The sequence below is a fragment of the Nocardioides bizhenqiangii genome (assembly GCF_034661235.1).
Taxonomy (GTDB): Bacteria; Actinomycetota; Actinomycetes; order Propionibacteriales; family Nocardioidaceae; genus Nocardioides; species Nocardioides bizhenqiangii.
Map to the genome: position 1 here is coordinate 4,174,362 of NZ_CP141059.1, position 115,343 is coordinate 4,289,704.

The window sequence follows — 115,343 nt, forward strand, 5'->3', positions numbered from 1 at the left end:
CCGGCCGGCTCGGCGGGCGCGGTCCAGGTGAGTCGGGTGCCCGAGACGTGGTCCGACAGGTCGACGTAGGACTCGGGGTCGAGCGTCGTGATGGAGGACGTCGCCGCAGTGACGCGGTGGGCCTGCACGGTGACCAGCTCGACCTTCGTGCTGTGTGCCTCGCCCGTGGGTGCGGGGAGCTCGGCGTCGAACGCCTGCCCGGCGGCGACGTCGGCGCGGCCGTACGCGAGCTCGCTGCAGGCGGCGTCGTCGTCGGGGGTGATGGTCGGCACCGCCGCCGGCCAGGAAGGACCGACGGTGATGTCGATGCGGACGTTCCGCTCGGCCGCCCTCGCGAGGGCGGCCTTCACGCCGGCGACCCAGGTCGGGCTGCCCCAGCCGTGCTTGGCGACGTCGATCTCGATGCCGCGTGCCCGCAGGCTGTGGGTGACCACGGCGACCTCGAGGACGCCGAAGCCGGCGTCGGCGACCTGGTCGACCTCCCGGGCGATCTCCGCGGGATCCACGAGGCCGTGCGGCCACCACCAGCGGAACCCGGCCGCGGTCGCCGTGCCCGGCTTGCGGAACGCCTTCTCGAGATCCTTGGGCAGTCCACCGGGTCCGCTCGCCAGTGCGCCCGCGGGCGCGAGGGCCGAGCCGCTCGCGCCGACCACGGCCGCGGCACCGATCGTGGCGGCGGCCGCGCCGAAGAGCGAGCGGCGGTTGAGGCGGGCGCCGGAGGTGGGTTCGGTCATCGTGGAGGCCTTCCGAGAGGAGATGGGGACCGGGCAGGGGTACGACGGCTAGCGGACGCGCGCCTCCGCGTCGGCCCAGTCGGCACCGCCGCGCGGCTCGTAGCGGCGGACGTCGTAGGACCGGCGGACCAGCGACCGCATCGCCGCGAGGTCGGGGAGGTCCGCGCCGAGCGCGCGACCCTGCACCAGCACGTTGCCGAGGGCGGCTGCCTCGACCGGTCCGGCGAGGACGGGCAGGCCGCAGGCATCAGCGGTGAGCTGGCACAGCACCTCGTTCTGCGAGCCACCGCCGACGACGTGCACCACGTCGAGGGTGACCCCGGCGAGGTCGGCCGCGGTGCGGACGTGGCGGCGGTAGGCGACGGCAAGGCTGTCGACGATGCACCGCGTGATCGCGACTGGTGAGTGCGGCACCAGCTCGCCCGCCTCCCGTGCCAGCGCAGCCACCCGCTCGGGCATCGGGTCGGCGACCGTGCTCGGTGCGAGCAACCGACGGTCGTTGATGTCGATGACCGTGCGCAGCGGCTCGAACTCGGCCGCCGTCGCGATGAGCGACCGCAGCTCGACGTCCTTGAGCCGACGGTCGCCCCAGGACCGCAGGCACTCCGACAGGACCCACAGGCCGGTGACGTTCTTGAGGAACCGGACCGTGCCGTCCACCCCGAGCTCGTTGGTGAAGTCGGCGAGTCGTGCCTGCTCGGTCAGCACCGGCCGGTCGAGCTCGAGCCCGACCAGCGACCAGGTGCCCGAGGAGATGTAGGCGAACCGGTCGGTCGCGGCGGGCACGCCGACCACGGCCGACGCGGTGTCGTGCGAGCCGACGGCGACCACCGGGACGTCCGCGGTGACGCCGAGGTCGCGCGCGACGTCGGGCAGCAGCGGCCCGGCCACCGACCCCGGGTCCCGCAGCGGCGGCAGGATCGACCACGGGAGCCCGAGCCGGCGACAGAGGTCGACGGCCCACTCGCCGGCGCGCGCGTCGTAAAGCTGGGTGGTGGAGGCGTTGGTGCGCTCCGCGCCGGCCACGCCGGTCAGCCAGAAGCCGAGCAGGTCGGGCAGGAGGAGCATCGTGTCCGCCGCCTCGAGCGCCGCGGAGCCGCGGGCCGCGACGAGCTGGTAGAGCGTGTTGAACGGCAGCTGTTGGATCCCGGTGGTGGCGTAGAGCTCGGCGGCGCCGATCTCCGCCACGACCTTCTCGGCCACGCCGTCGGTCCGGGCGTCGCGGTGGCTGAACGGCAGCCCGAGCAGCTGGCCGTCCCGGTCCAGGAGGCCGTAGTCGATCGCCCAGGAGTCGATGCCGATCCCGTGCAGCGGCCCGGTGGTCGCGACCTCACGGATGCCGTGCAGCACCTCGCGGTAGATCCCGAGGACGTCCCAGAACAGGCCGTCACGCACCGGTACCGCGCCGTTGGGGAAGCGGTGCAGCTCGTTGATCTCGACCCGGCTGTCCGTGATCCGTCCGGACATCACCCGGCCGCTGGTGGCGCCGAGGTCGACCGCCGCCACTCGCACAGGCTCAGTCATCGCTGGGAGTCATCGCTGGGAGTCACCGCAGGAAGGCGGCCGCGACACCGGCATCGACCGGGATGTGCAGTCCGGTGGTGTGGGTCAGCTCGGGCCCGCAGAGGACGAAGACGGCGTTGGCGATGTGGTCGGGCAGCACCTCGCGCCTGAGGATCGTCCGCTGGGCGTAGAACTTCCCGAGGTCCTCCTCCTCCACGCCGTACACCGCGGCGCGGTTGGCACCCCAGCCGCTGGCAAAGATGCCGGAGCCCTGGACGACGCCGTCGGGGTTGACGCCGTTGACCTTGATGCCGTGCTCGCCGAGCTCGGCCGCCAGCAGCCGCACCTGGTGCGCCTGGTCGGCCTTCGCGGCGCCGTAGGCGACGTTGTTGGGACCGGCGAAGATCGCGTTCTTGCTGGAGATGTAGACGATGTCGCCGCCCAGCTGCTGCTCGATCATCACCTTCGCGGTCGCCTTGGCGACCAGGAACGAGCCCTTGGCCATCACGTCGTGCTGGAGGTCCCAGTCCTGCTCGGTGGTCTCCATCAGCGAGCGGGAGAGGGACAGGCCGGCGTTGTTGACGACGAGGTCGACTCCCCCGAACGCCAGCACCGCGGCGTCGACAGCGGCCTGGACGGCAGCCTCGTCGCTGACGTCGACCTGCACACCGACGGCCACGTCCGCGCCGCCGATCTCGCGCGCGGCCTCCTGGGCCTTCTCCAGCGACAGGTCCGCGATGACGACACAGGCACCCTCGGCGGCCAGCTTCTGCGCGGTGGCCCGGCCGATGCCGGACGCGGCGCCGGTAACCAGCGCGACGCGGGTGGCGAGCGGCTTGGGCTTCGGCATCCGCTGGAGCTTGGCCTCCTCCAGCGCCCAGTACTCGATCCGGAACTTCTCCGTCTCGTCGATCGGCTGGTACGACGACAGTCCCTCGGCGCCGCGCATCACGTTGATCGCGTTGACGTAGAACTCGCCGGCGACGCGGGCGGTCTGCTTGTCCTTGCCGAAGCTGAACATGCCGACGCCGGGCACCAGGACGATCAGCGGGTCCTTGCCGCGGATGGCGGGCGAGTCCGGTGTCGCGTGCCGGTCGTAGTAGGCCTGGTAGTCCTCGCGATAGGCGACCGCGAGGTCGTGCAACCGGGCGAGGGACTCCTCGACCGGCGCGGTCGGCGGCAGGTCGAGGACCAGGGGCTTGACCTTGGTGCGAAGGAAGTGGTCGGGGCAGGACGTGCCCAGGGCGGCGAGCCGCGGGTGCTCCGCGTGGGCGAGGAAGTCGAGGACCTCGTCGGAGTCCGTGTAGTGGCCGACCATCGGCCGGTCCGCGCTCGCGATGCCGCGGATGGTCGGCGCGAGGGCGGCCGCCCGGGCGCGGCGCTCGGCCGGCGGCAGCGCGGCGTACCCCTCGAGCGCGGGTCCGAACGGCTCGGCCCTGGAGTTCTCGGCGATGTAGTCGGCAGCAGTGTCGATGATCATCAGCGAGTGGGCCTCTGCCTCCTCGCTGGTGTCGCCCCACGCGGTGATGCCGTGACCCCCGAGGATGCAGCCGATCGCCTGCGGGTTGCGGTGCTTGATCTCGGCGATGTCGAGGCCGAGCTGGAAGCCGGGGCGCCGCCACGGCACCCACACCACACGGTCGCCGAAGATCTCCTTGGTCAGCGCCTCGCCGTCGGCGGCGGTGGCGATCGCGATGCCGGAGTCCGGGTGGAGGTGGTCGACGTGTGCCGCATCGACGAGGCCGTGCATCGCGGTGTCGATCGAGGGAGCGGCGCCGCCCTTGCCGTGGAGGCAGTAGTCGAACGCGGCGACCATCTCGTCCTCGCGGTCGATGCCGGGGTAGACGTCGACCAGGCTGCGCATCCGGTCGAGGCGGAGCACGGCGAGTCCGGGCTCGGTCAGGGTGCCGAGGTCGCCGCCGGAGCCCTTGACCCAGAGCAGCTCTACCGGCTCGCCGGTGACCGGGTCGGTCTCGACTCCCTTCGCCGAGGTGTTGCCGCCCGCGTAGTTGGTGTTCTTCGGGTCGGCGCCGAGGCGGTTGGACCGGGCGATCAGCGCGGCCGCAGCGGGGTTGGTCATCATTTCCTTCTCTATCGGGGTCAGTTCCAGGACAGCTGCGTGCCACCGACGCGGCTGGCCTCGATCTCGGCCTGGTAGCCGGACTCGGCGTAGGCACGCATCGGGTCGGCCGGCAGTCCGTGCTCCTCACGCCAGCCGGCGAGGTCGGCCCGGACGTCGGTGTAGAACGCGTCCATGAAGACCTGGTGGGCACCGAGGACGTCACCGGCGTCCTGGGCGGCGTGGAGCGCATCGGTGTCCACCAGCAGCGCGCGAGCGGTCATCTCCTGCACGTTGAGGACCGACCGGATCTGGCCGGGAATCTTCTCCTCGACGTTGTGGCACTGGTCGAGCATGAACGCCACGTCGCTCTCCGGCCCGTAGCCGCCGCCCCGCATCACCTCGAAGAGGATCCGGAACAGCTGGAACGGGTCGGCCGCGCCGACGATCAGGTCGTCGTCCGCGTAGAAGCGGGAGTTGAAGTCGAAGGAGCCGAGCTTCCCGAGCCGCAGCAGCTGCATCACGATGAACTCGATGTTGGTGCCGGGCGCGTGATGGCCGGTGTCGAGGCAGACCACCGCGCGGTCGCCGAGAGCGGCCACCTGGGCGTACGCCGTACCCCAGTCGGGGACGTCGGTGTGGTAGAACGCCGGCTCGAAGAACTTGTACTCGAGCACCAGCCGCTGGTCGTCACCGAGCCGGTCGTAGATGGTGCTGAGCGACTCCCCCAGCCGGTCCTGGCGGCCGCGCAGGTCTGCCTGGCCCGGGTAGTTGCTGCCCTCGGCCAGCCAGATCTTCAGGTCCCGGCTGCCGGTCGCGCCCATGACGTCGATGCACTCGAAGTGGTGGTCGATCGCCTTCTGGCGGACCTTGGCGTCGACGTGGGTCAGGGCGCCGAACTTGTAGTCGTCGTCCTGGAACGTGTTGGAGTTGATCGTCCCGAGCCGCACGCCGTGGTCCTGGGCGTACGCCGACAGCGCGGCGTAGTCGTCGACCTTGTCCCACGGGATGTGCAGGGCGACGGTCGGTGCGAGGCCAGTGAACCGGTGGACGGTGGCGGCATCGGCGATCTTCTCCTCGACACTGCGCGGGGTGCCCGCGGTGGCGAAGACCTTGAAGCGGGTGCCGGAGTTGCCGAACGCCCAGGAGGGGAGCTCGATCGCCTGGCCCTCGAGCCGAGCGGCGATGGCGGCGAAGCCCTTCTGACTACTCATGATCGGGTGCTTTCTGCGAGCTGGTCGTCGAGGTTGAACACCTCGCGGAGGACGACGAAGCCCTCGTCGGGGGCCTGTCCGGCTGTGTCATCGGCGGCATCGGCGGCATCCGGCCAGGTGAAGTAGGCGGCCATCTCGGCTTGCCAGCGGGTGTTGACCTCGGTGCGGCCCATGGCCGCCCGGGCCGCGGCCAGGTCGTCGGACTCGACGTACCCGACCAGCAGCCCGTCCTCCCGCAGGAACAGGGAGTAGTTGCGCCACCCGGTCTCGGCAAGTGCGGCGAGCATCTCGGGCCAGACGGCCCGGTGCCGCTCGACGTACTCGTCGATCAGGTCCGGTCGGACCTGGAGGGTGAAGCAGTAGCGGGGCATGGTGGTGCCGCCTCCCTGTTCCTGCGGTGGTGAGGACGTGTCAATTCCGAGCCGAGGCTCAGAAGTCGAAGTCGCCGATGTTCTCTGCGTTGAAGACGAACGGGTCGCCGAGGAGGACCTCGCCGTCCGCGCCCACCGTGTACTCGCCGAGGTCGCCGGCGTCGAAGGTGTCGCCCTCCTCGCCCTCGATGTCGCCGTCGATCAGGGCCTGGGTGGCGTACATCGCCAGGTAGCCCAGGTCGCCCGGGTTCCAGAGTGCGAAGGCCTCGACGGTGCCGTTCTCGACGTACTCACGCATCTGGTTCGGGGTGCCGAGGCCGGTCAGCGCGACCTTGCCCTTGTACTCCGAGTCCGACAGGTAGCGGGCGGCCGCGGAGATGCCGACCGTGGTGGGCGAGATGATGCCCTTCAGGTCGGGGTGCGCCTGCAGGAGCGCGGCGGTCTGGTCGAAGGACTTCTGGTCGTCGTCGTCGCCGTAGACGGTGTCGACGAGCTCGATGTCGGGGTGGTTGGCCTCGAGCTCCGCCTCCATCATCTCGATCCAGGCGTTCTGGTTGGTCGCGTTGGCCGCGGCCGACAGGATCGCGATCTCGCCCGAGCCGCCGATCTGCTCGGCGATCAGGTCGACCTGGACCTTGGCGATGCCCTCGGCGCTGGCCTGGTTGATGAACAGGTCGCGGCACTCGGGGTTGGTGTCGGAGTCGAAGGTGACGACGGAGGCGCCGGCGTCCATCGCCTCGGTGAGCGCGTCGCAGATCGCCTCCGGGTCGTTGGCCGAGACGATGAGGCCGCCGACGCCCTGCTGGGCGGCGGTGTTGATGAACGGGACCTGGGCCTCGGGGCTCGCCGTGTCGGGTCCGACCTCCTCGATCTCGGCGTCGAGCTCGCCGGCAGCCTTCTCGGCGCCTGCGGTGCTGGTGTCGAAGTACGGGTTGCCGAGGTTCTTCGGCAGCATGGTGACGGAGCTGTCGCCCCCGCCGCTGCCTCCGTCCTCACCGTCGTCCCCACCGCACGCGGTGAGGCTGAGGCCCGCAACAAGGGTGACAGCGGCCAGGGTGGCCACCCGTCGGCTCTGGAACTTCATCGTCCTGGTTACCTTTCGTTGACTGATCAGGACTGCGGCTGCCGGGCAGCGCGGTCGGACCGCGAGCGAGTCGCCCACGGCCATCTCCTCCCTGAGCGCAGACCCGAGGCCCAGGAGAGGAAGCTGGTGGAGATCACGGAGAGCACGAGGAGCACTCCGATCACGATGTTGATCTTGTTGACGGTCTCGCCCTCCAGGCGCATGGCGCTGGCGATGACACCGAGGAGCAGCACGCCGGCGATGACGCCGTGGAGCGCACCCCGGCCGCCGAAGATCGAGACCCCGCCGAGCAGCACGGCGGCGATGACCTGGAGCTCCAGCCCGTAGGCCGAGTCGCCGCGGACGCTGCCGTAGCGCAGGGCGTAGTAGACGCCGGCGAAGGCCGCGACCGCACCGGAGAGCACGAACAGGAGGAACTTGGTGCGCTCGACGTTGACGCCCGTGAAGCGAGCGGCCTCGTGGTTGAGCCCGATCTCGTAGATGCCGCGGCCGAAGCCGGTGAAGTGGAGCAGGAGCACGAAGATGACGGCGAGGACCGCGATCGGCACCAGGATCATCGGGTACGAGCTCTCCTCGACGATCCGCTCCTTCGCGAGGTCGGTCCACTTGTCGGGGAAGTCGGTGATCGAGCTGTCGCCCAGCAGACCGACGGCGATGCCGCGGAAGAGGGCGAGCGTTCCGATGGTGACGGCGAGGGAAGGCAGTCCGACGTACGCGACGAGGAAGCCGTTGAGCGCACCGGCGAGGACGCCGACACCGACCGCGAGAGCGGCCGCGACCGGGATCGAGAGGCCGGCGTCGACGTGGAAGACACCGGTCAGCGCGGCGCTGACGCCGACGATGCTGGCCACCGAGAGGTCGATCTCACCGGTGACGATCACCAGTGTCATCGGCAGTGCGATCAGCAGGATCGGCACGTTGTCGAGGAAGAGGTAGTAGAGCGTGAGCGGGCCGTCGAAGTTGGCGACGTTGCCGTTGGCCCACACGAAGACCGCGACGAGGAGGGCGATGACCGCGGCCTCGTGGGTGAGGAGCAGGCGCGACCACAACGGGCGGGCGTAGGCGCGGTAGGTGCGCTCGGGTGCTGGTGTCTGGGCGTCGAGCATGCTGGTCACGAGGCGCTCCCCGATGGGACGGAAGTGGACGACGGTGGCGGTGGTGGCGGCCCCTGGTCGTGGTCGAGCTCGCGGGCGGCGACCAGCCGCCGTTCCTGGCGGAGGGTCAGGACCCGGTCGAGAGCCACCGCGGCGAGGATGAGCGCACCGACGACGGCGCGCTGCCAGAAGTCGTCGATGCCCAGCACCGGCAGCGCGCTGTTGATCGTCACCAGCAGGGACGCGCCGATCGCGGCGCCCCAGACGGTGCCGCTGCCACCGAAGATCGCGACGCCCCCGATGACCGCGGCGCCCACGGCTTGGAGCTCGATGCCGAAGCCGGCGTTGGAGCTGACCGTGCCGTAGCGGGCGACGTAGAAGACGCCGGCGAGACCGGCGAGGGCTCCGGAGGCGACGAAGGCCATCAGCACCCGGCGCGCGACGGGCAGGCCGTAGAGGTGGGCGGCGTCGGGGTCGGACCCGATCGCGTAGAGCTCGCGACCGCCGCGGCTGGTGTGCATCAGGTACCCGACGACGCCCATGACGGCGAGCGCGACGATGGTGAGGACAGGGATGCTCAGCAGCTGCTCGGTGCCGAGCGACGAGAAGCCGTCGGGGATGTCGCTGGCGTTGATCCGGTCGCTGCCGGCCCAGGAGAGGAAGACGCCGCGGTAGATGTAGAGGGTGCCGAGAGTGATCACGAGGGACGGCACCCGTCCGAACGTCACCAGGATGCCGTTGACCAGGCCGAGGCCGGCACCGGCCAGGACCGCCAGCAGGACCACGACGAGGGTCGGCAGGCCGGTGTCGACGAAGAGCCGGCCGGTGAGATAGGCGGTCAGACCGAGGGTCGAGCCGACCGAGAGGTCGACGTTGCGGGTGACGATCACCACCGTCTGGCCCACTGCGAGCAGGATGAGGATGCTGGGGTTGACCAGCAGCGACCGCCAGCCGTCGGAACCGAAGACGAAGCTCGAGCTCTGGGTCGCCGTCGCCACGACGAGAGCGAGGAGGACGAGCCCGACCGCGAGCTCGCGCGAGCGGAGCAGGCCGCCGAGGAAGCGTTGCGCGGGTGAGAGCGCGCTGGGCGCCAGCTCGATCGCGTCGTCGGGCAGCGACGGCTGCGGGGCATCGGTGGTCGTCGTCATGCCTTCACCTCCTGGCGGGCAGCAGCAGCGGGGCCCGCGCCGGTTCGTGCCGGCGTGGTGCTGCCGGTGGCGGCGCGCATCACGGCCTCGGGCGTGGCCTGGTCGCGATCGAGCTCGGCCGCGATCCGTCCCTCATGGACGACGAGGACGCGGTCGGCCATGCCGAGCACCTCCGGCAGCTCGGAGGAGATCATCACGATCGCGAGACCGCGCCCGGCGAGGTCGGAGAGGAGGCGGTGTACCTCGGCCTTGGTGCCGACGTCGATACCGCGGGTCGGCTCGTCGATGATGAGCAGCTTGGGCTCCGTCGCGAGCCACTTGGCGAGGACGACCTTCTGCTGGTTGCCGCCCGACATGGTCGCGGCCCGCATGTCCAGTGCGCTGGTCTTGACCTCGAGCCGCGCCGCCCACGGACCGGCCGCCCTGTTCTCGGCACGGCTGGTGATGATCCCGGCCCGGTCGAGCCGGGTGCGGATGACCGAGGCCACGTTGCGGGCGATGGTGCCCTCGATGACGAGGCCCTGCTGGCGGCGGTCCTCCGGGACGAACGCCATGCCCGCCGCGATCGCGGCGCGCGGCCGGCGCGCCGGAAGCCGTTTGCCCGCGACGGTCACGCGTCCGCTGTCGTAGGGGTCGACGCCGAACACCGCGCGGGCGATCTCGCTGCGGCCGGCGCCGACCAGGCCGGCGAGCGCGACGATCTCGCCGGCTCGCACCTGGAAGCTGACGTCGTGGAAGAGCCCGGCCCGGTTGAGGCCGTCGACCTCCAGCACGACGTCGCCGATCTCGGCAGGGACCTTGGGAAAGAGCTCGGCGACCTCGCGACCGACCATCCGCGCCACGATCTGGTCGACGGAGGTCTCGGCGACGGTGTCGGTGGAGACGTACTCGCCGTCCCGCATGACGGTGACCATGTCGCAGAGCGCGAAGACCTCGTCGAACCGGTGGGAGATGAACACGAGCGCACGGCCTTCGTCGCGCAGGCTGCGCGCAACGGCGAACAGACGCTCCACCTCGACGCCGCTCAGCGCGGCGGTGGGCTCGTCCATGACGAGGAGGGCGGCGTCGAGCGAGATCGCCTTGGCGATCTCGATGATCTGCTGGTCGGCGATCGACAGGCCGCGCGCGGGCCGGCGGGGGTCGATGTGCACGCCGAGCCGTGCGAACAGCGCCTCGGACTCGACGTACATGCGCGGGCGGTCGATCCGACGCGCGCCGCGCAGCGGGTGCCGGCCCATGAAGATGTTCTCCGCGACGGAGAGGTCGGGGAAGAGCGTCGGCTCCTGGTAGATGACCGCGACGCCTGCCGCCTTCGAGTCAGCGGTCGACCCGAAGTCGACGTCCGCCCCGAGCAGCCGGAAGGTGCCGGCGTCGCGACGGTGCACGCCGGCGACGATCTTCACCAGCGTCGACTTGCCGGCGCCGTTCTCGCCCACGAGCGCGTGGATCGATCCGGGCCGTACCTCGAGGGTGCCCGAACGGAGGGCGGCGACCGCTCCGAACGACTTCGCGACGTCACGAAGCTCGAGCGTCAGCGGGCTGGAGCCGGGTCCGGTTCTGGCAGGCATGCGTTCCTTGACTTTCACCGTTGAAAGGTTTCAACTACGGTTGCGCCGACGTTAGGTGACCGCCGTCACGCCCGTCAAGACTTCGGTGAAACTTTGTTGAAACGAATCAATGGCCGACGACGAGCAGCGGGTGGTCCTAGTCTGTGCGGACATCCGAGGAGGAAGAAGTGGCCACCGAACCGCGCCTCACCCGCGCCGCTGACCCGAACGGGCGGAGCGTGTCGGTCAAGGATGTCGCCGCGGCCGCCGGCGTCTCGCTCGGCACCGTCTCCAACGTGCTGAACCGCCCGGAGAAGGTGCTGCCCGCCACCCGCGACCACGTGCTCGCGGTCATCGACGACCTCGGGTTCGTCCGCAACGACGCCGCGCGCCAGCTCCGGGCGGGCACCAACCGCGCGGTCGGGATGATCGTGCTCGACGTGCGCAACCCGTTCTTCACCGACGTGGCCCAGGGCGTCGAGGAACGACTCGGCGAACACCGGCGGCCGCTCATCCTCGGCAACTCCGGGCAGGACGCGCGCCGAGAGTCGACCTACCTCGACCTCTTCGAGGAGCAGCGGGTCAGCGGCCTCCTGATCACACCGGTCGGCCAGGTACTGCCGCGCCTGCGGCGGCTCCGTGACCGCGGCACCGCGGTGGTGGTCGTCGACCGACGCGCCGGGACCCGGGAGTTCTCCTCGATCGCGGTCGACGACAAGCGGGGTGGGCGGATCGGGGCGCAGCACCTGATCGACACCGGGCGGCGCCGGATCGCGTTCGTGGGCGGACCCAAGGGGCTGAGCCAGGTCAAGCACCGCCTGCAGGGCGCCCAGGAGGTCGTCGACGCGACGGTCGGCGCGCAGCTGACGTTCGTCGAGACGCCCACGATGGACGCCGTCGCCGGTCGCCGGGCCGCCGACCAGCTGGTCGCGCTGGGCAAGCGCTCGCGTCCCGACGCCATCTTCGCCGCGAACGACCTGATCGCGCTCGGCGTGCTGCAGGCGCTCACCTTCGCGGGCGTCCGGGTGCCCGACGACGTCGCGATCATGGGGTACGACGACATCGACTTCGCCGCGTCCGCAGCGATCCCGCTCAGCTCGGTGCGTCAGCCGCGCGAGCAGCTCGGACGTGTCGCCGCCGACACCCTCCTCGACGTCATCGCCGATCCGGGGGCGAAGGTCCGCGACGTCGTCCTCGAGCCGGAGCTCGTCGTACGCCGGTCGACCGTCGGCTGAGGTGCCCCGGAGTCTGCCCGGCCGACGCATCCTCCGAGCACGACTGGGTGACGAACGGATAACTATCGGCCACGCCGGGCCAAATCCCGAGATTTTGCGGAGCTCGGGGGTTCCAATGGGATCAAGAGGCCGACAGTGCACGACGAGCGCACCGCACGACCGAAGACCGAGAAGCCGAGGGGGAGCCGACGTGGAACTGGGGACGAGCACACTGGCCGACGTCGCGGCCTGCACGATGGCCGCCGTGCACCGACGCGACCACGAGCACCGGGTCGGTGCGGACTCCTGCCACCCGCACGTGGTCGAGGTCGTGCACCTGGGCGCCCGGGCAGTCTGCGTCTGCCACGACTGCCGCCTCGACTCCGGGTTCCTGCCCCGCCGCGAGGCGGAGATGATGGCTGCCGGCCACCGGGACGTCACCCGCGACGTCAGCGTCAGGCTCTGCAGCGCCTGAACCGACCATGCCTCTCGGTGACTTCCCGCTGCGGCCGTCGATCGCCGTGTCCGACATCGGTCGGGCGGTCGAGTTCTACGAAGGCAGGCTCGGCCTGGAGGCCTTGCGCACCGAACCCAGCGCCGGCATCCCCGAGGGCAGCCGGGTCTACGGCTCCGGCGGCGGCCCCGCGCTGAACGTCTACCAGTCGGAGACCGCAGGGAAGTCCCCGGCGACCCTGGCGGCCTGGTACGTCGACGACATCGACCAGGTCGTCGACGAGCTCACCGCCAACGGCGTCGAGATCGTGCGGTACGACGAGTTCGAGCACGACGCCAAGGGCATCACGCCTCGAGCCGGTGGCGGTCGCATAGCGTGGTTCCAGGATCCCGACGGCAACACGTTCGCCGTCGAGGCCGACGTCTGACCCGGCCCGGACCCAGACGCTAGAAGCCGAGCTCGCGGCCGATGAGCTCCTTCATGATCTCATTGGATCCGGCCCAGATCTTGGTGACCCGGGCGTCGCGCCAGGCGCGGGCGACGCGGTACTCGTTCATGAAGCCGTAGCCGCCGTGGATCTGGACGCAGTGGTCGATGACCTCGTTCTGCATGTCCGACGACCACCACTTGGCCTTCGCCGCCTCCACCGCGGACAGTTGGCCCTCGGCGTGCGCCGCGACGCACTTGTCCATGTAGGCCTCGCACACCTCGACCGCGGTGACCAGCTCGGCCAGCAGGAACTTGATGTGCTGGAACCGCCCGATCGACTGGCCGAAGGCCTGCCGGTCCTTGGCGTACTGGATCGTCTCCGCGAGGATCTGCTTGGCGTGGTGGGTGTTGGCGATCGCGCAGGCGAGCCGCTCCTGCGGCAGCTTCTGCATCATGTGGACGAACCCCATGTTGAGCTCGCCGATGATGTCGTCGTCGGTGCACCGGACGTTCTCGAAGAACAGCTCCGACGTGTCGGACTCCTCCATACCGACCTTGTCGAGCTTGCGACCACGGCTGAAGCCCTCCTTGGTCGCCTCGATGCCGAACAGGGTGATGCCCTTCGGCCCCTTCTCCGGGTCGGTCCGCGCGGCGGTGACGATCAGGTCGCCGGAGTAGCCGTTGGTGATGAACGTCTTGGAGCCGTTGATGACCCATTCGTCTCCGTCACGCACAGCCGTGGTCCTGAGAGCGGCCAGGTCCGAACCGCCCGATGGCTCGGTCATCCCGATACCGAGCAGGATCTCGCCGGAGGCCACGCCCGGGAGCCAGCGCTGCTTCTGCTCCTCGGTGCCGAGCTCGACGATGTAGGGCGCGGTGATGTCGGCGTGGATCCCGACGCAGGTCGGCATCCAGGCGCCCACCTTGGCCATCTCTTCGGTGAGGACCGCGTTGAACCGGAAGTCGTCGGCACCGGCGCCGCCGTACTCCTCCGGGATCGCGAGCCCGAGCATGCCCTGGGCCCCCGCCTCCAGCCAGAACTCGCGAGGCAGCGACTTCTCCTGGATGTACTTCTCGGCGTTCGGGGTGACCGACCGCTCGATCCAGGTGCGGGCGGACTCGCGGAAAGCCTCGTGGTCCTCGTTGTAGATGTCGCGCTTCATGGCGGCGATCCTACTCGGCGGTAGCCACCTGCGATTCGCGCGTGGTTCCCACGCGAGACGGCATCAGGAGTGCCCCGATCACCAGCAGCAACGCACAGCCGGCCACCGCGAGGAAGACCGCCTGCAGCGCAGGATCGAGTACGTCGACCGGCAGCTGGTCGAGCTTCACCGAGCCCGCCGCGTCGGCTCCTCCCAGCCGGTCGGCGACGACGCCGTTGGCGATGGCGCCGAACATCGCGACGCCGACCGCACTGCCGACCGAGCGCGCGAACATGTTGGCGCCGGTGGCGACCCCGCGTTGCCGGAACTCCACCGCCGACTGGAGGGCCACGATGCTCGGGCTGACGACGTACCCCAGGCCGAGGCCGAGCACCAGGCAGGCAGCGGCGAGCAACCAGATCGAGCTGCCCGGGCCGACCAGCGCCAGGATCGTCGCACCGGCCGCACCGAAGAAGGCGCCGAGGAACAGGCACGCCCGGAACCCCCACCGGAGGTAGATCCGGCCCGAGGTGCTGGCCGCGAACGGCCAGCCGATCGCCAGTGCGGCGACCGCGAAGCCCGCCACCGTCGCACCGGCACCCAGCACCTGCTGGGCGTAGACAGGGACGTAGGAGGTGACGCCCAGCATCACGACGCCCGCCACGAAACCGCCCACGGTGGCGGCGTTGAGGACCCGGTGCTTGAACAGCCAACCCGGCAGGACGGGATCGTCGACCCTCGTCTCGACGCGCACGAAGAGGAGCGCCAGCGCAGCCGCGCCGCCGAACGCGACGGCGCTCTGCCAGGACCACCACGACCACCGGATGCCGCCCTCGAGCAGGCCGAGGAGCAGCAGCGCCGAGGTGCCGGCGACCAGCAGGGCACCCCACCAGTCGATCGGTCGCCGGCGATGCGGCGCGGGCTGCTCGTCGAACCGGACCCAGAGCACGGCTGCGGCCAGCAGGCCGAGCGGCAGGTTGATCCAGAAGATCCAGCGCCAGGACAGGTGGTCGGAGAAGAGGCCGCCGAGGGTCGGGCCGACGACGGCGGACATCGCCCACACGCTGGCGATGTACCCCTGCGCGACCGCGCGCTCGGCCACCGAGTAGATGTCGCCCATGATCGTCATGCCGGCCGGCTGGATCGCTCCGGCACCGAGGCCCTGCAGCGCGCGGAACGCGATCAGCGCGCCCATGCTCCACGACACGGCGCACAGGACGGAGCCGATCACGAAGGTCCCGATGCCGAACAGCATCAGCGGCTTGCGGCCGAAGGTGTCGGCGAGCTTGCCGTAGATCGGCGTGCTGATCGCCTGGGTCAGCAGGTACGCCGAGAACAGCCACGGGAACTGGGTGAAGCCGCCGAGGTCGCGCACGATCGCGGGGACCGCGGTGGCGAGGATGGTGGCGTCGATGGCGATCAGCGCGATCGAGAGCATCACCGACCCGAGGATCGGCCCTCGGTCGCTCCGCAGCCCGACCGAGGCACGGGTCGGGGCGGCGGTCGTCACGTCTGGCCGCAACCGGGTCGACCTCCGAAGCATTCCCGACCCTAGGGTTGGGGACCGATGTCCGAGTCCTTCAGGATGTCGCTTTCCGCCGGCAGCTCGATCGTGACTTCCTCGTCGAACTCGGAGTACTCGAACCAGGCCCGCTTGGTCTCGTTGAGCCGCAGCAGGTAGTGGGGCTCGGCGACCATCACGTAGTAGGTCTCCTTCTTGCTGCCTTCCTGGAGGCGCACCTTGACCGCGTCCTCACCCTGGACCGACACCACGCCCTCGTTGGTCGCGGTCGCACCGTCCCTCCCGTCACGCTCGAGGAACTCATCGAGATCGCAGACGCTCTCGAACTGTTGGGGGTCGTCGGTGAACTCGAGCCACCGGCCGTCGAGGAACTGCAGGAAGCTCTCGGGGTTGTCGATGCCGAAGTCGACGAGGAAGAGGGCGTCGGGCTTGATCATGATCCGCCCGTCCTTGCGCAGGACCTGGGCGGTGCCCCTGCCGAGATAGCTCATGGTCCCGGTGCAGTCGCCGTCGGAGGTGATGGTCATCCGGATCGACACGTTCTTCTTGCCGTCGGGGAACTGGCTGGTCACCAGCACCGAGTCGAGGACGTTCATCTCCTTCTCGGAGGTGCGCAGGATCTCCTCCGGGGGCAACGCGAGGAACGACGACTCCGCCGTCGGCTCCGACGGTGGGTCGTCGTTGCCGTCGTCCCCACCGTCACCGACCACGGCAGCCGCGGCGATCCCACCGGCGACGGCCACCATCGCGGCCACCGCCGCGGCGACGAGCAGCCTGGTCCGACCGCTCCGACGCGCGGTCGACGGACGACGGTCGTGACCGGGCGGCGCGGTGCGCGCGAGGGCAGGCGGGAGGCCGGTCGGAGGCGGCGTCGACGGGGGCGGCGTCGACGGAGGCGGCGTCGACGGGGGCGGCGTCGACGGGGGCGGCGTCGACGGCGGCGCGACCCGCTCGTGGGTGTGCCGGGACGGGGTGCCGGACGACGCCGGGCGGAGCGCCGTACCGCCTCTGGCCTCGGGCACGGCAGCACCGGGCGTGTGCGGGAGCCGCAGCGCGGCCTGGAGGTCGGCCCGCATCGCGGCCGCCGTCGGATAGCGCTGACTCGGTTCCTTGGCCATCGCGAGCCGGAGGATCCGGTTGGTGGCCTGCACCATCGGGCTGGTGCCGGCGAGCTGCGGGATCTCCTGGGTCACGTGCGCCGCGACGATCTGGTAGTCGGTCTGGCCGGTGAAGGGCGGGGTGCCGGTGAGCGCGACCCACATCAGGCACCCCAGCGAGTACACGTCGGTGACGAAGCTGGCGGCGGCGCCTCCGTGCAGCTCCGGGGCCATGTAGGTCGGCGTCCCGACCGCCGAGGATCCGAACCGGGTCGACGCGGCGTCCATCCGACGCGCGATGCCGAAGTCCGCGAGGTACGCCCGCACGGCATTGCCACGGATCCGGACCAGCACGTTGCCGGGCTTGATGTCGCGGTGCACGAGGCCGGCCTCGTGGGCGTCGGCGAGCCCACTTGCCACCTGCTCGATCACGCTCAGCGCGTCGACCAGCGGCGGGACGCCGGCCGTCCGGATCAGCCGACCGAGGTCGCCGTCGACGATGAGCTGGCTCGCGATGTAGAGGTATCCGTCCTCCTCCCCGTGGGCGTAGACCGCGACGACGTGAGCCGACTCCAAGGACGCCTGGGAGCGGGCCTCCCGGCTGAACCGCTCCCGGAACTCCGGGTCGTGCGCGTAGAGCGGCGCGACGATCTTGAGCGCGACCTCCCGGCTGAGGTTCTCCTCGACCGCGCGGTAGACGACGCCCATCCCGCCCTGACCGAGCTGCTCCACGATGCGGAACCGTCCGATCCGAGCACCGGGAACGGGATAACCGCCAGCCGAGCCTCCCGAGACAGTGACCACGAGGACGTTTCTACCCGACGTGGCAGAAGAACGGTCCGACCGGGCGGCGGGTGGGAGGACTCGCGGCCCGGTCGGACGGTCACGCCGATCCGGCTCGTCTGTACCCGACCCGGCGCGTTTGAACCAGCCGGGTCGACGTTCAGATGAGCCGGGTCGGGGTTCTACACGCCGGCCCCGACCGGTTTCTCGTCGGCGGCCGAGCCCGGTCGGTCGCCCTCCTCGCGGAAGCCGTGGCGCTCCCACCAGCGGGCGAGCGGGCCGGGGGCCCACCAGTTCCAGCGGCCGAGCAGCTTCATGGTGGCGGGCACGAGGAGGGCGCGGACGATGGTCGCGTCGACGAGCAGCGCGATCAGCATGCCGATGCCCATCATCTTCATGAAGACGACGCCGCTGAGGCTGAACGCGCCGATCACCACGGCGAGCAGAAGGGCGGCGCTGGTGATGATCCGCCCGGTCTTCTGCAGCCCGGTCGCCACCGCCCGGTCGTTGTCGTGGGTCGCGTCCCACTCCTCCCGTACCCGGCTGAGCAGGAACACCTCGTAGTCCATCGACAACCCGAACAGCACGGCCAGCATGACGATCGGGTTGGTCAGGTCGAGGAAGCCCGAGCTGGTGAAGCCGAGCAGGTTCTCGAGGTGACCGTCGCTGAAGATCCAGGTGACGACGCCGAACGCCGCTGTGATCGAGAAGAAGTTCATCACGATCGCCTTGACCGGCAGGACCAGCGAGCCGAACGCGAGGAACAGCAGCACCAGCATCACCGCGACGACGATCAGGCCCATCCACGGCAGGTGCGACTTGACCGATGCGGCGAGGTCGACGGTGTCGGCCGTCAGGCCGCCCACCAGTGCCGTCGAGCCGTCCGGAGCAGGCACGTCACGCAGGTCGCGGACGACCTGCTGGCTCGGCTCGCTCTGGCTGTTGCCCTCCCACGCGGCCCGCAGCAGCGTGGTGTCGCCTTCGGCCTGGACCGGCCGCACGTCGACGACGCCGGGCACGTCCGCGAGCGCATCGGTGTACGACGCCACCGCGGCCTCGTCGGCACCCTCCAGCAGCACGTTGGCGGTCGACCGCTCGGACCCGAACTCGTCGTTGAGCCGCTCGGCCGCCTGGTGGGCGGCGGCGTCCGGCGGGAGCACCCGGTAGTCCACGCTGCCCCATTTCACACCGAGGAACGGCGACGCGACGGCGAGCAGCACGACGATCACACCGGCGGCCACCCAGACCGGACGCCGCATCACGCCGCGGGCCAGACGCGACCACGCGCCGTGCTCGCTGTCGACGGCGCTGGCCCGCTGGAGGAACGGGATCCGGAGCGAGTCGACCCGCTTGCCGAGCAGTGCGAGCGTGGCCGGGAGGACGGTGAGGGCGGCCACCATCGCGACGAGGACCGCCGCGATGCCGCCGTACCCGATCGACTTGAGGAAGGCCTGCGGGAAGACCAGCAGCGAGCTCATCGCGGCCGCGACGGTCAGCGCGGAGAACATCACGGTGCGGCCGGCGGTCGCCATCGTGCGGACCAGCGCGTGCCGGGTGTCGTCCGGTGACAGCGCGATCTCCTCGCGGAAGCGGGACACCACGAACAGCGCGTAGTCGATGGAGAGGCCGAGACCGATCAGGGTGATGATGTTGGGCGCGAAGATCGACACCTCGGTGATCTCGTTGAGCCCGGCGATCATCGCGCGGGCACCCATCACCGTGACCACACCCACCAGCAGCGGCAGCAGCGCCGCGGTCACGCTGCGGAAGATGATGAGCGAGAGGAGCAGGACGATCGGCAACGAGACGATCTCCGCCATCAGGAGGTCGTCCTTGGTGTGCTCGTTGACGTCGGAGTAGACCGCGTAGGAGCCGGCGAAGTCCACGTCGAGCGCCGATTCCTCGATCACCGGGCGGATGGCGTGGTAGGAGTCCATGAAATCGTTCTGGCTCTCGCCCTGCAGCGAGATGTAGACGGCAGTGGCGTGCTCGTCACTGCTCACCATCGCCGGGTCCTCGGTGTCGTAGAAGGTGGCGACCGCGGTGACCCGGTCTTCCGGGACCCGGGCCAGCGTGTCCTCGACCTCCGACCGGAACTCAGGGTCGGTGACCACCTGGTCCTCGCTGGTGAAGATCGCGATCACGTCGATCGACTGGTTGCCGAAGGCGGCGCGCTCCCCTCGCAGCTCCTGTGTCGACTCCGACGAGGGGTCGTCGAACCCGCCGGCGGACAGCCTGTCCTCGAGCCCGACGCCGGCGAACATCGCCGCGGCGGTGATCCCGAGCCCCACCAGCAGCACGACGACCGCCCGCCGGACCACCAGGCCTCCCCATCGCTCGATCATCACAACGCCTTTCGTAACTACCCGTCATTGCGGTTAACGCCGTTCACGGTAAACGGTGTAAACTCCGCTCGTCAACCCCTCCCGGGGTCTTCGCAGATGTGACCCTGACCGCAACGGAACCGAGGACCCACGCGTGCCGGCACTCCACCAGCCCACCCGACGCGAGCGACAGCGCGAGGCGACGTACGACGAGATCGTGCGGGCCGCCACCGAGCTGCTCACCGAGGGGGCCGAGCTGTCCCTGCGTGCGGTGGCGTCGCGGATGGGGATGACGGCGCCGGCGCTCTACCGCTACGTCGCCAACTACCAGGAGCTGGTCGACCTGGTGGCGTTCGAGCTGGACAAGGCAGCGACCCAGGACTTCATCAAGGCCGCCGAGAAGTATCCCGAGAGCGATCCGGCCGCGCGGCTGTGCGCAGCCTGCGTGGCGTTCCGTCGTTGGGCGTTGACCCGGCCGCGCGAGTTCGCCCTCGTCTTCGCCAACCCGATCCTCAGCGAGGAGTCCGACCGCCGCGAGCTGCTCACCCTGTCGACCTCGGGCCACTACTTCACCGACCTGCTCTACCAGATCTGGGAGCTCTACCAGTTCCCCTACCCGGCGCTCGAGGAGCTCGACCCGATCGTCAGGGAGGCGGTGCTCAACCCGCTGATCCCCGCGAAGGCGGCGCACATCGAGCCGGAGGACCGCGGCATCCTCTGGATCTACATGCGGTCCTGGTCGGCGCTGTACGGCGTGGTCACCCTCGAGTCGACAGGCCACTGCGACCCGCGGGTGCTCGAGAGCGCCGCGCTCTTCCGCGCGACGTTGATCGACTGGCTCGAGCCGCTCGGGCTCGGTGGCGAGAAGGAACGGATGATCCGGCTGCTCGACGACGAGCTCGCGCTGGGCCGGACGCCCGCGGCGCCCTAATTGACGTACGCCGGGAGCAGCGCGCGCACCCGCTCGGGGTCGCCGACCGCGGCGAGCAGCGCGAGCAGCAGGATCCGGCCCTGCCCGGCGCGCAGCGTGCCGAGCGGCACGGCACCGGCCGCCACGAGATCGGCGCCGCCCCCGCCGCCGCCGTAGGTCCCGGCGACCGGCCCGGTGTCGACCCGGGTGGTGAGGCCGACCACGATCCCCTGCCGGGTCAGGTCGGCGACGGCCGCGACGACGGCCGGGTTGGCGTTGCCCGACCCGGTGGCGACGAGCACGACGCCCCGCGCGCCCGCAGCCGCGAACGCCTCCAGCGCGGTCCCGTCGACGCCGGGGTAGACCGCGGCGATGTCGACCCGGAGCGCCTCGATGTCGTGCGGGTCGACGACCAGGTGCTCGCGATGTGCGGGGATGCCGTCGAGGACCAGCTTCCCGTCGACGACCCGTCCCAGGACGCCGCCGTCGGGATGAGCGAACGCCGCCGCCTCCCGGGTGTGCACCTTGCGGGCGCCCCGCGCGGCGAGCACCACGCCGTCGAAAACGACCAGCACTCCGAGGCCGCGGGCCCTCGGGTCGGCAGCGACCGACAGCCCGTCACGCAGGTTGCGGGGACCGTCGGCGTCCGGGGCATCCGCCGGCCGCTGGGCGCCGGTGAGCACCACCGGGCGGTCGTCGGTGTGCACCAGGTCGAGGAGGTACGCCGTCTCCTCCGCCGTATCGGTCCCGTGGGTCACGACCACTCCATCGATCTCGGAGTCTCCGAGCGTCGCCAGCACCTCGCGGACGATGAGCGCCTGGTCGGCGGTCGTCAGGGCGGAGCTGTCCTTGACGAAGAGGTCCCGAGCCTCGACCTGGACCTCGCCGACGCCCCCCGGCTCCCCGAGACCCAGCGCGACCACGATGTCCCCCACGCGGTCGACCGGCTGCGCGGCACCGTGCTGGTCGAGCCGACTGGCGATGGTGCCGCCGGTGCCGAGCACCGCGATCCGTCGAGAGGTCACGTGCGGACCAGCTCGGCCACCCAGGCCGGCACCAGCTCGCCGGCCCGGCCGCGCCGCGCCTCGTGGAAGAAGAAGCTGCCCTCGCTCGGGACCAGGTTGAGCTCGAGCGTGCGTGCGCCGTACGCACGGGCCTGCTGCACGAACCCTGCGGCCGGGTAGACGGCGCCCGAGGTGCCGATCGAGACGAACAGGTCGCACTCGACGAGCGCGTCGACGATGTCGTCCATCTGGTAGGGGACCTCGCCGAACCACACCACGTCCGGCCGCACCTCGCCGCGTTCACAGGAGCGGCAGGTCGCGCCGAGCATCGGCCCGTCCCACTGGCTGCGCTCCTCGCAGCTGACGCACAGCGCCGACCGCAGCTCGCCGTGCATGTGCACGACCCGCTTGGAGCCGGCTCGCTCGTGCAGGTCGTCGATGTTCTGGGTGACCAGGGTCAGGTCGTCGCCGAGGTGTTGCTCGAGCTCGGCCAGGGCGACGTGCGCCGGATTGGGTACGACGCTCCCGAGCGCGGCGCGGCGGGCGTCGTAGAACCGGTGCACGGTCACGGGGTCGGCCAGGAACGCCCCGGGTGTCGCGACGTCCTCGACCTGGTGGCCCTCCCACAGCCCGTCGGCGTCGCGGAAGGTCGGCACCCCGCTCTCGGCGGAGATGCCGGCTCCGGTGAGGACCACGACCTTCACGGCGGCAGCCTAAGCCCGTCAGCGAGCGGCGTCGTACGCCTCCCGGGCATCGTCGACCGCACCGCGCGGTCGCGAAGGGCGGCGTGCGGGGGCGGTTCGTGCTGCGTCCCCGACCGCCGCGGCTCGCGCGAGTGCTGCGATTGACAGCAGGGCGTACCGTCGAAGGTACAAGTCGTCGACCGGCTTCTCGATCCTGTCCCCGGCACCAGCTACCGCGATCCGCGGTGCGAGCCAGAGTGCAGCAGTTCATTGAGGATCAAGCCATGTTGGACGAGACCGTCTTCTCAGGTGTCCATGAAGTGTCCGTCGACCTTCCCACCGCACCCGACCAGGATCACGGCCTGGTGCTGAAGTGGCGCCGACGCGGCGAGATCCTGGAAGGGTTGGTCAGTCGCGAGGCCGACGGCCGGGTCATGACCGAGTGGCTTCCGGCGCTGCTGCTGTCGCCGGCGGAATCGTCGACGGCGCCCGACAACGTCCTGGCCGAGAGCTGACCTAGGACAGGACGGCGTCGACGGTCTTCTTCAGCGCGCTGGGCTGCGAGGGTCGCCGCGGCGCCTTCGTCCGGGCCTCCTGCATCTCGGCGCCGATCTCCTGGAGCACCTTCCGGCCCAGACCGTCCCGGACCTTGGGGAACCAGTCCTGCTCCTCCTCCTCGATGTGGTGCGTGACGCTCTCGATGAGGACGGTGGTCTTGGCGTCGAACCGCTCGGCAGACGGGTTCATGCCGGCCAGCTCGACGACGAGGAGGTCGGCCACGTGGTGCTCCTCGTAGGACTCGAGCACGTCGTCCTCGAGGTCGGGCAGCAGCTCCCGGACCCGCGGGTACATGACCTCGTTCTCGATGTAGGTGTGCACGGTGAGGATCTCGATGATGTCGTCGACCAGCTTCGCCTTGCGGGCGGTCGCGTCCTCCCCCGCCTGCTGGAACTCCCGGAACAAGCGCCGGATCTCTTTGTGGTCCTGCTTGAGCAGGACGATGGCATCGGTGGACATAAGGGGGTCTCCTGAGGTGGGGCGAGTCGTGGTCGAACGGAGAGGTACCCACTGCGCTACCTCCCACCACAGCAACGCTGCGGCCGACCCCGAAGGGCCGGCCGCAGCGCGATGCTGTTCCTCTCGCGGATCAGACCAGGGCGGCCTCCCGCTCCGGCTCGTCGGCGACGGGCTCCAGGACGGGCAGCTCCTCGCCGTCGTACGCTCCACCCTCGATGTCGATCGACGGCAGCCGGCGCTCGAGCCAGGCCGGGAGCCACCAGGCGCGGTGACCCAACAGGCTCATCGCAGCCGGGACCAGCACCATGCGGATCAGCGTGACATCCAGGAGGACAGCGACCGCGAGGCCGAGACCGAACATCTTGGTCGTGACGTCGACGTCCAACATGAACGAGGAGAACACGCCGATCATGATGAGTGCGGCACAGGTGATGACCCGGGCTGTGGAGCCCACACCCTCGACCACGGCGCGCCGGGGATCGAAGTGCTTGCGGTACTGCTCGCGGACCCGGCTCATCAGGAACACCTCGTAGTCCATCGAGAGGCCGAACAGGATCGCGAACATCAGCATCGGAGCCAGCGGCATGATCGGCACGCTCTCGTGCACGCCGATCAGGTTCGCGAACCAACCCCACTGGAAGACCGCGACGATCACGCCGTACGCAGCTCCGACGCCGAGCACGTTGAGCGCAGCAGCCTTCAGCGGGACCAGCACCGACCGGAACACGACCATCAGCAGCAGGAACGACAGCCCGATGACCGCTCCGAGGAACAGAGGCATCCGGTCCTGCAGTCGCGACGAGACGTCCTCGGTGAGCGCCGTGTTGCCGGTGACCGACGCCTCGACGCCGGTACCGTCGAGCGCCGCGGGGATGGTGTCCTCACGGATCTGCTCGAGCAGCTCGCCGGTCTCCGCGTCCTGCGGTGACGTGGTCGGGACGACGCTGATGATTGCGATGTCCCCAGCCTCGTTCGTCGACGGCGGGTCGACCGAGGCTACGCCCGGCTCACTCGCCAGCGCGGTCGAGATCCGCTCGATCGCGCCACTCGGGATCGTGGCCCCGTCGGCGTCGAGCACCACCTGGAGCGGGCCGTTGATGCCGGCACCGTAGCCCTCGGCCATCAGGTCGTAGGACTTGCGGGTCGTCGTGTCCGGCGCATCGTTGCCCGCGTCCGCGAACCCCAGGTGCATCGAGAAGACGGGGATCGCGAGGATTCCGAGGACGACCGCTGCCGCGCCGCCGTAGCGCAGCGGCTTGGCGACCACCCGTGCGGCCCACTTGGCCGAAGCAGCATCCGGGTTGTCCACCGGCTTCTGCTTCACGAAGGGGACCCGGGCGCTGTTGACGCGGTGCTTGACGACGCCGAGGATCGCAGGGAGCAGGGTGATCGACGCGAGCATGACGACGGCGACCATGATCGCCGAGCCGTACCCCATCTTCTCCATCATCGGGATGCCCGAGAGCTTGAGCCCGAGGATCGCGACCATCACGGTCACGCCTGCGAACAGCACCGACAGGCCGGCGGTCGCGTTGGCGCGGCCGATGGCCACGGGCACGGACTGCCCCGCCGCAAGGTTCTGGCGGTGCCGGGTCAGGATGAACAGCGCATAGTCGATGCCGACGCCGAGCCCGAGCATCATCGCGACGATGCCGGTGATCTTCGGCACCGCGACGACGCCGGCCATGATGCCGATGCCGCTGCTGCCGACCACGATGGCGAGGAGCGCTGTGCCGATGGGCAGGCTCATCGCGACCAGCGACCCGAAGGCGACGGCGAGGATGACGACGGCGAGCAGGACGCCGATCAGCTCGCTGTTGCCGCCGGCGGGGAGGTCGGCGTAGCCGAGGCCGCCGTCGTACTCGACCTGGATGCCCGCGTCACGGACGTCCTGGACCGCCTCCTCAGCGGCGTCGAGCTCCTCGATGCCGACCTTCTCGATGTCGAAGGCGACGGTCGCGAAGGCGGTCTGCCCGTCCTCGCTGACCGTGGGGCCTCGAGGATCGTAGGGGCTGCTCACGGCAACGACGTGTTCACCCTCGGTCAACTGCTCCACGGCCTGCTCGATCGCGGCCTTGGTGGCCGGGTCGGTCAGTCCGTTGTCGGAGTGGAAGATCACGTTCGACGAGTACAGCGTCTCTTGCGGGAAGCGGTCCTCGATGGCGTCGGCGGCACGCTGGGACTCCGAGCCCGGAAGGCTGAAGCTCTCGTCGTACTCACCACCCTGCGAGGAGTTGAGCATGAAGACCGCGCCGGCGACGAAGATCCACGCGGCGATGACACGCCAGGGGTGGCGCCCGGCGAAGTTGCCGATTCGGTAGAGGAAGTGAGACATGGTGAAGCCTTTCGGGATGAGCTCGAGTGGGTTTGGCGGATGGCGAGGCGCCACGTCTCGAACCTAGGAATTCCCGTTGCCCCGGACGATCGGGGAGGCCGCTCACCTGCGGAGGCTGACCGCACGGCTGCCCGCCGGCCGGGGTGTGGGTAGCCGCACCCACCAAGCGGCCACCCACCCCCTGCGCCACCTGCGGTCGTGTCAGTCGAGCAGACCAGTGACGGTGCCGGCGGCCACGGTCCGTCCGCCCTCGCGGACGGCGAAGCCGAGACCGACCTCCATCGCGACCGGCTTTCCGAGATCGACGGTCACTTCGACCGTGTCACCGGGCATCACCAGCGCCACTTCCCCGAGGTCCATGCCTCCGGAGACGTCGGTCGTCCGGAAGTAGAACTGCGGGCGGTAGTCCGCGGCGAACGGCGTGTGCCGACCACCTTCGGCGGCGGTCAGTGCATGCAGGTTCGCGGTGAACCTGGCATGCGGCATCACCGAACCGGGCGCGCCGAGCACCTGGCCCCGGCGGACGTCCTCACGACGTACGCCACGAAGCAGCACCGCGGCGTTGTCGCCGGCCCGGACCTCCTCCAGGGTCTTGCCGAAGGTCTCCAACCCGGTCGCCACGCTCGCGACCGTCGGACCGAGCCCGACGACCTCGACGGCATCGCCGACGCGGAGCGATCCCCGCTCGACAGCACCGGTGACCACCGTGCCCCGGCCGCTGATCGTGAGCACGCTCTCGATCGGCATCAGGAACGGCTCGCCGAGCTCGCGGTCGGGCACCGGCACGTAGTCGTCGACGGCCTGCAGGAGGTCCATGATCGACTGCGTCCACCGCGGGTCGCCCTCGAGCGCCTTGAGCGCGGACACCCGGACGACGGGCACCTCCTCGCCGGGGAACCCGTACTCGCCGAGCAGCTCACGAACCTCCAGCTCGACCAGGTCGAGCAGGTCCTCGTCCTCGACTGCGTCGGACTTGTTGAGGGCCACTACGAGGTACGGCACGCCGACCCGCCGCGCGAGCAGCACGTGCTCCCGCGTCTGCGGCATCGCGCCGTCCTGCGCGGACACGACGAGGATCGCCGCATCCACCTGGGCAGCGCCGGTGATCATGTTCTTCACGTAGTCCGCGTGGCCCGGCATGTCGACGTGGGCGTAGTGACGGGTCGCCGTCTCGTACTCCACGTGCGCGATGTTGATGGTGATCCCACGCTGGATCTCCTCCGGCGCCCGGTCGATCCCGTCGAAGGACACGAAGGTGTTCTGACCCGGGTCGGCGTCCGCGAGCACCTTGGTGATCGCGGCGGTCAGCGTCGTCTTGCCGTGGTCGACGTGACCCATCGTCCCGATGTTGAGGTGCGGCTTGGTCCGCATGAACTGGCTCTTGGCCATGGCAGTGCTTTCTGTGAGTGATTCGCAGGCGTACGACGTGGCAGGGCGGCGTGCCAGACCGCCCGCGCCCGGGACCGGGCGGAACTGCCGACCCTCCTCCTTCGGTCCCGCTGGGGCGGGAGGAGGGTCAGCGTCGCGCGCCGGCGAGGTGCAGGTTCGCGCCGTCAGCGCAGGGCGCTGCAACCGACAGAGGGGCTGTCGGGAGCGCGGTGCTGATGACGAACATGCGGATCACGATAGGTACCAACGCCGACCGGACCGAACGGATTCCCGGTCAGGCCGATCGCAGCCGGCGCATCAACGAGTAGGCCTTGCAGCCCAAGCACAGCCCGGTGGAGGCGTTGAGGCCTGCTACGCCAACGGCGAGTGCCGTCACGCTGTAGCCGGCGACGTCGCCGCCGACTGCGAAGAAGGTCAGCCCCACAGCCGTGAGCACGAACCCGAGGAGCTGGGCGAACCTCGGCGGCCGAGCATCCTCCAGCTCGGCCGGTGCTCCTATCCGCGGCCAGATGAAGCGGGCATAGACCTGCGCCCACAGCGACCACTGGAAGCTGACGAATGCGGTGAACGCGAACACGGCGGCCTGGGTGGCGATCAGGCCGAGCCCCCATGGTCGGGCAACGTCGACGATGAGCAACCCGATGGCGAGAATGCTCGCAGTCGCCCCGGCGCTGAACCGCACCAGGCGCGGATCGACCTGGGCGCGGAGCGGACAGGCGCCGATGCTGGTACCGGGCATGGGGTCTCCGGGGTAGGGGCCAGGATCCAACGACATTCTGGGCGTTGCTGACTGACGTCGGCAACGACTGGACAACCCGGGCTGACGCTGGCCCCCGGATCAAGCTCACCCGAGGTACTTGCCCCACGGTCCATCAATGGCGATGGTCAGGCCAGGGTCCTGAATGTTCACGTAGAGCACCTTGCCGTCTGCGGAGAACGTGGGACCGGTGAACTCGGAGTACTCGGGTTCAGCGTCGTCGCCGACATTGATCATGTTCCGGGCGATCGCGCAGCTCGGTCCGCCGGGCACGCTGCTGAGCACGTGCGATGCGCCCACCCCGTCCTCCGCCAGGACGAGTGATCCCCACGGCGTCACGGTGACGTTGTCCGGGCTGTCGAAGTAGAGGTCGGGATACGCCGGCTCGAACGTCTCCTCGTGGACGTGCTGCTGATAAGGGAAGTAGTTCACCAGCTGGATCGTCTGGTCCGCGTAGCTGTAGAACCAGACCATTCCGCTGTGCGGCACAGCATCGACGGGGAGGTCTTCACCCTTCTCGAGTGCGTAGGAGTTCACCACGTACACGCCTTGCTCGGTGCCCCACACGCCCTCGAACTTACGACCGCCGGTGACCTCGCCGTCCGCGAACTGCTCACGCACGTCGACCTCCGTGGCGTCGCGATCGGGCACCTTCACCCAGGTGACCCTGAACGGCCGACCGAGCTGGGCGGAGGTCAAGTACGCGACATCGGGCAGCACGCTGCCGTCATCCAACAGAATTGCCATCGCGGCGAGCCGCCCGAACGACGCGGAGGACAGCTTGGCGACGGTGTCGGGGCCGATCCGGAAGCGAGGCGGTCCCTCCCAGCGGTAGAACAGACCGTTCGGCTCGTCGGCATCCTCGGACAGGAAGACGAACTGGCGATCCGCGCTGATCGCGCAAGCCTCGTGGTCGTAACGCCCGAGTGCCTTGAGCGGCTTCGGTCGGGCGCGCCCGTCGCCGAAGACCTCGAACACGTAGCCGTGGTCCTTCTCGTAGACGCCGGTCGCACCGCTGTCCTCGTTCTCCCAGTCCTCCCCTGCACGAGCGGTGGCTTCCTCGCACGTCCACCAGGTCCCCCACGGGGTCGGCCCGCCGGCGCAGTTGGCGATGGTGCCTGAGATTCCCACGTACTGCCCGCGGTTGTTGCCCTTGCCATCGGTCCTGACCACGGTGCAGCCACCTCCACCGGTCGCGCCTGGGTCGTACACCGTGCCCGGCAGGTGCGGGACACCCAGCGGATCGCCGGCGTCGCACTCGTGGTTGAGGATCAGGTATTGGCGCCGGCCATGTCCGAAAGCCCCCGCACCGTCGTGACTGCCGGGGCACGACCCGCCTGTCTCGAGAGCCGTCTCCCCGGCCCGCGTCAGGATCTTGTACGAGAAACCGGCTGGGAGAGCCAGAATCCCCTCGGGATCGTCGACGAGCGGGGGAAACGGACGGTGCGGGCCACTGGGCGTCGCAGCGAACCTCGGCCTGGCCTCGGCGAGCGAGGGAAAAGACCCGGTGACCGCGATCCCGGCTCCGGCGGCGCTGCTGGCCATCAGGCCGCGGCGAGAGATGACCATCGGTGCTCCTAGCGATTGAGCAATGCGTCGTCGCACAACTTCGCGGCGGAACCTGAAATCCGCAGCCACGCCGGTGGTTGGCCAGACGGCCAACCGATGAACGCGAGTGGACCCGCGCCGCCCGCTCGTCGACGCGAGCACCGCTGCGGCTACGACCCGGGGACCGACCCCGACCACGGCAGCGGCCTCGACACCTCCCGTTCACCTTCTTCCGGGACGGTCCGTGCGTGCCCCCGCCTGCGACGCCGTTGCTGCGTGGCCACCTCGCACCTCCGCCGCGGACTCTCGTCGACATCTTCCGCGAGACAGTTGCCCAGGCCCCCCATGACAGTGCTGTGGACGCCGGCACAGGCGTGCTCACCTACGCCGAGCTCGAGGAGGCGGCCGACGAGCTCGCCTCCGAGCTGAATGCTCATGGTGTCGGACCCGGCGACAAGGTAGGGGTGCGGGCCGCCTCGGGCACGACCGACCTCTACGTGGCGATCCTCGGAGTCCTCGTCGCCGGCGCGGCGTACGTGCCGGTCGATGTGGACGACCCGGATGAACGCGCCCGGCTGGTGTTCGACGAGGCCGACGTCACCGCAATCGTGGGCAACGACCGCGTGGTCGTCTGGCGGAGGGAAGGCCCTGCTCTCGAGCCACGCGACCCTGGCTTGGACGACGACGCGTGGGTGATCTTCACCAGCGGCTCCACCGGAACCCCGAAGGGGGTGGCGGTGACGCACCGGAACGCCGCAGCCTTCGTCGACGCGGAGGCCCGCATGTTCCTCCAGGAAGCGCCCCTCGGTGTTGGTGACCGGGTGATGGCCGGGCTGAGCGTGGCCTTCGACGCCTCGTGCGAGGAGATGTGGCTGGCGTGGCGTTACGGCGCCTGCCTCGTTCCGGCGCCGCGGGCACTGGTGCGTACGGGCATCGACGTCGGCCCCTGGCTGGTCGCCAACGAGATCACCGTTGTCTCGACAGTGCCCACCTTGGTGGCGCTGTGGCCGCTGGAGTCGCTCGAGCAGGTGCGCCTCCTCATCATGGGGGGTGAAGCCTGCCCGCCGGAGCTGGCCAGCCGCCTCCTCGCGCCCGGTCGCGAAGTCTGGAACACCTACGGCCCCACCGAGGCGACTGTGGTCGCTTGCGGCGCGCGGCTGAGCGACGACGGGCTGGTGCGGATCGGACTGCCGCTCGACGGGTGGGACCTCGCCGTCGTCGATGCCGACGGCCAGCCGGTCGGCGAGGGCGAGTCAGGCGAGCTCATCATCGGTGGCGTCGGGCTCGCCCGTTACCTCGATCCCGAGAAGGACGCCGAGAAGTACGCACCGATGCCGTCACTGGGGTGGGACCGCGCGTACCGGAGTGGCGACGTGGTGATCTATGACTCCGCCGGGCTGTTCTTCCAGGGTCGGGCCGACGACCAGGTCAAGCTGGGTGGTCGACGTGTCGAGCTCGGCGAGATCGACAGCGCGCTCCTCGCACTCCCTGGGGTGGTTGCCGCGGCCGCTGCCGTGCGGAGGACGGCTGCCGGCAACAGGCTCCTGGTCGGCTACATAGCCACGAATGCATCGTTCGACCAAGCCAGCGCCGTCGAGTCCTTGCGCCGTTCGATGCCGGCACCCTTGGTGCCACGACTGGCACTCGTCGAGGCCTTGCCGACCCGAACCTCGGGCAAGGTCGACCGCGACGCGCTCGCTTGGCCGCTGCCACCGGCCACGACGAGCACGGCGCTCCGGGGTACGGCGGCGTGGATCGCCGAGCTCTGGAACGAAGTGCTCGCAGCCCAGCCCACAACCGTCACCGACGACTTCTTCGACCTCGGCGGCGGGAGCCTGACGGCGGCTCAGATGGTGTCGCTGCTTCGCAGCCGCTTCCCTGATGCTGCGGTGGGTGACATCTACGAGCATCCGACCGTGGGCGCTCTCGCTACCTACCTGGACGGCCTGGCCACCCCTGGTCCGGCGTCAACGCGAGCCGTGCGGCCGATCCCTCTGAAGAGCCAGCTCGGACAGGTCGCCGCCACCCTGATGGTGCGCTCCCTCGGCGGCCTCCAGTGGCTGGCGTGGGTCGGCCTCGGGTGCCAGCTCGGCGCCAGCCTGCTCGGCATGGGCTGGCTTCCTCAGCCCTCGTGGTGGCTGGTCGTGCCCGCCTGGCTGGTCTTGGTCAGCGCCCCGGGTCGGATGCTCCTGGCGGCGGGCTTCGCGCGGCTCCTGCTCCGACCTGTCACTCCCGGCAACCACCCCCGCGGCGGTCGGATCCACCTCCGGTTGTGGCTCGCCCAGCACGTGGTCGACGAGCTGCGCGCCGTCAGCCTCGCCGGCGCCCCATGGATCACGTGGTACGCGAGGCTGCTCGGGGCGAAGATCGGTCGCGACGTCGACCTGCACAGCATCCCGCCCGTGACCGGCATGCTCCGGCTGGGGAAGGGCGCCTCGATCGAGCCCGAGGTGGACCTCACCGGCTTCTGGGTCGATGGCGACGTCGTGCACGTCGGCCCGATCTCGGTGGGGGCACGGGCCCGGGTCGGCGCCCGCAGCATGCTGTGCCCGGGCGCAGTGGTGGAGGCCGATGCCGAGGTCGCCCCTGGCGCGTCGGTCTTCGGCACCGTGCCCGCGGGCGAGTTCTGGTCGGGGTCGCCGGCCGTCAGGGTCTCCCGGACCGCGCGTGGCCCCTGGCGGGACCGGCCGGCCAGCAGCCCGCTGTGGGTGGCGGCGTACGGCGCGGTCGCGGCGTTCCTGTCTGTCATTCCCCTGCTCGGGATCGTCGGCGGCGCGGCGATACCGCTCCTGGTGGCCGAGCGCCCGACGGGCTTCGCCGACGCACTGGCGCTGCTCCCCTGGTTGCCGGTCTCGACGCTCGCCGGCCTGGTCACCGTGGCCGTCCTGGTGTGGGCCGTGGTCCGCCTGGCAGCCCGGGCGATCGTGCCCGGCGTACACCCGGTGCGCAGTCGGGCGGCGCTGGCGGTGTGGACGACGATCCGCGTGCTCGACGAGGCGCGGACCTGGATCTTCCCGCTCTACTCCTCGATGCTGACGCCTGCCTGGCTGCGACTGCTCGGCGCTCGGGTCGGAACCGACGTCGAGGCGTCGACGGTGCTGATGGTGCCGTCGCTGACCCAGGTCAACGACCAAGCCTTCCTCGCCGACGACACCCTCATCGGCGGCTATGAACTAGGCGGTGGGTGGCTGCGGGTCGAACGGGTCAAGATCGGCAGACGGGCCTTCGTCGGCAACTCCGGCATGGCCGCCCCGGGGCGCAAGGTGCCCAAGGCCTCGCTCGTCGCGGTCCTCTCTGCCGCGCCGCGACGCAAGAGTGCGCGCTCCGGCGAATCCTGGCTGGGAAGCCCTCCGGCCGCGCTGCGGCGGGTGACCTCGGAGAGCGACTCTGGCCGCACCTACGCGCCACCCACCCGCCTCAAGATCGCGCGAGCCGGCTTCGAGCTCTGCCGCCTCATTCCCTGCACGCTGGCGATCGGACTCGCGACTGCCTTGGCGATCGTCCTGGTCGTCGTTCTGGATCGAGCCAATCCGGTCGTCGCCGTCCTTGTTGCCGGACCGGTGCTGGCCTTCGGCGGACTTGTCGCAGCCTGCCTGACCGTGGTCGCCAAATGGCTGCTCGTCGGTCGCATGAGACCCGGTGCCCATCCGCTGTGGAGCTCGTTCGTCTGGCGCAACGAGCTGGCCGACACCTTCGTCGAGGTCGTGGCGGCGCCCTGGTTCGCTCGCCCGGTGTCCGGCACTCCGCTGCTCAACGCGTGGTTCCGCGCAATGGGTGCCAGGATCGGCCGCGGCGTCTGGTGCGAGACCTACTGGCTGCCCGAAGCAGACCTGGTCGACCTCGGCGACGGTGCCACGGTCAACCCGGGCAGCGTGCTCCAGACCCACCTGTTCCACGACCGCGTTCTCAGCATGGACACCGTGGCGCTGCGGCGAGGCGCGACGCTGGGTCCGAACAGCGTGATCCTGCCGGCCGCGATGCTGGGTCGTCACGCTACGGTCGGGCCTGTGTCGTTGGTGATGAGAGGCGAGTCCGTGCCGGACAAGACGAGCTGGATCGGCAACCCCATCGGTCCCTGGGCAGACCACTCGTGAGTCTGCGCAACAGCGCCGACCTTCCGACGTCCGACCCTTACCTCCCGGGCCACGGAGACCCGGCGTGGAGCGCCACCCACTACGCCCTCGACCTCCAGTACGACGTGTCCGGCAACCGTCTGCGCGGTCAGGTCGTCCTCGATGCGGTCGCTGAGCACGACCTGACCCGGGTGGTCCTCGATCTCGCGCACCTGCGGGCTACGAAGGTGACCGTCGATGGCGCGGAACCGGCCAAGTACGCCGCCCGCGACAACCGCCTCGTCGTCACCCTCCGCCGTCCGCTCTCCGCCGGCACGAACTTCCGACTCCTGGTGAAGTACGAAGGACAGCCGCGCCCGCTCGTCGACCGCCACCATGGCGATGCTGGGTGGGAGGAGCTCGAGGACGGCGTGATCGTCGCGGGCCAGCCGCACGGCGCGCCGACCTGGTTCCCCTGCAACGACCGACCCGACAACAAGGCCTCGTACACGATCTCGGTGACGACCCAACCCGAATACGTCGTCGTCGCCAACGGCGAGCTGGCCCTTCGACGCCGGCGCGGAGCCACCACGCGCTGGACCTACCAGCAGCTCGAGCCGATGGCCACGTACCTGGCGACGGTCCAGATCGGCCGCTACGAGCTTCGTGAGCTGGACGCCTCGGTTCCGATGCTCGCCGCCGTTCCGCCCGATGTCGGCGACGGGTTCGAGGCCGCGTTCGGCCGGCAACCCGAGATGCTGGTGGCCTTCACCGAACGGTTCGGTCCCTACCCCTTTCCCAGCTATACCGTCGTCGTCACTCCGGACGACCTCGAGATTCCGCTGGAATCCCAGACGCTTTCGACGTTCGGGCGCAACTTCTGCCGCGACGACTGGGACGCGATCCGGCTCGTGGCGCATGAGCTGTCCCATCAATGGTTCGGCAACACAGCGACCCTTCGGGAGTGGAAGGACATCTGGCTGCATGAAGGCTTTGCCTGCTACAGCGAGTGGATCTGGTCCGAAGAGTCCGGAGGCGACTCAGCCGACACCTGGGCTCGCCGTCATCACGACCGACTCGCCGATCTGGAGCAGGACCTGGTGCTTGCCGACCCCGGCCCCGAGCTGATGTTCGACGACCGCCTGTACAAGCGCGGGGCGCTCACGTTGCACGCCGTTCGTCTCACCGTCGGGGACGACGCGTTCTTCGACCTTCTGCGCAGCTGGGTCACACACCATCGCGGCGGCACCGTCTCGACCGCCGAGTTCGTGGCCTTCGCCGGCGATCGGACCGGCACCGATCTCGACGACCTCTTCAAGTGCTGGTTGCAGCAGCCGGAGCTCCCGGACCTGCCAGCCGCCAGCTGACGTCCTGACCGACCAGGGTGCCGACGTAGCCGTCGGGCATCGGCAGGACAGCGGTCGGTACGTCGGGCAGGTCGACGGGGTCTGCGAGCCGATCCGCGATCCCCTCGCCACCCGCCTTCAGGAGCGCCTCCAGGCGGGTCCACTCGAGTCGGTCACCCAGCTCGACGTCGATCCCCACGGGACCAGCCCAGCTCCACGCGACGGCGACGAGGTCCCTTGCGTAGGAGAGACTGACGTGTGCGCCGCCGTCGACCAACGGACGACCGTGCACCGAGCTGCCGCACCGTGGACAAAGCCGGGCGACGGCCTCAGCGCCGGTTTCGCGGCAGAGGATCGCCTCCGCTTCCCGGCGAAGCAGGTCGCGCGTCATGCCCCTCAGTATTACGGCCACCGATGAGAGGCTCGCCGCACGGTCAGACCGCTGATGCGCCCACCGTGACCCTTCCGTCATCGTGGCGCGGTGGCCGGCCTCCCTGATCCACGTCGCCGACGCGTCGCCTGCGCGCCGTACCACCAACCGGCTGCCATGGTCCCGTCGGCAGCCGTGTGGGCCACCCGGGCCAACAGAGCCAGAGCGGTGGCGCCGGGGACGCCGAGCAGCGGCGTGAGGAGCACGACGAAGAGCGCCTCGCGAGCACCGAAGCCAGCCGGGGCCGCCACGATGACGACGCCACTGGCGTACGCCAGCGCGAAGGCACCGCCGAAGGCGGCCATGTCGACCCACGGCCGACCAGGTGAGAGCAGCACGAGCGCGACGGAGTACGCCGACCAGGCGGCAGCCATCAGAGCAAGCAGCACGAGGGTGTCACCGAGATCGACGGCCACCTGGCGGCCGGCAACACGACTACCGGCACGGCGTACGACGACGGGAAGCAGGCCGAGCACCGAGGTGGCGAACAGGAGGACCGTCACCCCCGGGGGCCACGGCACGGCGAGGCCGCCGACGAGCACGACGACGGAGCTGGCGGCTACCCCAGTGGCGACGTGGTAGCCGAGGAAGAGCAAGCCCGCGGCGACGGTGGACCGGCGCGGTACCGAATTGCGCCCAGCCATCTGTGCTTGTGCCCCGATCGACCAGACCGATCCCGGGATGTACTTGCCCAGCTGTCCGACGAAGAACGTCGCGAGTCCGTCTCGCAGAGGTAGGTCTGCCCCTGCCACCCGCATCAGTCGCAGCCACACGAAGCCGGTGGCGAGCAGGCCGAGAAGGACCAGCACGAACGCCCCGGCGACGCCGAGAGCCGACGTGGCGCGGAGCGCCGCGCCCACCTCGTCCAGCCGACCATGCAGGCCGTACCACGCGAACACCGCCACGGCGACGAGGAAGGCCACCCGCAGCGCAGTCAGGTAGCGGGTGTCAGTCACGAAGCCTCACGAGGGCCGTGCGCGTCGGGTAGGGCAGCGCAGGAGTCAGGCCCCGTGTCCACTCGACGTCGACGGCCACCGGGGACGAGGCAATGGCGTCGCGGTAGCGCTTCCGGTCCACGTTGTCGAAGACGAGGACGCCTCCGGGTGCGAGCCGGGAGACGGCCCGATGGAAGCAGGCGCCGCGCGCCCGGCCGTCGATGACGATGAGATCGAAGTGACCATCCGTCACGTCGACAGCGGCCACGTACTCGGAGAAGTCGAGTCCCTCGAAGCCTGGCTTGCCTGAGCGCTCCTCCGCCGGATCACCGATCGCCGTCCGGGGCGAGGCGATCTTGACCACCGCGTTGTCGGGGAGCACCGGTTCGACGATCGCCCCCCATTCCGCGTCGTGCTCGATGGACGTCACGTCGCCGGCGCGCTTCGACATCCAGACCGTCGAGGCCCCCGACCCCCACTCGAACACGCGTGCCTGCGGCCGCGTGGACAGGAAGCCGGCGACGCGGTCGGAGGCCTCGAAGGTCCACCATGGGACGTCGTAGCTCAGCAGGTCCTGAAGGTCGTAGATCGAGAGCAGCGAGCGCACCCAGAGCCCGGTTCGCGATCGTCTGGCCCACCGGTCGAGAAGACCGAGCAGACCGACCGCGGCCAGGATCCGGCGGAGCGCTCGAAGGCTGGCGACGTACGCAGTCTTCATTCCTGTCCCTTCGTCGTGCTCTGCTTCAGGTTCGGCGCCAGCGACAACGCCGACAGCGTCATCCCCAAGGTCTCGCCAGATCGGCGGGAGAACGTCACCCACACCGGACGTGCCGCCCGTGCAGACCCCAGCGGGAGCGTCACCGTTCCTGGACCGTCGTGAGTCAACGGCACCTTTGTCCCGTCGACGCGCGCGACGAGATCGTCGGGTGCCGTCCCCTCGATGACCAACCGGCAGCCGTGTGCGCAGGCTCGGCGGCTCGGGCGGAGGGCGACCTCCGCGACCGGTACGGGCGCCGTCAGGTCTTGTCGGTCGGGCCACTGGACCCAGCCGTCGATGGCGTAGCGCCAGAGGTCGCTGGGAAATGTCGTGCTCGGCGCCGTGTCGGACACGCGGACGCCGGATGCCGGGAGCGCGGTCGGATGGACGGTGCATCTGCCGATGGTGCTGAGCACGATCTCGAACCCATGTCGCCAGCGGGTCACCTCGTCGAGCGGGGTGCAGTTGCTCGGAAGGGGTCCGATGAAGACCGCGTCGAACTCCTCAGCAGGCAGCTGCCGGACCACCGGGAGGCCCTCGGGGGCGAGCGGTCCGTTCGCCTCCTCGCGGCAGTCGGTGTTGCGGACGGTCGAGAACGCCAGACCCCCGTTGGCGAAGGGGTGGGCGAGGTCGGTCGCCTCGTCGACGGTCGCCTTGCAGAGGAGCTGACGGTCGAGCGCCGAGCGCGCAACCAGCTCGGGAATGCTCACCCGCCAGTAGTCTCCACCCGGTCTTTCGTCGGCGGCCCGTGAACCGGACAGGACGTCGGTGGCGAGGTTGACGTACGTCGTCTGGTACGGCTGCAGGGTGACCTGGTCGACGGTGGGCAGCACCAGCGCGGCTCCAGCCGCTACCACCAGGAGGCCAGGTCTGACCCGTGCCCGCTCCGACCACCACGCCATCCCGTACGCGGCCAGCACGGCAAGCGCGGGGATCGCGAACAGCAGCTGGCGCAAGCCGTGGTAGAGATCCGAGCCCAGCGCGACCGCGACGACGAGGAGGGTGAACGCCTGAGCGCCGACCAGCGCCAGCCGCGCGGCGGTGACCCGGTCCGGGCGACCGCGGCGCAGCAAGGCCGCGATCGCGACGACGGTGCCGGTCAGGGCGAACACGGTGAGCAGCGTCGGCAGATCCTCGACCAGGTGCCGGAGCACGTAGAACCGGTCGGACGTCCGGCCGTCGCGGAAGCTCGACGAGGCCTCACTCGTGCGAGGTAGCGCCCGCAGGGGGGAGCCGAACAGGCTCGGGTAGATCGCTACGAGAGCCCCCGCGGCCGCACCGCAGGCCAGGAGGAGCTCGGCGAGGGTGACCGCCGCAGTGCGCCGCGTTGCCGAAACGAGCAGGACGGCCAGGATCGAGACGGCCAGGACCACGCCGATACCGGCCCACATGCCCGGTCTCGTGCCCAGGGTCAGGATGAGACCCGCCACGAGACAGCCGGAGCGGGCGACCCGGACCGACGGGCGCGTCGGGTTCTCGCGCACGTGAAGCACCAGCGCCAGCGTGACAAGCGTGTGTCCGGTGGCGACCGGGACGTCCTTGACGTTGAACATCGCGTGCCCGGTCCAGAGCGGGGTCGCGGCCAGCACTGCGGCGGCGACGACACCCCATCGCCAGCTTCCCAGCACGACCCGTCCGACCGCCGCCACCGCCGCGAGTCCGGCCAGCGCGATGACGACGACGCCGAGATGACGGACGTCGTACGCATGGGACGTCGTGGCCACCTCGTGCCATCCCTCGACACCCCAGAGCACCGACCAGCCGTGGAGGAGGAGCATCGTCACCGGGGCGTAGACGTAGGTGTTGGTCCCCTCACCGCCCGGGCCTGCGCCCGAGTAGTCCCAGTCGAGTGCGTACCAGCCGGTGTCGAAGAAGTTGCGCAACCGCATCACGTGGATCGGCTCGTCCGTGCTGACGCCCGTCTCGAGTGCTCCGAGGATCGCGAGCACCGTCGTGACGGCCAGGACGAGGAGCGCGACCGCCACCAGCGGGCGCGGCGGCGGTCTCACGCCCGCTCGCGCTGCCGGGAGTAGACCTGCAGCTCGGCCAGCAGCCCGAACAGCACCAACTGCAGCCCGCCGAGCACCAGAACCACGCCTGCGATGAGCAGGGGCCGACCACCGATCTCCGCCCCGGCCACCTTCTCGGCGAACAGGTAGGCGAGGGCGAGCCCGCCGGCGGCCATGCTGGCCATGCCGAGCCCGCTGAACAGGTGTGAGGGCCGGCTCTCATAGGTCATCAGGAACCGCACGGTCATCAGATCGACGAAGCCGCGCCAGAACCGGGCGAGCCCGTACTTCGTCTTGCCGTGCAAGCGCTCGTGGTGCTGCACGCTGACCTCGGCCACCCGGTAGCCCAGCCAGTGCGCCACCACCGTGAGGTACCGGTGGAGCTCGCCGTACAGCATCGGGGAGGCATTGCGGGCAACCTCACCTCGCATCACCTTGAACCCGGAGTTGAAGTCCTTGCCCGGGGCACCCGACAGACGTGCTGTGGCCGCGTTGTAGAGCTTGGACGTGTTCCGCTTCACGAACCGGTCGTTGCGCACGGTTCGTGCGCCCGTGACGAGGTCGGCGCCGTCGGCGAGCCGGTCGAGGAGGAGTGGCAGCTCAGCCGGATCGTCCTGTCCGTCGGCGTCCATCATCACGACGACCTCGGCGCCCTCGAGCAGCGCTTCGTCGAACCCACGGCGCAACGCGGTGGCCTTGCCCATGTTGCGGCCCAGCGACAGCAGGCGAACCGCCGAGTGTCGGTCCGCGAGATCGGCGACCACTTCGCGGGTCTTGTCCGTCGAACCATCGTCGACCACGACCACGTGGCCCTCCATGTCGACGAGCTCGAGCGCGTCGAGGATCCGTGGCACCACGAGGGCCAGGTTCTCTGCTTCGTTGAGGGCCGGTACGACGACCCACAGGTTGGTGGACATACGGCGTCTCCTAGCCGACCCCGGTCGGGATCACTCGGATGGTGTGAACCCGGAGGCCGAGTGGCGCGCCGGTCGTGCTCGTGAAGGTCACCCAGGCGGCGGTGACACCCGCCGGCAGAGGAACGGTGACCTCGTCCGCCTTCACGTCGACGGGCACCGGCACGTCGTTGAGGGCGACACCCAGGTCCGGCCCAGCCTCGCCACGGAGCTCCAGAGCACACGCTCGTCGCCGGCAGGCCTCCGGCGCGCGGAAGGTGAGGCTCGCGGAAGGGCCCGCCGCGTCGATCGCGCTCGCGGTCTCGCGCATCACCCAACCCTCGGGTGCGTAAGCCCACAGCGCGGGTGCCATGTTCTCGCCTTCTGGGCGCACGAACGCCACGCCGTCGCCGATCGGGCTCGGAGCGAGTCGACAGCGCGCGAGGTAGGTCATCGATACCTGGCGCCAGTGGCGATGCCGGGTCACCGACGCCAGCTGCGTGCAGTTGCTGGGCAAGGCGTGGTCCCGGTCGATCACCACGTAGAACTCGTCGCGCGGCAGCGTGTCGCCGAGCGGCAGCCCAAGCGCGGTCCAGGGCGAGGAGAGCGGACCAAGCGGGTCGACCCGGCAGTCGACGCTGCTGTCGGAGGAGTAGCGGCCCGCGATCGTGGCCTCCTCGTCATCGGCAGGGGATTGTCCGATCTGGGTCGAGCGGGTCGGGCCACAGATGACCTGACCGTCGGTCGGGATTGCCGGGAGCAGCTCGGGAACGCTCGTGCGCCAGTAGTCGGAGTCGACGTGCGCCCCGGTCGCGTCGAGGGCAGGGTTGAAGTAGGTGTACTGGTAGGGGAAGAGCGTGGCCTGGTCGGCTACCGGCAGGACGAGCGAGAGGGCCGCGATCCCACCGACCAGACGGGTCCGATGAACGGCCCATCCGAGCAGGTGCGCCATCCCGAGGGTGACGAGCACCGCCCAGGCCGGTGAGGCGAACAGAAGCTGTCGGAGGCCGTTGTAGAGGTCGGAGTTCTTCGCGAAGGCGAGCAACGGCAATGCCAACACCTGTGCCAGCACCAGTGTGAGCTGGGTCGACAACACTGGGTCGCGATCCTGTCGCCGCAGCGCGGCCCGGATGGCGACCCACAACCCGATCGCCGCCAACCCCTGGAGCAGCAGTGGGAACTGTGCGGCGAGGTGGAAGGGGATGTAGAGGTAGCCCCAGGCATCGTTCTCCCGGAAGCTCGCGGACTGACTGGCCGATCGCAGGAGCATCGACGGGTGCGCGAAGACATTCGGATAGATCACGGCGAGGATCGCCCAGGCAGCTGCCAAGCCGGTGAGCGCCTCGCCCCACGCCGGTCGCACCTCGCCCTCGGCAGCTCGCGAGCGACGGATCACCATCCAGCCGCATCCCACGATGGCCACGCCCAGCACCAGCGCCGACCACATCGCCGGCCGCGTGCCCACCATCAGCACCGCTCCGAGGACGAGTCCGGTGACGCGCCAGGATCGACGTGCTTGCGTCGGCGTGACCATGGCGAGCAGCGCCAGCGTCATGAGGGTGTAGCCGCTCGCGACAGGAACGTCCTTGATGTTGAACATGACGTGGCCGGTCCACATGGGCAGTGCGAACAGCACCCCAGCCGTGACCGCGGCCCAGCTCCACGACCGGAGCAGGATCCGCGTGATGCCGCTGGCTGCGGCGGTACCGACCAGGCCGATGATCACAACGCCGAGGTGCCGCACGTCGTACGCCGTCGGGCTGGTCGCGACCGCGTTCCAGTCCTCGACCCCCACAAGAACGCAGAGGCCGTGGAGCAGGAGCATCATGACCGGTCCGTAGACGAGCGTGTTGTTGTCGCCCGCGATCGAACCACCGGCATCGGTGGACCAGTCGACGCTGAACCAGCCGTGCTCGAAGAGGTTGCGGAGTCGCATCACGTGGAACGGCTCGTCCCAGGAGATCCCCGTGCGCAGCGCGCCCACCACGCTCATGGTGACGCCTGCCGCGACGACACCCGCACTCACCCAGACCAGGAATCGCGGAGGTCGGGCTGTCACCAGCGGGCCGTGAGAAGCTGCGTTCCGACGAACAGACGAATCCCGGCCTCGGGTCGACAGCGACCCCCCTAGCGCCGGCACGACGTCAACGTCGCATTCGCAGGGGAACGCTCAGGAAAGGGCTGGCCGGCCCGCAAAGAACGGGGCCATGAACAGTGTGCGTCCTGCGGTAACAGCCGAGTCAGTAGTACCAGGGGTACGGCGACCAGTCGGGCTCGCGCTTCTCGAGGAACTGGTCGCGGCCCTCCTGGGCCTCGTCGGTCATGTAGGCGAGGCGGGTGGTCTCACCGGCGAAGAGCTGCTGGCCGACCAGGCCGTCGTCGGGGAGGTTGAAGGCGTACTTCAGCATCCGCACGGCGGTGGGGCTCTTGCCGTTGATGATCCGGCCCCACTCGAGTGCGGTGGCCTCGAGCTCCGCGTGCGGGACCGCGCGGTTGACGGTGCCCATCCGCATGCCGTCGGCGGCGTCGTACTCCTCGGCGAGGAAGAAGATCTCGCGGGCGTACTTCTGGCCGACCTGGCGGGCGAGGTACGCCGACCCGTAGCCACCGTCGAAGGACCCGACGTCGGCGTCGGTCTGCTTGAAGCGCGCGTGCTCGGCGCTGGCCAGGGTCAGGTCGCACACCACGTGCAGCGAGTGGCCGCCGCCGGCGGTCCAGCCGGGTACGACGCACACGACGACCTTCGGCATGAACCGGATCAGCCGCTGGCACTCGAGGATGTGCAGCCGGGCCAGCTTCGCCTTGTCGATCGGGCTCGGCTCCTCCGCGCCGGTCGACTCGCTGGTCGAGCCTGTCGAGACCCCCGCGTCGACTTCCTCGTACTGGTAGCCCGCCTTGCCCCGGATCCGCTGGTCACCGCCGGTGCAGAAGCTCCGCTTGCCGTTCTTCGCCGACGGGCCGTTGCCGGTGAGGATCACGCAGCCGACGTCGGCAGAGGTGCGCGCGTGCTCCAGCGCGCGGAGCAGCTCGTCGACGGTGTGCGGGCGGAACGCGTTGAGCACGTCCGGCCGGTCGAACGCGATCCGGACCGTGCCGTGCGCCCTGGCGCGGTGGTAGGTGAGGTCGGTCAGGCCCTCGAAGCCAGGCACCTCGTCCCACGCCGCCGGGTCGAACGTCTCCGACACACCCTCGATCGCGCTCATGCGGGGAGGCTACCGAGGAGACCCGGGATCAGCCCTCCCGGGCCGTTGCGTGACGGACGCGGTACCGCAGATGGGTGGCGTCCCGCCCTTCGAGGTGGCGGACCAGCTCCAGCTCGGTGCGGTCGTCCAGGTTGTCGAACAGCCGCCTGCCTCCGGCGAGCAGGACCGGTACAAGGTGCAGCTCGATCTCGTCGAGCTCACCGGCGCGCAGCAGCGCCTGCGCAGCGCCGGCACCGTGGACCATGACGGCGGCATCGCCGGCGGCGGCTCGAGCGTCCGCGGCACACGCTGCGACATCGGTGTAGAAGCGCGCGGAGCCCGGCGGCTCGTCGCCGTCGTCGACGGAACGGGTCAGCACGTTGATCGGCACCCCGTCGTGGTGGTCGCCGCCCCAGCGGCCGGCCAGCTCGAAGGTGCGGCGACCGGAGATCACGGCACCGGTCGCCAGGGCCTCGGCGTACACCTGGCCGTTGATCCCGGGTTCGTTCCGGTCGTCGAGCCAGTTGAAGAGCCGGCCTCCCCCGCGGCCGAGCTCCTGACCCGGGCGGTCGTCGGGGCCGGCGATGAAGCCGTCAAGCGACATCGACATGTACAGGCGGATCGGCGTCATCGCTTGTTCCCCCTGGTCACGAGGGCTGGTCTGTGAAGTCGGCGCGGGTCATCCCCACCGGGTGGCCGAGTGGCCACTGGACGAGCTCGATGCGGTAGCCGTCGGGATCGACCAGCCACGCCGTCCGCGGTCCATCGAGCCCGCCGGGAAGCTCGACGTCGGAAGGCCGAAGCCCGCGCGCCAGCAGCCGCTCCCGGGTGGCGTCGAGGTCGTCGGCCTGCACGGCCAGGTGATCGAAGCCACCCGGATCGACACGACCGTCCGCGGGGCGGTGCACCAGCTCGAGCGAGACGTCCGGCTCCTCGGGGAGCGCCAGCATCGCCAGCCGCGTCCCCCCACCCACGTCGATGTTGCCGACGACGTCGTAGCCGAGGGCGGTGTAGAACCCGAGTGCGACGTCCAGGTCGCTCACACGGAAGGCGGGGAACAGCGTTTTCATGGCGGTGCCGACTGGTCGGGACCGCCGTACTCATCGCTGGCGAGGCGATCAGTCGCTGATCGGCTCCAGCACGAACACCGGGATCTGGCGGTCGGTCTTCTCCTGGTAGGTGGCGTACGTCGACCACGTGGCCACCGCGAGGTCCCACCACTGCTGCCGCTCGTCGCCCTCCACCAGACGGGCGCGGTAGAGCGCGGGCTCCGGACCGTCCTGGAGCTGGACGACCGGGTCGGCCAGGAAGTTGGCGACCCAGGTGGGGTTGCGCGGGCCGCCTCCGTACGACGCGATGGCGACGTAGACGCCGTCCTTCTCCACCCGCATCACCGGGTTCTTGCGCAGCTTGCCGGACTTGGAGCCGCGCGAGGTGACGACCACGATCGGCCAGTCCGCACGGCCCCTGAGGATGTTGCCCTCCTTGCCGCCGGTCGCCTCGTACGTCGCGACCTGGTCGCGCACCCACTGGGCCGCGCTGGGCTCGTACTCACCTTCGAGGAGATCCGTCATACCTGTCCCAATGCCCGCACCCCGGGCCGGCATTCCCGTGAGGTCAGGTGCCGGCGATCGTGACGGCGAGGCCGGTCAGGTGCCCGAGCCGGGCGATCTCGGAGTCGACGAACTCCGGACCGCCGCGCCGCCCGATCACGACGATCTCGTTGCCGTCGAGCCGCGCGGCCGCATAGAGGGTGACGTCGTCGTCGGTCTCGGCCTCCAGCCGGCGGGGCCCCTCGAGGTCGACGAAGTCGAACTCGTCCGGCGCGGCACTGGTGCCGTGCACGACGCCCTTCGCACGATGCACCCGCGCCGCCCAGTCGGACCGGAAGGTCCGGGGCAGCAGGTCGACCAGCTTGTGGAGCGCGTCGGCCGGCGCGACGGTCAGCTCCTCGACCGCCTCGAGGTCGAGCACCAGGTTGCCGCCGGCCGGGTAGCGGCTGACCCAGACCACGTTCACGCCGTCGATGCCGTTGCACGCCGAGACGATCGAGTCGGGCATGGTGCCCTCGGCGGTCTCGAGCAGCACGTCGTCGAGCGCGACGCCGTCGCGTTTCTCGACGATCTCGATCGCGTCGATGTCGCCGCCCGCCATACCGATCGCGGTCGCGACCCTGCCCAAGGACCCCGGGACGTCGGGCAGCTCGACACGCAGGAGGAACGGCATGCCTGTGAGGCTACTTGCCGGAGGTTGCCGCGCGGTTTCCTGGCCAGGCAGCGGTACGAGGTCAGTCCTGTGCGAGCCGTTGGATCAAACCGGTCGCGCGCTGGGCACGCCGCTCGACCGCGGCGACGACCGCCTCCTGCGTGCCGACGACGTGGACCCGCTGCTTGGCGCGGGTGACTGCTGTGTAGAACAGCTCGCGGGTGAGCAGCGGCGAGTCCTCGGGCGGGAGCAGCAGCGTCACCTCGCCGACCTGGCTGCCCTGGCTCTTGTGGATGGTCATCGCATGCAGCGTCTCGACCGCGCCGAGGCGAGCGGTCGCGAGCCGCAGGTCGCTCCCGACGCCGGCGATCACGCCGCGGAGCCGGTCGCCCTCGCGCACGACCACGCCGGTGTCGCCGTTGAACAGCCCGAGGCCGTAGTCGTTGGCGGTGACCAGGATCGGCCGGCCGGCGTACCACTCCTGCCAGACGCCCTGGTCATGGTCGGAGAGCAGGCGCTCGGTGAGCCGGTTCCAATGGGCGACGCCGTACGGACCGTCGCGATGGGCACAGAGCAGGCGGTGTGCGTCCATGGCCGCCAACGCCCCGTCGGCGTCGCCCGCCACGGCGGCAGCGCGTACGGCGAGCGCGTGCTCGAGCAGCCGGGCGCGGAGTGTCTCGGCGTGCTCGACGGGGTCGTGGAGGCTGACCCGCTCCTCGCCCTCGGTCAGCAGCGCGAGCACCCGGTCGGAATCGCCCTGGCGCAGCGATTCGGCCAGCGCGCCGATGCTCTCGCCGAAGCGATGGGTGGTGCGGAGGCCGGTCACCGCACCTGGCGCTCGATGGGCCAGGCCCTGCACCAGGTCGGCGAGCACGGCTCCGGCTTCGACGCTGGCCAGCTGGTCGGCATCACCGACGAGGACGAGGCGCGCATCGGGACGCACCGCCTCGAGCAGTCGCGCCATCATCGTCAGCGAGACCATCGAGGTCTCGTCGACCACCACCACGTCGTGGGGCAGCTTGTTGCGACGGTGGTGACGGAACCGGTTGCGCGAACCCGGCATCCACCCCAGCAGTCGGTGGAGGGTGGACGCCGTGAGCCCGGTCAGCCGGTCGCGGTCGGCATCGGTGAAGCGGTCCTCCGCCTGCGCCTCCTCGACCGCCTGCTGCAGGCGCGCCGACGCCTTGCCCGTGGGCGCGGTGAGGGCGACGCGGAGCGGGCGGTCGGCCTGTCCGGTCAGCAGCGCGAGCAGGCCGGCCACGGTCGTGGTCTTGCCGGTGCCGGGACCGCCGGTGAGCACGGTGGTCCACTGGCGGGCGGCGGCGAGCGCAACGGTCCGCTGCTCGTCGTACCCCTCCGGGAACAGGCGACCGGCCGTCGTCGCGAGCACCGCCTCCTCGACCACCGGCGGCGGCGCAGCGATCCGGCGCAGCAGGTCGTCGCGGACCTGCCCCTCCTCGCGCCAGAACCTGTCGAGGTAGAGCAGTGCGCCCTCGCGGCGGAGCACCCCGGCACTCGACAGTGGGCTGGCGGTGACGGCGGTCTGCCAATCGTCCCGGTCGGGCCACGGCAGGTCCTCGGCACCCTCGCTCGCTGCCAGGTCGGCGAGGTCGACGCAGACGGACCCGTGCCGCGCGGCGCGCACGGTCACCGCGACCGCGAGCGCGACCTGCGGGTCGTCCTCGCCGGCAAGGGCACAGATCCGGGCCGCCGCGTGCACGTCGGCTGCCGTCAGCAGCCCGCCCTGGTTGAAGGTGGCGAGCAGGCCCGTGGCACCGGCGGCGATCCGGTGGTCGTCGCGCTCCTCGACCTCGAACAGCTCAGTCATCGCACACCGTCCAGGAGTTCGGAGAGGGCGAGCACCAGAGCGGCGGACGGCTGCCAGCTGAACACGCCGCACGGGTCGCCATCGACCTCCGGCGTCTCCGGACCGCACATGCCGCGGACGTAGAGGTAGAGCACACCGCCGAGATGGGTGTCAGGGTCGTAGCCGGGCAGTCGCCAGCGTAGGTACCGGTGGACGACCACCGAGTAGAGCAGCGCCTGCAGGGGGTAGTGCGAGTGGAGCATGGCCTCGGCCAGCCGGGCCGGAGCATAGTCGGCCGCGGTCACCGGACGGCCCACCTCACCGAGCCGGTTGGTCTTGTAGTCGACGACCACGAACCGCCCCGAGGGCAGCCGGAGCACGACGTCGATGCTGCCGGACAGGTAGCCACGGAGCGCCTGGTCCGCCAGCGGTGGCAGCTCCAGTTTGTCGGCATAGGCGACCATCGGGTCGCCTGCCGCAAGATGCGCACGCAGCACCGGCGCGAGATCGCGCAGCCGCGCCTCGTCACCGCCTCCCGGCAGACCGCGGGTGAGGTCGCCGCCGGCGAGCGGGATCTCGAAGTCGAGCTCGCGGAGCCGGTCGCGCAGCGGGATCTGGGCGAGCGTGAGCCCGTCAGCGAGCGGCCCGAGGGAGGTGGAGTTCATCGGCAGCAAGGCGGCGCCGAGCTCGTCGGGAGTCGCTTCCGACGGCCACCACCTCAGCTGCTCCGCGGCTCGCACCCGGAGCTCGACGCCCAGATCGGGCGCTTCCGGGTCGGCGTGCTCGAGGATCGCGTGGACCAGCGACCCGAAGCCGGCGCCGGCCGGCAGGTCTGCCATCGGCGACGGCATCTCGGCAAGGTCGTCCACGTCGACCCCGGTGTCGGTCGGCAGCTCCTCGGCGTCGTCCTCCCCCGGCTCGTCGTCCTTGCCAGGCACCTCCGGCTCGCTGGTCGCGATCGCCTGCTCCTCGACCCGGATCAGCCCGGAGTACGACGTACGCCGCCACTCGGTGTCGATCGCCCTCCCGAATGCCCGGGCCGCCAGTGGCTGGTCGTCGCTCCCGGGTGCGCCCAGCCGGGTGGTGGCAGCCTCGGCGACCTCGGCGGCCGGGCCGCCGTACTGGGTCTCGATCAGACCGAGGATGTGCGCGGCCCGCTCGTCGGGATGGACGAGGGCCGACGGCGGCACCTCGCGATCACCCGGGCGGCGGCCGAAGAGGATCCGGGTCAGCGCTCCGCGCTCCGTGCCGTCCGCCGGCGCCCACCACGTCACGACCTGCGACTGCGCGCGGGTGAGCGCGACGTAGAGCTTGCGCAGGTCCTCGCCGGCGTCCTCGGCCTGGTGGGCGGCGAGGCTCCCAGCCCACTGACGGCCACTGCCACCGACGTCGATCACCCGCCGCAGCACGCCCGCGACCGAGCGGTCGTGGAAGAGAGCGGTCGTCGCCGGTCGCTCGTAGTAGTTGAAGGCGTAGGGCAGGTAGACGACGGGGTACTCGAGGCCCTTGCTGCCGTGGATGGTGACGATCTGCACCGCCTTCGCGTCGGAGTCGAGCCGGCGCGGCCGTTCGCCGGCGGCCGTACGCAGCCGCTCGTCGCGAAGCCACTCGAGGAGGGCGGTCAGGCCGAGCCGTTCCCGGACAGCGCGGTCGTGGAGCAACTGCCCGAGGTGACGGATGTCGGTGAGCAGCCGCTCGCCGCCGCGCCGGCCGAGGATGCGATTGCTCATGCCGCGTTCCTCGAAGGTCTCGACCAGCGCAGCGACGCCGCGGGTGCGCAGCAGGATCGCGCCGTCACGGAGCTCGTCGGCGACCTCGCCGGTGAGGGTGTCGCCGTGCGCGACGATCCCGCGGACGTCGTGGCCGTAGAAGCAGGTGAGCGCGGCGGACCGCACGAGCGTCGGTCGGTGCGGAGCGTCGAGCGCCTTCAGCAACGTCAGCCACTCGTCGGCTGCCGGGGTCAGGAAGATGTCTCCGCCGCCGTTCAGGACGACCGGTACTTCACGCCGCTGGAGCGCCGCCTGGATCCGCTCACCCTGGCCGCGGTCTGCGACCAGCACGGCGACCTGGTGGGCCTCCAGCGGAGCGCCGCACCAGGTCGCGCCGCTACTGAGCAGCTCGGCGACGTCGCCAGCGAGGTCGTCGGCGATCCGGTCGCGAGCAGCCCACCACGACACCACGCCGTTGTTCTGCTTGAGGTCTCCGCGGGGCAGCCGCCGCACCCGGAACGGTGCTGGGTGCGGCGCACCCGCCAGCCGGGACTCCTGGTGGAAGGCGACGACCGGGTGGACGACGATGTCCGGGCTGCCGAGCCCCGCGTTGCCGAGGGCGGCGTCGAGCCTGGCCACCAGAGCGCCGTCGGAGCGACGGTTGGTCGCCAGGGTGTAGCGGCTGCTCGCCGCGGCCGCCGCAGCGAGGTAGGTGTCGACGTCGCCGCCGCGGAAGCCGTAGATCGCCTGCTTCGGGTCGCCGATCAGGATCAAGGTGGAGTGGCCGTGGAAGGCGCGCTCGAGGACCTGCCACTGCACCGGGTCGGTGTCCTGGAACTCGTCGACCAGCACGATCCGCCACCGGTTGCGCATCCGCGCCCGCGCCGGCGCGTCGTCGTGGGTGAGCGCCTCGGCCAGGCGAGCCAACAGGTCGTCGTACGACTGGATGCCGAGGCGCTGCTTACGCCGCTCCACCTCGCTCCGCGCCCGGCGCGCGAGGTCGGCCCGCGCCGCGGCCAGCGGGTGCGACTCGTCGGTGGGGGCGAGATCGACGTTCTGGTGGGTGACCACGTCGCGAGCGATGGCGGCTGCCGTCGCGCGGTCGATCGGCGGGACCCCGTCGCGCCGGCCGTTGTCGGCGAGATAGAGATCGTCGACCACCTCGAGCACCAGCTCATCGAGCGACTCCACCAGAGTGGCGGTCGTGTCGCTCTCGCTGGCGACGCCGAGGGAGCGCAGCACCACGTGACAGAACTGGTGCGTGGTCGCGATCGTCGCGCTGTCAAACGCGGCGAGCGCGTCGCGCAGGCGCTCGTGGCGAGCCGCGAGCTCACGGGGGTCCGTGTCGAGCAGGTGGGCCAGCAGCTCGTTTTCCGCGATGGCGTCGCCGGTCGCCAGCTGCCGGGCGAGGACCCGCTCGGCAGCGGTGAGCTGCTCCCGCACCCTCGCCCGCAGCTCCTGGGTCGCGGCGCGGCTGAAGGTGATGACGAGCATCTCGCCGAGGGTCGCGACACCCTCCGCGACGTAGCGCGCAACTAGGGCGCCGACGGTGAACGTCTTGCCGGTGCCGGCGCTCGCCTCGAGCAGGGTCGTGCCGGTCGGCAGCGGCCCGGTCAGGTCGAAGGAGTGCAGCTCTTCGCTCACCAGCTCCCCACCTCGCTCTCGAGGAGGGGGTCCCAGACCCGCATCGCGAGGGCACCGAGCCGCGACCTCTCCGCGCCCTCACCCGGACCGGACGCACCCGGCAACGGCGAGCGCTCGCCCCACACGAGGACGTGCTCGGCGTCGGCGACCTCGCCGGGGAACTTCCCGTCCTTGCGCCAGAGGAAGCCGACCTTGTCGAGCGCGACCTCCGGAGCCATCTGCGTGCGCCGGTGGCGGGCGTATTGCAGCGACGTCTTGAGCGGCAGCGGTAGCGGCGCAACGAGTCCTTCGTCGCGGACCGCGACCAGGTCTCGCAGCCACGCGTGCGCCCGGTGGTCGAGCGGGCCGAGCCGCGACGCGTCGAGGTCGGCACGTCCCCATCCCTCCGGCCGGCCCAGCGTGAGGCTCCGCCACGGACGGTCCTCGTCGCTCGACACGAGCGCGAGCAGCTTGACCCACGACTGCAGCCGGTGCTTGGGACCGAGCCGGGAGTAGCTGACCCGCACCAGCAGGTCGCCGTACAGCTCCGGGACGGTCCCGCGGAGCCGGCGTCCGTCCCCGAGGTCGACGTCGACATCGACCGCCCTCGGTGCGCTGCCGATATGGGTGAGTGCTGCGGCCGCGAGCGGCCGCGCGCGGCCGACGACCTTCTGCAGGGTGCGCTCGCCGAGCTCGCCCGGGGGTACGACGCCGCGGCGACGCTCCCGCTCGACGGCGGCGTCGGGATGGTGGCCACGCATCAGGTCGCCGAGGACCCGGTCGCCCACCGCCCACTCCTCCAGCGGCTCGAGCGTGATCGGGATCCGGTCGTCGACCGGCTCGTCCTCGCGAGGCAGCGCGATCCCGAGCCGCTGCTTCAGGAAGCCCTTGACCGGACCGCCGAAGAAGTCGACCAGGTCGTCGAGGGCGACATCCCCGGGATCGGGAGGCGCCAGCGCGCCCGCGAGGAACGGCGGCACCTCGTCGCGCTCCCGCTCGACCGCGCGAGCACCCGCCAGGGCGAACCGGTCGAATGCGAAGGGCACGTCGGGTACCAGGCACCCCGCCGTGAGGTTGCGCCGGTCGAACGGCTGCAACGGGTGGGCGATCGTGATCGCTTGGGAGACCTGCCGCCCATCGCCGGTGGTGGCGGTGAGATCGAGCGCGTCGAGCAGCTCTCCGACGGGCACGGCCGGCGACCGGCCCTGGCCGGTGTACTCGTTGGCGCCGGTGTAGGTGATGACGAGGGTGTCGGTCGCGGCGAGCACGGCGTCGAGCAACAGCTGCCGGTCCTCGCTTCGCGGGTCGCGCTCGCCCGTCAACGGCCGGCGGGCCAGCACGTCGTCGCCATCGGTCACGCCGACGCGCGGGAAGATCCCGTCGTCGAGGCCGAGCAGGCAGACCACCCGGTGGGGCACGGACCGCATCGGCACCAGCGTCGAGACCGTCAGCACTCCGGTGCGGAAGTTGGCGCGGGTGGGCCGGCCGGCGAGTCGGTCGGAGAACATCGCGCGCACGTCGGGGAGCCGGAGGTCCACGTCGACCCCGGCGGCGGAGCGCAGCCCGTCGAGCTCGCGCTGCACCTGCCCGAGTTGCCAGGAGTCGGTCGACCGGACTGCCGTCAACGCACCGACGCCGTCCTCGATGGCCTGCAGCCAGTGGTCGAGGGAGTGCGTGCCGACCAGCCGGTCGGTGACCGCCTCGAGCCGGGCGACGAGCTCCGTCAGCCGCCCGATCAGGTCGACGTCACCGCTGCCGACGTCGTCGAGGGGCAGCGTCCCGCCGAGCATGATGTCGCTGTCGTCGGACAGCGCCACCCCGGTGAGCAACCGGTCGAGGCCGGTCCGCCAGGTGTTGTCGTCGTAGTCGTCGAGGCCGAACTCCGCCCGGTGCGTCGCGTCGAAGCCCCACTTCACTCCGGCCTGCTGGACCCAGGTCGCGAGCAGGTCGAGGTCGTCGGCGCGGAGACCGAACCTCCGGCGCACGGGCTCTGCGTGCGCCAGGTCGAGCACGTCGCCGACACCGGCCCGGCCGCCGGCGAGATCGAGCAGCCGGGCGACCACGGCCAGCAGCGGGTTGGTCTGGTCGAGCGCCCGGTCGGCGAGGCTCACCCGCAGCCGGTGGGCCGGGTGGCCCTCCGGCCCCACCACGTCGGCGAGGCCGAACGCCGCCGACAGCAACGGGGCGTAGCTCTCGATGTCGGGGCACATCACCAACATGTCGCGGGGTTCGAGGTCCGGGTCGTCCGCGAGCAGGCCGAGCAGCACCTCGCGCAGCACCTCGACCTGCCGGGCCGGTCCGTGGCACGCGTGGAGCTGGACCGACCGGTCGTCCGGTCGCAGCTGGCGCGCCGCGGCCGGGCCCGGGGCGTTGGCCCGGAGGTCGGCCTGGAGCCAGCCGAGCAGGGTTTCGGGCGCACCAGGCTCGGCGGCCGGCAGTTCGTCGACGTAGGCCACGGTTGCCAGCGTCCGCTGCAGCTCCCTGGTGTCGCGGCCGAGCGTCGCGAGCAGCGGGTGACCGACCTGCAGGTGCGACCGGTCCTCGATGCGCGGCACGACCCCGGCGAGGTCGGAGAGCCGTGACCACAGCGCGGCCGACGGGTGCGGGAGCCACAGGTGGACGGCGCGGTCGGCGGCCAGCGCGTCGAGCAGAGCCAGGTCGCCCGTGGCCAGCCGGGTGTGGCCGAACAGGTTGACGCGCGACGGCAGGTCGACCGTCGTGGGATCGGCGCGCAGCCGTTCGATCGCGTCCGCCTGCCGACGAACCGGGTCCGGTCCTTCGACGGCTGCCGCGAGCCGACGCCAGAGCTCGGGCTGCCACCTCAGGTCGTCCGGGATCGGCTCGCCCGCGCCGTCCGTGTCGAGACCGGCAGCCCAGCCGGCGATCAACTCCGGCCTTTGTCCGGCGTACGACGCGAACAGGCCCGCCAGCCGGCGCGCGGTCGCGAACCGGCGCCCCCTCCGCACCTCGCCCGCATCACCCTCGAGGTGGTGGCCGAGGTGCCGCGCGAGGGTCGCCGCCCACGGCTCGCCGACGGCAGCATCGATGACGTGGAGAAGCGGCCAGACCAGCGCATCGGCCGACCAGGGATCGTCGTCGGGGCGCCCGGAGACGACCCCGAACAGCGAGCGCGGGCTCCGGAAGTCGACCCCTGCGCACACGCCGTCGCCGCGATCAGGCGCGGTGCCTAGCCGGTGCGAGAGCCGCTGGGACAGCCAGCGCTCGACCCCCTTCGCCGGCACCACGATCACCTCGGCCGCGAACGGGTCGGCCAGCGGCGACGCCAACAGCGCGCCGAGCTGGTCGGCGAGCTGGTCGGTGCGCGCAGCGCGGTGGAGGTGGAGGGTCATCGGAGGCTGAGGCTAGTCCTGGGGTACGACGGGTCGCTGCAGGTCCGTGCCCTGCTTCAGTCGTGCTGTCGGTGCTGCCGGTGCTCCTCGTCGGCCTCGTGGATCTCGCCCTCGAGCGCCGCGACGGCATGCGGCTTGCCGTGGAAGCGCCGGTAGGAGTAGACGATCAGCACCAGGGCCAGCAGACCGGACACGATCTGCGTCACCCCGGTCCAGATGCCGCCGGGCAGCCACCAGCCGTCGTCGAACCACCACCACGAGGGGGCACCGGGTCGGACGATCCACAGCACTCCGCAGCCGATCAGCGCGAAGGAGAAGACAGTCGACGAGATGATCCGCGGCCAGGTCTCGACACTCTGGGCCGCGCCCTTCAGCGCGCGGAGCCGGACCGGCTCGACCCAGCGCTCGGCCCACTCGTACTGCTGCGACAGCACCGCGAGACCGGCGAACATCAGGAGCAGCCCGGGACCCGGGAGGACCAGCGCCGCGATGCCGGCGACGAGCAGCACCCAGCCGAGCACCTCGAGCGCGACTCGCTTGGCAGCACCGGTCATGGCGCCATCCTGTCCTATCGATCAACCACCGAACCGGTTCAGGTACGCCAGGGCGTCGTCGTCCGCATTGCCGTGTGCGGCTGCGATCCGCGCCCAGTCCATCGCCATGGTGTGGAAGCGCAGCGGGTTGTAGACGTCCTCCTCGCGGGAGAACAGCCCGTCGCCGGCGTACGTCATGATCGTGATGTTGGGCTCCTCGAGCATGGTGCCGTCGCCCGGATCGGGCATCGGGTTGCGCACCTCGCAGACCAGCCGTGCGGCGTCGGCGTCGACGACCTGCCAGCTCAGCGGGAAGCCGGTCATGACCCGTCCCGGGTACGTCGTCATCGTGCGCACCGACCACGCCCGGATCTCCTCGCGGCCGCGGAACGTGCCCATCGCGTGCTCGACGTACTCCGCGTCGGGGGTGAACAGGTCGGCGTAGCCGTCCCAGCTGCCGGTGGCGACGAAGCCCGTGACCTGCTCGTGGAACGCGGCGTAGGCGTCGGTGATCTCGGTATCGGTGAATCTCACGCCACGATCCAAGCACTAGGCTCGCAGCCATGCCGCGCCCGACGCCCGTGAGCAAGCGGAGCCCGTTCGGCGCACGCATCCTCGGGCCGCGCGAGCAGGAGCCGCGGCGCCTCCGGATCCGGATCCAGCTGTTGCTCACGCTGGTCCTCGTCAGCACCAACGTGCTCGGCGCGGGCGTCGTCTTCGTCGTCAACAACTTCGCCGTGCCTGCGCCGGAACCCAACGACGCGATGCTGGTCGCGCTGGCGATCGGGGTGCCGGCCTACGTCGTCACCGCGGCGATCGTCGGCGTGATCTGGGGCACGGCGACCAGCCTGCGCGCGCTGCGCTGGGCGACGTTGGGCACCGACGTGGTGCCGACGGAGAAGGAACGACGGCAGGCACTGAACGTGCCGCTCCAGCTCACGATGATGCAGCTCGCGCTGTGGCTGGCCGGCAGCTGTGTGTTCACCGTCCTCGCGATCGTGCTCCAACCCGAGCGCGCGCTGGCCACCGGGCTCACCGTCGGCATCGGTGCGCTCGTGGTGGCCGGCATCTCCTACCTCCTGACCGAGTTCACCCTCCGTCCGGTGGCGGCACGGGCGCTCGCGGACACCGAGGTGAACCAGAAGGCGCGGTTCGTCGGCGTCGGGCCGCGGATGGTGATCTTCTGGGCGATCGGCACCGCGGTCCCGGTCGTCGGCCTGATGATCGCCGCCATCCTGGCCATCGTCGACGAGGGAGAGACGACCCTCCGCCAGCTCGCGGTCGTCACCCTTGTCGTGTGCACCGCGGTGCTGACGTTCGGGTTCGTGCTGACCGACCTCAACGCCCGTTCGGTCGTGGCCCCGATCATGTCCGTGCGCGAGGCGCTGCGCTCGGTGGAGGAGGGGGACCTCGACGTCGACGTGGTCGTCTACGACGGCACCGAGCTGGGCGCGTTGCAGAGCGGCTTCAACCAGATGGTCGGTGGGCTACGGGAGAAGGAGAAGCTGCGTGACCTGTTCGGTCGCCACGTCGGTCACGAGGTCGCGGCTGCCGCGGCCGCGGTCGAGACCGGGGAGGTCGAGCTCGGCGGAGAGTCCCGTGTTGCTTCGGTGCTCTTCGTCGACCTGGTCGGCTCGACGGCGTACGCCTCCGACCACGACGCGGCCGAGGTCGTCGCCGTGCTCAACCGCTTCTTCGGCGTCGTCGTGGACGAGGTGGACCGGCGCGGAGGTCTGGTCAACAAGTTCATCGGCGACGCGGTGCTGGCGATCTTCGGTGCTCCCGTGCCCGACGAGGATCACGCCGCGTCGGCACTGGCGGCCGCCCGCGAGATGGCGATCCGGCTGGAGGAGGAGCTCCCGGAGATCGGCGCCGGCATCGGGGTGGCGACAGGGACGGTCGTCGCCGGCAACGTGGGGTCGGAGTCGCGCTACGAGTACACCGTGATCGGTGACGCCGTGAACTCCGCGTCCCGCCTCACCGAGCTCGCCAAGGACGTCCCCGGTGGTGTGCTCGCGACCTGGGACACCGTCGTCGCCGCGGTCGAGCGGGGCGACGCCGACGCGGCCGCCCAGTGGCAGAAGTGCGGTGCGAAGGTGCTGCGCGGGCGCACGGAGAAGACCGCGCTCGCGACACCCGTGTGGGACTAGCCCAGCTGGTCGAGCACGTGGACGACCCGGCGCAGGATGGAGTCGAGGTCGACCTCGGGATAGACAGCCGACACGACCAGGTCGCGCTGCAGCACCGCGAGGCCGTGGACCGCCGCCCAGCCGAGGGTGGCGAGCTCGGCGGTCGGTACGTCGGCGCCCCAACCCCGCGCCTGCGCCGCCGCGATGGTCGCGAGCATCAGCTCACGCTGCGCCAGCCGGGCGGCGAGGAGCCGCTCGTCGTCGTTGCGAAGCAGGTCGGGCCGGTACATCAGGTCGAAGAGCGCGGCGTGCCGGCGGGAGAATTCGACGTACGCCGCCCCGGCCGCAGCGACCTGTTGACCACCCTCGACCGGTACCGCGGCGATCGCCTCCTGCGTCTCCTCCAGGAGCAGGTCGTGGCCCTCGGCGGCGAGCGCGGTGAACAGCCCGGCGCGGTCGACGAAGTGGTGCGCCGTGGCTTGGTGGGAGACACCGCAGCGGCGCGCGATCGCGCGCAGGCTGGCGCGTGCGGGACCGGTCGCAGCGATCTCGGCCTCGGCCGCGCGGAGCAGCCGGGCCCGGAGATCGACGGTCGACTGCCGGCTCACGCTGTCTCCGCCGTCCCGCCGGGCCACCACAGCCGCGGTCCCAGCAGAGTCGCGATCGCCGGCACCAGGAGCGACCGGACGACGAACGTGTCGAGCAGCAGCCCGGCGCCGATCGTGAAGCCCACCTGCGTCATCGTGGTCACGCTGCCGGCCATGAGCGCGAACATACTCGCGGCGAAGATGATGCCGGCAGAGGTGATGACGGAGCCCGTTGCAGCGGTCGCCCGGGCGATGCCCTCCGCCGAGCCATCGGGTGCTTCCTCGTGCATCCGCTTGGTCAGCAGCAGGTTGTAGTCGGCTCCGACCGCGACCAGGATCGTGAACGACACCGCGGCCACCGTCCAGTCGATGTCGTGCCCCAGCGACAGCTGCCAGACCAGCACCGAGAGCCCGATCGCCGACGCGTAGGAGAGGACGACGGTCGCCATCAGCACGGCGGCTGCCACGAGGCTCCGCAGCAGCACCAGCAGTACCAGGAAGACCGCGATCAGTGCGGCCAGCGCGACCACGCGCATGTCGGACTGGGAGTAGTGGGCGAGGTCGGCGTTGGTCGCCGCCATTCCGGTCACGCTGACCTCCGCGTCGTCGAGCCGGGTGTCGTGGAACGACTGTTCGATCGTCTCGCGGATCTCGACGGTCCTGGCCGACGCCTCGTGGTCGAACGCATCGGTGCCGCCGAGCACGGCGAACCGGGCCGTGCGACCGTCGTCGGACAGGAACAGCCCGATGGCCGCGGCGAACCGCTCGTCCTCGAGCGCGGTCGGCGGCAGGTAGAACCCGCCGATGCCCGGATCCTTGGCGACCGCGCCGGTGCGGCGGAGGTACGTCGCAGCGCGGCTCAGTCCCTGTCGCAGCTCGGGCAGGGACGCGGCGACCTCCTCGGTGCCGCCCTCGAGCTGGTCGGCGCCGTCGGCGAGCTGGTCGGCGCCGTCGGCGAGCTGATCCGCCCCGTCAGCGAGACCACCGAGCTGGTCGGCGAACAGCTGCTGGCCGTCGGCGAGCCGGTCCGCGCCCTCCCGCGCGAGTCGGAGTCCGTCCCGCAGCCGGCGGAGGCCGTCCTGGAGGCCGACCGTGCCGTCGGCCAGCTGGTCGGCGGCCCGGGCGGCGTCCCGCAGACCGGGCAACAGCCGGTCGCGCTCGGCGACCCAGATCTGTCGGATCCCCTCGCGAGCCTGGCGGCATGCGGGATCCAGGTTGCAGGTCAGGCTCTTGGTGCGAAGCGCGTCGTAGGCGAGTCCGAGGCCGTCGACCGCGAGCTGGACCTGGTCCGCCCCGGTGCTCAGACCGCGGGCGAGCTGGCGCATGCCGGTCGCCAGCTGCCCCGTGCCCGCGACCGCGTCGTCGGCACCGGCCAGCAGCCGCCGTACTCCCAACTCGAGCTCGGCGGTCCCGCTGACCAGGCGGTCGGCGCCGCCGACGGCACTCTGCGCACCCTCGGCGAGTCGTCCGGTGCCGTCGCTGAGCTGGTCGGCCCCGTCCACCAGCTGTCCGGCCCCGTCGGCGAGCTGCTGGGCGCCCTCCTCGCCTTCGCCGACCCGGTCGGACGCCCGGTCGAGGCGGACGCCGACGATGCCGGCCTGGCGGGCGACTGTTGCCTTGGTGATCGGCTCGCCGAGGGGCCGGGTGATGCTGCGGACGAGCACCACGCCCTCCTCCTGCGCCGCCGCGGACGCCGCACGTTCCAGGAGGGCCAGGTCGCGCGCGTTGCGAAGGTCGTGGTCGGCCTGGATCAGCACGTAGTCGGGCAGGATCTCGTTGACCGGGTAGTGCCGGTCGAGCAGCGCGTAGCCCCGGTTGCTCTCGGTGTCGTCGGGCTGGGAGTCGCGGGTGTCGTAGCTGACGTCGAGCAGCGGGGCAAGGGCCGCGAGCGCGACCAGCGGCACCAGGGCGACCAACAGCATCCGGCCCGGACGAGTCGCGACCGCACCGGCGAGCCGGGGCCAGAACGCCCCGGTCCGCTCCGCGCGCGGCTCGCACCAGCCGCGGCTGCCGGCGAGCGCCAGCAACGCGGGCGTGAGCGTGATCGCGACCGCGAGGTTGATCGCGACGCTGACCGCGATCGCCGGACCGGTCGTGGTGAAGAACCCGAGCTCAGCGAGGAGCATGCAGCCGCAGGCGAGCACCACGGTCAGCGCCGAGCCGACGATCACGCTGGTGACCCGGGTGCCGGCGGTCGCCGCCGCCTCGCGGGGTTCGACACCTGCCCGCCGCAGCTCCTGGTAACGGCTCACCAGGAAGATCGCGTAGTCGGTGCCGGCACCGAGCACTACCGCCGTGAGGAAGGAGCCGCTGAAGGTCGAGACCGTGAAGACGCCGGCCAGGCCGCACCACGCCGTCACCGCACGGGCCAGACCGAGCCCGAGGCCGACCACGGTCAGCACCAGCGCCGTCACCGCGAACGAGCGGTAGATCAGCCACAGCAGGAGGGCGATCAGGCCGATGCTGACGACCGTGATCCGCAGCACGCTGTGCTCGGTCTCGGTGGCCAGGTCGGTGATGGTGGCGGTCGGCCCGGTCACCTCCGTGGTGAGCCCCGCGGGCGCCAGGTCGTCGACCACGTCCCGTACGGCGGTCACCTGCCGGATCGACGACGGGGCGCCGGTCTGCCCGGTGATGCCGACGAGGAGGTAGCGGGCCTCGCCGTCCTCGCTGGTCAGGGGATCGAGCAGCTCCGGGTCCTTCCGGACGTCCTGGACGAAGGACACGTTCTCCTCGTCCTTCGTCAGCACCTCGGCGAGCCGACCGGCGTACTTCCTGTCGGCCGGCACCAGACCGCCGTCCCGCTCCATCGCGATGACGACGAAGCTCTGGCTGCCTCCGTTGCCGAACGCCTCGTCCATCTCGGCGACAGCGACGATCGAGGGGGCGTGCTCCGGCACCACCGGCGAGGAGTCGCGGGCCGCGACCTCCTCGAGCTGCGGCACCAGGATGTTGAGGACGGCCGCCAGCGCCACCCAGGCCAGCACCACCCAGCCGGCCCGCGCCGCGGAGAACCGCGCCAGCCCCGAGACGCCTCCGTCGTCGGTCATCCCGCTCCCCATGGCTTCCTCGGTGTTCACTCCTTGCCACTGGCAAGCAGCATTTCACCGCAACCTAGGGCCCGCTCCTTGCCAGTGGCAAGCGGGTGTGACCCGGCTCATCTCAACCGCGACCCGGCTCATCTCAACGCTGACCCGGCTCGTTCAAACGCGACGGGTCGGCGTGCAGACGCGACGGGTCGGCGTGCAGATGCGACGGGTCGCGGTCAGACGGAGGTGGCGTCGCTGGCGGGGTCGACCAGGATCTTGGCGTGCCGTTCGGGATCGCCGAGCGCCTCGAACGCTCCGGCGACGCCGCCGAGACCGACGGTCCCCGTCACGAGCGGCGCGACGTCGACCTTGTCGGATGCGATCCATTGAAGGGTCTGGTGGAACTCGCTCGGGTCGTAGGCGAACGCGAACCGCAGCTCCAGCTCCTTGTTGATCGCCATCGACGGCCGGAAGGAGTCGGCGCCCATGCACACGCCGACCACGACGACCCGGGACAGCAGCGGCGCGGACGACACGATGTGCTCGATCATCCCGGGCACGCCGACGCACTCGAACACGACCGGGCCGCGGGGCGTCGCACCGGCCTTCTCGGCGGCGCGCAGGACGTGCGCCCACGGCAGCAGGGGTACGGCGCGCAGCTTGTCCATCGCTTCGAGGCCGAGCTCGGCCAGGGCGATCGGGCTGGTCAGGTAGCGCCGCGACTCCTCGAACGAGCTCCACGGCGAATCCGCGGCAGGGTCGACGACGACGTCGGCACCGCACTTCTCGGCGAGTGCCCGGCGACCGGCTGAGAAGTCGCTGGCGATGACGTGCCGGACCCCAGTCGCCTTGAGCATCAGGATGACGGCGAGCCCGATCGGCCCGCACCCGACGACGACCGCGGTGTCCTTGGTGCCCACCTGCCCACGGCGTACGGCGTGCAGCGCGACGGCCATCGGCTCCGTCAGCGCGGCCCGCTCGGCGTCGAGCCCGTTGGGGACGCGCATCGCCATCGAGGCGGTGACCAGCACCTGCTCGGCGTAGCCACCTGACGCCCGCTCGCTCAACCCGGTCAGGTGCACCGAGTCGCCAGCACGTAGCACCGGGAGCGCGACGACCCTCGTGCCGACCTGCCACGACTTCCTGGTGCGCGGACCGTAGTCGGCGACCGTGCCGACGAACTCGTGTCCCATCACGACCCGCTGGTCGGAGCGCATGAAGTCGTCGTACCCCAGCGCCGCGACGTCGTCGGCGGTCTCGTCGCAGTGCAGCCGCGCGTGCAGGTCGGAGCCACAGATCCCGCACCGCTCGACATCGAGCAGCACCTGACCTCTCGTCGGGGTGAGGTCGGCAACCTCTTCGACCTCGAGCTGCCCTTGGTGACAGGTGACCGCGCGCATGCCGGGAGCGTACGACGTCGCCGCGTCAGGCCGCGTCAGGCCGCGTCGAGGATGCGGGCGACACCGGCCCGGGCCACGGGGTGGTAGCCGGCTGCGGCCGACGCGAAGATCTCGCGCGCCCGCTCCAGCCCGCGCGGGGTCGCCGCCAGCTTCGTGTAGACGCGGCGCAGGTAGAGCGAGCGCCCGTGCCGGGCGAGGAACCCGGCCACCGCAGCGTCGGCCTCGTCCGCACTCCAGACGTACTCACTGCCGATCGCCAGCTCCAGCCAGGCGGTGAGCACCTCGATGTTGCGCTGGCCGCTGAAGCCGAAGGTCCGGTCGAGGTCGGCCAGGATCGGGTGCGGCACGTCGGCCGGCAGCGCCCTCAGCAGGTGCACCCACTGCTGCGGCGCCCACCCTGCGGTGTCGAGGTCGGCTGCCGCCGTGCCCGCGACGAGGGCAGCGGCCTGCCGGTCCACCCGGTCGAACGCGTCGGACGGGAGGTCCGGCGCGTTGGTAGGAACGCCCGGGCCGTAGACCCACGCCTCGATCTGAACGTCAGACTCCCCCACCCCCGCCGGCTCCAGCACCTCCGCGCGCAGGAGTGCCAGGAAGGTCGCCGTGTCCATCGACTGGAACGCGAACCGGTCGAAGTAGTCGGCCAGGAACGCGTCGAGCCGCTCGCGGCCGACGGCGTGCTCGATCATGCGCAGGAAAAGCGAGCCCTTCTCGTAGGCCACCAGGTCCGGGCCGCCCTCGGGATCGCGGTCCGCCAGGGCGAGCGACAGCCACGTGTCCCTGGCCGGGAGGGTGGCGATCTCGGTCTCGAGCGCCTGCCGGCCCAGCCGGAGCAGCATCGCGGTGTAGTCCGCGCCGAACAGCTCCTCGTCGATCCGGGTCTCGAAGTAGACGGTGAAGCCCTCGTTGAGCCAGATGTCGTCCCACGTCGCGTTGGTGACCAGGTTGCCCGACCACGAGTGCGCGAGCTCGTGCGCGACGACGGTCACCAGGGAGCGGTCGCCGGCCAGCAGGGTCGGGGTCACGAAGGTGAGCCGGGGGTTCTCCATCCCGCCGTACGGGAAGCTCGGCGGCAGCACGAGCAGGTCGTAGCGCCCCCACCGATAGGGCCCGTAGAGGCGCTCGGCGGCCTCCATCATCCGCTCGGTGTCGGCGAACTCCCACGCCGCGGCATCGACGACCGCAGGCTCGGCGTAGACACCCGCGCGCTCGCCGAGCGGGCGGAACTCCAGGTCGCCGACGGCGAGCGCGACGAGGTACGACGGCACCGGCTGCGGCATCGCGAAGGAGTAGACGCCGTCGGCCGTCCGCTCGGTCGGGTTCTCCGCGCTCATGACCGCGAGCAGCTCGGGGGGCACGCGCACCGTCGCCCGGTAGGTGTGGCGGACGGCGGGTGTGTCCTGGCACGGGATCCACGACCGCGCCAGGATCGGCTGGGACTGGGTGAAGAGGAACCGCTCGCCCGTCGTCTGGGCCGGGTCGAGCCACTGGAGCGCGCGGGCACCCTCGCCCGTCGCGTAGTCGACGACCACCGTGTCCGCGCTCCCGGCCACGATCGTCAGCGGACGACCGAGGAGGGGGTGCGGTTCTCCCAGCTCGTGCTCCAGCGCAGTGCCGTCAGCGGCGGTGACCGAGCGGATGTCGAGGTCCCACGTGTCGAGCACGACCGCCGTCGCGCCGGGCGTGCTCCGGTCGAGGGTGTACGTCGCCCGGCCGGTCAGCCGCCGGGCGTCGAAGTCGACCGTGACGTCGAGGTCGAGGTGCTGGACCGCGATCTCGTTCGGCCGCGCGTGCGAGTGCGGGTCATGGGGATACGACATCCCCGGAGCGTACGGCGTCCCTACGCTTGGTCGAGGGCGTCGGCGACCCGGCGGTGGGCCGCCCAGATCTCCTCGGGCAGGCCTTCGAACTGGCTGAGGTGCTCCTCGCGGAACTTCATCTCCTGCTGCCAGCGCGCGGTGTCGATCGTGAGGATGGTGTCGAGGTCGGCCAGCGCCTGCTCGTCGAGGCCGTCGAGGTTGAGCTCCTCGCGGGTCGGGATGATGCCGACCGGGGTCTGCTGACCCTCGACCTCGCCGTACTTCAGCTGCATCAGCCACAGCAGCGGCCGGAGGTTCTCGCGGTAGCCGGGCCACAGGAAGCGGCCGTCCTCGCCACGCTGGAACCAGTTGACGTGCGCGAAGATCGGCTTCTCCTTGGCGGCGCCGATCACCTTGAGCCAGTGCGCGGCGTAGTCGGCCTCGGGGTAGGACATGAACGGACGCATCGACATCGGGTCGTAGCGGAGCACGCCCTCGAGTCCGTCGGCGGCCGCGGTCGCCTCGGCACCCAGGGTGAGGCCGTCGTAGACGCCCTCGGCGATGTCGTCGATCGCGCGGATCAACGGCTCGCGGTCGCGGGTGCGACCGCCGAAGATGATGCCGTGGATCTCGACACCGGCGGGGTCCTCGAAGTCGGCCGCGACGTTCGGGACGTTGGCCAGCGTGGTCGTGAAGCGGCTGTTGGGGTGCGCCCACGGGGCGTCGGCGTTCTCCGGGGCGCGGTCGGCGATCCGGTCGCCCTTCCAGTCGAGCCAGCCGTCGAGATCGGTCGGCTTCTCGCCGCGACCCTCCCACCAGACCTGCTGCGTCTTCTCGTTGTAGGCCACGTTGGTGAAGATGGCGCCGGTGCCGGGGACGATCGAGTCGATCGCGGTCGGGTTGGTCTTCTCGTTGGTGTCCTTCGCGACGCCGAAGACGCCGTTCTCCGGGTTCATCCCGTACAGCTTGCCGTCGTCGCCGATCCAGAGCCACGCGATGTCGTCGCCGTAGAACTCCACGTAGTAGCGGTCTCCGAGTGCATCGGGCGCCAGCGTCATCGCGAGGTTGGTCTTGCCCGAGGCGCTCGGGAAGCCACCGCAGATGTTGTACTTCTTGCCGGTCTCCTTGTCGGTGATGCCGAGCAGCATGAACTGCTCCACCAGGAAGCCGTTCTTCCAGCCGTCGTAGGAGCCTTGGCGAAGGCCGTGGGCGATCTTGCCGAGCAGCGCGTTGCCGCCGTACGACGAACCGAAGTGCAGGATGGTGCGCTCGTCGGCGACGGTCACGAAGTAGCGCTTGTCGTCGGGCGTGCCCTGGCCGAGGTTCTCCAGGTCGCCGGTGACGTGCACGGCCTTGACGAAGGAGTCGCCGAGGTCGTTGATGTACTCCACGCCGACCCGCGCCATGCGGATCATCTGGAGCACGACGTTGCGGTTGTCAGTGAGCTCGACACCCGCGGCGAAGTTCTCCAGCGGGGAGCCCTTCGGCGCCATCAGGTAGGGGATGACGTACATCGTCTTGCCGGCGGAGGCTCCGGTCATCAGGTCGACGAGCAGCGGCTTCATCTCCGAGGACGGCCGCCAGTTGTTGTAGGTGCCCTTGTCGGACTCGCTGCTCGTGGCGACGATGGTGCGCTCCTCGGCGCGCGCGGTGTCCTTGAAGTAGGACCGCGAGTAGTAGAGGCCCTCGCCCGCCGGCAGCAGCTCGCCCGCGTCGAGCGACTCCTGGACCAGACGTGCGTCGTCGGACGCGGAGACGACCTCGACCCTCTCGGCGCCGGTGATCCCGGCCCAGTGAGTGACGTACTCCCGAACATAGGTGTTGGTGAGTCCCGCCTCGTCGAGCACCCGCTCCACATCGACCATCTGTCTAGCCTTTCGCGTCCGATTGGGTGTGGGCACGCTACCTCAGTCCCAGCAGCCCGGATTCCCCATGTGGCATTCGCCTGAACCGTGGACACCGTCGTCCGCGACGGGCATCACCATGACACTCACGAACGCCCGAGTGCACATCGGGGTGAATTGGATCGTTCGAAGTCGTACAGACCGCGGGCGGGTCGCTGGCGCCGCCGCACCAGTGGGATGACGGAGGCCCTGCCGACCATCGTCGCTGCCGCGACGACGGCCGCGGCCGCCGTGAAGAAGGGGAGGAGGTCGCGTCCGCCCCCTGCCGCGAGCATCAGCCCCAGCACCACGAACACGAGAGCGAAGCTGACCAGGCCGGTGACCACGACGTGCACGACCTGCGAAGCGTGGTGGCGGCAGACGAGGTGGATGACCGGTACGCCGACGAGCGCGAGCGGTAGCGCGACCACGGCCGCGAACACGAAGTAGTAGCACCAGAGGAGCGGCGCTCCGACGACGTACTCCTCCGTGACTTCGCCCTTGATCACCCCGGCCAGGGCGACCGGGAGGTACAGGCCCTGCCACACCGCCTGCACGCTCACGACGCCCGCGAGCGGCTCCTCGACGCCACGCTGCGCACCGTTGCCGAGCAGGGCATCGCACGGGTCTCGGCCCGCACGGTGGCGGCGGAGGCGGGGGTCAACCAGGCGCTGGTCTTCTATCACTTCGGATCGGTCGACGACCTGCTCGCCGCTGCGTGCCAGCGGGGCGCCGAGGCGCGCGTCGAGAGGTACCGCGCGGCACTCGAGGACGTCGGCTCCCTGTCCGAGCTCGTCGTCCTCGCCCGTCGCCTTCACGCGCAGGAGCGCGAAGCCGGCAACGTCGCCCTCCTCGGCCAGCTGCTGGCGGGCGCGCAGTCCCACCCCGCCCTCGCCGATCCCACCGCGGCAGGCCTGGCGCTCTGGGTCACTGAGGTCGAACGGGTGCTGCACCGACTCCTGGAGAGGACCCCGCTGCACGGGGTCGTCGACGTCCCCGGCCTGGCGCGCGCGGTCAGCGCGTCGTTCGTGGGTCTCGAGCTCTACGAGGCCGTCGACGAGGAGGGCGCCAACGCGGCGATCGCGTCCCTCGAGCAGCTCGCGAACCTGCTGTCCGCGTTCGAGGAGCTGGGTCCCATCGCCGACCGTGCCGTCCGGCGACGGCTCCGGCGTACTACGTCGGGGTAAGAGTCACTCCCCGATGTAGGACATGACGTGCTTGATGCGCGTGTAGTCCTCGAGGCCGTACATGGAGAGGTCCTTGCCGTAGCCGGAGTGCTTGAAGCCGCCGTGCGGCATCTCGGAGACGAACGGGATGTGGGTGTTGATCCACACGACGCCGAAGTCGAGCTTGCGGCTCATCCGCATCGCGCGGCCGTGGTCGGCGGTCCAGACGGAGGAGGACAGCCCGTACTGCACGCCGTTGGCCCAGCGGAGCGCCTCGCCCTCGTCGGTGAACCGCTGGACGGTGATGACGGGGCCGAAGATCTCGGTCTGGATCTGCTCGTCGTCCTGCTGGAGACCGGAGAGCACCGTCGGCTCGTAGAAGTAGCCCGCGTCGCCCACCTTGCTGCCACCGGCCTGGACCGCGGCGTGGTCGGGCAGCCGGTCGACCATCCCGGCGACCCTGGCCAGCTGGTCGGCGTTGTTGAGCGGGCCGTAGAGCACGTCCGCGTCGTCGGGCATGCCGGTCTTGGTGTTGCGGGCCTGCTCGGTGATCGCGGAGACGAAGTCGTCGTGGATGCCGGGCCCCGCCAGCACCCGGGTGGCCGCGGTGCAGTCCTGGCCGGCGTTGTAGTAGCCGGCGCCCGCGATCGCCTCGGCCGCCTTCTCGGCGTCGGCGTCGTCGAAGACGATGACCGGGGCCTTGCCGCCGAGCTCGAGGTGGACCTTCTTCAGGTCGGTCGCCGCGCTGCCGGCGACCTCCATGCCTGCCCGCACCGATCCGGTGATCGCGACCATCTGCGGCGTCGGGTGGGCGACCAGCGCGCGGCCGGTGTCGCGGTTGCCGGTGACGACGTTGAGCACGCCGGGCGGCAGGAACTCCTGGCAGATCTCGGCGAGCAGCGTCGAGCTGGCGGGCGTCGTGTCGCTCGGCTTCAGCACGACGGTGTTGCCCGCCGCTAGCGCGGGAGCGATCTTCCAGATCATCATCATCAGCGGGTAGTTCCACGGCGTGACCTGTCCGACCACGCCGATCGGCTCGCGCCGGACCCAGCTGGTGTGGTCGGTGAGGTACTCCCCCGCCGACCGGCCCTCGAGCACCCGCGCGGCGCCCGCGAAGAACCGGAAGTGGTCGGAGCTCGGTGGCATCTCGTCGCCGAGCATCGCCTGGGTCGGCTTCCCCGTGTCCCGCACCTCGACCGCCGCGATCTCCTCGGCGCGCGCGTCGATCGCGTCGGCGATCTTGAGGAGCGCGGTCGCCCGCTCCTGCGGGGTCGTGGAGCCCCAGTCGTCGAACGCTGACGACGCCGCGGCGTAGGCGCGGTCGACGTCCTCTTCGCCGGACATCGGAGCCTGGGCGTAGACGGCGCCGGTCGTGGGATCGATGACGTCGTACGTCGCTCCGCTCGCGGCGTCGACGAGCTCCCCGCCGATGACGTTCTTGAAGGTGAGGTCGGCCATGGACCGACTCTAGCGGCGTCGGACGACGAAATCAGCGGGTCGGATCGCCCTGTTTTCTGCCGATTCCGTCGGTCTGCCGCTTCCGGTCGACTGATTCACTTGCGAGGCGGCATCCGATCGATCACCATGGGTGGATGGACGACTCCGCTCTGCAACGCGCCGCGAAGGACCACCTCTGGCTGCACTTCTCGCAGCACGGGCGGTACGTCGGAGACGGCCCGGAGCACGACGTACCCATGATGGTGCGCGGTGAGGGCGTCTACCTCTACGACAGCGCGGGGAAGCGCTACCTCGACGGCCTGGCCGGCCTGTTCGTGTCGCAGCTCGGGCACGGTCGGCGAGAGCTCGCGGAGGCCGCGGCGAAGCAGGCCGAGACGCTCGCCTTCATGCCGCTGTGGTCCTACGCGCACCCGCCGGCCATCGAGCTCGCCGCCAAGATCGCGGAGTATGCCCCGGGCGACCTCAACCGGGTGTTCTTCACCTCCGGCGGCGGCGAGGCGGTCGAGTCGGCGTGGAAGCTGGCGAAGAACTTCTACAAGGTCACCGGCAAGCCGATGAAGCACAAGGTGATCAGCCGCAACATCGCCTACCACGGCACGACCCACGGCGCGCTGTCGATCACCGGCCTGCCGGGGCTCAAGCAGCAGTTCGAGCCGCTCGTCCCGTCGACGTTCCGGGTGCCGAACACCAACCTCTACCGCGCTCCTGCCAATACCGCGGGGCCTGACGGCACCGACGCGGTCGCGTTCGGCCGGTGGGCCGCCGACGAGATCGAGGTCGCGATCCTCAACGAGGGGCCGGACAGCGTGGCCGCCGTCTTCCTCGAGCCGGTCCAGAACGCCGGCGGCTGCTTCCCGCCTCCCCCGGGTTACTTCGACCGGGTGCGCGAGATCTGCGACCAGTACGACGTGCTGCTCGTCTCCGACGAGGTCATCTGCGCGTACGGCCGGCTCGGCTCGATGTTCGGCGCCTCGGCCATCGGCTACCAGCCCGACATCATCACCAGCGCCAAGGGTCTGACCTCCGGCTACGCCCCCCTCGGCGCGATGATCGCGTCCGACCGGCTGTTCGAGCCGTTCTCGTCGGGCAAGGCGATGTTCGCCCACGGCTACACGTTCGGCGGACACCCGGTCTCGACCGCGGTCGGCCTGCGCAACATGCAGATCTTCGAGGAGGAGAAGATCCTCGAGGGCGTCCAGGCCAACGCGCCGGCGTTCCGGAGGACCCTCGAGCGCCTGCTCGACCTGCCGATCGTCGGCGACGTGCGCGGCGAGGGCTTCTTCTACGGGATCGAGCTGGTCAAGGACAAGACCACCAAGGAGTCCTTCACCGCCGAGGAGTGCGAACGGATCCTCTACGGCTTCGTCTCCAAGGGCCTGCTCGACGAGGGGCTCTACTGCCGCGCCGACGACCGCGGCGACCCCGTCATCCAGCTCTCCCCGCCGTTGGTGTGCACCCAGGAGCACTTCGACGAGATGGAGCAGATCCTGCGCTCGGTCCTCGACAAGGCCTTCACCCTGATCTGACCCTTCGTCGGTCAGATCAGCGCCCGGCCTCGACGCCGCGACCCGACCTCGCCGACCACGACGACCAGGAGCGCGATCACGAACATCAGCGTGCCGATGACGTTGATCTGCATCGGGATGCCCTTGGTGTTGGCGCCCCAGACGAACATGGGGAAGGTCACCTGCTGGCCGGCGTTGAGGTTGGTGATGATGAAGTCGTCGAACGACAGCGAGAAGCTGAGCAGCGCGGCGGCCAGGATGCCGGGGAAGACAAGAGGGAAGCTGACCCGCCAGAACGTCTGCCACTCGTTGGCGTAGAGGTCGGCAGCCGCTTGCTCGAGCCGCGGATCCATGCCGGCGAGGCGGGCCTTGACCGTCACCACCACGAACGACAGGCAGAACATCACGTGGGCGACGAAGATCGTCCAGAACCCCAGCTTGCCCGCGAACCCGGTGTTGACGAAGAGCGCCAGCAGCGATGAACCGAGCACGATCTCGGGCGTCGCCATCGGCAGGAAGATGAAGACGTTGGCCGCCGCCCGGCCACGGAACCGGTGCCGCACCATGGCGAAGGCCATCAGGGTGCCGAGCAGGGTCGCCAGCAAGGTGGCCAGGAAGCCGATCTCCAGCGACAGTCGCACCGAGGAGCAGAGCTGGTACGGCTCACAGAGGTTCGTCCAGTTGTCGAGGGTGAAGCCGTCGAGCGTGTAGGTGTTGCGCCCGGCCGGCTGGTTGAACGACATCAGGACGACGACGATCACCGGCACCAGCATGTAGAGCAGCACCAGCATCCCGATCATCAGGACCAGGTGCCGGCCGATCCAGTCGGCAGTCGTCTTCATCGGGTCCTCATACGAGCTCGTCCGTCCCCGCCCGCCACACGTAGATCGCGACCAGGACCACGATCGTCACCATCATGGCGACGGAGAGGGCCGAGGCGGTCGGGTAGTCACCGGCGTAGAAGAGGCCCTGGATCTCGTTGCCGACCATCCGCGTTTTCGGGCTGCCGAGGAGCTCGTCGTTGATGTAGTCGCCGGCTGCCGGGATGAAGGTCAGCAGGGTGCCGGCGACCAACCCCGGCATCGAGAGCGGCAGGGTCACCTTCAGGAACCCGCGGAACGGCGAGGCGTAGAGGTCTCCCGCGGCCTCGAGCAGGCGGTGGTCGATCTTCTCCAGCGACGCGTAGAGCGGCAGCACGAAGAACGGTAGGAAGTTGTAGGTCAGACCGGCCACCACCGCGAACGGCGTGTTGATCAGCTGCAGGTCCGCACCGGTGAAGGGCAGCCACCGCAGGAAGGTCACCACGAACTCGTTGTCGCCGAGCAGGTACTGCCATGCCAGCGTGCGCACCAGGAAGCTGGTGAAGAACGGCGCGATCACCGCCACCAGCAGGACCGTCTTGAACCGGCCGGCCTTGAAGGCGATCGCATAGGCGAGCGGATAGCCGAGCACGATGCAGGCGACGGTCGCGATCAGCGCGTACGTGAGCGAGCGCTGGATCTGTGGCCAGTACGCCGAGATCGCGTCCGGGTAGTTCTGCACGTACCCGGTCATCTTGTAGCCGAGCTCGAGCGACCCGGTCGGGTCGTAGAGGCTGGTCGCGACCAGGGAGACGGTCGGCACCACGAAGAACAGTGCCAGCCAGAGGGAGCCGGGTGTGAGCAGCGCGTAGCCGGCGAGCCCACGGCGCCGCCCCTGATCGGGAGGCGGTGCCCCTTCCGGAGCGTCCGTGGGTACGACGTGCGCCATCAGCTCACGCTCACTCGTCGTCGATCTGGGTGCCGGCGGTCGCGTCCTGGGCTGCGTCGAGCAGGAACGTGTGCTCGGGCGCCCAGGAGAGGTCGACCTCGTCCCCGGTGCGGAGCCGGCGGCTGCTCGTGTGGTTCTGCTCGAACACCGTCAGCTCCTGGCCCCACGGCATCCGGACCAGGTACTCGGTGCTGACGCCGACGAAGCTCACGTCGCTCACGACGCCCCCGCGGAGGTGGTTGGCCGCGGCGCCGGTCTCGTCCGGCGCCCGCAGCTGCACCTTCTCGGGCCGCACGCCGACCCACACCTTGCCCTCGCCGGACACCGCCCGCTCGGCCGGCGCGGTGACGGAGGCGCCGTCGACCTGCACCTCGACGTTGCCCCCCGAGGTCCTGGTCACCGACCCCGGCACCAGGTTGGAGCGGCCGAGGAAGTTGGCCACGAAGGTCGTGCGCGGCAGGTCGTAGAGCTCCTCCGGCGCACCCATCTGCTCGATCCGACCATGGTTCATGACCGCGACCGTGTCGGCCATGGTCATGGCCTCCTCCTGGTCGTGGGTCACGTGGATGAAGGTCAGCCCGACGTCGATCTGGATCCGCTTGAGCTCGACCTGCATCTGCCGCCGGAGCTTGAGGTCGAGGGCACCGAGCGGCTCGTCGAGAAGCAGCACCTGCGGACTGTTGATGAGCGCTCGCGCCAGCGCCACCCGTTGCTGCTGACCGCCGGACAGCTGGGCGGGCTTGCGGGCGGCGTACTCGGCGAGCTCGACCAGGTCGAGCATCCGGCCGACGTCGTCCGCGGCCTCGCGCTTGCTCGCACCCTTGCGGCGCGGACCGAACGCCACGTTGTCGCGGACGGTGAGGTGCGGGAAGAGCGCATAGCTCTGGAAGACGGTGTTGACCGGCCGGCGGTAGGGCTTGAGCCGGGTGATGTCGTCGCCGGCGAGGGTGACGCTGCCCGCGGTCGGGACCTCCAGGCCGGCGATCATCCGCAACGTCGTCGTCTTGCCGCAACCGGACGGACCGAGCAGCGCGAAGAACGATCCCGCCGGCACCGTCAGGTCGAGCGCGTCGACGGCGGTGAAGTCGCCGTACCTCTTTGTGAGCCCGGCCAGCTCGAGGTCCGTGGAGCCGGCAACCTCCGGCTCAGGCACCGCTGGCCTGACGGAAGTCGGTCTCGTACTGCTGGCGGGTCTTCTCGTCGAGCGCCATGAAGCTGCGGGTGGAGCCGAGGAAGTCCTCGCTCGGGAAGATCAGGTTGTTGTCGACCAGTGACGGGTCGATCTTCTCCATCGCCTCTCGAGCGCCGTCGACCGGGCAGATGTACCAGACCCACGCCGCGAGCGTCGCGGCCACGACCGGGTCGTAGTAATAGTTCATCAGCGCTTCGGCATTGGCTTTGTGCTCGGCCTTGTTCGGCACCATCATGTTGTCCGACCAGATGTTGAGGCCCTCCTCGGGCTGGACGAACGGGATCCGATCGTCCTCGGCGGCGGCGATGTCGCCGGACCAGGCCATGCAGGCGGCCAGGTTGCCGGACTTGAGGTCACGGATGTAGTCGTTCCCGGTGAATCGGCGCACCTGTCCGGACCCGACGACCTCCGTGAGGTGGTCGATCGCGGTCTCCCACTCGTCGTCGCTGAAGTCCTCGGGGTCCGCACCGTTGATCACGAGCATGAAGGCCATGGTGTCCTCCATCTCGGTCAGCAGGCCGACCTTCCCCTTCAGGTCGCTGCGGGTCAACATCTCCTCGAAGCTGGTGACCTCCTCGGCCACGTCGGCGTTGTAGGCGATCCCGGTGAGGCCGGCCTGCCACGGGACGCTGTACTCGCGCTCGGAGTCCCAGCTCGGCGACCGCAGGCTCTCGATGAGGTTGGCCTCGACGTTCGGCAGGTTGTCCTTGTCGAGCTGCTGCATCCAGCCCAGTGCGATCATCCGGCCGGCCGTCGAGTCGGTCATCGTGATGATGTCGCGGCCGATCGGCTCGCAGGAGCCGAGCTGGTCCTTGACCTTGCCGAAGAAGTCCGCGTTGTCGTTGATGTCGGTGTCGTAGGTGACGTCGATGCCGGTCTCGGTCTCGAACTGCTCCAGGGTCGGCATCCGCTTGCCCTGGACGTCGATGTACTCCGGCCAGTTGGAGAAGACCAGCTCCTTCTCCTCCTCCGACTTGTCCGTGCTCTTGCAGCTGTCCTCGGTCTGCACCTGCGACTCGGTGCCGCAGGCGGACAGCAACGTCGGTGACCCGAGCGCCAGCGCCGACAGCCCGGCGCCCTGGAGCATCCGACGCCGGGGAAGGTTGTTCATCGCCGGCAATGCTCGCCTGATCGTCATCTGATCCCCCTCGATCATCTGTGACTCGGAGGCCTTGGATCCTGCCACCGCCCCCGGTGCGTGACAAGCGATTCGGTTGTCCTGATACATGACTGCAACGGAATCCGCGTTTGGTGGCGGTCGTTGTGACGAGAAGCGTTACGTGCAACCATCCCGCCATGGGTGCACGCGGCTCGCGAAATCCGCTCGACGACGTCTCGTTGGCGATCATCGAGCAGCTCCAGGAGGACGGACGCCGGTCCTATGCGGCGATCGGCAAGGTGGTCGGCCTGTCCGAGGCGGCGGTCCGCCAGCGGGTCCAGCGGCTGGTCGAGTCCGGTGTGATGCAGATCGTCGCCGCCGTGTCCGACCCGTTGCAGCTGGGGTTCGCCCGGGCGGCGATGCTGGGGGTGCGGGTCTCCGGTCCGACCGGGCCGGTCGCCGATGCGCTCGCCGAGCTTGACGAGGTGATCTACGTCGTCGTGACCGCCGGCAGCATCGACATCGTCGCCGAGGTGGTCGCGCGGTCCGACGCCGACCTGCTGACCATCTCCGACAACATCCGCCGGATCCCCGGGGTGCTTTCGACCGAGACGTTCGTCTACCTCGAGACCCGCAAGGAGACCTACAACTGGGGAGTGCGCCCGCCGCCCGAGCCGTCGCCCGATCCGGCCACGTAACCGTCGAGCCAGGCGGGGAACTCCCCCAGGTCGTCGAGCACGACGTGCGTGCCCGCGTCGTAGAGCTCCTCACGGGTGCACCCGCCGGTGAGCACCGAGACGCTCACCGCACCCGCCGCGAGCGCACCCTCGACGTCGTGGAAGTGGTCGCCGACGTAGATGCTCGCGCCCTCGCGCAGGAGCACGTCGGCCTTGCCGACACCCCAGACCTGGCCCTCGAGATGGTCGACGTCGAAGCCGACGTGGTCGACGTGGAGCCGGGCGTTCGGCGTGAACTTCCCGGTCACGACCACCACCCGGCCGCCGTGCCGGCGCACGGCCGCGATGGCCTCGTGCGCACCGGCCATCGCGACGACGCTCTCGATCGCGTGGTCGGGGTAGAGCGTCCGGAACCGGTCGACGGCCGGCTGGATCGCCTCCTCGGCGAGGTGCGGCCCGAGGATCAGGTCCAGCGGCGGACCGAGGTTGGCGGTCATCTGCTCCACCGGGAACTCGACACCGAGCTCGCCGCCCAGGGCGTGCAGCACCTGACGGAAGCCGGGCACGGTGTCGATGAGGGTCATGTCGAGGTCGAACCCGACGACCAGGTCAGAACCGTCAGCTGTCATAGCCGAGCCCGAGCCGGTCGAGCGTGCGCAGCCACAGGCCGCGCCGCCCCGTGTCGTCCTGGCGGGCCAGAGCGCGGCGGGTGAGCTCGATCCCGGCCCACGCCACCGGCTCGGGCGGGAACGGGACGGCCGGTCGGCGCACCATCTCCAGCCGGGTGCGCTCGGTCTCGTCACCGGCGAGCAGGTCGAGCATCACGTCAGCAGCGAACCGGGTGGCGCCAACACCGAGGCCGGTGAAGCCGAGGGCGTACGACGACCGCCCGCCGTGCGCCGTGCCGAAGCTGGCGCTGAACCGGGTCGACGTGTCGATGACGCCCGCCCACCGGTGGGTGAACCGGATCCCGTCCAGCTGGGGGAACGTCTCGTGGAAGTGGTCGGCCAGCATCGCGTAGGTCGTCGGCCGCTCCTCGTGGCGCTCCTCGATCGAACGGCCGAAGTGGTAGATCGCGTCGTAGCCGCCCCACAGGATCCGGCGGTCCGGCGTGATCCGGTAGTAGTGGAACTGGTTGCCGGAGTCCCCGACGCCGAGCGCGGGATCCCAGCGAAGGGCGGCGAGCTGGTCGTCCGTGAGGGGTTCGGTGGCGAGCACGTAGTCGTAGACCGGGACGGTGGTGAACCGCAGCCTTCGCAGCAGCGGAGGGAACACGTTGGTCGCCAGCGCGACCCGGCGGGCCCGGACGACCCCGTGCGCCGTGACGACCTCGACGTGGTCGCCGTCGCGGCGGATCCGAGTGGCCCGGGTGCCCTCGACGATCCGCACGCCGTTGCGCTCGGCGGCGTCGGCCAGGCCCCAGGCCAGCCGGGCAGGGTCGACGACCGCGCAGGTTGCGGGCCCCGAGAGCCGGCCGGCCAGAAAGGTCGGCGAGTCCACGACCCGTCGTACGGCGTCCCGGTCGAGGAACCCGGGCTCGCTCGGCTGGAGCGCCTCGACCTGGTGCGCGCGGGTGGCGACCGCGAGGGTGCCCCCGCGGAAGAAGCCGCAGTCGATGCCGTAGCGGCCGACCGTCTCCTCGATCTCGTCGAGGTTCTCGATGCCGAGGCGTGTGAGCTCGTCGTACTCCTCGGGCCAGCGGGACCTGCCGTTGTGCTCGCCGTGGGTCAGCGACGCCTCGCAGAACCCGCCGTTGCGTCCGGTCGCGTGCTCGGCGATCCGGTCGCCCTCGAGCAGCAGCACGCTGCGACCCGGCTCGCGCTCGACCGCACGGAGCGCGGTCCAGAGCCCGCAGAACCCCCCGCCGACCACGGCCAGGTCGACGGTGGTGTCGCCGTCCAGCGCCGGGCGGGCGGCGGGCCGCAGCGGGGTGTCGAGCCAGAGCGGCGAATTCACCGAATCCGCAAGAGAATCCACGGCTCGGATACTAGATCAGTGGCGATCCGGCCGGAAAACGGTCCGGCTGCGCGGTCTGGTGCTGGCAGCGAACCCGGCTACGGCACCAGCACGACTTTCCCGACGTTGCGCCGCTCGGCGATCATGCGGTGCGCGTCGGCGGCGCGGTCGAAGGGGAACGACTCGGCGACCACCGGCTGCACGGTGCCGTCGGCGATGAGCGTCCGCAGCGGTGTGATCCACGGCTCGAGGGTGCCCGCGTCGTCCCACAGCGCCAGCATGTTGAGCCCGATCACGGCCTTCGAGGCCGACATCTGCTTGACCAGGTTGAAGCGCGGCATCCGGAGCATCGTCCTGGCCGCCTGCAGCAGGTTGCGGCCGGCGCCGTCCATCACCGACGCCGCGCCGAACGCGACCAGCCGGCCGCCCGGCCGGAGCAGGTCGTAGCTGGTGCGGAAGCTCGCTCCGCCGATCGCGTCCATGACCAGGTCGAAGGGCGGCAGGTCGCGGTGCCAGCCCGACTTCGTGTAGTCGTGCGCGACATCGACGCCGAATCCGCGGATGGCCTCGTGCTTGCCCGGCGACGCGGTCCCGTGCACCTCCGCCCCGATCGAGCGGGCGAGCTGGGTGGCCGCGATGCCGACGCCGCCCGCGGCGGCGTGCAGCAGCACCCGCTCGCCGGGCAACAGCGAGCCGTAGCGCACAAGTGCTGCCCAGGCGGTCGCGTAGTTGACCGGGATCGCGGCGCCCTGCTCGAAGGTCAGCCGCTCGTCGAGGGGTACGACGTCCCGCTCACCGACCACCACCCGTTCGGCGTAGCCGCCGAACCGGGTGCCGGCCAGCACCCGCTCGCCGACCGTCACCGCGTCCACGCCGTCGCCGACCGCCGACACGACGCCGGCCACCTCGTAGCCGACGACCATCGGCGGCTTCGGCGCTTCGGGGTAGAAGCCGACCCGGGCCATGGTGTCGGCGAAGTTGACGCCGGCCGCTCTGACGTCGACCGCGACCTCGCCCGGCCCGGGGCCGGCGGGGTCGGGACGATCCAGGACCTGGAGAACCTCGGGTCCGCCGTGCTTGGTGATGACGACTGCTCGCATGTCCGGACCCTAGGTGTCCGACCCGCGGCCGGCCGAGGCCCGCTCCTTGACCTCGGCCCACGGGAACCGTTGCCGCAGCGTGGCGCCGCTGGGCACGCCGTCCTGCGCCCGCGCCCACGCGGAGTAGTCGGCGAAGGTCCCGGTGCTCCCGGGCGAGCGGAGGTACGACGCGACGATCGCGACCACGTCGTCGTCGGACCAGCGCCGGCTGGTCGAACGGGTCTTGTTGGTCGCGACCCCTGCCTGCGTGCAGGCCTCGATCCACGACCCGAAGCGGCGGATCACCAACGCCGGCGAGGCGGCGTCGCTGCGACCGCGTTGCCAGGCGTCGTACGCGCCGGCGGTCAGCGGCTCGCCGAGCTCGGCGGCCGCAGCCGCGATCGAGGCCACGAGCTGGTCGTCGCTGTAGTCGGGCGTGCGCACCCGGCCAAACTAGACGAGCGGGCAGTCACCAGACCACGCCGCGGTCCACGACGAGGTTGGCGCCGGTGACCGACGCGGCCCCGGCGGACGCGAGGAAGAGGATCGCCTCGGCGACGTCGGCCGGCGGCATGAACCCCGGCATCACTCCCTGGCTCTTGGCGATCAGGCTCCAGTCGACGTCGGCCGGCATCGAGTGCGCGGCGCCGGCGGCCATCGGGGTGTCGATGCCGCCCGGTGAGACGCAGTTGACCCGGATGCCGCGCCCGGCCAGCTCTACGGCCAGCGCCCGCATCGCCAGCAGGACGGCGCCCTTGCTCGCGCAGTACATGGTGTTGTAGGGCTGGCCCATCACGGCCGAGATGGAGGCGACGGTCACGACGTTGCCCTTGGACTCCGCAAGGGCGGGCGCGAGCGCCTGGGTCAGCAGGATGGGGCCGGTCGCGTTGACCGCCAGGTGCCGGTTCAGCAGCTCGGGCGTGATGTCCTCGAGCTTGGACATGGCCAGCACGCCGGCGACGTTGCAGAGGACGTCGAGGCCCCCGAGCTCGGTCAGTGTCGCGTCGGCCATCTGCCGGATCGCCTCCGGGTCGGTGAGGTCGCCGACGGCGACGCCCTCGCTCGGCACGACGTCGACGCCCACGACCCGGGCGCCCTCGACTCGGAACAGGCGGGCGACCTCGGCACCCAGGCCGCCGGCGGCCCCGGTGACCAGGACCCGCTTGTCGGTGAAGCGCCGGGCCCGGTCGGCGTCGTTGGTGCTGGTCATGAAATTGCTCCTCAGTCGGTGGGGTGACGCAGGGTCTCGTAGAACGCGCGGATCTCGGGCCCGATCCGGGCCAGCTCGACGTACGACGCGCCAGCGGCGGCGGTGTCGACGTACGCGAACTCCATCCCGCCGCCGCCCATCGACCCCTCCTGCACGATCTCGTGCCCCGCTGCCCGAGCGGCGACCACGGCGTCGGCCAGGTCGTCGACCTCGACGCAGACGTGGTGGAGCCCGGCACCGTGCCGCTCGAGGTGCTCGGTGTAGATCGACACCCCGGAGACCGGGCGGATCAGCTCGAGCTGGAGGGCTCCGCTGTAGGCGAGCGAGATGTCGGCGACGAAGTCGGCGGGCCGACCGCGGTAGGTGCACGTGTCGGGCCCGAACCGGATATCGGGGAGCCGGGTCCAGCGCACGATTCCGAACATGTCCGTGAGGACCGCCTCGGTGGCCTCGAGGTCGTCGGTGACCCAGGCGACCTGGCTGATGGGGCCCGGCGCGGGTGACGACGTCATGTTGACACTCTTAAGCACTATCGCTTAATCGTCAAGCGTTGTGCTTTAATCGCAGGCGTGACCGATGCCCGCGAGCAGCTCGTGCTCGCCGCCGAGGAGCGCTTTGCCGAGCACGGACCGGGCGTGTCCCTGCGGGAGATCGCGATCGCCGCGGGTCAGCGCAACAACTCGGCCGTGAACTACCACTTCGGCTCCCGGGACGGGCTCATCGAGGCGGTCATCGAGTTGCGCACCGCGGCGATGGAGGAGGCGCGGGTGCGCATGCTCGCCGACGCCGTCGGCACCGATCTCGAGCTCGCCGACCTGGTGCGGATCCTGATCGAGCCGATGCTCACCACGCCGTACGCCCAGGGCTCGACCCACTACGCGCGGTTCATCGAGCAGGTCCGGACCCATCCGGCCGTCGCTGAAGCCTTGCGGGACGGAGACCGCTGGCCGGCCGTGCGCAAGGTGACGACGATGATCGCGGCCGAGCTGGAGCACCTGCCGAGGCCCACCCGTCGCCACCGGATCGCGGCGATGAGCACGGCGATGTTCGCCCTCGCCGCCGACCGGGAGCGGGAGCGCGCCGACGGACGCCGCTACCTCGGTGTCGACGAGCTGGTGCGGATGCTGACCGGAATGCTGACGGCTTGAGGACTCGACGACTTGGCCGCTAGACGGCTCAGGCGCGCCCGCCTCCGGTCAGGGGCTGGTGACGAACGCGAGGTCCGCCAGGCCGGCGAGCATCTCGACCTCGTCCGCCATCGCGGCGTTGATCCGCATGAGCAGGCCACCGATGTCCCGATCTGCCCAGCGGTGGCCGGCGATCGTGTCGACGGCCTCGAACAAGGGGTCGGACAGCGCGTCCCGGGTCGCCTGGTAGCCGGCCAGCATCTCCTGCCCGTCCCGGCCGTCCCTCAACGTCCCGACGATCGCGCGCGCCAGGAGCTCGGCGTCACGGAGGGCGTCGGTCAGGCCGTGCGCGCTGAGCGGATCCTTGAAGTAGCCGGCGTCTCCGACGAGTGCCCAGCCCGGCCCCCATGCCCGGCGGAGGTAGCTGCGCTGCCCGGTGAAGGTGCGCATCGGAGGCGCCGGCACGGCACCGAGGAGGTCGGCGAGGTCGGGGTCGGTCTCGGCGACGATCCGGAGGAGCGGCGCTGCCCCACCCCGGCCGATCCGCGGCGCGGTCGCGCTCGCGAACACGCAGGTCAGGCCGTCGTTGGTCGGGATCACCCCGGAGGCCGCGTCCGGCCGGAAGTTCCACTGGTAGCCGGCGATGTCGAGGTCGGGCCAGTATCCGTAGGTCGTGGCGCCGGTGCTCACACCCATCCGCTCGGCCCGCGCCCCGACGGCCTCGGCGATCGTCGATCGCAGCCCGTCCGCACCGACCACGATCCGCGCCCCGACACGGAAGCCACGGTCGCCGGAGCGGCCGATCACACCGGTGACGACGCCGTCTCGACTCCGTTCGACGTCGGTGACGACAACGCCGTACCGCACGTCCGCTCCCGCGACCCTGGCGGCGTCGGCGAGGATCGGGTCGAGGACGGTGCGGCGCGGAGCGTAGAGGGCGTCCACCCCGTGCGACGGCTTGATCGTCACCGGCACGACCTGCCCGTCGTAGCGGAACGTGACCTGCCTGATCGGCGGAGTTCCGACGGCGACCACCTCGTCGAGGAGTCCCCACCGGTGCAGCTGCAGGACGCCTCCCCGCATCAGCGCATGCGTGGAGAGGGTGTCCGCGCCGTACCGGGACCGGTCGACGAGCAGGACACTCAACCCGGCGGTCGCGAGCAGACGCGCGGTGGCGGCGCCCGCGGCGCGGGCGCCGACCACCACCACGTCGTACGACGTCATCCCGCGTCGACCTCGATCGCGACGGGCACGCCGTTGGTCAGGACGTCGTAGACGGCCGAGCGCCGGCGGGCCTGCTCGACCACCGCGCGCAGCTTCTCCGGCTCGTCGCCCCGCAGGGTGAAGGAGACCCGGATCTGCCCGAACCCGTTGCGGACCTCGTCGGACAGCCCGAGGATCCCGAGGAGGTCGATGTCGCCCTCGACCGTGGCAGCGACCTCGGAGAGGTTGACGCCTCGCGCCGCGGCGATGTTGGCGAGGCCGGAGACCAGGCAGGCGGCGAGCGAGTGCAGCAGGTACTCCGTCGGGGTCGGCCCGTTGTCTTCCCCGACGAGGACCGCGGGGTGGTCGGCGGCGAAGGTCGAGGCGACCCGGTGGTCCATGTCCTGCTTGGCACCGTAGAAACCGTGGATGGTGGACTCGTTGTGGGTGCCACTCACCCACCTGTTGGTGGCGCGGAACCGGAACTTCGCGAGCTCCGGATCGGCACGGACTGCATCGATCGTCGCGAACAGCGCGGCGGTGTCGACGCCGTTGCGGAGGGGGTTGTCGGCGGTCGTGGTCACTAGCTGCTCCTTCTCGGGCCTGTGTGGTCGCGCCGACGCTAGGCTCGGCCTCCATAAGTAGCAACGCCGGGATGTTACGGTGCATTAGTGGAACTAATCGGTCAGACTCGTCGGCTCGCGGTGCTGGCAGAAGTCGCGGACCGTGGCTCCTTCTCGGCCGCCGCAGCCGCCCTCGGCATGACCCAGTCGGCGGTCAGCCAGCACATCTCCGCGCTGGAGCGGGCGGTCGGCGCGAGCGTCGTCGATCGCGCGAGCCGCCCGGTGCAGCTGACCGAGGCCGGCGTCATCCTGGTGCGCCATGCCCGGGCCGTCGTCGCGCGGCTCGACGTCGCTGAGCAGGAGCTGGCCGTGGCGGCCGGCCGACGAGGGGGACGGTTGCGCCTCGGTGCGTTCCCCACCGCGCTGGCGACGTTCCTGCCGCCGGTCCTGGCCCGGTTCCAGCGCAAGCACCCCACGGTGCGGCTCACCGTCGTCGACGACCACGTCCCGCGTCTGCAGAAGCGCCTCGTCGACGGAGAGCTCGACCTGGCCGTCACCTACGACCACGACGCCATGCCCGACCTCGCCCCACCGGACCTGCAGCGCGTGCACCTGTTCGATGATCCGTTCCGGGCCGTGCTGCCGCGCGGGCACCGGCTGACGAAGGGCGCCGGCCTCCTCGGGCTGGTCGACCTTGCCGACGAGACCTGGGTCGGCGGCAGCGCGCAGAGCGCCTGGTTCCGCATCCTCCGCCATGCCTGCCGCGAGGCCGGGTTCGAGCCGAGGGTTGCCCTGACGTCGGACGACTACATCGGCGTGCAGGCCTTCGTGGCAGCGAACCTCGGGGTTGCCGTGGTCCCGGGCCTGGCGACCGCTCCGGCCGGGCTGCGCGTCACGGTCAGGGAGCTGCGCGCCCCGGTCCCGGTACGCCGGATCTGGGTCGCGCGGGAGAACGACGCCTACCCGTCGCCCGCCGTCCAGGCCATGGTCGACACCCTCACGAGCCTTCCACCAGGCGCGGGGCGACCTCGGCTCCGAAGCGGCGCAGCTGGGTGACCGGGTCGCCGAGCGGCCAGAGGAAGGTCGTCCCGACACCGGCGTCCGCATAGTCCTGCAGGATCGCCCGGCAGTGGTCGGCGTCGCCGACGAGCACCTGGGGCGCGAGCTCGGCGGGGTCCCGGTTGAGCATCGCCCCGAGCGCTTCGACCTTGGCCCTGGCCTCTTCCCTGCTGCTCGTCAGGTAGGTCCACATCGTCGCCAGGGCGATCGGAAACGCGGTGTCGTCGCGGCCTCGGGCCCGCAACGCCTCGCGGAGGATGTCCACGCCAGCGGCGAGTCGGCCGGGCGTCGTGTTGTAGGCGGAGGCGAGCCAACCGTCGCCGTGACGCGCGACGCGGCTCAGTCCGGCGGCGGAGCCCCAGCTGCCGATCCAGACGGGGACCGGCCGGGCCGGCACCGGCTCGAGCTCGGCCAGCGCGGACCGGAGGACACGCACGGCGTCGTCGAACCGAGGCCACCGTTCCTCGAACGGCACGCCCACGGCGTCGTAGTCCGCGACCGACGACCCCGGCGCCACACCGAGCACGAACCGACCACCGGAGAGGATCTGGAGCGCGGCAGCGGCCTTGGCCAACGGCACCGGCCCTCGGACGACCGGCAGCGCGACCGTGGTCGCCAGGGTGAGGCCGCCGGACCGCTCGAGGATGCTCGCGAGAGCGACGATCCCGTCGAGCCAGGGGCGCTGGAAGACCAGGTGGTCGTTCGCACTGATCGCGGTGAACCCGCTGTCGCGAGCGGCGTCGACGTACGCACGCAACGTGGACGGCTCGAGCGGAGACCCGTCGAAGTCGATGAGCGGTAGGTGGGCCCCCAGCTTCATCTCATGGACAGTAGTCCGCGTCGGCCCGGGCATCGCCCGGCTCGGGTCATTCCTTCGCGGCACCCTGGCCACGGATGGCGCTGGCCACCGCACCCGGCACGTCGGGATGGAAGACGCTCGGGATGATGAAGCTGGCATGCAGCTCCTCGTCGGTCACGACCGCGGCGATGGCGTGTGCCGCCCGCTGCAGCATGTCGATCGTGACCTCCGACGCACGGGCGTCGAGCAGGCCGCGGAAGACCCCGGGGAACGCCAGCACGTTGTTGATCTGGTTGGGGTAGTCCGAACGACCGGACGCGACGACGGCCGCGTGCTTCGCCGCCTCGGCCGGGTCGACCTCCGGGTCGGGGTTGGCGAGCGCGAAGACGATCGCACCCTCGGCCATCTCCTGGATCCATGCCGGGTCGAGCACACCCGGCCCGCTCACCCCGATGAACACGTCGGCGCCCCTCAACCCGTCCTGGAGCGTGCCACGGACGTTGCGCGGGTTAGTGATCGATGCCAGCTCCTGCTTGGCCGGCGAGAGTGAGCTGTCGTCGGTCGAAAGCAGGCCCTCCCGGTCCCAGACGATGACGTCCTCGGCGCCGTCGGCGATCAGGAGGGCGACGATCGCCGAGCCGGCCGCGCCGCCGCCGGCCACGACGATCCGCGTCGCCGACAACGACTTGCGGACGACGCGCAGCGCATTGTGGAGCGCGGCCAGGACGACGATCGCCGTACCGTGCTGGTCGTCGTGGAAGACCGGGATGTCGAGCGTCTCCCGGAGCCGCCGCTCGATCTCGAAGCAGCGTGGTGCGGCGATGTCCTCGAGGTTGATGCCGCCGAATCCCGGCGCGATCATCTCGACCGCGCGCACGATCTCGTCGACGTCCTGGCTCGCCAGGCAGATCGGCCAGGCGTCGATGTTGGCGAACCGCTTGAACAGCGCCGCCTTACCCTCCATCACGGGCATCGCCGCGCCGGGGCCGATGTTGCCGAGGCCGAGCACGGCGGACCCGTCGGTCACCACGGCGACCGAGTTGCCCTTGATCGTCAGCTTGGCGACGTCCTCGGGATGCTCGGCCAGCGCCAGGCTGACCCGGCCGACGCCCGGGGTGTAGGCCATCGCGAGGTCGTCGCGGTTCCTGAGCGGGACCTTGCTGGCGACCTCGATCTTCCCGCCGAGGTGCAGCAGGAAGGTGCGGTCGCTGACCTTGTGCACGGTGACCCCGTCGATGTCCTCCACCGCCTGGACCAGCCGGCCGCTGTGGTCGGAGTCGGTCGCGCTGCAGGTCACGTCGAGCACCAACCGGTCGTGCTTCGAGTCGGCGACGTCCATCGCCGTCGTGATGCCGCCCGCCTCGGCGATGGTGGTCGCGACCCTCCCCACCACCGCGAAGTCCGGCTCGGCGTGCAGGCGCATGGTGATCGAGTACGACGAGGGCGTGACGCTCATGTGGCCTACCTAAGTCCCCTCCGCGGGCTACTAACAAGTAGTCGCCGACCCGGTCCGGGTTGAGGTCGTTGTGTTCATCGACGCGGCGACGGCGAGGATCCAGCGCAACTTTACGGTCGAATTCCAAGCCGCGCGGGGCTCGGTGGCCCTAGCCTGACCGGCACCATTGCTCCCCCGGAAGGACTTCCCATGAAGCGCATCGGCCTACCCCTCGCGGCTCTCCTGACCGCTCTCAGCCTCACCTTGACCGCCTGCGGCGGAGTCAGCGAGGACGACCTCGCCGAGGAGCTCGCCGACAACGGCGGCGTCAGCGAGCGCAGGCGGACTGCATCGCGGAGAAGGTCTTCGACTCCGACCTCAACGACGATCAGATCGACGCCCTCGGTTCCGACGCCGAGAACCTCGAGGACACCGACCTGTCCGCCGAGGAGCAGGCCGAGCTCCTCGAGGTCTTCACCACGGCGACCACGGAGTGCATCACCGAGTGACCGTCTGACCGACCGAGGACGAAGCCCGCGCCGGCCGGCGCGGGCTTCGTCGCGTCTGCCGACGGGCGAGGAGAACCAACCAGGGACAGCTCGCGTCGCATCTCAAAGACGTGGCCGATCTACTGAATCCCGACCACGGCCTGCTCGAGCAACGGCTGCGGAAGGACCTCCACGACACCGGTGAGCTGATCCCCGGGGCGGTCGTCACCTCCGACCTGGTCGCGGACACCGTCGAGCTGGGCGAGGCGTTCCGAGTCCGTCGGCTCGTCGTGACCATCCTGATCGTGGCCGCGGTGGGGGTCGTCGTCGTGGCGATCCTGATCAGTCCGGCGCTCGGTCGGGCCACGCCCACCGGCAGCTACCGCCCGCCCTTGCCACCCGACACGATCGAGCTCGGCTGCTACCCGCTTCCCCGCGGCCTCACCCTCGACTTCCCCTACCAGGTCCGGTCCGACGGCGACGTCCACGGGCGTCGGGTCCTCACCCTCCACTGGGACGAGCTCGCAGCAGCCGAGGTACGGCGCCGGGTCGACGCTGCCCTGGACCACGCGGGCCTCCCGCGCCGTACCGCCGCCGTGACCCCGTTCCCGGACCAGCCGGCGGACGCGATCGTGCGGGGCACGGTCGTGTTGCGGCTCCCGGTCGCGCGCCTCGACAGTGCCGACCCAGCGTGCGCCGATCCCCGGACCACGAAGCGGTTCCCGGACGACTGGGTGCCGTCGACGGAGTACGGATGACGGCAACGCGGGCCCGCGGGCTGCGGGCGGACCCGTTGCTGTGGGCGTGCGTGGTCGCCGCCCTCGCCGCCAAGGTCGTGCTCTTCGCGCGCGTGGCCGACCTGCCGCTCCGTGGTGATGAGGTCGCGTACCGCGATGCGGGGTGCGCGCTCGCCAACCTGGTGCGGGACCTCGCCGGTCTCCGGAGCCCGGACGGTGCCGAGCTCTCCACGAACGTCGTCGGCAGCGGCTGGTTCATGCCGGGCATGGGCCTCGTGCTGGCGCCGCTCTACCTGGTCGCACCGCAGGCCGACGACACCACCGCGCGAGTCTTCCTCGGCGTCGTCTCCAGCGTGGTGTTCGTGCTCGCGGTGACGGCGGTACGGCGCTCGCTCGGTCGATGGTTCGCGATCGCCCTCTGTGTGTTCCCGGCGCTGGTGCCGGTGTGGGTGCTGCTCTCCCTCACGGCGTACGGCGACCTGCTGGCCGGCCTGGTGCTCGTCATCTTGCTCGCCCGCCTGGTCGACGTGCTCGGGGCCGCGCGCGACGGCGATCCGCCGACGGTCCGCGACGGGCTGCTGCTCGGCTTCCTCGGCATCGCCGTGGTCTACCTGCGGTCGAGCGCGGTGCTCGCGGTCGCGGGCATGGCGGTGACCGCCGTCGTCGTGCTGATGCTGTCGCTGCGCGGAAGGGTCGAGCGGCCCGTGTTGCCCGTCGTCGCCGCCGGGAGCGTGTTCGTCGGGCTGCTGCTGCCGTGGTCGGTCAGTGCGTCCGCGGTTCTCGACGCCCGCGTGATCACGACGACGTCGGTCCCGACCGCGATGGCCAACACGTTCGGCGACCGGGGCGAGGTCTGCTACGGACCGTGCGACCCGGGCAGCACCGTCTGGTTCGCGCCGGTGCGCTACGCCCGTGAGGTGGCCCGTGCCACCGGAGAGGGCGAGGTCGACGTGCTGAACGAGATGTCGTCCCACTCCCGCAGGGAGGTGACGCCGAGCAGCTACGCCCGGGACGTGATCGACAACATCGATCGCTACCGCGCCGTCGACGGGTTCGGTTCGCTGCTCAAGCCACCGGACGAGCCGCACGACCGCGGCTTCTGGCAGTGGGTGGCGCGCGACCTGAGCCTCCGGATCTTCGGGCCGGTCTCCTGGCTCGTCCTCGCCGCACTCCTGGTCGTCAGCCGGCGCCGGTATCGCGACCAGGTGGTCGCGGTGCTACTGAAGGTCGGCCTGCTCGCGCTCCTCACCCAGCCGTTCGTCCACCTGGCCGGCTCCCGGTACTGGACCCCCGCGGGCGCGCTCGGCGGGCTCGCGGTCGTCGTCCTCCTTCGCACGGCGTGGCACGCCGTACGACGCCGCCCACCGGACCCCGGTGACGAGCCGTCAGCGTTCCTCACCGCACTGCAGTGGCTGCTGTCGGTCGCCACCGTCTCCGTCGCCGCGACGGTCGCGGTGCTGGCCGGCTCGGCCTAGGCCTAGGCCTTCAGCATCGGGACGACGTATCGCCGGGCGAGCTCGCGCGGCTGCTCCTCGTCGTCGAGGTCGATGAGCGTGCTCGGGGTGAGCAGGACCGACATCGTCACCCGCACCATCAGCTCGGCGACCATGTCGACGCCGACGGTGGCGGCGACGTCACCGCTGACCTGCTCGCGCCGCAGCTGGCCGGCGAGGAACTGGCGCACCATCGCGAGGGTGCGGCCGCGCTCACCGAGGATCGACGTGGCCAGCAGCTGCGGCTCAGCGTGTGGGTCAAGGGGTGGCCCGACGTCTACACGCTGGTCGCGTGAGTCAGGACTCACCGCGGCCACTAGATTCACCCGATGCCCAGCCTTTCCCTGTCCTCGTTCTCGTTCGAGGACATCCCCACCGCCGAGGTCGACGCCGCCGAGAAGCTGTACGGCGCCCTCGCCCACGACGTACGCGCGCTCAACGACGTCAGCATCCGCACGAGGGTCGATCAGGCGCGCGTCGACCGTGCGCGTGCGCTCGTCCAGGAGGCCACCGACCTGCTCGCCGAGGACGCGCCCTCCGGCCCGGCCGGTATCCACTACAACGGGGAGGGCCGGTCGTGGAACTGGGGCAATGCGGTGGTCGGCGTGCGGAACGCGGTGGCGCCGCCGGTCGAGCTCGCGTGGCAGGACGACGACTGCGTCCACGCCGCCCTCAGCCTCGGCGCCGCCTACGAGGGCCCGCCAGGGAGCGTCCACGGGGGCGTGTCCGCGATGATCCTCGACCACCTGATGGGCGAGACCGCGAGCGCCCGCCACACGCGGGTCACCGTCACCGGGACCTTGACGCTCCGCTACGTGCAGCCGCTGCCGCTCGGGCCGGTGCGGATGGAGGCACGGATCGTCGAGGTGAACGGACGCAAGGTCACCGTCTCCGGCTGGATCGCGGCGGACCAGCCCGACAGCTCGCCGGCGGTCGAGGCGACCGGTCTCTTCATCGTCCCGCGCTGGGCCGAGGAGCCCGACGCACCGAGCGGGATCGGCTCGCTGGACTGATATCCGCCCGCCTGGGTACCAGCGCGCCATGACGGCGCTCGACGCGTCGACCGAACCTGCGCCGTTCGGCGACCTGCTGATCCACTGGGACCGCCGCGTGCTGCAGCCGAGGATGTGGACCACCGCCCAGAGCTACTGGGCGGCGGCGCTCGCCCCGCACTGCCCGGACGGCCCGATCCTCGAGCTCTTCTGCGGCGCCGGCCAGATCGGTCTGCTCGCTGCCAGCCTGACCGGGCGGGCCCTGGTCCAGGTCGACCAGGACCCGGTGGCGGGTTCTTTCGCGCAGCGGAACGCCGCCGCGGCCGGCTTGCCGAGCGACGTGCGGGTGGGGTCGGTCACCGAGGCGCTCGAGCCTGACGAGCGGTTCGGGCTGATCGTCATCGACCCGCCGTGGGTGCCGAGCGCGGACGTCGAGCAGTTTCCCGACGACCCGGTCCTGGCCATCGACGGCGGCCTCGACGGCAGCGACAAGGTGGTCCTCGGACTCGGGGTCGCGCTGCGGCACCTGCACCCGGAGGGGCACGCGATCGTGCAGGTCGGCCACGCCGCCCAGACCGAGCTGGTCCAGGCGCTGCTGAAGGGCCTCGGCGGCGACCAGCTGCCGTGGACGGTGCGCGAGGTCAGGGACTACAGCCCCGGCGGACTCCTCGTCCACGTCGGACCTGAGAGCACCTCGGCGAGCTGAGCGCGTTCAGCGGATCGCGCACCCCGGCGCGGATCCGCACCTATGCTGCGCCGCATGTGGGTGGGTGTGCTCGGCCCGACGGTCGTGACGGACACCGCGGGCGAGAACCGCAGCATCTCGCTGCCGGCGGCGAAGCACCGCGCCCTGATCGCGGCGCTCGCGCTGCACGCCGGTCGCCCGGTGTCCCCCGACGTCCTGGTCGACACGATCTGGCGGCCCGAGGCCCCGCCGAGCGCGTTGGGCACCCTGCAGACCTACGTCTCCGTCGTCCGGCGGGCGCTCGAGCCCGACCTGCCCGCCCGCACGGCGAGCAGCTACCTAGCCAGCAGCGACCAGGGCTACCTGCTCCGCGCCGACATCGACGCCGATCACTTCACCCGCGCGGTGCGCTCGGTGCACGACGCCATCGCCCCGCTGACCGGCAGCGCGGTTCCGGTGGCCACCGACCTGGACCGAGCGGAGGCGCAGCTGCGCACCGTCGACGCGGCGCTCGGGCAGTGGCGAGGCACGCCCTACGTCGACCTGCCCGACTCCGACACGGTCCTCCCCGAGCGGAGCCGGCTCACCGAGCTCCGGCTGCTGGCGCTGGAGGACCGCGCGACCCTGCTGGTCGCGGTCGGTCGCGATGCCGAGGCGACCGCCGAGCTCGAGGCGCTGGTCATCGAGCATCCTCTGCGCGAACGACTGAGCGCGTTGCTCGCCGTGGCACTGGCCCGCACCGGTCGCCAGGCCGACGCACTCGCCGCGCTCGACCGGTTGCGGGTGACCCTCGACGAGGAGCTCGGACTCGAGCCCGGACCCGCGACCCGGCACCTGCAGACGGCGATCCTCCGCCACGAGGTGGCGCCCGCACCGACAGTGCCGATCGTCGACGAGGGAGCGGTCGGCGGTCTGCCGGAGGCGTTGCCCCAGCCGGAGATCACCGTCCCGGACTGGCCGCTGGTGGGCCGCGACGCCCACCTCGAGGTCCTCGAGTCGCTCCTGACCAGGGCCGGCGACGGACAGCCCCAGTTCGTCACCATCGTCGGTGAGCCCGGGGCCGGCAAGAGCCGGCTCGGGGCCGAGTTCGCGCTCCGCGCCCGGGCCGGCGGGGCGACCGTGCTGGTCGGGCGCTGCTCCCAGGAGGAGGACGCTCCACCGCTGTGGCCGTGGGCGACGGCACTCGGCGCGCCCATGCCCGCTGCGACCGAGGAAGACCGCGACGACCACGACGCGGCGCGCTTCGCCATCTCCGAGAGCATCCGCCGGACGCTCGTCGACCTGAGCCGCGACCGGACCGTCGTGCTCGGGCTGGAGGACCTGCACTGGGCGGACCCGTTGTCGCTGCGGGTGCTGCGGCACCTGGCCGCCCACACCGACACCGCACGCCTGGTCGTCGTCTGCACCTGGCGCCGTGGGACCCAGGTCGGCCCACTGGCGGAGGCTGCAGAGGCGCTCGCGCGGCGGCACGCGACCACGCTCGAGGTGAACGGGCTGTCGGCGGACGAGACCGCTCACCTGCTGGCGACGATCACCGGTGACACCGACCCGGCGCTGGCCACCAGCGTCCACCAACGGACCGAGGGCAACCCCTTCTTCCTGATCGAGTACGGCCGGCTCGCCCGCGACGAGCACCGCGACCTGCACGAGGTCCTCGAGGCGATGCCGCCGACGGTGGCCGCAGTCGTCGAGCGACGCATCGCCCAGCTGCCCGAGGACTCGCGAAGGGCGCTCACGGCGGGCGCGGCGATCGGCCGCGAGTTCGAGCTGTCGCTGCTGGCCGCGGCCCTCGAGCAGCCCGAGCTGGACGTCCTCGACCTGCTCGAGCCGGCCCTGGTGGTCGACCTGGTCCAGGACCTCGGCGGAGACCGGTTCCGCTTCGGGCACGCCCTGGTCCGCGACACGGCGTACGGCGTCCTCACGCCCTCGCGGCGCGAGCGCCTCCACGCCCGGCTGGCGGGCCTGGTGCAGGACGCTCCCGACGGGACGCGCCGGGCGCCGGAGGTCGCCCGGCACTGGGCAGCCGCCGGCCGCCGCCATGTCCGCGCTGCACATCTCGCCGCCGCCCGGGCTGGTGCGCTCGCGATGACCGCGCACGCCGCCGACGAGGCGACCCAGCACCTGGCGCACGCTCTCGAGCTGCACGCCGACGACCCCGCGGGCACGGAGGACGAGCGCTACGAGCTGCTGGTGCGCTATGCCGAGGCTTGCCGGTGGAGCACCCGACGGCTCGAGATGCACGGCGCCCTCGACGAGGCCATCGTGATCGCCGGCCGCCTCGGCGACCCGGACCTCGTGGTCCGGGCGGCGGCGACGGCGACCGCCGACGCGCTCTGGCCGGCGCGCGCGTACGGCGAGGCCAACCACGCCGTGATCGACGTCATCCGGAGCGCGCTCACCCTGCTGCCCCGCGACAGCGCCGTGCGCTGCCGACTCCTGCTGGCGCTGGCGGCGGAGGCGTACTACGCGACGTCCCCGGAGGAAAGGGAGGACACCTGCGACGAGGCGGTCAGGATCGCCCGCGGCTCCGGTGACGAGCGGCTCCTGATGGAGGCTCTGATGGGCTCGGCGGTCGCGACCTTCCGGCGCGCCAACGCTGACCGTCGCCGGCTGTGGGTCGAGGAGGCCCTCGTCCTCGCCCACCGGGCGGGCGACGTGCGGGCACGCACCAACCTGCGGGCGCTGCTGGCGCCGATCAGGTGCGAGCTCGGCGAGGTCGACGGCATCGACGAGGAGCTGGCCGACATCATCCGGTTCGCCCACCAGGACAAGCAGTACTTCGTCGAGATGGTGACCCTCAACCTCGCCCATTGCTGGGCCACCATGCGGGGCGACGCGGGCGCTATCGAGGGCACCATGGTCCAGCTCCGGGAGGCTTTCGACCTGGTGTCGACGGCCCACAAGGTCGACACGGTCCGCGGCGCTCAGCTCTACGAGCCGCTCTGGAACCCCGAGGCGGCGTTGCCCGGCGACGATGAGGTCGCGGCGTTCATGACCGAGTCGTCGATCCCCGCCGGTCCGGCGGCGACGGTGCTCACGCTGCGGCACGGCCAGACCGATCTCGCCCGGTTCGTGTTCGACACCTACGGCATCGACCTCGACACCGACAACTGGTTCTCGCCGTTCGTCTGGTCGCTCGGTGCCGAGATCGGGCTGGAGCTCGCGGAGCCGGACGTCGCCGCCGGCGCGTACGCCAGGCTGGCGCCGTACCGCGGCACCTGCGTCATCTCCGGCACCTCGCCCGCCCACGGCCCCGTCGACGCCTACCTCGCACTCGCTTCCGCCGCGACGGGGGAGACCCGACTCGCGGCCCAGCACGCCGAGCAGGCCCTCGAGCTGATCGCGGCATGGCGGATCCCGCGGGTCGAGAAGTGGTTCCTCGACCTGCGGGACCGCCACGGCTTCTAGGTCAGGTACCGGAAGGCCTTCCGCTCCAGCCCGCGGAACCGGAGCCGCGCACCCAGCCAGTTCACGACCTTCATCGGCGTGCCTGCGTCGTCCAGCACCTCGGCCAGCACCTGCTCCGGCAGGTCCTCGGCGATCCACGGCACGACGTAGAGCAGGAAACCGAGGCTGTCCTTGGACTTGAAGTGCTCGGCCTCGATCCGTTCCCAGTCCTCGGCGGTCATGTGCCGCTGGAGGATCACCATCGCCTCGGACTCCTCGTGCCGGAGGTGCGCGCCGAGGACCTCCTTGGCCTCGGCGAGGCGCACCGCGAGCGCTGCCCGCAGCTCCTCACGGGACCGCCCGTCGGCTCCGCCGCCAGGTGTGGCGAGCTCGGCGAACGCCGCGCCCGAGCAATCGAGCAACGGGTCGATCTTCTCGTGCTCGGCCTCCATGTCGAGCAGCGTCTGCCGCTCGGCGGGGTGCGCGCGGTCCAGCAGGAACGGCCAGATGCCGGCGTCCTCACCGCTGTGGTGGTGGTGCAGGATCTCGCTGAACCTCCCCCACCGCTCCGCCAGCGCCACCCAGGTGGCCTGGTCGTCGATCGGGGTCCGGGGAACGGCGGTGCCGAACCGGTCGAGGTCGCGGCGGAAGGCGTGGTGCATCAGGTACATCACGTTCATGTCCACCGGGCCGCCGGGTGCAGCAGCCTGGCCGGGGAGCATCAGCTGCTCGGGATAGGTCGTGGTCATCTCACTTCTCTCTTTCAGGGGATAGGGGTGGGTGTGGCGTCGAGCTCTTCGAGGCGCGACTGACCGGGCATCCACCAGTTCCACTGCCCGAGCAGGGTCATGGTGGCGGGGACGAGGACCATCCGGACGACGGTGGCGTCCAGGGCGACGGCGGCGGCGAGGCCGACGCCGAGCATCTTCACGACGACCGCGGACTCGGTGGCGAAGCCGAGGAAGACGGCGACCATGATCGCCGCGGCCATCGAGATCACCCGTCCCGTGGATGCCAGGCCGCGGACGACCGATCCCCTGGCGTCACCGGTGTCGAGCCAGTCGTCGCGGACGGCCGAGAGCAGGAAGACCTCGTAGTCCATCGACAGGCCGAAGAGCACCGCGAACATCAGGATCGGCACCCAGCTGGAGACCGGGATCGCGTGGTCGACACCGAGCAGACCGGAGCCCCAGCCGTGCTGGAAGACGAGCGTCACGACGCCGTACGCCGCTGCGATCGAGAGCAGGTTCATCGCGGCCGCCTTGAGCGGCACCACGACGGACCGGAACAAGACCATGAGCAACAGCACCGAGACCAGGACCACGAACCCGACCACCAACCACAGCCGCTCCTGCAGCAGCTCGGAGATGTCGCCGAGGATCGGCGTGTAGCCGGTGGCCTCGACGCCGTCGGGGAGCACGTCGGCACGCAGGTCCCCGAGGAAGGCAGTGGTCTCCTCGTCGATCGGCGACGTGGTCGGCTCGATGTCCCAGACCGCGAGCCGGCCGTCGGGCGAGGTGACGACCGGCGTGGAGTGGGCCACCTCGTCGAGACCCGCGACCTTGGAGTGCAGCGTCTCCACCTCGCGGCGGTCGAGCTGGTCGAGGTCGGCGACCAACGTGATCGGGCCGTTCGCACCGGCGCCGTACTCGTCGGTGACGAGGTCGTACGCCGCCCGCGTGGTGCTGCCCTGCGGATCGGTCCCGCCGTCCTGCGGCCAGGTCCGCATCCCCAGCGCCGGGGCACCGAGCGCGAGCAGCACGGTCAGCGCCACCAATGCCCATGCGACCGGCTTTCTCGCAACGGTCCGGACCCAGCGCGCGGTCCACCCGTCGCTGGGGTCGAGACGCCTCGGCTTGATGGACGCCTCGTGCCGGGCTTTCCTCTCGTTCCGCGGCATGAGCCGCCGCCCAGCCAGCGCGCACAGGGCGGGGACGAGCGTCAGTGCGGCCGCCATCACGCAGATCACCGTGATCGCGGTGGCGAAGCCGAAGGCGTCGTACGTCGGCAGGCCCGCGAGTCGCAGTCCCATGAGGGAGACGAGCACGGTGAGCCCCGCGCCGAGGACCGCTCGTCCCGCGGTGGCCGTGGCCCGGGCGGCGGCGTCGACCGGGTGGTCCCCCGCCCGGAGCCGCTCGACGTGCCGGGTCACGATGAGCAGCGCGTAGTCGATGCCGACCCCGAGGCCGACCATCGTCGCGATCGTCGGCGCCGACGTGGAGACGTCCATCAGCCCGGCGAGCAGCATCACGCCGGACGAGCCGGCGACGAGTCCGCCGACGGCAACGGCGATCGGGAGCCCGGCGGCAACGACCGACCCGAACGCGATCACCAGCAGCGCCAGCGCGACCAGGATGCCGATCAGCTCGCCGCGGCCCTCGATCTCGGTAGCGGTCCCGGGGAGCTCACCTCCCAGCTCGACCTGGTAGCCGGCGTCCTCGGCGGCAGTGGAGGCGTCCCACAGCGGGTCGACGATCCCGTAGATGTCGGGGTCGGTGGTGGGCACGTCGTAACGGACGTGGAACAACGCGGTGTCGCCGTCCTCGGAGAGACGCGACGTGACGGTCGTGACGTGCTCGGTGCCCTCGAGATCGGCGACGACCTGCTCGACGACGCTCGACTCGAGCCGACTGCCGTCGTGGATGACGACCTGCGCGCTGGAGCCGCCGGCGTCAGGGAAGTGCTCCCTCAGCTGGTCGACGCCGTGCTGGGCGCGAGTGTCGGGGACGTTCCAGTTGTCACGCAGCTCGCCGCCGAACGAGGCAGCAAAACCGCCCATCGCGACGAGCACGAGAAGCCAGGCCGCGAACGTGCGCCAGGGGTGTCGCGCCGTCGCCAGACCTAGTCGGTGCAGCGGGTTCATCGGGTTCTCCTTGATCGGTGGATCGTGAGAACCACCATCGAGGAGCACCCTTGGGCGGGGCTTGTGCCCGACTTGAGCCGCCGGTCAAGTGGAGCTTGGGGTTGTCCTGTCGCTGGGAAAGCGCCCGCGCAGTCAGGAAAACCTGAGTCGTCAGTTGTCGGTCGCCGGGTTGTCGACGAACCCCGCCGGCGTGCCCGGACCCTTGTCGGCACCGGAACTGGCGGTCGAACCGGTCGACGTGCCGTTGCCCGAGCCGACCTTGTCCGTCACCCGGTGGGCCGCGTGCGAGGCGGTCTCCGCGATCCTGTGCTGGACCTCGGGCGCCTTCTGCGCTGCGAAGTCCTGAGCGTGGGTGACCGTCTCCTGGACCTTCGGGTTGTTCCAGACGCCCTGCGCACCTGACTTGATCTGCTCGAAGCGCTGGCGACCGGCACGGGCGCCCAGCACATAGCCGAGGCCGAATCCGGCCACGAATGTCATCTTGCTCATCGAAACCCCTCCTTGGTCACTCCTACCGGTGCCCGGAGCGGCGTGCCGCAAACAGGGTCCGCACCCATCAGTCGTCGCGCGGCGCGTCGTCCTGAGCATCGGCGCACGGCGGTGGAACCTGGGCGTGATGACTACGCGAGGAGCCCGGCGACCGGTGATCGGCGCGATGGTCGTCGCCGGCGTCGTGCTGTCCGGATGTGCAGCCCAGTCCGGCGACCCAGCCGCCGATCGCGCCCGCCACTTCTACGCCGCGCTCGCCGCCGACGACGCCGCTACCGCCTGTGCCGATCTCGCTTCCGAGGCGAGGAAGGCCCTGGCGCAACAGGAGGGCAAGCCGTGCGAGGAGGTCATCCTCGACCAGGACCTGCCGGAGACCGTCGAGACCGGGAAGGCCGAGGTCTACGGGTCCATGGCCCAGGTCGCCTACGCGGACGAGACCGCGTTCCTCTCCCGGTACGGCGACGAGTGGCTCCTGACGGCCGTCGGCTGTCCGCCCGCGTCCGGCGACACGCCCCACGACTGCGCGATCGAGGTGGGTTGAGGTGCGGGTGATGTTCATCGGGTACCTGGCCGTGATCGTCCTCGGTCTGGCGTACTTCCTCGCCGTCGGCCTCGGGCGGTGGTGACGGGCATGCGCAGGGCGATCCGCGACAACTCGCTCGGACTGTTCTTCGGGCTGATCTTCCTGGCCAGCCTCGTGGGGCACGCCGTCGCCGGCTGGCAGGCCTTCAACGCCGAGCAGGCGGCCGACGGGCTCGGCACGCTCTCGCTGGGCAGGTACCTCGTCTCGTCGGACTTCGCCGTCGACGTCACCGAGAACTGGCAGAGCGAGTACCTCCAGTTCCTCCTGTTCATCACGGCGACGATCTGGCTCCTCCAGCGCGGTTCACCCGAGTCCAAGGGAGCTGAAGAAGGCGGGTCTGGAGTCGGACAAGGACCAGAAGGTCGGGGCGTACGCCGACGACCGTTCCCCGAGCTGGGCCGCGGTCGGCGGCCTGCGGACCACGCTGTTCTCGTGGTCGCTGACGCTGGTGATGGCGGCGGTCTTCCTGTTCTCGTGGCTCGCACAGTCGATCGCCGGGCGGGTCGCGTTCAACGAGACCAGGCTGGGTCGGCTCCAGGACCCGTTGACGTGGACGCAGTACGTCACGAGCGCCGACTTCTGGTCGCGCTCCCTGCAGAACTGGCAGTCGGAGTTCCTCGCGGTCGGGTCGATGGCCGTCCTGGCGATCTACCTGCGTCAGCGAGGCTCACCGGAGAGCAAGCCGGTCGGCGAGGCCAACGACGCCACCGGCATCGAGGGCTGAGTCAGCCGGCGACCTCGTCGAGCAGGGCAGGAACCTCGGGGGCCAGCTCCCGGGCGAGGAAGCCCAGCGAGCCCCGGCGCGCGGCAGCTCGTTCGCCCGCGGTCGCGTGCAACCACGCGCCCCAGACGGCGGCCTGGTCGGGATCGGCTCCGCGAGCGAGCAGCCCCGCGACGAGGCCGGCCTGGACGTCGCCGGACCCCGCCGTCGCCAGGCCGGGTCCGCCTCCGGTCACCTCGTAGGTCGGTCCGCCGGCGACACCGACGAGCTTGGTCTCGCCTCCCAGCAGGACCACGGCTCCGGATGCGGAGACCTGCTCCGCGACCGCGCGTCCGGGTTCGCCTGCGACCTCGGCAGCGTCGCGGTGCAACACGTGCGCCAGCTCGTTGGGGTTCATGGTCAGGATGCTCGGACCTTGCACGTCGCCGAGCTCGGGATGGCCGGCGACGTACGCGCTCGCCAGGGCGTCCAGCACCACCGGACCGCGCAGGTCGGGGAAGGCAGCGCCGAGCAGGGCATCGGAAGCAGCGGGATCGACGAATCCGCAGCCGATCAAGGTCGCGTCGACGTCCTCGGCGAGGGCGGCGATCCTCGGCCCGTTCTCGGCGGCGAGGTCGCCGTCCGCCGTCTCCTCCAAGGCGTAGACCCGTGCCTCGGGGACCAGCGCGGCGAGCCGGGAGGCCGCCGAGGACGCCGTCGCGATCCGGACCTTGCCGCACCCGACGCGCAGCGCCGCCTCCGCCGCCAACCGCACCGCACCCGGCGTACCGGCGCTGCCGCCGACGACGAGCACGACACCGCGCCCGTGCTTGTCCGAGGCCGGTGCCGGCAGCGGCCACCCGTGGAGCGTCGCGGGCGTGACGTGGACCTGCGCGGTCACCCCGCCTCCTCACCGTGGTCCCCCACCGACGGCTCGCGGGTGGCGTCGGCCATGCTCCGGCGCACCACCGAGTCGTCGGCGAAGCCGGCCAGCGCGAGGCCGCCGTCGCGACGTTCGAACGTCGTGACGGACGCGTTGCCGATGGTCGCCTCCCGGTCCAGCTCGAGCAGCCGCTGCTCACTGATCCCCTCGAGCACGTAGCGGAAGCTCATGATCACCGCCTGGTGGGAGAACATCCAGATCCGAGCGTCGCCGAAGCCCGATCGCAGGTCGCCGAGGAGCGACCGCACCCGGAGCACCACCTCGGCCCACCCCTCGCCCTGGGGCGGGCGGTAGTAGAACTTGCCCAGCCGGTCGCGGCGCTCGGCCTCCTCGGAGAACCGCTCGCGCACCCCGCGGCTGGTCAACCCGTCGAAGAGCCCGAGGTCGCGTTCGCGGAGCCGCTCGTCGACGACGATGTCGATCCCGGTGTCACCGACCGTGCACTCCGCGGTGCGGAGGGCTCTCCGGTAGGGCGAGCTGAGCACGATCGTCGGGCGCTCGTCGGCGGCCAGCGACTCGAACCACTGGGCCAGCGCCTCGGCCTGCTGGAGCCCGTTGTCGGACAGGTCCACGTCGGCGTCGCGTACGTCGAGCTCGATGTCGTCGCGGTCGGCATCCTGGGCACGCGCGGCCGCCAGGTTGCCCTCGCTCTCGCCGTGCCGGACCAGCGTCAGCGACGCCGGCACCTCGGCGAACAGGGGCAGCCGCTTCGTCGTCATGTCAGAACTGCCATTACCCGCGCCCGGGCCCGTCCATCCCGACGATCCCGGGGCAACAGGTATGGCCGCTCGCCGGCCGGGCAATACCAGGCCAACCCAGGAGGTCTGCCATGAAGTTCGTCCTGCTCGTCATCCTGCTTCTCGTCGCGCTGTTCCTGCTCTTCAAGTTCGTGCTGCCCGCGATGCGCAACCGCTGACGCGCCCCGGACCACGCCCGGACCGTTCCGTCCCGGCGTGGTCAGATCCGCTCGGCCAGCCGGTGGTAGGCAGCGCTCCAGCGGAGCTCGCGCTGGAAGGATCGGGGCGAGGTGTCCGCATCGATGATCGCGATCTCGGTCGCGGTCATCTCGGCGAAGTCGGCGAGCACGTCGACGCCGATCGCCTTGGAGAGCACGGTGTGGTGCGGGGCGCCCGCCATCAACCAGGCCTCGGCCGAGGTGGCCAGTGACGGACGCGGTTCCCAGACCGCGCACGCGACGGGCAGGCGGGGGAGGTCCTCGTCGGGCTCGACGACGTCGATCTCGTTGACCGTGAGTCGGAACCTGTCGCCGAGGTCGGACAGGCCGGCGACCACCGCCGGGCCGGGGTCTGCGGTGAACCGCAACCGGACCGGGTCCTCGCGTCCGCCGATCGACAGCGGATGGATCTCGAGGGACGCCCGTTGCGTGGTGATGGTCGGGCACACCTCGAGCATGTGGGCGCCGAGGATCTTCTCCTCGCCGGGGACCAGGTGGTAGGTGTAGTCCTCCATGAACGACGTGCCGCCGGGGAGTCCTCGCGCCATGACCTTCATGCCGCGCAGCAGCACCGAGGTCTTCCAGTCGCCCTCGCCGCCGAACCCGTAACCGTCGGCCATCAGCCGCTGCACGGCCAGGCCGGGCAGCTGGCGGAGGCCGCCGAGGTCCTCGAAGTTGGTCGTGAACGCGCCGAAGCCGCCGTCCTCGAGGAAGGTGCGCAGGCCCGCCTCGATCCTCGCTCCGTAGCGGAGCGCGTCGTGCCGCTCCCCGCCGGGATGGAGCTCGGGCGCGATCCGGTAGAGGTCGGCGTACTCCTCGACCAGCTTGTCGATCTCCTCGTCACCGACGGCGTCGACGACGGTGACGAGGTCGTTGACGCCGTAGGTGTTGACCGACACCCCGAAGCGGAGCTGGGCTTCGACCTTGTCGCCCTCGGTGACGGCGACGTCGCGCATGTTGTCGCCGAAGCGTGCCAGTCGCAGGTCGCGCAGCTCGGCGCGGCCGAGCGCGGCGCGCGTCCAGTCGGCGACCCGGCGCTGGACCGCGGGGTTGTCGACGTGTCCCGCGACCGTCTTCCGCGGGACACCGAGCCGGGACTGGATGTAGCCGAACTCCCGGTCGCCGTGGGCGGCCTGGTTGAGGTTCATGAAGTCCATGTCGATGGTCGACCACGGCAGCTCCATGCCGGCCTGGGTGTGCAGGTGGAGCAGCGGCTTCTGCAGCGCGTCGAGACCGGCGATCCACATCTTTGCCGGCGAGAAGGTGTGCATCCACGCGATCACCCCGACGCAGTCCGGCGCGCTGTTGGCCTCGAGGATCTGCCGGTGGATCGCGCCGGCGTCGAGCAGCACCGGCTTCCAGACGACCTCGACGGGTACGTCGGCAGCGGTGCCGAGCCGGCGGGCGATGTCCTGCGACTGCTGCGCGACCTGGGCCAACGTCTCCGGACCGTAGAGGGACTGGCTCCCGGTCAGGAACCAGACCTCGGGGTTGTTGACAGACATGTGTTCCTCTCAGCGTTGGCCGTAGACGTTCTGGTAGCGGTCGTAGAGGGCGTCGACGTGCTGCTGCTCGATGAGGACCGGCTCCCCGAGCTGGCGGGTCAGGTGCACCTGGCGAGCGACCTCCTCGCACATCACGGCCGCCTTGACCGCGGCCTTGGCGTTCGGGCCGACGGCGAAGACCCCGTGGTTCTGCATGAGCACCGCCGGCGACCGGCTGTCGCGCAGGGTGTCGACGATGCCGCGGCCGATCGAGTCGTCGCCGATGATCGCGAACGGGCCGACGGGGATGTCGCCGCCGAACTCGTCCGCACACATCGTGGTGACGCACGGGATCGGCTCGCCGCGGGCCGCCCACGCGACGGCGTACGACGAGTGCGTGTGCACCACGCCGCCGACGTCGGGCAGGTGCCGGTAGACGTACGCCTGCGCCTCGGTGTCCGACGACGGCGCGTGCTCGCCCTCGACCACCCGGCCATGGAGGTCGCAGACCACCATGTTCTCGGGGGTGAGCGCGTCGTAGTCGACGCCGCTGGGCTTGATCACCAACAGGTCGTGGCCGGGGACCCGCGCGGAGACGTTGCCGGCCGTCCACACGACGAGCTGGTAGCGGGTGAGCTGCTCGTGGAGGGCGCAGACCTCACGCCGCAGCGCGGCGATGGTCTCGCGCACGTCACTGACGACCGTCATCTCCACTCCCCTTCCGTCGCGGTGAGGCGGCGCGCGACCGCGCGACGCCGGACGGCCTTCAGCCGTCGCATGGTGCCGGTGGCCCGCCCGAAGTGGTCGTGCAGTGCGAGGTACTCCGCGAAGAGCTCGTCGTACGCCGCCGCCCGGGCCTCGTCCGGCTGGTAGACCCCGCGCCGCACCTTGCCCATCGACTTGGCGGCGGTCGGCACGTCGGCGTAGGCACCGGCGGCCACGGCGGCGTGGATCGCCGATCCCAGCGCCGGTCCCTGATCGGAGTCGATCAAGGACAGCGGCAGCCGGGTCACGTCGGCGTAGATCTGCATGAGCAGCTCGTTCTTCGCCAGCCCGCCGGCCACCACGAACTCCTCTACGGGGACGCCGCTGTCGCGGAACGTCTCGACGATCACGCGGGTGCCGAACGCCGTGGCCTCCAGCAGCGCCCGGTAGACGTCCTCCGGACGGCTCGCCAGCGTCAGGCCGGCGACGAGACCGGACAGCTCGTGGTCGACCAGCACCGACCGGTTGCCGCTGTGCCAGTCGAGGGCGACGAGCCCGTGCTCCCCCACCTCCTGCGCGGCGGCGAGCCGGGTCAGGTGCTGGTGCAGGTCCTCGCCGGCCGCCTCGGCCGCGGCAGCGTACGACGCCGGCACCGACGACTCGGTGAACCATCCGAAGATGTCGCCCACACCGCTCTGACCGGCTTCGTAGCCCCAGCTGCCGGCGACGATCCCACCCTCGACGACGCCGCACATGCCGGGTACCTCGCGCAGCACCTCGGCGCTCATGACGTGGCACGTCGACGTGCCCATGATCGCGACCATCTGACCGGGACCGACCGCCTGGGCCGCCGGTGCCGTGACGTGGGCGTCGACGTTGCCGACCGCGACCGCGATGCCCTCCGGCAGCCCGGTCCAGGCGGCAGCCTCGGCAGTGAGACCGCCGGCGCGGTCGCCGAGCCGACCGATCGGCTGGTCGAGCTTGTCGGCGACGAAGCCACCGAAGCCCGGCGCCAGCGCCTCGAGGAAGTCGGCGGACGGGTAGGACCCGTCCTGGAGGATGCCCTTGTAGCCGGCGGTGCACGCGTTGCGGACGTAGCTGCCGCAGAGCTGCCACACGATCCAGTCGGCCGCCTCGACCCAGCGCTCCATGCGGTCGTAGACCTCGCGGTCCTCCTCGAACAGCTGGAGGCCCTTGGCGAACTCCCACTCCGAGGAGATGAGGCCGCCGTACCGCGGGAGCCAGGACTCGCCCCGCTGCGCGGCGAGGGCGTTGATCCGGTCGGCCTGCGGCTGAGCGGCGTGGTGCTTCCACAGCTTGACGAACGCGTGCGGCCGCTCGCGCAGCCCGTCGAGCTCGCACAGCGGAGTGCCGTCGGCGAGGGTCGGGACCATCGTGCAGGCGGTGAAGTCGGTGGCGATGCCGATCACGGAGGCCGGGTCGATGCCGGCGTCGCGGACTGCAGCGGGTACGGCGACGCGCAGCACCTCGCGGTAGTCCTCCGGCACCTGCAGGGCCCAGTCCGGAGCCAGCTCGACGCCGGATCCCGGCAGCCGGTCCTCGACGACCGCGTGCCGGTAGGGATGCACAGCGGTGCCCACCTCGGCGCCGTCGGCGACCCGCACCACCAGGGCGCGACCCGACAGGGTCCCGTAGTCGACGCCCACGACGTACTGCTCCTGGATCACGCTTCTTCTCCTCGTGGGGCGACGCTGCTCGACCGCACCACCAGCTCGGGGCTGATCAGCCGGTCGGGGACGGATTCGGCGCCGATGGCCGCGCGCAGGATCTGGATCGCGCGCTGCCCGACGGCGGCGAAGTCTTGACGGACAGTGGTCAGCGGCGGGATGAGGTACGCCGCCTCCGGGATGTCGTCGAAGCCGACGACGCTGATGTCGCTGGGCACCGAGCGCCCCGCCTCCGACAACGACAGCAGCAGCCCGAGCGCCATCTGGTCGTTGGCGCAGAACACGGCGGTGACGTCGTCACGGGCCGCGATCTCGCGTCCCGCCTCGTAGCCGCTGCGCGCGGACCAGTCGCCCTCGAGGTGACGCAGCGGACGCAGCCCGGCGGCGTACATCGCGTCGCGGTAGCCCCGCAACCGTGCCCGGGCCTCGGTCCACGAGGGCGGGCCCGCCAGGTGGAGGACGTCGCGGTGCCCGAGCTCGATGAGGTGCCGGGTGCCGAGCTCGGCGCCGGCGACCTGGTCGACGCCGACCGTCCACGCCGCCGTCTCCTGGTCGCCCTCGACGACCACGACCGGCACCCCCTGGTCGACCTGGGTGCGAGCGGCCTCGACGGCGTCATCGGTCGCCGCGATCAGCACGATCCCCTCGACGTGCTGGTCACGCAGGTGGTTCATGGCGTCGGTGAACTCGGTGCGGGTGAGGCTCTGCAGGTTGGCCGAGCTGACGAAGTAGCCGGCCTCACGACCCGCGGCCTGGATCGCGCGGTGGACCGTGCTCGGACCCCAGAACCCGCTCTTCGAGCCGATCACGCCGATCGTCCCGGAGCGCCGGGTGACCAGGCTCCGGGCCGCGGTGTTGGGCCGGTAGCCGAGCTGCCGGATCGCCTCCAGGACCCGCTCCCGCGTCGCGGGGCGGAGGTTGGTCTGGCCGTTGACGACGCGGGAGACGGTCTGGTGGGAGACACCTGCGAGCCGCGCGACGTCGGCCATCACCGGCGTCCGGCCGTTCAGGTCGGTCACGTCTGCCGCCTGGTCATCAGCCGCTGGATCACGACGAAGACGAGCAGCAGGACGCCGATGGCGATCCGGATCCACGCCGGGTCCAGCGAGCCCTCGAAGTTGATGAGGGTCTGGATGGTGCCGAGGACGAGCACGCCGATGAACGAACCGATCACGAAGCCGCGGCCGCCCGTCAGCAGGGTGCCGCCGATCACGACCGCCGCGATCGCGTCGAGCTCCCAGCCGATCCCGGCCCGGCTGTTGCCGGAGAGGAGGAAGAGCCCGTACAGGATGCCCGCGAGGGCGGCGCAGAACCCGCTGATCGCGTAGACGCCGACCTTGACCGCGCCGACCCGGAGGCCCATCAGCATTGCCGACCCCTCGTTGCCGCCGACCGCGTAGACAGTGCGGCCGAACCGGGTCCTGGCCAGGACGTAGGCCGCCACGACCACCGTCAGCAGCGCTACCACGACCGACCAGTACGTGAAGTAGCCCCCGGCGAGGGTGACCTGCTTGAACGCGAGCTCGAAGAACTTCTCGTTGGTGATCGGGATCTGGTCGGTGCTGATGAGGTAGGTGATGCCCCGTGCCAGGAAGAGGCCGGCCAGGGTCGCGATGAACGGCTGGATGTCCAGGTAGTGGATGAGCAGGCCCATCAGCGCGCCGAACAGGGTCCCTGCGAGCAGCACGGCACCCATCGCGGCGTACGTCGACCAGCCCATCTCCAGCGTCTTGGCGAGGACCATCGTCGACAGCGCGGCCACCGAGCCGACCGACAGGTCGATGCCGCCGGTCAGGATCACGAAGGTCATCCCGACCGCCAGGACGATGAGGAATGAGTTGTCGCGCAGCAGGTTGAGGAGGTTCTGGGTGTCGGCGAACTCGTCGTACTGGATGCCGCCGATCCCGAACATCCCGACGAACAGCGCGAACGTGCCGATCACCGGCAGGTAGCGGCTCGGCGGCGCGTAGGTGCGGACCCGGTCCCACCGGGCGGTGGCGCCGGACGGTGCGGTGGTGGCGCTCATGCGATTGCCGCCTTCGGCTCGGAGGTACGACGGGACCGCACGCGCAGGGCAGCGCGGGCGCGCGGCGACTGGAGCAGGCACACCACGACCACCACGACGGCCTTGAACACGTAGTTGGCCTCCGACGGGATGCCGATGTTCGGGATGGTTCGGGCGAGGGTGGCGATCAGCAGCGCACCCACGACGGTGCCGGCCAGCGAGAACCGCCCACCGGTCAGCGCCGTGCCGCCGATGACGACGGCGAGGATCGCGTCCAGCTCGATCCAGAGGCCCAGGGTCTCTGCGTTCACGGAGTTGGTGTTGGCGGCGATGATCAGCCCCGCGATGCCGGCGCAGACGGCCGCGAACACGTAGACGGTCCAGGTGATGGTGCGCGCGCGCACCCCGGCGAGCCGGCTCGCGTCCGGGTTGATGCCGACCGCCTCGATCAGCATGCCGAGCGCCGTACGTCGGGTCAGCAGCGCGGTCAGCACGACCATCCCGATCGCGATCAGGAACGCGATCGGGAGCCCGAGCACATGGCCGGAGGCGAGACCGCTGAACGTCTCGTTGGTGGGGGTGGAGATCTGGCCGTCGGTGACCAGCAGGGCGATGCCGCGGCCGGCGACCATCAGGACCAGGGTGGCGATGATCGGCTGGATGCCCAGCACCGCGACCAGGAAGCCGTTCCAGACACCGAGGAGCACGCAGACAGCCAGTGCGGTCGTGCACGCCAGGATCGCGGCGGACGCCGCGCCCTCGTCCGACGCCTCGACGATCCGGGTGCACGCCACCGCGGCGGCGATCGCGGCGACCGCGCCGACCGAGAGGTCGATGCCGCGGGTCGCAATGACCAGTGTCATGCCGAGCGCGACCAGCAGCACCGGCGCGCTGTTGCGGACGATGTCGATCGGGTTGCCGTAGAGGTGCCCGTCCACGATCCGGATGTCGAGGAAGTTCGGGTTCGCGAGGACGTCGATCACGACCATCAGGCCCATCGCGAGGACCGGCCACAGCAGCTGATGGCCGAGGACCCGGGCAGCGAGGGAGCGCCGGGCCGGCGATGCGTCGTCGGAGGTCGGGGCGGGGGTCAGGACGTCGGTCACGAAGGGTCCTCCTGTTCGGCGCGGGCCTCGCCCGCGATGATCTCGAGCACGTCCCCGACGCTCAGGTCGTCGTTGGGCTGCTCGTGGATCTTGCGCCGGTCGCGCATGACCACGACCCGGTGGCTGAGCCGCAGCACCTCTTCGAGCTCCGCGGAGATGAACAGCACCGACATGCCCTTGGCGGCGAGGTCGGCGACCATCGTCTGGATCTGCGTCTTGGCGCCGATGTCGATGCCGCGGGTCGGCTCGTCGAGGATGAGCACGTCCGGCTCGGTGATCAGCCACCGGGCGAGCAGCACCTTCTGCTGGTTGCCGCCGGAGAGGTTGCGCATCAGCGCGTTCGGATCGGTCGGCCGGATGTCCAGAGCCTGGATGTACTCGCGCACGAGCCTGGCTCTCGTCGCCGGCGAGATCGGGCGCAGCCACCCGCGTGACGCCTGCAGCGCGAGCAGCATGTTGTCGGCGACGGTGAGATCACCGATCACGCCCTCGGCCTTCCGGTCCTCGCTGGAGAACGCGATCTTCCGGTCGAGGGCGTGCCGGGGACTGCGCAGGCGCCGGCGGGTGCTCCGCACCTCGAGGGCGCCGTGGTCGGCGGTGTCGGCGCCGAAGAGCAGCCGGGCGAGCTCGGTGCGCCCCGAGCCGAGGAGCCCGGCGATGCCGACGACCTCGCCCTCGAAGAGGGTCAGGTCGGTTGCTTCCAGTGACCCCTTCCGGCCCAGCCCGATGGCCGTGAGCACCGGGGTCGCGCTGGTCGGCGCTGCTCGACCGTGGTCGCGGTCGAGCCGTTCCAGGACCTCCAGCTCGCGACCGATCATCAGCCGGACCAGCTCGAGCTGGCTGGTCTCCGCGACCATCCGCTCCTCGACGAGGCGGCCGTTGCGGAGGATGGTCATCCGGTCGGCGATCTCGTAGACCTGGTCCAGGAAGTGGGAGACGAAGACGATCGCGACGCCCTGCTCGCGCAGCCGGCGCACCACGTCGAACAGCTTCTCGACCTCGTCGGCGTCGAGGCTGGAGGTCGGCTCGTCGAGGATCACGACCCGGGCGTCCACATCGACGGCGCGGGCGATGGCGACCAGCTGCTGGATGGCGATCGGGTGGCTCCCGAGCAGCGACCCCGGGTTGACGTCGAGGCCGAGGCGCTCGAGCGTCTGCCGGGCGCGCCGGTTCATCGCGCGGACGTTGATGGCGCCGAGGCGACGCGGCTCGCGGCCGAGCAGCATGTTCTCGGCGACGGTGAGGTTGGGTACCAGGTTGACCTCTTGGTAGACGGTGCTGATCCCGGCCGCCTGAGCAGCGGCCGGGGTGTGGAACTCCTGCTGCTCACCCGCAATGAGGACGGTCCCCGAGTCGATCGCGTAGACGCCGGTCAGCGCCTTGATCAAGGTGGACTTGCCGGCGCCGTTCTCGCCCATCAGCGCATGGACCTCGCCGGGATAGAGCCGCAGCGAGACGCGGTCCAGGGCGGGCACGTTGCCGAAGGTGATGGAGATGTCACGCATCTCGATCACTGGCTGTCGGCTCGAATCCGGTCGCACGGTCACCACCTGGTCCTGGGTGTGCGTCATCGATCCTCCTCGTTGGACCGCGCGCCCGGCGTGATAACGCCGGGCGCGCGGTGGCTGGAACGCAGTCGGGCGCGTTCCCGGTCGCGGTCAGTACTGCCGGTCGGGAAGGACCTCCGCGGCCTGCTCCTGGGTGAAGGTGGTCTCCTCGGTGACCACGCGCTCGGGGACCTCCTCACCGTCGATGACCTGCTCGGCCAGGTCCATCAGCTGCGGCCCGAGCAGCGGGTTGCACTCGACGATGAAGTTGATCTTGCCGTCGGCGAGCGCCTCCATCCCGTCGTGCACGGCGTCGATGGTGATGATCTTGACGTCCACGCCGGGCTCGAGACCCGCCGCCTCGATCGCCTCGATCGCGCCGAGGCCCATGTCGTCGTTGTGCGCGAACACCACGTCGATCCCGTCCTCGGAGTTGAGGAAGGACTCCATCACCTGCTTGCCGAGGTCACGGGTGAAGTCGCCGGTCTGGGACGCGGTGACCTCGATCGAGGGATCCGCGGCGATGGCCGTGGCGAAGCCCTCGGCGCGGTCGATCGCGGGAGCGGATCCGGTCGTGCCCTCGAGCTGCACGACGTTGACGTCGCCGTCACCGTCGACGTCGGCGTCGGCGGCGTTCTCGACCAGCCACTCGCCGGCCTTCTCACCCTCGAGCACGAAGTCCGACCCGAGGAAGGTCTCGTAGAGCGAGGTGTCCTCGGTGTCGACGGCACGGTCGGTGAGGATCACCGGGATGCCCGCCGCCTTGGCCTCCTGCAGGACGGCGTCCCAGCCGGTCTCGACGACCGGGCTGAACGCGATCACGTCGACCTTCTGCTGGATGAAGGACCGGATCGCCTTGATCTGGTTCTCCTGCTTGCCCTGCGCGTCCGAGAACTTCAGCTCGTAGCCGGCCTCGTCGGCGGACGCCTTGATGGACTCGGTGTTCGCCGTGCGCCAGCCGCTCTCGGCACCGACCTGGGCGAACCCCATCACGATCTTGTCGTCGTCTCCGCTCGCGTCGGAGTCGCTGCAGCCGGCCAGGGCAGCGACGCTCACGAGGAGCGCGCTGGCGGCGGTCACGGTCTTTTTCACCACTGTTTTCCTCCACATCCTCGGGCTACCTCGCCCTGTGACGGGTGTCACGATGAGTAAGTGTGAGCGTTAACATTCCAAACCGTCAAGGCCTTGGCGGAAACTATCTCAGAGAAATGTGAACGTTCACCCTGGACCGCCTCGCCCGAGACGGGATCCGACTACCAGCGCGCGTGGACCGCGGCGCGGAACGAGGTGTCGTAGATCCGGCGTACGCCGTCGAGGAGCTCCGGCGCGAGCTCGGGGAGCGTGCCGGCAGCCGCGTTCGCTCGCGCCTGACCCGGGTTGCGGGCGCCCGGGATGACGGTGCTGACACCGGCCTGCTGCGCCACCCAGGCGAGCGCCACCTGCGCCGGCGTAGCACCCGGAGGACCGTGCTCAGCGACCAGCCGCGCGAAGGCGCGGGCCGCGGTCACACCGGCCGCGTAGTCGACTCCGGAGAACGTCTCCCCGACGTCGAACGCGCCGCCGTCACGGTTGTAGGAGCGGTGGTCGTCGGGCGCGAACACGGTGCTCTCGTCGTACCGTCCGCTCAGGAGACCGGACGCGAGCGGCACCCTGGCGATGATGCCGACGCCGGCCTCGGCGGCCGCGGGGAGCACGGCGTCCAGGGGCTTGTGCCGGAAGGCGTTGAGGATGATCTGGACGCTGGCGACACCGGGTCGGGCGATCGCGCTCAGGGCCTGGTCCGCCGTCTCGACGCTGACGCCGTACGCCGCGACGGCACCGTCCTCGACCAGCGTGTCGAGCGCGTCGTAGGTCGCGTCGTCGTCGATCGTGGCCGTCGGCGGGCAGTGCAGCTGGACCAGGTCCAGGACGTCGACGCCGAGGTTGCGGCGCGAGCGGTCCGTCCACTCGCGGAACCGTGCCAGGCTGTAGCTCTCCGGGACCTGCGCGGCCCGACGGCCCATCTTGGTGGCGACAGTGATCCCGCCGTGGTCGCGGAGGAACCTGCCGATCACCTGCTCGCTCCGGCCGTCGCCGTAGACGTCCGCGGTGTCGAAGAAGGTCACGCCGGCCTCGACGCTGGCCTCGAGCACGGCCAGTGCCTCCGCCTCGGTCACCTCGCCCCAGTCGGCGCCGAGCTGCCACGTGCCGAGACCCACGACCGACACGTCGTTGCCTGATCGCCCGAGAACTCGGTGTTCCATGCCTGTTCCTCTTCCTCTTCCTCTTCCAGTGGCGGGTCAGCGGCCGGCCGGGGGCGTCGCGGTGAACACCCACGCCATCCGCGAGCGGTAGAGCTCACCCGGCCGCAACACCGCCGACGGCCACTCCGGGTGGTTGGGAGTGTCCGGCGCCAGCTGCGGCTCCAGGGCGATGCCGTCGCCCTGCCGGAGGAGCCGCCCGTCGCGCGACACCTGGGTGCCGTCGAGGAAGTTGCCCGTGTAGACCTGCAGGCATCCCTGGTCCGACCACAGCTCCATCCGGGTTGCGGTGCGCGGCGCGGAGAGCACGGCGACGGGCCGCCACCCGGCTCCGTCGACGACGAGGTTGTGGTCGATCCCGGCCGCCTGCACGACCTGCTCGTGGGCGCTGCGGACGAGTTCACCGACGCGCGCCGGCTCCCGCAGGTCGAACGGAGTCCCGTCCACCGGGGCGTGCCCGCCGTACGGGATGCCGGTCTCGTCGACCGGGGTGTACGACGACGCCGGGACCTGCAGGAGGTGGTCGTCGACGGACCCGCCTCCCTCGAGGTTGAGGTAGACGTGGCTGGTCAGGTTCACCACCGTCGGTCGGGTCGTCTCGGCGGTGAGCTCGAGCGTGACCGTGTCGCCCGCGACCGAGAACGCCGCCTCGGCCGTGACCTCGCCGGGGAACCCCTGGTCACCGTCCGGGCTCACCAGCCGCAGCCGGGCTGTGTCGGCATCGTGGCTCACGAGGTCCCACGTCCTGCGGTCGAAGCCGTCCGGACCGCCGTGCAGGTGGTTGCCGCGGTCGTGGGTCGCCACCTCGAGCTTCTCGCCGTCGAGCTCGAACCGGCCGCCGGCGATCCGGTTGGCGTAGCGGCCGATCGTGCCGCCGAGGTAGTCGGAGGACGCGAGCAGCTCGGCGGCGCCGGGCAGGGCGACGCTCACGTCGCGTCGCACGCCGTCGCCGCCGGTGACGACGAGCCGGTGGAGGGTCGCGCCGTGCCGCAGCAGGTGCAGCTCGGGGCCGGGAGCCGTGCCGACGACGACGGACTCCGCAGCGCTCGAGCTCACGGTGTGAACGTTAACATCAGCCGGGAGGGGGCCCGCTCGACGCCCTGACGACAAGCTCGGGACGCAGCAGGGTCGCTGCCGGCGCGTCCTCGCCTTCCAACGCCTGCATCGTCAGGTCGACCGCCAGCCGCCCGAGCTCGGAGAACTGCTGGTCCACCGTCGTGAGCGCCGGCCAGTAGAACGCCGCCTCGGAGACGTTGTCGAAGCCGACGACGCTGACGTCGTCAGGCACCCGCCGCCCGCACTCGTGCAGCGCCTTGAGGACGCCGAGCGCCATCGTGTCGTTGGCGACGAAGACCGCGGTGACGTCGTCGCTGTGGCCGATCCGCAGCCCGGCGTCGTACCCGCTCGCCGCGGACCAGTCCCCCTCGACCTCCGGGCCCGGCAGCAGGTCCCGGTGGTCGTGGGCGTGCCGCCAGCCGAGCCGGCGCTGGGTGGCCTCGATCCAGTCCAACGGACCGCTCACGTGGGCGACGCCGCGGTGGCCGAGGTCGAGCAGGTGCTCGGTCGCGAGCAGGGCACCGGCGTGCTGGTCGATGCCGGCCGCCATCGGCTCGCCGTCCGTCACGCCCTGCGCCACCACGACGGGGATCGGGAGGGACAGGCCCCGCACCAGATGGACCGCGTCGCGGTGGGCGACGGCGACGACGATCGCCTCGACCGCCTGGTCGAGAAGGCGGTCGACCGCGTCCCGGAGGGATTCCTCGGATATCTCGAGCAGCCCGATCACGGACACCTGGTAGCCCGCCTCGTGGCCCGCCCCCTGGACCGCGGTGGCGATCATGCTGGGGCCGTGCAGGGCGAGGTGCGCCGAGACCATCCCGATCCGTCCGGACCGGTTGGTCGCCAGCATCCGGGCCGCGTTGTTGCGGCGGTAGCCGAGCTCCCGGATCGCTGCCAGCACCCGCTCGCGGGTGTCGGGCTTGACCAGCGGCGAGTCGTTCAGCACCCGCGAGACGGTCTGGTGCGAGACGCCGGCGCGCTGTGCCACGTCCGCCATGCTGGGGTTGCGCGCCGGACCGGCGCGCAGCGGTTGCTGCGCCATGGCGTCATGGTAGGGGTCGGACTCCCCCGTGGGGCGCGCTCACATTGGCGCGCCCACCGGTTTCCGATCCCTGCCGCCGCGGCGGGTGGCGCCGCCCAGAACCCGCAGGCGAGAACCGAGGAGCGACTGTTAGCGCTCACACGCATGCTGTCTCGGGGAGTGGCCCGTTTCGGAGGAGGGATTGACGACAGGTGTGTCGCCCGTCACAGTGCTCATGTTAGCGCTCACACCCGATGGGAAGCCTGATGCACACAGCCACGTCTCTGGTCCTGCGCGTGATCCTCGGATCGGTCCTCGCGATTCTCGGTACGGCGCTGGTGCCGACGCCGACCTCCGCCGGTGCGGAGGTGACCGATGGCCTGCTCCTCCACTACGAGCTGGACCAGGCCTCCGGGTCGGTGGTGACCGACGCCTCCGGCAACGGGCGCAACGGCACGCTCGTGGGCGGCGGCACCTGGACCGGAAAGACGGGATTGGCGCTCGACGGCGTCGACGACCACGTGCGGCTGCCCAACAACGTCCTGGCGGGCCTCTCGGCGGTGACCGTCTCGGTCGACGTCTTCATCGAGAACAGCCAGGCCAACCCCTACTTCATCTGGGGCCTGGGCAACACCGCCTCCTCCGGGGCGGGGACCGGTTACCTGATGGCGAGCGGCAACTCCTTCCGCGCGGCAGCGACGACCACGAACTGGTCGGGCGAGAAGGTCACGTCCCGCGCGACCGGAGGCAACCTGGCCCGGGGCGTCTGGAAGTCGGTCACCTACACGCAGGACGGGACCACCGGACGGTTGTTCGAGGACGGCGTGCAGGTCGGCCAGAGCACGACGGTGAGCGTGCTGCCTCGCGACATCGGCGGCGGCACGACGACCAACAACCTGCTCGGCGAGAGCAACTACGCCGCCGACAACACCCTCAAGGGCAAGGTCAAGAACTTCCGCATCTACGGTCGGGCACTCACGGCGAGCGAGGTCGCGGACATCTCGCTCACCGACGCCAACCGGCTCGCCGGCGACCGGGCTGCGCTCGACCTGGGCGACCTCTCGACCGTGACTGCCAACCTCACCCTCCCGACCAGCGGCACCTACGGCTCGAGCATCGCCTGGACGTCCAGCGACCCCTCCGTGATCAGCAACACCGGCGTGGTCGACCGGCCGGGTGCTCTCGACGGCCCGGCAGCCGTGACCCTCACGGCGACGCTCACCAAGGGCGCCGGTAGCGAGACGAAGACCTTCGCAGCGACCGTGCTGCCCGACGAGGACGACCAGGCGAAGGCCGACGCCGCGGCAGCGGCGCTCGAGCTGGTCCACGCCGACGATGTCCGGGGAAATCTGACGATGCCGACCTCGGGCCTGCACGGCGCGACGGTGAGCTGGGAGTCGTCCGCCACCGGTGTGGTCACGGGCTCAGGCATCGTCCACCGGCCGGCGCCGGGCTCCGGTGACACCACCGTCACGATGACCGCGACGGTGACCGTCGGGGCGGCATCGGCCACCCGCGCGATCGAGCTCACCGTGCGCGAGGCGCCCGCGCCCGCGCCGTACGAGGGCTATGCGTTCAGCTACTTCACCGGCAACTCCATCGCCGGCGAGAAGATCTACTTCGCCGCGAGCCGCGGCAACGACGCGCTCGAGTGGGACGAGCTCAACGAGGGTCGGCCGCTGCTCGAGTCGACCCTCGGCGAGATGGGCCTGCGTGACCCGTTCCTGATCCGCTCGCCCGAGGGCGACCGGTTCTTCCTGATCGCCACCGACCTGTCCATCGGCCGCAACGGCAACTGGGACCGCGCCCAGCGCACGGGCAGCCGCTACCTCGAGGTCTGGGAGTCGACCGACCTCGTCACGTGGTCCGACCAGCGGCACGTCCTGGTCTCGCCGCCGACCGCCGGCAACACCTGGGCACCGGAGGCCTACTGGGACGAGAACCTGCAGCAGTACGTCGTGTTCTGGGCGTCCAAGCTCTATGCCGAGAACGACCCCGGCCACACCGGCAACACCTACAACCGGATGCTCTACGCCACGACCCGCGACTTCGTGACGTTCAGCGACGCCAAGATCTGGCAGGACCGCGGCGAGTCGCGGATCGACTCCACCGTGATCAAGGAGGACGGCACCTACTACCGCTTCACCAAGGACGAGGGCGGCGGCGGCACGGGCTGCTCCGACATCATCCAGGAGAAGGCGGGCTCGCTCACCGCCGTCGACCTTCCGGGCAATCCGTCGTGGGCCCAGATGGACGCGTGCATCGGTCGGGACGCCGGGACCTCGGCGGTCGAGGGCCCGACCGTGTTCAAGGCCAACCCGGGCGACACCTCGGGCTCGCCCTACTACCTGTTCGTCGACGAGTACGGCGGCCGCGGCTACATCCCGCTCGGCACCGACGACCTCGAGGCCCCGGACTGGCAGGTCGCCGACGACTACAACCTGCCCGCGAGCCCGCGCCACGGCACCGTCATCCCCGTCACCGGCGCAGAGCTCGCGAAGCTGCGCGAGGGCATCGTGGTTCCCGAGCCGCCGACCCCCGTCGTGGGTGACGAGGACGGCCTGGTCGCGCACTACCCGCTCGACGAGACGAGCGGTTCGGTGGCCGCCGACGTCACCGGCCACGGGTACGACGGCACCGTCAGCGGTGACGCGACCTGGTCCGGCGGCGGACTCGACCTCGGCGGCACCAACGGCCACGTGCGGCTGCCCGACGACATGATGGCCGGCCTCGACGCGATCACCGTGTCGACCGAGATCTGGATCGACCCGAGCCAGCCCACGCCGTACTTCGTCTGGGGCATGGGCAACACCGACGGCGGCGGGACCGGCAACGGCTACCTCTTCACCACCGGCAACGGCTACCGCAGCTCGATCGCCACGGGCAACTGGACGACCGAGCAGACCGTCGCTTCGGGCTCGGCGCTACCCCGGGGTGCGTGGAAAGCACTCACCTACACCCTCACACCCGACGGGAGGGCCACGCTCTACCTCGACGGCATCAAGGTGGGCGAGAAGACCGATGTCACGATCGCGCCCGGCGACATCGGCGATGGACGCACGGCCGCCAACTACATCGGCCGCTCCGTCTACAGCGGCGACCGCTACCTCAAGGGCAAGGTGCGCGACTTCCGGATCTACAACCGGGCGCTCTCCGCGGCCGAGGTCAGCGACCTGGCCGCGGACCCGACCGCGGTCCTCGGCGTGCAGCTCGCCAGCCTCAAGGTGCCGGCCATGATCGACTCTGCCACCTCGACGGTGACCCTGCCGGTCGAGCCCGGCACCGACCTGGCCGCCCTGGACCCGACGTACGCCGTGGTCTCCGGGTCCAGCGTCGACGGCAACGGCTCCGCCGACTACACCTCCCCGCGGACGGTCACGGTCACGACATCGGCCGGCGCCACCCGGGCCTGGACAGTAAAGGCGGTGGAGATGCGGTCACCGTTGCTGCCAGGCAAGTACGCCGACCCCAACATCGTCCGGTTCGGCGACACCTACTACATCTACGCCACGACCGACGGCACTCCCGGCTGGGGAGGCAAGGACTTCTACGTCTGGAAGTCGACCGACCTTGTCGACTGGGAGCGGTCTGCCGAGCCGATGCTGACCCTCGACGGAAGCAACGGCGACGTCCCCTGGGCTACCGGCAACGCGTGGGCACCGACGATCATCGAGCGGGACGGGAAGTACTACTTCTACTTCTCCGGTCACAACCCGACCTACAACCGCAAGACCATCGGCGTGGCCGTCGCCGACAGCCCGGAGGGCCCATTCGTGGCCCAGCCGGCCGCCATGATCCTCAACAACGAGGCGGTCACGTCGGGGCAGGCCATCGACCCGGCGGCGGTGCAGGACCCGCGGACGGGCAAGTACTACCTGT

General features: G+C 70.8%; 95 protein-coding genes and 1 pseudogene (2 of these 96 cut by a window edge). 22 read left to right on the forward strand and 74 right to left on the reverse strand.

All coding sequences use genetic code 11. The annotated features are described in order from the left end of the window. The 9 genes in view from SHK19_RS20250 to SHK19_RS20290 are tightly spaced (at most 58 nt apart) and all read right to left on the reverse strand, a layout consistent with a single transcriptional unit that may run on beyond the window. A protein-coding gene (locus SHK19_RS20250) for a glycosyl hydrolase (RefSeq protein WP_322937288.1) crosses the window boundary here: on the reverse strand, positions 1–734 show its start. It extends 2,356 nt beyond the left edge of the window; 734 of the gene's 3,090 nt are visible here — the first part of the coding sequence; the start codon lies at positions 732–734; its stop codon lies beyond the left edge, outside the window. 48 nt (positions 735–782) lie between these two features. After that, positions 783–2,258, reverse strand: coding sequence for a rhamnulokinase (locus SHK19_RS20255; RefSeq protein ID WP_322937289.1), 1,476 nt, complete (start codon positions 2,256–2,258; stop codon positions 783–785). Positions 2,259–2,280: 22 nt separating this feature from the next. Next, positions 2,281–4,317 carry a bifunctional aldolase/short-chain dehydrogenase gene (locus tag SHK19_RS20260; protein WP_322937290.1) on the reverse strand — a complete coding sequence of 679 codons (2,037 nt, stop codon included), beginning with the start codon at positions 4,315–4,317 and terminating at the stop codon, positions 2,281–2,283. Positions 4,318–4,337: 20 nt separating this feature from the next. Further along, on the reverse strand, positions 4,338–5,510 hold the full coding sequence (rhaI, locus tag SHK19_RS20265) for an L-rhamnose isomerase (RefSeq protein WP_322454597.1): 1,173 nt from the start codon (positions 5,508–5,510) through the stop codon (positions 4,338–4,340). Continuing rightward, positions 5,507–5,881: an L-rhamnose mutarotase gene (locus tag SHK19_RS20270; RefSeq protein WP_322454596.1), complete on the reverse strand. Its 375-nt coding sequence runs from the start codon at positions 5,879–5,881 to the stop codon at positions 5,507–5,509. The genes rhaI and SHK19_RS20270 overlap by 4 nt, the downstream gene beginning before the upstream one ends. 58 nt (positions 5,882–5,939) lie before the next feature. Beyond that, complete coding sequence (rhaS, locus tag SHK19_RS20275; protein WP_322454595.1) at positions 5,940–6,965, reverse strand: rhamnose ABC transporter substrate-binding protein; 1,026 nt, start codon at positions 6,963–6,965, stop codon at positions 5,940–5,942. A 26-nt stretch (positions 6,966–6,991) separates the two neighbouring features. Further along, positions 6,992–8,071, reverse strand: a complete 1,080-nt coding sequence (locus tag SHK19_RS20280; RefSeq protein WP_322454956.1) for an ABC transporter permease — start codon at positions 8,069–8,071, stop codon at positions 6,992–6,994. A 5-nt stretch (positions 8,072–8,076) separates the two neighbouring features. Continuing rightward, on the reverse strand, positions 8,077–9,207 hold the full coding sequence (locus SHK19_RS20285; RefSeq protein WP_322454594.1) for an ABC transporter permease: 1,131 nt from the start codon (positions 9,205–9,207) through the stop codon (positions 8,077–8,079). Next, positions 9,204–10,775, reverse strand: a complete 1,572-nt coding sequence (locus SHK19_RS20290) for a sugar ABC transporter ATP-binding protein (RefSeq protein ID WP_322937291.1) — start codon at positions 10,773–10,775, stop codon at positions 9,204–9,206. The genes SHK19_RS20285 and SHK19_RS20290 overlap by 4 nt, the downstream gene beginning before the upstream one ends. A gap of 167 nt (positions 10,776–10,942) precedes the next feature. On the opposite strand from SHK19_RS20290, the gene SHK19_RS20295 reads away from it, so the two are divergent. The 3 genes from SHK19_RS20295 to SHK19_RS20305 all read left to right on the forward strand — a co-directional run bounded on the left by SHK19_RS20295 (position 10,943) and on the right by SHK19_RS20305 (position 12,849). Next, positions 10,943–11,989 (forward strand): LacI family DNA-binding transcriptional regulator, encoded by a 1,047-nt coding sequence (locus SHK19_RS20295; RefSeq protein WP_322937292.1) that lies wholly within the window; start codon positions 10,943–10,945, stop codon positions 11,987–11,989. 190 nt (positions 11,990–12,179) lie between these two features. Beyond that, on the forward strand, positions 12,180–12,443 hold the full coding sequence (locus SHK19_RS20300) for a hypothetical protein (RefSeq protein WP_322454591.1): 264 nt from the start codon (positions 12,180–12,182) through the stop codon (positions 12,441–12,443). A 7-nt stretch (positions 12,444–12,450) separates the two neighbouring features. Continuing rightward, positions 12,451–12,849, forward strand: coding sequence for a VOC family protein (locus SHK19_RS20305; RefSeq protein WP_322937293.1), 399 nt, complete (start codon positions 12,451–12,453; stop codon positions 12,847–12,849). A gap of 19 nt (positions 12,850–12,868) precedes the next feature. Here SHK19_RS20305 and SHK19_RS20310 read toward each other — a convergent pair whose 3' ends face one another. From SHK19_RS20310 to SHK19_RS20325, 4 genes are all read right to left on the reverse strand, one after another. Then, positions 12,869–14,014, reverse strand: coding sequence for an acyl-CoA dehydrogenase family protein (locus tag SHK19_RS20310; RefSeq protein WP_322454589.1), 1,146 nt, complete (start codon positions 14,012–14,014; stop codon positions 12,869–12,871). A 10-nt stretch (positions 14,015–14,024) separates the two neighbouring features. Continuing rightward, a complete protein-coding gene (locus SHK19_RS20315) occupies positions 14,025–15,503 on the reverse strand; it encodes an MDR family MFS transporter (RefSeq protein WP_322454588.1) in 1,479 nt (492 codons plus the stop codon). A 41-nt stretch (positions 15,504–15,544) separates the two neighbouring features. Further along, on the reverse strand, positions 15,545–17,344 hold the full coding sequence (locus tag SHK19_RS20320) for a serine/threonine-protein kinase (protein WP_322937294.1): 1,800 nt from the start codon (positions 17,342–17,344) through the stop codon (positions 15,545–15,547). A gap of 233 nt (positions 17,345–17,577) precedes the next feature. Then, positions 17,578–19,740: an MMPL family transporter gene (locus SHK19_RS20325; RefSeq protein WP_322454586.1), complete on the reverse strand. Its 2,163-nt coding sequence runs from the start codon at positions 19,738–19,740 to the stop codon at positions 17,578–17,580. A 133-nt stretch (positions 19,741–19,873) separates the two neighbouring features. Here SHK19_RS20325 and SHK19_RS20330 point away from each other — a divergent pair, with 133 nt between their 5' ends. Continuing rightward, entirely contained in the window at positions 19,874–20,650 is a 777-nt protein-coding gene (locus SHK19_RS20330; RefSeq protein ID WP_322454585.1) for a TetR/AcrR family transcriptional regulator, read from the forward strand. Here SHK19_RS20330 and SHK19_RS20335 read toward each other — a convergent pair. Continuing rightward, a complete protein-coding gene (locus tag SHK19_RS20335; RefSeq protein WP_322937295.1) occupies positions 20,647–21,654 on the reverse strand; it encodes an asparaginase in 1,008 nt (335 codons plus the stop codon). The genes SHK19_RS20330 and SHK19_RS20335 overlap by 4 nt on opposite strands. Beyond that, on the reverse strand, positions 21,651–22,337 hold the full coding sequence (locus SHK19_RS20340) for an NAD-dependent deacylase (protein ID WP_322937296.1): 687 nt from the start codon (positions 22,335–22,337) through the stop codon (positions 21,651–21,653). Before SHK19_RS20340 ends, SHK19_RS20335 begins: the two co-directional genes overlap by 4 nt. Positions 22,338–22,600: 263 nt before the next feature. Here SHK19_RS20340 and SHK19_RS20345 point away from each other — a divergent pair, with 263 nt between their 5' ends. Next, a complete protein-coding gene (locus SHK19_RS20345; protein ID WP_322937297.1) occupies positions 22,601–22,831 on the forward strand; it encodes a hypothetical protein in 231 nt (76 codons plus the stop codon). Position 22,832: 1 nt separating this feature from the next. Here SHK19_RS20345 and SHK19_RS20350 read toward each other — a convergent pair whose 3' ends face one another. The 5 genes from SHK19_RS20350 to SHK19_RS20370 form a co-directional block, all read right to left on the reverse strand. Further along, the gene (locus SHK19_RS20350) at positions 22,833–23,333 is read right to left on the reverse strand and encodes a hemerythrin domain-containing protein (protein WP_322937298.1); all 501 of its coding nucleotides are present in this window, start codon (positions 23,331–23,333) and stop codon (positions 22,833–22,835) included. 130 nt (positions 23,334–23,463) lie between these two features. Further along, positions 23,464–25,668: an MMPL family transporter gene (locus SHK19_RS20355; RefSeq protein WP_322454580.1), complete on the reverse strand. Its 2,205-nt coding sequence runs from the start codon at positions 25,666–25,668 to the stop codon at positions 23,464–23,466. 201 nt (positions 25,669–25,869) lie between these two features. Continuing rightward, positions 25,870–27,057, reverse strand: coding sequence for an elongation factor Tu (gene tuf / locus SHK19_RS20360; RefSeq protein WP_322937299.1), 1,188 nt, complete (start codon positions 27,055–27,057; stop codon positions 25,870–25,872). 274 nt (positions 27,058–27,331) lie between these two features. Further along, complete coding sequence (locus SHK19_RS20365; RefSeq protein WP_322937300.1) at positions 27,332–27,796, reverse strand: DUF4395 domain-containing protein; 465 nt, start codon at positions 27,794–27,796, stop codon at positions 27,332–27,334. Between the two features lie 105 nt (positions 27,797–27,901). Beyond that, complete coding sequence (locus SHK19_RS20370) at positions 27,902–29,383, reverse strand: alkaline phosphatase PhoX (protein WP_322937301.1); 1,482 nt, start codon at positions 29,381–29,383, stop codon at positions 27,902–27,904. A 335-nt stretch (positions 29,384–29,718) separates the two neighbouring features. On the opposite strand from SHK19_RS20370, the gene SHK19_RS20375 reads away from it, so the two are divergent. Both SHK19_RS20375 and SHK19_RS20380 read left to right on the forward strand, forming a co-directional pair. Next, positions 29,719–33,456, forward strand: a complete 3,738-nt coding sequence (locus SHK19_RS20375; protein ID WP_405030440.1) for a Pls/PosA family non-ribosomal peptide synthetase — start codon at positions 29,719–29,721, stop codon at positions 33,454–33,456. Continuing rightward, positions 33,453–34,781, forward strand: a complete 1,329-nt coding sequence (locus SHK19_RS20380; protein WP_322454575.1) for a M1 family metallopeptidase — start codon at positions 33,453–33,455, stop codon at positions 34,779–34,781. The genes SHK19_RS20375 and SHK19_RS20380 overlap by 4 nt, the downstream gene beginning before the upstream one ends. Here SHK19_RS20380 and SHK19_RS20385 read toward each other — a convergent pair. The 16 genes from SHK19_RS20385 to SHK19_RS20460 form a co-directional block, all read right to left on the reverse strand. Beyond that, positions 34,729–35,151, reverse strand: coding sequence for a 4'-phosphopantetheinyl transferase family protein (locus tag SHK19_RS20385; protein WP_322454574.1), 423 nt, complete (start codon positions 35,149–35,151; stop codon positions 34,729–34,731). The two genes, SHK19_RS20380 and SHK19_RS20385, sit on opposite strands and share 53 nt — an antisense overlap. 77 nt (positions 35,152–35,228) lie before the next feature. Beyond that, on the reverse strand, positions 35,229–36,146 hold the full coding sequence (locus SHK19_RS20390; RefSeq protein ID WP_322937303.1) for a hypothetical protein: 918 nt from the start codon (positions 36,144–36,146) through the stop codon (positions 35,229–35,231). Further along, positions 36,139–36,843: a class I SAM-dependent methyltransferase gene (locus tag SHK19_RS20395; protein WP_322937304.1), complete on the reverse strand. Its 705-nt coding sequence runs from the start codon at positions 36,841–36,843 to the stop codon at positions 36,139–36,141. The genes SHK19_RS20390 and SHK19_RS20395 overlap by 8 nt, the downstream gene beginning before the upstream one ends. After that, positions 36,840–38,891, reverse strand: coding sequence for a hypothetical protein (locus SHK19_RS20400; RefSeq protein ID WP_322937305.1), 2,052 nt, complete (start codon positions 38,889–38,891; stop codon positions 36,840–36,842). Before SHK19_RS20400 ends, SHK19_RS20395 begins: the two co-directional genes overlap by 4 nt. Next, a complete protein-coding gene (locus tag SHK19_RS20405) occupies positions 38,888–39,808 on the reverse strand; it encodes a glycosyltransferase family 2 protein (protein ID WP_322937306.1) in 921 nt (306 codons plus the stop codon). Before SHK19_RS20405 ends, SHK19_RS20400 begins: the two co-directional genes overlap by 4 nt. A 10-nt stretch (positions 39,809–39,818) precedes the next feature. After that, on the reverse strand, positions 39,819–41,843 hold the full coding sequence (locus tag SHK19_RS20410; protein WP_322937307.1) for a hypothetical protein: 2,025 nt from the start codon (positions 41,841–41,843) through the stop codon (positions 39,819–39,821). 181 nt (positions 41,844–42,024) lie between these two features. Beyond that, complete coding sequence (locus SHK19_RS20415) at positions 42,025–42,987, reverse strand: 1,4-dihydroxy-2-naphthoyl-CoA synthase (RefSeq protein ID WP_322937308.1); 963 nt, start codon at positions 42,985–42,987, stop codon at positions 42,025–42,027. Between the two features lie 28 nt (positions 42,988–43,015). Beyond that, positions 43,016–43,597, reverse strand: a complete 582-nt coding sequence (locus tag SHK19_RS20420; RefSeq protein ID WP_322454567.1) for a dihydrofolate reductase family protein — start codon at positions 43,595–43,597, stop codon at positions 43,016–43,018. Between the two features lie 16 nt (positions 43,598–43,613). After that, complete coding sequence (locus SHK19_RS20425; protein WP_322937309.1) at positions 43,614–44,036, reverse strand: VOC family protein; 423 nt, start codon at positions 44,034–44,036, stop codon at positions 43,614–43,616. A 48-nt stretch (positions 44,037–44,084) separates the two neighbouring features. Then, positions 44,085–44,540, reverse strand: coding sequence for a nitroreductase family deazaflavin-dependent oxidoreductase (locus SHK19_RS20430; RefSeq protein ID WP_322937310.1), 456 nt, complete (start codon positions 44,538–44,540; stop codon positions 44,085–44,087). Positions 44,541–44,583: 43 nt separating this feature from the next. Further along, positions 44,584–45,192, reverse strand: a complete 609-nt coding sequence (locus SHK19_RS20435) for an ACT domain-containing protein (protein ID WP_322454564.1) — start codon at positions 45,190–45,192, stop codon at positions 44,584–44,586. 61 nt (positions 45,193–45,253) lie between these two features. Next, a complete protein-coding gene (gene recD / locus SHK19_RS20440) occupies positions 45,254–46,999 on the reverse strand; it encodes an exodeoxyribonuclease V subunit alpha (protein ID WP_322937311.1) in 1,746 nt (581 codons plus the stop codon). Next, complete coding sequence (locus tag SHK19_RS20445) at positions 46,996–50,331, reverse strand: UvrD-helicase domain-containing protein (RefSeq protein ID WP_322937312.1); 3,336 nt, start codon at positions 50,329–50,331, stop codon at positions 46,996–46,998. Before SHK19_RS20445 ends, recD begins: the two co-directional genes overlap by 4 nt. Then, positions 50,328–53,660: an exodeoxyribonuclease V subunit gamma gene (gene recC, locus SHK19_RS20450; RefSeq protein WP_322937313.1), complete on the reverse strand. Its 3,333-nt coding sequence runs from the start codon at positions 53,658–53,660 to the stop codon at positions 50,328–50,330. The genes SHK19_RS20445 and recC overlap by 4 nt, the downstream gene beginning before the upstream one ends. A 56-nt stretch (positions 53,661–53,716) precedes the next feature. After that, the gene (locus tag SHK19_RS20455; protein WP_322937314.1) at positions 53,717–54,214 is read right to left on the reverse strand and encodes a PGPGW domain-containing protein; all 498 of its coding nucleotides are present in this window, start codon (positions 54,212–54,214) and stop codon (positions 53,717–53,719) included. A 21-nt stretch (positions 54,215–54,235) separates the two neighbouring features. Beyond that, the gene (locus SHK19_RS20460) at positions 54,236–54,727 is read right to left on the reverse strand and encodes a nuclear transport factor 2 family protein (protein ID WP_322937315.1); all 492 of its coding nucleotides are present in this window, start codon (positions 54,725–54,727) and stop codon (positions 54,236–54,238) included. Between the two features lie 29 nt (positions 54,728–54,756). On the opposite strand from SHK19_RS20460, the gene SHK19_RS20465 reads away from it, so the two are divergent. Continuing rightward, entirely contained in the window at positions 54,757–56,343 is a 1,587-nt protein-coding gene (locus SHK19_RS20465; protein ID WP_322937316.1) for an adenylate/guanylate cyclase domain-containing protein, read from the forward strand. Here SHK19_RS20465 and SHK19_RS20470 read toward each other — a convergent pair. The 6 genes from SHK19_RS20470 to SHK19_RS20495 form a co-directional block, all read right to left on the reverse strand. Continuing rightward, complete coding sequence (locus tag SHK19_RS20470) at positions 56,340–56,930, reverse strand: TetR/AcrR family transcriptional regulator (RefSeq protein WP_322454557.1); 591 nt, start codon at positions 56,928–56,930, stop codon at positions 56,340–56,342. The genes SHK19_RS20465 and SHK19_RS20470 overlap by 4 nt on opposite strands. Beyond that, positions 56,927–59,959, reverse strand: a complete 3,033-nt coding sequence (locus SHK19_RS20475; RefSeq protein WP_322937317.1) for an MMPL family transporter — start codon at positions 59,957–59,959, stop codon at positions 56,927–56,929. The genes SHK19_RS20470 and SHK19_RS20475 overlap by 4 nt, the downstream gene beginning before the upstream one ends. A gap of 215 nt (positions 59,960–60,174) precedes the next feature. Further along, the gene (locus SHK19_RS20480; RefSeq protein ID WP_322454555.1) at positions 60,175–61,338 is read right to left on the reverse strand and encodes a zinc-binding dehydrogenase; all 1,164 of its coding nucleotides are present in this window, start codon (positions 61,336–61,338) and stop codon (positions 60,175–60,177) included. A 35-nt stretch (positions 61,339–61,373) separates the two neighbouring features. Continuing rightward, positions 61,374–63,155 carry a M1 family metallopeptidase gene (locus SHK19_RS20485; protein WP_322937318.1) on the reverse strand — a complete coding sequence of 594 codons (1,782 nt, stop codon included), beginning with the start codon at positions 63,153–63,155 and terminating at the stop codon, positions 61,374–61,376. A gap of 20 nt (positions 63,156–63,175) precedes the next feature. Continuing rightward, positions 63,176–64,999: a phosphoenolpyruvate carboxykinase (GTP) gene (locus tag SHK19_RS20490; protein WP_322937319.1), complete on the reverse strand. Its 1,824-nt coding sequence runs from the start codon at positions 64,997–64,999 to the stop codon at positions 63,176–63,178. A 125-nt stretch (positions 65,000–65,124) separates the two neighbouring features. Beyond that, positions 65,125–65,580 carry a hypothetical protein gene (locus tag SHK19_RS20495; protein ID WP_322937320.1) on the reverse strand — a complete coding sequence of 152 codons (456 nt, stop codon included), beginning with the start codon at positions 65,578–65,580 and terminating at the stop codon, positions 65,125–65,127. A gap of 54 nt (positions 65,581–65,634) precedes the next feature. Between SHK19_RS20495 and SHK19_RS20500 the strand changes: the two genes are divergently transcribed. Next, the gene (locus SHK19_RS20500; RefSeq protein ID WP_405030516.1) at positions 65,635–66,204 is read left to right on the forward strand and encodes a TetR/AcrR family transcriptional regulator; all 570 of its coding nucleotides are present in this window, start codon (positions 65,635–65,637) and stop codon (positions 66,202–66,204) included. 3 nt (positions 66,205–66,207) lie between these two features. Here SHK19_RS20500 and SHK19_RS20505 read toward each other — a convergent pair whose 3' ends face one another. After that, positions 66,208–67,641 carry a gamma-aminobutyraldehyde dehydrogenase gene (locus SHK19_RS20505; RefSeq protein ID WP_322937321.1) on the reverse strand — a complete coding sequence of 478 codons (1,434 nt, stop codon included), beginning with the start codon at positions 67,639–67,641 and terminating at the stop codon, positions 66,208–66,210. 134 nt (positions 67,642–67,775) lie between these two features. Between SHK19_RS20505 and SHK19_RS20510 the strand changes: the two genes are divergently transcribed. Then, a complete protein-coding gene (locus tag SHK19_RS20510; RefSeq protein ID WP_322454550.1) occupies positions 67,776–69,167 on the forward strand; it encodes an aspartate aminotransferase family protein in 1,392 nt (463 codons plus the stop codon). 11 nt (positions 69,168–69,178) lie between these two features. Here the strand turns inward: SHK19_RS20510 and SHK19_RS20515 are convergent, their stop codons facing one another. From SHK19_RS20515 to SHK19_RS20530, 4 genes are read right to left on the reverse strand one after another with little or no spacing between them, the layout of a single operon-like run. Then, on the reverse strand, positions 69,179–69,988 hold the full coding sequence (locus SHK19_RS20515) for an ABC transporter permease (protein ID WP_322454549.1): 810 nt from the start codon (positions 69,986–69,988) through the stop codon (positions 69,179–69,181). Positions 69,989–69,995: 7 nt separating this feature from the next. After that, entirely contained in the window at positions 69,996–70,895 is a 900-nt protein-coding gene (locus SHK19_RS20520) for an ABC transporter permease (RefSeq protein ID WP_322454548.1), read from the reverse strand. Between the two features lie 10 nt (positions 70,896–70,905). Then, positions 70,906–72,048, reverse strand: coding sequence for an ABC transporter ATP-binding protein (locus SHK19_RS20525; RefSeq protein WP_322454547.1), 1,143 nt, complete (start codon positions 72,046–72,048; stop codon positions 70,906–70,908). Further along, positions 72,041–73,198 carry a polyamine ABC transporter substrate-binding protein gene (locus SHK19_RS20530; RefSeq protein WP_322937322.1) on the reverse strand — a complete coding sequence of 386 codons (1,158 nt, stop codon included), beginning with the start codon at positions 73,196–73,198 and terminating at the stop codon, positions 72,041–72,043. Before SHK19_RS20530 ends, SHK19_RS20525 begins: the two co-directional genes overlap by 8 nt. 185 nt (positions 73,199–73,383) lie before the next feature. Between SHK19_RS20530 and SHK19_RS20535 the strand changes: the two genes are divergently transcribed. Then, the gene (locus tag SHK19_RS20535; protein WP_322454545.1) at positions 73,384–73,884 is read left to right on the forward strand and encodes an Lrp/AsnC family transcriptional regulator; all 501 of its coding nucleotides are present in this window, start codon (positions 73,384–73,386) and stop codon (positions 73,882–73,884) included. Here SHK19_RS20535 and SHK19_RS20540 read toward each other — a convergent pair. The 6 genes from SHK19_RS20540 to SHK19_RS20565 all read right to left on the reverse strand — a co-directional run bounded on the left by SHK19_RS20540 (position 73,830) and on the right by SHK19_RS20565 (position 78,620). Beyond that, on the reverse strand, positions 73,830–74,492 hold the full coding sequence (locus SHK19_RS20540) for an HAD family hydrolase (RefSeq protein WP_322454544.1): 663 nt from the start codon (positions 74,490–74,492) through the stop codon (positions 73,830–73,832). The two genes, SHK19_RS20535 and SHK19_RS20540, sit on opposite strands and share 55 nt — an antisense overlap. Further along, positions 74,482–75,840 (reverse strand): NAD(P)/FAD-dependent oxidoreductase, encoded by a 1,359-nt coding sequence (locus tag SHK19_RS20545; RefSeq protein ID WP_322937323.1) that lies wholly within the window; start codon positions 75,838–75,840, stop codon positions 74,482–74,484. The genes SHK19_RS20540 and SHK19_RS20545 overlap by 11 nt, the downstream gene beginning before the upstream one ends. A gap of 77 nt (positions 75,841–75,917) precedes the next feature. After that, positions 75,918–76,919, reverse strand: coding sequence for a zinc-binding dehydrogenase (locus SHK19_RS20550; protein ID WP_322454542.1), 1,002 nt, complete (start codon positions 76,917–76,919; stop codon positions 75,918–75,920). Between the two features lie 9 nt (positions 76,920–76,928). Next, positions 76,929–77,342 (reverse strand): homing endonuclease associated repeat-containing protein, encoded by a 414-nt coding sequence (locus SHK19_RS20555; RefSeq protein ID WP_322454541.1) that lies wholly within the window; start codon positions 77,340–77,342, stop codon positions 76,929–76,931. A gap of 25 nt (positions 77,343–77,367) precedes the next feature. Beyond that, positions 77,368–78,108: an SDR family NAD(P)-dependent oxidoreductase gene (locus SHK19_RS20560; protein WP_322937324.1), complete on the reverse strand. Its 741-nt coding sequence runs from the start codon at positions 78,106–78,108 to the stop codon at positions 77,368–77,370. A gap of 11 nt (positions 78,109–78,119) precedes the next feature. Beyond that, positions 78,120–78,620, reverse strand: coding sequence for a VOC family protein (locus tag SHK19_RS20565; RefSeq protein WP_322937325.1), 501 nt, complete (start codon positions 78,618–78,620; stop codon positions 78,120–78,122). 57 nt (positions 78,621–78,677) lie between these two features. On the opposite strand from SHK19_RS20565, the gene SHK19_RS20570 reads away from it, so the two are divergent. Then, the gene (locus tag SHK19_RS20570; RefSeq protein WP_322454538.1) at positions 78,678–79,256 is read left to right on the forward strand and encodes a TetR family transcriptional regulator; all 579 of its coding nucleotides are present in this window, start codon (positions 78,678–78,680) and stop codon (positions 79,254–79,256) included. 48 nt (positions 79,257–79,304) lie between these two features. Here the strand turns inward: SHK19_RS20570 and SHK19_RS20575 are convergent, their stop codons facing one another. Further along, the gene (locus tag SHK19_RS20575; RefSeq protein WP_322454537.1) at positions 79,305–80,459 is read right to left on the reverse strand and encodes an NAD(P)/FAD-dependent oxidoreductase; all 1,155 of its coding nucleotides are present in this window, start codon (positions 80,457–80,459) and stop codon (positions 79,305–79,307) included. Then, positions 80,456–81,022, reverse strand: a complete 567-nt coding sequence (locus tag SHK19_RS20580) for an OsmC family protein (RefSeq protein ID WP_322454536.1) — start codon at positions 81,020–81,022, stop codon at positions 80,456–80,458. Before SHK19_RS20580 ends, SHK19_RS20575 begins: the two co-directional genes overlap by 4 nt. A gap of 120 nt (positions 81,023–81,142) precedes the next feature. Here SHK19_RS20580 and SHK19_RS20585 point away from each other — a divergent pair, with 120 nt between their 5' ends. Further along, on the forward strand, positions 81,143–82,057 hold the full coding sequence (locus tag SHK19_RS20585) for a LysR family transcriptional regulator (protein ID WP_322937326.1): 915 nt from the start codon (positions 81,143–81,145) through the stop codon (positions 82,055–82,057). Here the strand turns inward: SHK19_RS20585 and SHK19_RS20590 are convergent. Together SHK19_RS20590 and SHK19_RS20595 are read right to left on the reverse strand one after the other, a co-directional pair. Then, entirely contained in the window at positions 81,999–82,880 is an 882-nt protein-coding gene (locus SHK19_RS20590; RefSeq protein ID WP_322937327.1) for an LLM class flavin-dependent oxidoreductase, read from the reverse strand. The genes SHK19_RS20585 and SHK19_RS20590 overlap by 59 nt on opposite strands. A gap of 46 nt (positions 82,881–82,926) precedes the next feature. Continuing rightward, positions 82,927–84,315 (reverse strand): NAD-dependent malic enzyme, encoded by a 1,389-nt coding sequence (locus SHK19_RS20595; protein WP_322937328.1) that lies wholly within the window; start codon positions 84,313–84,315, stop codon positions 82,927–82,929. Between the two features lie 598 nt (positions 84,316–84,913). Here SHK19_RS20595 and SHK19_RS20600 point away from each other — a divergent pair. Both SHK19_RS20600 and SHK19_RS20605 read left to right on the forward strand, forming a co-directional pair. Continuing rightward, positions 84,914–85,540, forward strand: coding sequence for a hypothetical protein (locus SHK19_RS20600; RefSeq protein WP_322937329.1), 627 nt, complete (start codon positions 84,914–84,916; stop codon positions 85,538–85,540). After that, positions 85,537–86,994, forward strand: coding sequence for a hypothetical protein (locus tag SHK19_RS20605; protein ID WP_322937330.1), 1,458 nt, complete (start codon positions 85,537–85,539; stop codon positions 86,992–86,994). The genes SHK19_RS20600 and SHK19_RS20605 overlap by 4 nt, the downstream gene beginning before the upstream one ends. Before the next feature lie 2 nt (positions 86,995–86,996). Here the strand turns inward: SHK19_RS20605 and SHK19_RS20610 are convergent, their stop codons facing one another. After that, positions 86,997–87,320, reverse strand: coding sequence for a hypothetical protein (locus SHK19_RS20610; protein WP_322937331.1), 324 nt, complete (start codon positions 87,318–87,320; stop codon positions 86,997–86,999). Between the two features lie 21 nt (positions 87,321–87,341). On the opposite strand from SHK19_RS20610, the gene SHK19_RS20615 reads away from it, so the two are divergent. The 3 genes from SHK19_RS20615 to SHK19_RS20625 are packed head-to-tail and all read left to right on the forward strand — an operon-like array spanning position 87,342 to position 92,097. Next, positions 87,342–88,025 (forward strand): PaaI family thioesterase, encoded by a 684-nt coding sequence (locus SHK19_RS20615; RefSeq protein WP_322454528.1) that lies wholly within the window; start codon positions 87,342–87,344, stop codon positions 88,023–88,025. 28 nt (positions 88,026–88,053) lie between these two features. Continuing rightward, positions 88,054–88,710: a methyltransferase gene (locus tag SHK19_RS20620; RefSeq protein ID WP_322454527.1), complete on the forward strand. Its 657-nt coding sequence runs from the start codon at positions 88,054–88,056 to the stop codon at positions 88,708–88,710. Positions 88,711–88,764: 54 nt separating this feature from the next. Next, positions 88,765–92,097 (forward strand): ATP-binding protein, encoded by a 3,333-nt coding sequence (locus tag SHK19_RS20625; protein ID WP_322937332.1) that lies wholly within the window; start codon positions 88,765–88,767, stop codon positions 92,095–92,097. Here the strand turns inward: SHK19_RS20625 and SHK19_RS20630 are convergent. The 3 genes from SHK19_RS20630 to SHK19_RS20640 all read right to left on the reverse strand — a co-directional run bounded on the left by SHK19_RS20630 (position 92,094) and on the right by SHK19_RS20640 (position 95,428). Beyond that, positions 92,094–92,825: a hemerythrin domain-containing protein gene (locus SHK19_RS20630; RefSeq protein ID WP_322454525.1), complete on the reverse strand. Its 732-nt coding sequence runs from the start codon at positions 92,823–92,825 to the stop codon at positions 92,094–92,096. The two genes, SHK19_RS20625 and SHK19_RS20630, sit on opposite strands and share 4 nt — an antisense overlap. Positions 92,826–92,839: 14 nt before the next feature. Then, a complete protein-coding gene (locus SHK19_RS20635; protein WP_322454524.1) occupies positions 92,840–94,939 on the reverse strand; it encodes an MMPL family transporter in 2,100 nt (699 codons plus the stop codon). 150 nt (positions 94,940–95,089) lie between these two features. Next, positions 95,090–95,428 (reverse strand): hypothetical protein, encoded by a 339-nt coding sequence (locus tag SHK19_RS20640; protein ID WP_322454523.1) that lies wholly within the window; start codon positions 95,426–95,428, stop codon positions 95,090–95,092. A 127-nt stretch (positions 95,429–95,555) separates the two neighbouring features. Here SHK19_RS20640 and SHK19_RS20645 point away from each other — a divergent pair, with 127 nt between their 5' ends. From SHK19_RS20645 to SHK19_RS20655, 3 genes and pseudogenes are all read left to right on the forward strand, one after another. Beyond that, complete coding sequence (locus SHK19_RS20645) at positions 95,556–95,969, forward strand: hypothetical protein (RefSeq protein WP_322454522.1); 414 nt, start codon at positions 95,556–95,558, stop codon at positions 95,967–95,969. A 90-nt stretch (positions 95,970–96,059) separates the two neighbouring features. After that, a pseudogene (locus tag SHK19_RS20650) lies at positions 96,060–96,266 on the forward strand (DUF6766 family protein); the annotation flags it as partial. An 82-nt stretch (positions 96,267–96,348) separates the two neighbouring features. Further along, the gene (locus SHK19_RS20655) at positions 96,349–96,735 is read left to right on the forward strand and encodes a DUF6766 family protein (RefSeq protein ID WP_322938717.1); all 387 of its coding nucleotides are present in this window, start codon (positions 96,349–96,351) and stop codon (positions 96,733–96,735) included. 1 nt (position 96,736) lies between these two features. On the opposite strand, the gene SHK19_RS20660 is transcribed toward SHK19_RS20655, so the two are convergent. The 13 genes from SHK19_RS20660 to SHK19_RS20720 all read right to left on the reverse strand — a co-directional run bounded on the left by SHK19_RS20660 (position 96,737) and on the right by SHK19_RS20720 (position 111,485). Then, entirely contained in the window at positions 96,737–97,612 is an 876-nt protein-coding gene (locus SHK19_RS20660) for an NAD(P)H-hydrate dehydratase (protein ID WP_322937333.1), read from the reverse strand. Further along, positions 97,609–98,373: a histidine phosphatase family protein gene (locus SHK19_RS20665; RefSeq protein WP_322937334.1), complete on the reverse strand. Its 765-nt coding sequence runs from the start codon at positions 98,371–98,373 to the stop codon at positions 97,609–97,611. Before SHK19_RS20665 ends, SHK19_RS20660 begins: the two co-directional genes overlap by 4 nt. Before the next feature lie 238 nt (positions 98,374–98,611). Further along, complete coding sequence (gene araA / locus SHK19_RS20670) at positions 98,612–100,114, reverse strand: L-arabinose isomerase (protein WP_322454517.1); 1,503 nt, start codon at positions 100,112–100,114, stop codon at positions 98,612–98,614. 9 nt (positions 100,115–100,123) lie between these two features. Then, the gene (locus tag SHK19_RS20675; protein WP_322937335.1) at positions 100,124–100,801 is read right to left on the reverse strand and encodes an L-ribulose-5-phosphate 4-epimerase; all 678 of its coding nucleotides are present in this window, start codon (positions 100,799–100,801) and stop codon (positions 100,124–100,126) included. Continuing rightward, complete coding sequence (gene araB / locus SHK19_RS20680; protein ID WP_322938718.1) at positions 100,798–102,483, reverse strand: ribulokinase; 1,686 nt, start codon at positions 102,481–102,483, stop codon at positions 100,798–100,800. Before araB ends, SHK19_RS20675 begins: the two co-directional genes overlap by 4 nt. Continuing rightward, on the reverse strand, positions 102,483–103,505 hold the full coding sequence (locus SHK19_RS20685) for a LacI family DNA-binding transcriptional regulator (RefSeq protein ID WP_322937336.1): 1,023 nt from the start codon (positions 103,503–103,505) through the stop codon (positions 102,483–102,485). The genes araB and SHK19_RS20685 overlap by 1 nt, the downstream gene beginning before the upstream one ends. Next, a complete protein-coding gene (gene yjfF, locus SHK19_RS20690; RefSeq protein WP_322454514.1) occupies positions 103,502–104,512 on the reverse strand; it encodes a galactofuranose ABC transporter, permease protein YjfF in 1,011 nt (336 codons plus the stop codon). The genes SHK19_RS20685 and yjfF overlap by 4 nt, the downstream gene beginning before the upstream one ends. Then, positions 104,509–105,597: an ABC transporter permease gene (locus SHK19_RS20695; RefSeq protein ID WP_322454513.1), complete on the reverse strand. Its 1,089-nt coding sequence runs from the start codon at positions 105,595–105,597 to the stop codon at positions 104,509–104,511. Before SHK19_RS20695 ends, yjfF begins: the two co-directional genes overlap by 4 nt. Beyond that, the gene (locus tag SHK19_RS20700) at positions 105,594–107,168 is read right to left on the reverse strand and encodes a sugar ABC transporter ATP-binding protein (RefSeq protein WP_322937337.1); all 1,575 of its coding nucleotides are present in this window, start codon (positions 107,166–107,168) and stop codon (positions 105,594–105,596) included. The genes SHK19_RS20695 and SHK19_RS20700 overlap by 4 nt, the downstream gene beginning before the upstream one ends. An 87-nt stretch (positions 107,169–107,255) precedes the next feature. Further along, positions 107,256–108,236 carry an ABC transporter substrate-binding protein gene (locus tag SHK19_RS20705; protein WP_322937338.1) on the reverse strand — a complete coding sequence of 327 codons (981 nt, stop codon included), beginning with the start codon at positions 108,234–108,236 and terminating at the stop codon, positions 107,256–107,258. Between the two features lie 161 nt (positions 108,237–108,397). Further along, positions 108,398–109,387, reverse strand: coding sequence for an aldo/keto reductase (locus SHK19_RS20710; RefSeq protein WP_322937339.1), 990 nt, complete (start codon positions 109,385–109,387; stop codon positions 108,398–108,400). Positions 109,388–109,423: 36 nt separating this feature from the next. Continuing rightward, the gene (locus SHK19_RS20715; protein ID WP_322937340.1) at positions 109,424–110,440 is read right to left on the reverse strand and encodes an aldose epimerase family protein; all 1,017 of its coding nucleotides are present in this window, start codon (positions 110,438–110,440) and stop codon (positions 109,424–109,426) included. 16 nt (positions 110,441–110,456) lie between these two features. Continuing rightward, positions 110,457–111,485: a LacI family DNA-binding transcriptional regulator gene (locus SHK19_RS20720; RefSeq protein ID WP_322937341.1), complete on the reverse strand. Its 1,029-nt coding sequence runs from the start codon at positions 111,483–111,485 to the stop codon at positions 110,457–110,459. A gap of 245 nt (positions 111,486–111,730) precedes the next feature. Between SHK19_RS20720 and SHK19_RS20725 the strand changes: the two genes are divergently transcribed. Next, positions 111,731–115,343, forward strand: partial view of a family 43 glycosylhydrolase gene (locus SHK19_RS20725; protein ID WP_322937342.1) — the 5' portion only. Its footprint extends 1,277 nt past the window's final position; 3,613 of the gene's 4,890 nt are visible here — the first part of the coding sequence; its start codon is at positions 111,731–111,733; the stop codon falls past the right edge of the window.

Bases quoted from the DNA above. Each gene is read 5' to 3' on its own strand.
- SHK19_RS20255 (WP_322937289.1), bottom strand. From the start codon at position 2,258: ATGACTGAGCCTGTGCGAGTGGCGGCGGTCGACCTCGGCGCCACCAGC.
- SHK19_RS20260 (WP_322937290.1), bottom strand. From the start codon at position 4,317: ATGACCAACCCCGCTGCGGCCGCGCTGATCGCCCGGTCCAACCGCCTC.
- rhaI (WP_322454597.1), bottom strand. From the start codon at position 5,510: ATGAGTAGTCAGAAGGGCTTCGCCGCCATCGCCGCTCGGCTCGAGGGC.
- SHK19_RS20270 (WP_322454596.1), bottom strand. From the start codon at position 5,881: ATGCCCCGCTACTGCTTCACCCTCCAGGTCCGACCGGACCTGATCGAC.
- rhaS (WP_322454595.1), bottom strand. From the start codon at position 6,965: ATGAAGTTCCAGAGCCGACGGGTGGCCACCCTGGCCGCTGTCACCCTT.
- SHK19_RS20280 (WP_322454956.1), bottom strand. From the start codon at position 8,071: ATGCTCGACGCCCAGACACCAGCACCCGAGCGCACCTACCGCGCCTAC.
- SHK19_RS20285 (WP_322454594.1), bottom strand. From the start codon at position 9,207: ATGACGACGACCACCGATGCCCCGCAGCCGTCGCTGCCCGACGACGCG.
- SHK19_RS20290 (WP_322937291.1), bottom strand. From the start codon at position 10,775: ATGCCTGCCAGAACCGGACCCGGCTCCAGCCCGCTGACGCTCGAGCTT.
- SHK19_RS20305 (WP_322937293.1), top strand. From the start codon at position 12,451: ATGCCTCTCGGTGACTTCCCGCTGCGGCCGTCGATCGCCGTGTCCGAC.
- SHK19_RS20310 (WP_322454589.1), bottom strand. From the start codon at position 14,014: ATGAAGCGCGACATCTACAACGAGGACCACGAGGCTTTCCGCGAGTCC.
- SHK19_RS20325 (WP_322454586.1), bottom strand. From the start codon at position 19,740: ATGATCGAGCGATGGGGAGGCCTGGTGGTCCGGCGGGCGGTCGTCGTG.
- SHK19_RS20345 (WP_322937297.1), top strand. From the start codon at position 22,601: ATGTTGGACGAGACCGTCTTCTCAGGTGTCCATGAAGTGTCCGTCGAC.
- SHK19_RS20350 (WP_322937298.1), bottom strand. From the start codon at position 23,333: ATGTCCACCGATGCCATCGTCCTGCTCAAGCAGGACCACAAAGAGATC.
- SHK19_RS20355 (WP_322454580.1), bottom strand. From the start codon at position 25,668: ATGTCTCACTTCCTCTACCGAATCGGCAACTTCGCCGGGCGCCACCCC.
- tuf (WP_322937299.1), bottom strand. From the start codon at position 27,057: ATGGCCAAGAGCCAGTTCATGCGGACCAAGCCGCACCTCAACATCGGG.
- SHK19_RS20365 (WP_322937300.1), bottom strand. From the start codon at position 27,796: ATGCCCGGTACCAGCATCGGCGCCTGTCCGCTCCGCGCCCAGGTCGAT.
- SHK19_RS20370 (WP_322937301.1), bottom strand. From the start codon at position 29,383: ATGGTCATCTCTCGCCGCGGCCTGATGGCCAGCAGCGCCGCCGGAGCC.
- SHK19_RS20385 (WP_322454574.1), bottom strand. From the start codon at position 35,151: ATGACGCGCGACCTGCTTCGCCGGGAAGCGGAGGCGATCCTCTGCCGC.
- SHK19_RS20395 (WP_322937304.1), bottom strand. From the start codon at position 36,843: ATGAAGACTGCGTACGTCGCCAGCCTTCGAGCGCTCCGCCGGATCCTG.
- SHK19_RS20405 (WP_322937306.1), bottom strand. From the start codon at position 39,808: ATGTCCACCAACCTGTGGGTCGTCGTACCGGCCCTCAACGAAGCAGAG.
- SHK19_RS20415 (WP_322937308.1), bottom strand. From the start codon at position 42,987: ATGAGCGCGATCGAGGGTGTGTCGGAGACGTTCGACCCGGCGGCGTGG.
- SHK19_RS20420 (WP_322454567.1), bottom strand. From the start codon at position 43,597: ATGACGCCGATCCGCCTGTACATGTCGATGTCGCTTGACGGCTTCATC.
- SHK19_RS20425 (WP_322937309.1), bottom strand. From the start codon at position 44,036: ATGAAAACGCTGTTCCCCGCCTTCCGTGTGAGCGACCTGGACGTCGCA.
- SHK19_RS20430 (WP_322937310.1), bottom strand. From the start codon at position 44,540: ATGACGGATCTCCTCGAAGGTGAGTACGAGCCCAGCGCGGCCCAGTGG.
- SHK19_RS20435 (WP_322454564.1), bottom strand. From the start codon at position 45,192: ATGCCGTTCCTCCTGCGTGTCGAGCTGCCCGACGTCCCGGGGTCCTTG.
- recD (WP_322937311.1), bottom strand. From the start codon at position 46,999: ATGACTGAGCTGTTCGAGGTCGAGGAGCGCGACGACCACCGGATCGCC.
- recC (WP_322937313.1), bottom strand. From the start codon at position 53,660: ATGACCCTCCACCTCCACCGCGCTGCGCGCACCGACCAGCTCGCCGAC.
- SHK19_RS20455 (WP_322937314.1), bottom strand. From the start codon at position 54,214: ATGACCGGTGCTGCCAAGCGAGTCGCGCTCGAGGTGCTCGGCTGGGTG.
- SHK19_RS20465 (WP_322937316.1), top strand. From the start codon at position 54,757: ATGCCGCGCCCGACGCCCGTGAGCAAGCGGAGCCCGTTCGGCGCACGC.
- SHK19_RS20475 (WP_322937317.1), bottom strand. From the start codon at position 59,959: ATGACCGACGACGGAGGCGTCTCGGGGCTGGCGCGGTTCTCCGCGGCG.
- SHK19_RS20480 (WP_322454555.1), bottom strand. From the start codon at position 61,338: ATGCGCGCGGTCACCTGTCACCAAGGGCAGCTCGAGGTCGAAGAGGTT.
- SHK19_RS20485 (WP_322937318.1), bottom strand. From the start codon at position 63,155: ATGTCGTATCCCCATGACCCGCACTCGCACGCGCGGCCGAACGAGATC.
- SHK19_RS20490 (WP_322937319.1), bottom strand. From the start codon at position 64,999: ATGGTCGATGTGGAGCGGGTGCTCGACGAGGCGGGACTCACCAACACC.
- SHK19_RS20505 (WP_322937321.1), bottom strand. From the start codon at position 67,641: ATGGCCGACCTCACCTTCAAGAACGTCATCGGCGGGGAGCTCGTCGAC.
- SHK19_RS20510 (WP_322454550.1), top strand. From the start codon at position 67,776: ATGGACGACTCCGCTCTGCAACGCGCCGCGAAGGACCACCTCTGGCTG.
- SHK19_RS20515 (WP_322454549.1), bottom strand. From the start codon at position 69,988: ATGAAGACGACTGCCGACTGGATCGGCCGGCACCTGGTCCTGATGATC.
- SHK19_RS20520 (WP_322454548.1), bottom strand. From the start codon at position 70,895: ATGGCGCACGTCGTACCCACGGACGCTCCGGAAGGGGCACCGCCTCCC.
- SHK19_RS20530 (WP_322937322.1), bottom strand. From the start codon at position 73,198: ATGAACAACCTTCCCCGGCGTCGGATGCTCCAGGGCGCCGGGCTGTCG.
- SHK19_RS20535 (WP_322454545.1), top strand. From the start codon at position 73,384: ATGGGTGCACGCGGCTCGCGAAATCCGCTCGACGACGTCTCGTTGGCG.
- SHK19_RS20540 (WP_322454544.1), bottom strand. From the start codon at position 74,492: ATGACAGCTGACGGTTCTGACCTGGTCGTCGGGTTCGACCTCGACATG.
- SHK19_RS20550 (WP_322454542.1), bottom strand. From the start codon at position 76,919: ATGCGAGCAGTCGTCATCACCAAGCACGGCGGACCCGAGGTTCTCCAG.
- SHK19_RS20560 (WP_322937324.1), bottom strand. From the start codon at position 78,108: ATGACCAGCACCAACGACGCCGACCGGGCCCGGCGCTTCACCGACAAG.
- SHK19_RS20565 (WP_322937325.1), bottom strand. From the start codon at position 78,620: ATGACGTCGTCACCCGCGCCGGGCCCCATCAGCCAGGTCGCCTGGGTC.
- SHK19_RS20575 (WP_322454537.1), bottom strand. From the start codon at position 80,459: ATGACGTCGTACGACGTGGTGGTGGTCGGCGCCCGCGCCGCGGGCGCC.
- SHK19_RS20590 (WP_322937327.1), bottom strand. From the start codon at position 82,880: ATGAAGCTGGGGGCCCACCTACCGCTCATCGACTTCGACGGGTCTCCG.
- SHK19_RS20595 (WP_322937328.1), bottom strand. From the start codon at position 84,315: ATGAGCGTCACGCCCTCGTCGTACTCGATCACCATGCGCCTGCACGCC.
- SHK19_RS20605 (WP_322937330.1), top strand. From the start codon at position 85,537: ATGACGGCAACGCGGGCCCGCGGGCTGCGGGCGGACCCGTTGCTGTGG.
- SHK19_RS20615 (WP_322454528.1), top strand. From the start codon at position 87,342: ATGCCCAGCCTTTCCCTGTCCTCGTTCTCGTTCGAGGACATCCCCACC.
- SHK19_RS20620 (WP_322454527.1), top strand. From the start codon at position 88,054: ATGACGGCGCTCGACGCGTCGACCGAACCTGCGCCGTTCGGCGACCTG.
- SHK19_RS20625 (WP_322937332.1), top strand. From the start codon at position 88,765: ATGTGGGTGGGTGTGCTCGGCCCGACGGTCGTGACGGACACCGCGGGC.
- SHK19_RS20630 (WP_322454525.1), bottom strand. From the start codon at position 92,825: ATGACCACGACCTATCCCGAGCAGCTGATGCTCCCCGGCCAGGCTGCT.
- SHK19_RS20635 (WP_322454524.1), bottom strand. From the start codon at position 94,939: ATGAACCCGCTGCACCGACTAGGTCTGGCGACGGCGCGACACCCCTGG.
- SHK19_RS20640 (WP_322454523.1), bottom strand. From the start codon at position 95,428: ATGAGCAAGATGACATTCGTGGCCGGATTCGGCCTCGGCTATGTGCTG.
- SHK19_RS20645 (WP_322454522.1), top strand. From the start codon at position 95,556: ATGACTACGCGAGGAGCCCGGCGACCGGTGATCGGCGCGATGGTCGTC.
- SHK19_RS20665 (WP_322937334.1), bottom strand. From the start codon at position 98,373: ATGACGACGAAGCGGCTGCCCCTGTTCGCCGAGGTGCCGGCGTCGCTG.
- araA (WP_322454517.1), bottom strand. From the start codon at position 100,114: ATGTCTGTCAACAACCCCGAGGTCTGGTTCCTGACCGGGAGCCAGTCC.
- SHK19_RS20675 (WP_322937335.1), bottom strand. From the start codon at position 100,801: ATGACGGTCGTCAGTGACGTGCGCGAGACCATCGCCGCGCTGCGGCGT.
- yjfF (WP_322454514.1), bottom strand. From the start codon at position 104,512: ATGAGCGCCACCACCGCACCGTCCGGCGCCACCGCCCGGTGGGACCGG.
- SHK19_RS20700 (WP_322937337.1), bottom strand. From the start codon at position 107,168: ATGACGCACACCCAGGACCAGGTGGTGACCGTGCGACCGGATTCGAGC.
- SHK19_RS20710 (WP_322937339.1), bottom strand. From the start codon at position 109,387: ATGGAACACCGAGTTCTCGGGCGATCAGGCAACGACGTGTCGGTCGTG.
- SHK19_RS20720 (WP_322937341.1), bottom strand. From the start codon at position 111,485: ATGGCGCAGCAACCGCTGCGCGCCGGTCCGGCGCGCAACCCCAGCATG.